Origin of the sequence: Marinobacter sp. bablab_jr003 (assembly GCF_016464245.1) — a bacterium.
GTDB classification, from domain to species: domain Bacteria; phylum Pseudomonadota; class Gammaproteobacteria; order Pseudomonadales; family Oleiphilaceae; genus Marinobacter; species Marinobacter vinifirmus.
Genome location: NZ_JADARC010000117.1, coordinates 1 through 101309, shown reverse-complemented (window position 1 = coordinate 101309; position 101309 = coordinate 1). Strand labels below are relative to the sequence as shown.

Here is a 101309-nt window from a genome sequence, read left to right as displayed (position 1 = left end):
TGCCCCTTTTAACCGGTTAACTGGCTGGATCGAAAGCGATGATGGAGCCGATCCGATATCGCGAACACTCCTTCCGGCCAGACAATGATCCGGTCTGGCGGAAACGAGGGCTCAAAACGTTTCTGCCGCGCAGACTCCTAGATGCCAGACTAGTAGAGCTGCAAGCGGAAAAGGCCGGGCTAGCCAGCGACCTGATTCCTCTGCTTGGGCGTCGTCCGACGGGGGCCAGTTTGCAACTGATGGCGCCATCTGAAACGCTTCTGTTCGCCGATGGACAGTTGGAACCAGATCATCCGCTGATTCGTGCAGCCGAGGCGAGGGAAGCCGAGGCGCGCGCGGCTGGATGTTGCCGAAGTCGATCGTCGACCTACGTTCACAGCTAATGCCGGCTATAACAGCCTGTGGGCTGACGAGAGAAAACGTTGGGTCGTCGGCATTGGCGTTCGGATCCCATTTAGTGGGCAGCGCCAGCACAGCGCCGTTCGAAAGGCGACTGCCGAAGCATCACAAAAACGATGGCTGGCCACTCAGGCCCAGCGGGAATGGCGGGCCTCGATAGCTAAACTGAGGGCAAGCGTTGAGGCCGGCCATGGTCGACTGAACATCCTCAACGAGCGACACTTGCCAAACCAGCGCGCGCACTGGGAAGCCAGTCTGAACGAGCTGGCCAGTGGCACTGGCAGACTGGAGGACGCGATAAATAGCGCAAGACAGCTTACTGGGGCCAAACTCCGTCGAGCTGGGGTGATCCGTGATCTATATGGTGCCTCGGCCGGGTACGAAGCCCTGATACCGGTGCGTACTATCAATGCGTTAAATTAAAGAGGTAATTCAATGGTCAAGTCTTCGGGCATTTTGGATAGCACCAGAAAGTTCCCTTCAAAATGCCCGAAGACTCGACCAAACCACTTGGACCAAAACTCATGAACCTTCCTGAAGGTTCGCTTTGCGACCGATGGGTACGATTGGTTAGCTGGTTGATCTTCCATCCTGAGGATGATCGTAACCAGGAATTGTCGCCCGAAGGAGCTTTCAGAGCTTTGAATGACGGGACTGTAGTGAGATTTCGGCCTATTTACGCTGAACGTGTCAGATTGCGACCAATGTAAGGCGTCTGTATCATTGTCGGTCAAAATCTGCGCCGCTTGTTGTCAAAAGAAAAGCAGATCAGTAATGTTCTGATCTGCTTTTCTTTTTTTAATTCCGGGTGCGGAGTTCCCTGATATTTGCGGCGGTTTCAAGTATTCCGTCCTACCAAGCAACCGGAGCTTTTGATGTCTGGCCTGTACAAGCTTTTCCGCCCCCTGATTCAACTCGGCCTGATTCCGCAGATCACGCTGGGCATTATCGCCGGTGTCTTGCTGGCCGTGGTGTCGCCTGAAACGGCTAAATCCTTCTCGATTCTGGGCCAGTTGTTCATCTCCGCCCTTAAAGCCGTCGCACCCATTCTGGTGTTTGTGCTGGTTGCGGCAGCGATTGCGGCACACCAGAAAGGCCAGCCCACGCATATTCGCGGTGTTCTTGTGTTGTATGTGATTGGCACCCTGGTCGCCGCGCTGGTGGCGGTGGTGGCCAGCTTTGTTTTCCCCACCGAGCTTACGCTGGACATGCCGGAGGTGAGTGGCAATCCGCCCGAGAGCATTATCCAGATCCTCAGGGACTTGTTACTGAGTATGGTCGCCAACCCGGTTACCGCGCTGATGGAGGGCAACTTTATTGCCATTCTGGCCTGGGCGGTTGGCCTCGGGATGATGCTGCGCCATGCCAGTGATGCCACCGGCAAGGTACTGAATGACGTATCTGATGCGGTTTCAGGCATTGTTCATATTGTTATCCGCTTTGCGCCCCTTGGTATTCTGGGGCTGGTAGCTAACACTCTGGCAGAGGCCGGTATTGGCGCCTTACTGGAATACGGCCGGCTGCTGGGTGTTATTGTGGGTTGCATGCTGTTCGTGGCGCTGGTGACCAATCCGCTGATTGTGTTCCTGAAAACCCGCCAGAATCCGTTTCCCCTGGTATTTGCCTGCCTTCGGGGCAGCGCCATTACCGCATTCTTCACCCGTAGTTCCGCCGCCAACATTCCGGTAAACCTGGAGCTTTGTGAGCGCCTGGAGCTGGACCCGGACACCTACACCATCTCCATCCCTTTGGGTGCCACCATCAATATGGCTGGCGCTGCCATCACCATTTCTGTGATTACCCTGGCTGCAGCCAACACCCTGGGTATACCGGTTGATTTCGGTACCGCGTTGCTGCTTTGTGTGGTGTCTGCGCTGGCGGCCTGCGGGGTCTCCGGTGTGGCAGGTGGTTCGCTGCTGTTGATTCCGTTGGCCACCAGCCTGTTCGGTATCTCCACCGATATCGCCATGCAGGTGGTTGCCATCGGCTTTGTGATCAGTGTGGTGCAGGATTCCACAGAAACGGCCCTGAACTCTTCTACGGATGTACTGTTTACCGCAGCCGCCTGCCGCGCGGCCGAGCGCAAAGAGGGGTAACAGGGCGATGTCTCGAAACCTGATTTTTATCGGCATGCCCGGAAGCGGAAAAAGTACCGTGGGCGTGCTGGCGGCAAAGCGGCTTGGTATGGGTTTTGTGGATACCGACCTTCTGATCCAGGAGGAGGCCGGCCGCACCTTGCAGGAGATTGTCGACCAGGACGGTTACCAGGCCCTGCGCCACATTGAAGAGCAGGTGCTGCTGAAGCTGTCCGTGGAAAACCAGGTTATCAGCACCGGCGGTAGCGCTGTTTACAGTGATGCCGCCATGCGCCACCTGAAAGCCAATGGCACCGTGGTTTTTCTGGATATTCCGCTGGATGTGGTCATTCAGAGAATCGGTGACTACAGCCTGCGGGGCATTTCCCGCCGGCCGGACCAGTCCCTTTCCGAGTTGTTCGACGAGCGTTTTGCGCTCTATTCCCGCTATGCAGATATCACAGTGAAGGGCGAAGACCTTACCCAGGACCAGGTTTGTGAAGCGGTGGTCAAAGCATCGGATCCGAAATCGGGAACCTGAGGGTAAAGGTTGTGCCTTCATCGGGGAGGGAGTCTACCTTGATCTCGCCCCGGTGCTTCTCCACCACGGTTTTCACAAACGACAATCCCAGGCCGGCGCCCAGGGTGCCCGCCAGCTCGCTGCGCTTTTGCCGGTGGTAGCGGTCGAACAGGTAGGGCAGTTCATCGGTGTCGATGCCGCAGCCTTCGTCGGCGATGGCCAGGCAGGCCAGGTGGGCAGCGCGATACACGTGGATGCTCACGGTGGCGTCTTCCGGGCTGTACTGCACGGCGTTGGTCAGCAGGTTGATGACCGCCCGCTCCAGCAACTCCGCATTGCCTCGCATCCACAGGTCTTCGGTGCCGATCAGTTGCAGTGAAATGTTCTTGCGCTGGGCCTGCTCATACACGCTGTCCCGGGCGTTTTCGACAATGGCCAGCAGTTCGCACTCGTAGAAGCGCGGCTCGGCCAGCTGTTCGGCCCGGGCCAGTTGCACGAACTCTTCCGCCAGGTTGTAACTGCGCCGGGCCAGCATCCGCAGCTGGTCCAGGTGCAGTTCGTCTATGCTGGCCGGGTCCCGCTTCAACTGCTCAATCAGGGCCAGCTGAGAAACCAGCGGCGAGCGCACATCGTGTGAGATGAAGTCGATGGCCTCCCGGTGCTGCCGCTGTTGTTCCCGCAGTTCTGAAATGTCCGATATGTTGGCGATGATGCCGAACTGGCCGTGTTCGGGGAGCTCGAAAGGCGCAAAGTGAACAAGGAAGTCCTTGCCGTGCACGGTCAGGTCCAGGGTCCGGCTTTCTTTCAGGGTCAGGGTTTCGGAAATCACTTCGTGCCAGGGCGGCGTATCCTTCGGGTCGTGGCCTTCCAGCAGGCTGGTCAGGGGCATGCCGGTGATGCTGGGCATGGGCTCCCGGAACCAGTCTTCGATGTGCTGGTTGGCAATCCGGATAACCCCCAGTTCGTCGGTCACGATAATGCCATCCGGCATGTGTTCGAAGCTGTTGCTGATAAAAGCCTGCATCTGGGCCAGGCGTTCGCTGGCCAGGATCACCTTGCGCAAGCGCGGCGAGTGGCCGAGCCCGGGGCTGAGCGGGCCGGTAGCGGGTTGTGAGTCCAGTTCCAGTTTGTGCAGGAAGTGCTGTATCACTTCACGGCTGAGGTCATTGCGCAGGGTGAGCCCGATGACGTAACTGGTTTCGCCCCGGGTCAGCCGGATCCAGCTTTGCTGCTGCTGGTGCTGCCACTCACCGGGTTCCGGCAGTGGCGGGGCCTCGGCAAGGCTCATGCCATGGTTTTCGAGTAAGTCGCCGTCTTCTGCCAGCAACCAGCCTTCCGGGCGCAGCAGGGCCCGGAAATGTTCCAGTAAGCGATGGGGCTGTCTTTTCGACGGTTCCGGCAGTGACAAGGTCTGCGTTCTGACCATTTTGTCGAGTTGCCGGTTCAGCAGCCGGTTGGTTACAGCCAGTTGCACCGCCGCGGCTACCGGCAAGGCGATCAGCGGTATCGCCAGCAGGTTGGTAGGTGAAAGCTGGAAGCCGAATACGAGCAGCGTCAGAACGTAGCTGCCAGCAAGCACCCCGAAGACCAGCAGGCCAAGGCCCCACGGTGAGAGCTTCCGGTCAAGCAACGGCTTCGAGCCTGTAACCGCGCTGGTAGATGGTTTTGATGCGGAATCCGTTTTCAGGATTCAGCCCCAGCCGTCTTCTCAGGCGGCTCATGTGGGTATCGACGGTGCGGGTGTTGATGTCCTTGGTCAGCCCCCATACCCGTTCCAGCAACATTTCACGGGTGAGCAAGCGGCCCTGGTTCTGGAACAGGAACAGGGTCAGGTCGAAGTCTTTGTCGGTCAGGCTCAGTGGCTCACCGTGCAGGCTGATGCTGCGCTGCTGGGTGTTTACTTCGAACGGGCCGTATACCAGAACTTCTTTCTCGCTGTCCGGGTTGCTGCGGCGGGCCAGGGCATTGATGCGGGCCAGCAATTCGGCAGCCCGCGCCGGTTTGGCCAGGTAGTCGTCGGCGCCGGCATCCAGGGCACGCACTATGTCTGATTCGCTGTCTCGCTGGGTCAGAAAGATGGCTGGAATAGGCCAGTTCAGGTGCGCCCGCACGTTCTCCAGAACGTCGATGCCGGTCATGTCCGGGATCTGCCAGTCGAGGATCATAAGGTCGTAACTGCGGTGCAGAACCGCGCCCAGAAAGGCCTGGCCGGTGGGAAAACTGTCACAATGGTGGCCTTTCTCGGAGACGATGGTCTGTATCCTCTGGGCCTGTTCGTGCTCATCTTCAAGAAGCGCAATGCGCATCAGGCGTTTCCTTCGTTATTAGGGCTATCTGCAATATCCGGCCATTATTCCAGAAATTCAATGTTCGATCAGCCCTGCAGGGGCTATTTCCTTAATGTGAGCGCCGGTTTTCCGTTGTCGTCGTCCACCGTTTGCCGGCAGCCGGGAAAGTTGCTGCAACCCCAGAACCAGCCTTTCTTGCTGCGCCGGCGCACCAGGGGTGAAAAACAGTGCGGGCAGGGTACCGGTTTCTGGCTGGTGCCGTCTTTCGGCTGGCTGTCTTCCAGCGGCCGGGTGCCCTTGCAATCCGGATAGCGGGTGCAGGCATAGAAACGCCCGAACTTGCCGTCCCGCTCGACCATCGGTGCCCGGCATTTGGGGCAGTGGATGGCTTCGTTGCCGGCAACGCTGTCGTCGTTGGCCGGCTTCGGGCGCCGGTTTATAAAGCCGGTGATTTCTTCCTTCAGGCTGGCCAGGAATTGCCGGGGATCATCTTCGCCACGGCGGATGCCTTCAAGGGTCGCCTCCCAGACAGCGGTGCGATCCGGAGTGCGGATGGAATCCGGCAGGGCGGCAATCAGCGCTTTGCCTTTGTCTGTGGCCTTAATGTAGCGCTTTTCCCGGAACAGATAGTCCCGTTTGAACAGGGTGTCGATAATCGCTGCCCGGGTGGCCTCGGTGCCCAGGCCATCGGTTTCCCGCAGGGTTTTTCTGAGCTCCGGGTCCGCCACGAAACGGGCAATGTTGGTCATCGCCGACAGCAGTGTGGCATCGGTGAAATGCTGGGGTGGCTGGGTTTTCTTTTCTTTTACGCCAGCGTTGGTGCACAGCACCGGTTCGTTTCGCTCCAGCCTTGGCAGGGGGGGCTTTTCCGGTTCGCTGTTGTTTTCCCGTAGCCGGAGCTCCAGGGCTTTCCAGCCTTGTGTGAGTATGGCGGTTTCGGTCGCCCTGAACTTGTGCTCCAGCACTTTCACCGTCAGCTTGCCCTCCCGGTGTACGGCATCTGCCGCAAACTGCATCAGGTAGTAGCGGCTGATCAGCCCGTAAATTTTCTGCTCTGCCGCAGTCAGCTTGCCGTTGGCCGACGGCCGCACGGTAGGAATGATAGCGTGGTGCGCGTCCACCTGTTTGTCGTCCCAGGCGGCGGAGCGGCGGCTGGTGTCCAGTTCGCCGAACTGCGTTTCCAGGTCCGGCACCACACGGCCGATGGCGCGGATAACCTGCTCGCGCTGGTTATAGTGGCCTTCGGGCAGGTAGCGGCAGTCAGAACGGGGGTAAGTGATCAGCTGGTGCCGCTCGTACAGGTTCTGGGCGGTATCCAGTACGTCTTTGGCTCCCATGCGGAACAGCCGGCCGGCTTCTATTTGCAGGGCAGACAGAGAAAGTGGCAGTGGTGGCGTTTCCGGCCGGTCCCGGAACCGGGATTCCACAATGGTGCCCGGGCGGCCGTTTACTTCTGCGGCAATCTGGTCTGCGATTTCACGGCTGAGCAGGCGGTTTTCTTCGTCCAGGTGATCCTGAAATTGTTCGCCTGGCAGCCATCGTGCGGTGAAGGAGCGCTGGTCTGCGTCTTCTTCACGGGCGCGGAATTCGCCTTCAATCCGGAACCAGGGCTTCGGCTCAAAGTCCTCGATGGTGTTATCCCGCTCCACCACCAGCCCCAATACCGGGGTCTGTACACGGCCGACCGAGTACACGCCCTGTTCGCCCTGTTGCTGATAGGTGAGCGTGTAGAAACGGGTCAGGTTGATGCCATACAGCCAGTCTGCGCGCTGGCGGGCCAGGGCCGAATGGGACAGGCGCCGGAATTCCCGGTTGTCTTTGGGCGCCTGTATGGCCCGGGCAACGGCGTTGGGGGTCAGGTCGTTGATCAGTATCCGTTGCACCGGCGCCTCGGTGCCCACATAACGGAGTACCTCATCCACCAGCAGCTGGCCTTCCCGGTCCGGGTCTCCGGCGTGGGTAATGGTGTCGGCCTGGCGGATCAGGGATTCCAGCACTTTCAGTTGCTGGCGCACGCTGTCTTTTGGGGACAGCTGCCATGGCTCCGGAATCATGGGCAGGTCTTCCAGCCGCCATTTTTTCCAGGCCGGGTTGTAGCGGGCCGGTTCTGCCGGCTCCAGCAAATGGCCGATGCACCAGCTGACCGTAGCGGCGTCTTTGCCCTGACCACAGCGAATCCAGCCCTGACCTTTCTGGTGCGGGCCGGGCAGGGCGGCAGCAATGGCTCTTGCCAGGCTGGGTTTTTCGGCTATGTAAAGATGCATGGGGTCTTGGCGTTGCTGGATCGGTTCGGGAATGTGGCTCTTTGCCGGATTGCTGTCAAGGTTTCGGGGGTAAGGGCCAATGTGTAGTAGACTGACCACTCAGGGAATTGCGGGAGTTAAACGAAGATGAAAGTACAGAGTGCCATTGAAACCAAACTGGCAGATGCCTTTGAAGCCAGGTTGCTTCAGGTAGAGAACGAGAGCCACATGCACTCGGTGCCGCCGAATTCGGAAACCCACTTCAAGGTGACCCTGGTTTCACCGGATTTTGCCGGCCAGATGAAGGTTCGGCGGCACCAGGCGATCTACAAGGTGCTGGCAGACGAACTGGCAGGCTCGGTGCACGCGTTGTCGCTGCACCTGTTTACGCCGGAAGAATGGCAGGCCAGTGGCCAGGCTACGCCGGATTCGCCGAATTGCATGGGTGGCTCGAAGGGTGATGCCACCATGGCGGCCAAACTGGAACAGGGAGCAGATTCATGAGTCAGTTTTTCCAGATTCACCCGGAAAATCCGCAGAAGCGGCTGATCAACCAGGCCGTGGAAATTCTGCGCAAGGGTGGCGTGATTGTGTATCCCACCGATTCCGGCTACGCACTGGGTTGCCATCTTGGCGACAAGCAGGCGGCCGATACCATCAAACGTATCCGCAAGCTGGATGACAAGCACAACTTCACCCTGGTGTGCCGGGATTTGTCTGATATCGGCGTCTACGCCAAGGTCGACAACACCCAGTACCGGTTGCTGAAGACGTTCACTCCGGGGCCCTACACCTTCATCCTGGATGCCACCAGCGAAGTGCCACGCCGCCTGCTACACGCCAAGCGCCGTACCATTGGTGTCCGGGTGCCGGATAACGAGATTGTGCGTGCGTTGCTGGGTGAGCTGGGCGAGCCGATCATGAGCAGCACCCTGATTTTGCCGGGGGAAAGCGAGCCCATGACCGACCCCTACGAAATCCGGGATACCCTGGAACACGAACTGGATTTGATCATCGACGGCGGCTTCTGCGGAATGGAAGCCACCACGGTGGTGAACTTCACCGGCGACGCTCCGGAAGTTACCCGGGTTGGCAAAGGTGATCCGGCGCCGTTCCAGGTCTAGGGCTGTTGGTTGCCGGGGCAGTCAGCCCCGGTGGTCAGACACAAAGGGATTGGTGGCTTTTTCGTGCCCGAAGGTAGACATGGGCCCGTGGCCACAGATGAAGGCCACATCATCGCCCAGCGGGAACAGTTTTTTCCGGATGGAATGAATCAGGGTGTTGTAGTCGCCCTTCGGGAAATCCGTTCGGCCAATGGAACCGTTGAACAGCACATCGCCCACCTGGGCCAGTTTTGAGCCGCGATGGAAGAACACCACATGGCCCGGTGTGTGGCCCGGGGTGTGCAGCACTTCCAGGGTTTCATTGCCCACCGTTACCGTGTCTCCGTCTTCCAGCCAGCGGTTGGGCGTGAACACTTCCGGTGCCGGAAACCCGAACATCTGCGCCTGCATGGCCAGGCCCTGAATCCAGAAATTATCTTCTTTGTGCGGTCCTTCAATCGGCAGCCCGGCGGATTTGGACAACTCCGCGGTACCACCGGCGTGGTCGATGTGGGCGTGGGTGAGCAGGATCTTCTCCAGGGTAACGCCTTCTTCCTGGGCCGCTGCCAGAATGCGATCCAGATCTCCGCCCGGGTCCACGACTGCTGCTTTGTTGGTTTCGGTACACCAGAGCAGGGTGCAGTTCTGTTCAAAGGGGGTGACGGGAATCACACGGTACTTCAGGGACATAATCTGCCTCGGGTTGTAAACTTTCCGGCAAGTTTACCAAGGCGGCAAGGGGCGAGCCATTGAACGACTACCTCAAGAGAATCCTTAAGGGCCAGGCGATCAACTACGAGGCCTTTCTTAAAAAGCTGCCGGAGGCACTGCGTCAGCGGCACCGGGAGCTTTTTTCGACCGAGAAAGCGGGGCCGAACCGCTGGCGGGTAACCGTTCTGGATGAAGCTGTATTCGAAACGCTTCGGGAACAGGCCGCAACTCCGGTGAGCAGGGTGGATGCAGCCAGGAAAGGAGATTCCCACCGCCATGGCACCGAGGTGAGTTTCCTGCTGGTTTACCATCACGCTCTGACAGGCAACCGGCCGGATTCAGTGGTGATTACCGGGGATTCGGTGGATATCGGCTTCAGGCCAGCGCCCCGGGTGCTGGTGGTGGAGAATGAGCGAAATTTCTATCACTACCGGCAGATGCTGGCCTTTGCCGGGGAGTGTCTGGGCCGGCCGGTGGATCTCACAAATTGCGATGTCGTGCTCGGTGGCGGAAACCGGATTACCCGCGCGGCGGATCTGGACTGGCTGAAACGGTACGATGAGGTGCTTTGCGCCTTCGATTACGATGCCGGCGGCCTGCAGATGTTTTCATCGGTGCAGGCCGCATTGGGCGACAAGGCCTGTTTTCTCCAGCCCGCTGAGTGGAAACCCTGGCTTGGCTGTTTCCGCAAACCCCCGGACGCCACCGAAAGGTTTACAAAGGCCATCATGCTGGCGGAAGATCTGGGGTTTGTGTCGCTGGCGCAGGCCTTCCGGGCCACCAGCAAATTCATGGAGCAGGAGATGATTCTGGATGAGTGATTCACAGGCGAGCGCGAGCACCTTTAACTTCGGCATTCGCCGCCTGGTGCTGGTGGATTCCGCTGGCTTCTGTTACGTGGAAATTCCGGTGGACAACCACGGCCTGATTCTGGGGCCGGGCAACCTGGGCAAGTCCAGCCTTTTGAACAGCCTGCGCCTGTTCCTGTTGCCGGAAAACAACTTCAAGAACAGCCGCAAGAAATTCGCGTTCCGCAACGCCAGCGCCGGCAGTTTCTACACCAACGAAGAAAGCTACCAGCACTATTTCCCCAGTCAGTTCAGTTTCCTGATCATGGAAGCGGAAAACCCGGCGGGCACACACTGCCAGGTTCTGTACCGGGACAACGCCAGCCAGCTCAGCTATGGCCGGGCTTTTGTGCCGGTGAGTTACGACCGGCTACGGCCGCTGTTCTGGAACGGTGATGATGAGGACGGCATCGGCCAGGCGGTGCCGGAGCTGTCATTCAGCCGGTTGTCGGAAGCCCTCAAGAGGCTCTCCAAAGACACGAAACTGGTCAGCGACCCTGCCAAACTCAAGTCCATGCTCTACAGCAGCGAGCTGATGAATGCCGATGCCGTGCGCTATTCCGTACTGCCCCTGGGCGAATCCGACGAGCGCCGGGTGCAATCCCTGCGCACCCTGATTCTGCTGCTGTTCGAAATGAAGGCTGACGACCAGGCCATGGCCAATGCGGTGGCGAGTATCATCGAGGCGGATAAGAAATTTGCCGACGACGCCTTTGATTTCAACATCGACGATTTCCTGAACCGCCACGACCAGCTCAAACAGCAGCAAAGCCAGCTCAATCGAATCGAAAAGGAGCGCCCCCGCTTTGAAAAGCTGAATCGCGACTACCAGGCCTATCAAACGTTATTGCGCAGTCAGCACGATTTTGCCGCCTTCCGGGATGGCGTGGCGAATGCGCTGCAAGACATTGGCGCCAAACGCCGGGTAGCGCTGGAGGCGTATAACGAACAGAACGAAACCCTGCGCCATGTGCTGCAAACCCTGAAAAAGCTGGAACAGGAAGAAAGCGGACTGAAAGGCGAGATCCGCTCCGCCGACCGGCGAATCAAGCAGGCGGAACAGAACCAGAAAGACGGCGAGCTGCTGGTTGCACAATACGGCGAGATGACCCTGCAGGAAATTGCGGACATCCAGAAGGAAGAACTCGAAGGCAAGCGGGGCCACCTGGCCGCCCTGAAAAGTGCTGCCCAGGCCGAGATTCGCCTGGAACAGATCCAGCGCAAGAAGCTGGAGCTGGAACGCCAGCTGGAAAGCCTGAAAGACCGGGAAAGCAAACAACAGTGGCAGTTGCAGAACCAGCTGGACGAAGCCACCGCCGCGCCGCTGCGGGCAGTCGACCCCCGCCTGATGATGGCCAGCCCCGGCCAGGATCTGGATGCCGACAGCAAAGCCACCATTGAAGCTTTCGCTCGCCTGTTTGCGCCCAACGATCGCGGCTTTGACTGGTTTGATACCGAGTACCAGAGCCAACCGGCCCGGCACACCAATTTCGCCGAGCAGCGCCACCATATTGAGGGCGAGCTGAACGGCCTTGAGAAAGAACGCTCAGAGCTGGCAGACACCACCAACCAGGAACACGACCGGCCCAAGCTGATTGAACGCACGGAAAAAGAAATCCGCGCCATCGAAAAAGATCTTGAGACGCTTCAGCGTTATCCAGCCGCTGCCACCACCCTGCGGGACGCTGCAGAAGAAAAGCAGGCCGCCGAAGAGCAGTTAGCCAAGCTGGAGGAACAGGCCCGTCTGGAGCAGGAAAAGCAGGACGCACTGCAGCAGAAAGCCGCCAGGGCCCGGGCCGAGAAAGACCGCATTGAGGAACGGGAGCGGGAACTGGCGGCCCTGAGCAAAAGCGTGGGAACTGTGGAACACCGTTTCCCGCACTTGAAAGCGGTGCAGGCAGAACAACCGTTAGACATCGAGCGGGTGTCTGCCGCCGCGTTTGATGACCTGCAAAGCCAACTGGACGACCTGGAAGAGCGCCGCCGTAACATCCTCGATCACCTGCGCCAGTTTGTGTACCTGGGTATCCACGAAGACAGCGACGGCGAACTGCAGAAAGACAGCCCGACGTCCTCGATTATTCGGGAAGCCTTCAAGAGCCTGTCGGACCTGTTCGCCGGCATGGCCGAGCGCTGGAGCGTGCTGGAACAGCAGGTTGGCATTCACAACGAAACCGTGGCCAGTTACCGACAGGCCCTGAAATCCAACCACGAACACATTGCTCGGTTCGAGGCCCAGCTGAACCGCGAGCTGGACGGGGTGCACATCAACGACCTGGTGGAAATCCGGGTGGATATCCACACCGATCCGAAATTCCGCAACCTGGTGGAAGAAGCCAACAACATCGATCCGTATGGCAACCAGCTTCAGTCTGATGCCTTTTACGACCGCCTGCGGGTGTTTGTGGCGGACTTTTTCGGGGAGCAGGGCGGCAGCAAGCGCCTGACCATGGACAAGGTGATCACCGGTATTTCCTACCGCACCCGCAAGGAAAACGCCGCGAACCTGGATAAGAAGGGCCAGTCCACCTCCACCACGGCATTGATCAACCTGGAACTGGTGTACCGGCTGCTCAAACGGGTGCTGTACCCGGGCGTGCAGCTGTCCTTCCCCATGGTGCTGGACGAGCTGGCCAGTGTAGACATCAGCCAGATGCCGTCGTTGCTGGAACGGCTTCGCAAACAGGGCTTCAACTTGTTCTCCGCTGCTACCCACAGCGCCAGTGCCGAAGTGATCTACCTGATTGGCCGGCACCTGGAAGTGGGGCAGATGCGCACCGCGCGGCCTTACAGCAAGGAACGCACACTGGTGTTCTGGGGTGGCGCGGAAGGCTTTACCGGCGGCGAGCCCCTGAGCCACTGGGCGGACCAGACCCAGAACAGCCTGCTGGAGCCTGCGGATGAGTAAACGCTTCAGCACCCTGGACACCACCCGGCTGCTGTTCGAACACCCGAAGATCCTGTTCCGGATGATCGAGCGCATGGACCGAAACGAAGCCCGGTACATCCGCGAAAGCGACCTGGTGGCCGAGGTGATGGACTACACCCGTAATCTGGGCAAGGCGGACCGGGAACGAGTGCGGCTGGCCCTCAACACCGATAACCTGTTTCGCAGCGGCCTGATCATCGACATCATCAAGGCCGACGGCGAGCGCCGGCTGGTGTTTCAGGATGCCCTGATCAACCTGATGCGCGCCTGCAATGCGTCGCTGTATCAGGAACTGACCGATGCCCGGCTGCGGGGCCATCTGGTGACCCTTCGGGACGTACGCAACCGACTGGAAACCAGCAGTTTCAGCGAGGCCGACCCGGACTACACCGAACTGCGGGACGACCTGAATGAACGGGTCAGCCAACTGATCGGCCTGTTGCGCCAGAACGTGCTGCGCATGCAGACCATCAGCGCCCAGCTGGCGGATCTGTCCGGCGACGCCAGCCGGGCGCCGGAGAAATACCTGGAGTTCCGCCAGAACCTGTTCGAGCAGATCGTCACTCTGTATGAGCGCCACATCAAGCCCACGCTGGTGTTCCTGAACCCGGACACCCGCCTGCCAGATGGCAGCAACCTGTTCGAAACCCTGGAAGCCATGGTGCGCCTGCTGGAGAGCCATGACGACCACAGCCTGGCGGATCAGATTTTCCGCTCGTCCCTCAGCCTGAATGCTCTGTACAAACCCATCCAGGCCGTAGCCCAGGAGGTGGAACACTTCCTGCGCAAAACCCGGCGGGGCATGGCCCAGTACAACGCCATGGAGCATTTCTACGGCAAGCTGCGGGAGCTGAAAGACGACACCGAAACCCTGAGCCTGCGCCGCAAATGGCTGGAAGGCGGCGATTTTGCCCGCAGCACGGGCTTTCTGGTGGGTTTGCGGGCGCAGCAGCGGCCGAAACACTACGCCTTCGGCCAATCCTCCAGCTATTACCAGCTGTTGTTCAGCGAACTGGACCTGCGCCTGAGCGACCTGCGCCGTAAAGCCGAGGTGCCAGTTCTTCAGGAAGTGGACGGCAGCGGTCGCCACAGCCGCATCGACGTTCAGCGCATCAACCAGCTGTACCAGTGGCTGGAAACGCTGGAATTACGGCCCACGACCGACCTGGTACGGGAACTCCACGGCCGGCTGGACGGTTTTATTCCCGGCTATCGCTTTCCGGACCTGCTGGCGGCGTTGAACCGGCTGGTCAATGCACCGCCCGAGGGGATGCAGGTAACGACCACCAACCGTTTCCGAACCCTGGAGCAGGCGCCCGACAGCGAGCAGTTTGTTTACCGAAAACGCCGCCTCGAAACCACTACGACTCACACCGAACAAGAGCCAGACCATGCCTGATTTCGCGGAAACCCGGGATGCAGAAAACAACCTGAACGAACCACAAACCAGCAGCTTCGACCAGATCCTGCCGGCCCACAGTGCCGCCATCTACCGGGAATTTCAGGCTGGCCGCGTGATCGTGCGGGATGTCTGGGATGCCAACCGTTCCGAGCTGCGGGCCAATCCGCTCTACAACCTGCTATACAATCATCTTTCGCATTTCCGCACTTTCTACGAGCACCTGGGCAGCGAACTGGTGTTCAACGAAACCGGCTCGTTCTTCTTCCTGAAAGAAAGCAGTGACGATGAAAGCGAAGAGCACGATGAGAACGCTTTCCGGGTGCAGGTGATATTGCTGCTGATTGGCCGTTACTTTGCCCGTAGCGGGCGGGATCTGGATTACCTGGGTCGGCCGGAAGCCGGCCTGAACGAGCAGGACCTGGCCAACCTTGCGGCCGATGAGGAGTACCAGGACATTCTGCGGGCAGCTCGATTCGAGAAAGGCCTGAGTGAGGCGCTGGATTACCTGGAAAAGCGGAACCTGGTGTTCCGCTCCGGGGCTGGGCGGTATTTCCTGAGCTCAGCTGGTATGTACTTCCTTGACCAGCTGGTTCAGGAGTACGAGCAGGGCGGTCAGGCGTAGGCCAGGTTGTTCCGGCCACCGGCTTTTACCCGGTACATAGCGGCGTCGGCTTCCCTCATGAGATCTTCGGCGGTCATGCCGTTATCCGGATACAGGGCAATGCCGACGGAAGCGCCAATACCGATCGTGTGGCCCTGAATCTGGAATACCTCATTCAGGGTTGCAATCATTTTTTCTGCAATGTGCCGGGCACCGTCGTCGCCGTTCAGGGGCCCGGTAATCACCACAAATTCGTCTCCGCCGGTCCGGCCCACGATATCGCCACTACGCATGCAGTGTTTCAGGCGCTTGGCCACTACCCGTAGCAGTTCGTCACCCACCGGGTGGCCATGGGTGTCGTTGACCGGCTTGAACTTGTCCAGGTCTAGGAACATCAGCGCAAAGTGGCCATTGGAACGACGGGCCTGCTCTATGGCTTGTTGCAGGTAATTCTCCAGGGCGGCACGATTGGGCAGGCCGGTGAGCTGGTCATAGTGTGCCAGCCGGGCCATCTGTTTCTCGTTTTTCACCCGCTCGCTGATATCGCTGAAGGTCAGAATATACTGGCTGATCTGGCTCTGATTGTTTCGCACCGCAGACACCGTCAGCAGGTTGGGGAACACCTCATCCTTGGGATGCCTGAGCCAGACCTCGCCCTGCCAGGCACCCTCGGCGATCAGCTGGCGGTGCAAGCGTTCGCCGACGGGATCCCGGTCCTGGTTGCCTGCATCAAGAAACTCCATCATGTTGCGCCCGGACAGCTCACGGGCTGTTGTCTGGGCCCTGTCCAGAAAGGCCGGATTGGCCCGGACAATGGTGAAATCCGTCTTGCAGATGGCAATGGCTTCCTGGGTGTGCTCGAACACCTGGTGGGCCAATCGCAGTTCTTCGGTGGATCTGGCGATCTCGGATGTCTGGGAAACCAGTGCATGCATCAGCGGTTGCAGGGAGCGCCACACCACCAGCCCGGCCACCAGCGAAAGCAACGCAATGATGGCGATGCTGATGATGATGTCGTTGATGACGTCTGCGTAGATTTCAGATACCCGGGCGTTCATGTGAACTTCCCAGTTGTAATCGCTCAGGGGTCTCATGAACGCCAGTATCGAGGCACCGTCCGGGTCGGTCAGTCTGAAGGTGCGGGGCTGTTTGTCGCCCGTCAGGTGCTCCCTGACGGTCAGGCACTCGCTGGCAGGGAAGATCTCGGGCATCTGAGTGATGGGGGCCAGCTCCACCCGGCGGGTGCGCGCGTCATCGAGAATGCAGATGTTTGACCAGGTGTTGGTTAGCAGCGCTCCCTGAAGCGGAGAGAGATCGAACAGCAGCAGGTCTGTGCCCACCCGTTCGCCATCATGCATGATGGCGCCGGAGGCGTGCAGCAGCGGTTTGCTGGTTTCGCCATTGGCAAGGCGATATTCCCGGAAGTCCAGGCCGCCTGGCAGGGTTATCTTGCCGGGCAATGACGCCGCCAGGGGGCCGACACGGACCAGTTCCTCACCCGATGCGTCGTAGCGTATCAGTGCCGCCAGGTTGTCGATGATGTTGGCGGCGTCTTCCAGCCTGGGCCGGGAGAAGGTCCTGGCGACGCCAACCGCCAGGTTACCGTTTACATATTCACTCATCACCCGGCCCAGCTCGGATCGGCTGGCGGTCTGGCGGGCCAGGTCCTGGTGTTGGTCCAGGATGGCCTGGATGTTCTGGGTTTTGGCGTCGGCAACATTGCCGGCCGAGCGGGAGGCCTGGGAATGCAGCTGGTTGATCAGCGGGGTGGCGACAATCGCAGCAATCACAATGCCGGTGAGCACCACTGCGATGATGGCCGTGGCGATTACACGGCGCTTTTGTTCAAGTATATCCATCGTTTGTGGTCACACCCTCCGGTCGCACAGCTCTATCTTAACTCCAGCCTTAGCCAAAGAGCCAATGGTTAGTGTGCTTCTGTCTCTCTAGTATCCGCGCCTTAATAAAAATTCCAAATCGCGAGTGGTTATGACAGACAACAACGCTAACAACAGCTATTTATCTGATCGAAAACCCCGGTCGCACTTTGCAACGCGTCGGGAATACCTGGAGCATGAACTGCAGGTGATGGCGCCGAGGCGGTGGCGGCCAAACCTGCCGTTCCGTGATTACCGCTTCGAGTGGGAAGACCTGGTGCCCGCCATGGCCGCGACCATCGGCAAAGTGGTGATGGTTGCCGCAATTGTGGCCGCCTTCGCCGGCCCGCTGGGGCTTTCGAAAGAATTCGTAACCGAAAACGTGCGCTTCGAAATGATCATCGCAGCGCTGTTGTTTGTCATCCTGATCTCCGGTTTTCTGAACCCCACCAGTAACCTGGCCGGTACCCACGGCCCGCTGATTCCCATGATTCCGTTGATTGTTGCCTCTGGCGGGCATCCCATGGCGCTGGGGATCATGATCGGTGTGCTGGGGTTTATTCTGGGTATTACCCGGGGCGGCAGCCTGTTGGCCCGGCTAACCAGTAACGGTGTGTGTGGTGGATTGCTGCTGTATCTCGGCTTTATCGGGGTAACCAGCCAGATTGGACGGCTATTCACCTGGGCTGAAGGGTTCGATAAGGGCTACATCGCCTTTGTGGTGGTGCTGCTGACCATCGTGATGTACGCCTGGCTGGAGCATGTGAAAATGCGTTGGCTGGCGATCCCGCTGGGATCGTTGATAGCCGGTGTCGTGGCCTTTGCCCTGGGTGCGCCGTTCGAGTTCGTGACCGAACCGGGCATTCCCAATATGAACCCGGCCTATTGGTGGGGCGAAACCACCGGCTGGCAGCTGGGCCTTCCGGACGTCTACAGCTTTATGGCCGTGGCGCCGTTTGCGGTGCTGGCGGTAGCCATGTGGTCTCCGGATTTTCTGGGGCACCAGGTCTTCCAGAAACTGAATTATCCGCCAAAAACCGAGCGTGTGCTGATGGATATCGACGATACCATGGTCTCTGCCTCGGCCCGCCAGGTAGTCGGAACGGCGCTGGGTGGCGGTAACATTGCGTCATCCTGGGGTACTTACATTGTGCCGGCAGCCATTGCCAAGCGGCCCATTGCGGCGGGTGCGGTGCTTACCGGGTTGTTGTGTGCAGCTACCGCGGTGCTGGGTTACCCGATGGACCTGGCGGTATGGCCGCCGGTGCTGAGTGTGGCGCTGATGGTGGGCGTATTCCTGCCATTGCTGGAGGCAGGTATGCAGATGACCCGCAAGGGCAAGACCACCGAGTCTGCAGCCATCGTGATTTTCTCGTCTGCGCTGGTGAATCCGGTGTTTGGCTGGTCGCTGACGGTGCTGCTGGATAACCTTGGGCTGATCGGCTGTAAGGAACGCGGTAAGGAACTGGGCCATATCGGCCGCTGGATCATCCCGGGTATTGTCTTTGTTATCCTGTGCGTGGTCATGCTGGCCATCGGAATGTTCCCGGGCATCGAGCCTATGGTGGACGCTTTCCGTGTAGACTGAGGTTTTTCGCAGTAGCAGGAGTGGCGAATGCCGGAGCCCGTGCTGTTCAGAACCTATCGCCGCCGGAGCTGGCCCTGGCTGGCGTTCATAGCGCTCGTGGTTGCCTTGTTGGTGGCGCTTTGGTTGCAGCCACAACCTGTTGAAGAACGCTTAGTGCGCCTGCATGCCCAGGAAGTGTTCGGGGCGGATTCTCAGCTTCTTGCAGAACCACTGCCGGTGCAGGCCACGCTGCTGGATTACCGGAGCGATCGCCTGCTGCTGTTAAAGGCGCAGGCGGCCTTGCAGGTGTACCCGGAGCATGCCCGGCAGTTGCTGGAACTTTTCGGTGAAGAGCCGGAGTTCCGGGAAGCCCTGAAAACCCACGGCGAATACCTGATTCCGCCGGTTATCCATTTCTACCGCAACCCGGTCAGTTCCATCGAGATGCTGAACCGGGTAGCGGGAACCCGACAAACCCTCACTCCCGAGCAGCGGGCCTGGTACGCAGTGAACTTTGCCAACAAGGAAGGGCAGGATTTCACCGGCCAGTTTGTGGTGGCGCCGGATGGCAGCATTGAATGGATCTGGACCGAACGTATTACCGAAGGCGCTACCCGGTTTTTCACCAGCGGCATTCGCACCCTGGAGTCCCGTTACCGAACCGACCAGCCCATTCGTGCCAGTGATCTTGGCTGGGCAGCGGTGGATGCCGTAGTGATCGGCAGCGCGGTAAAATTCCTCAAAGCCGGTCGGGCAGCGGCCACTACCGCCCGGGCAACCACCGTAACCGCACGCTCAGCTGCCTATGGCTCCCGTTTGGCCAGGGCAGGGCAGATGGCATCAACCATGATCGGCTATACCAAGTGGCCAGCCGTGGCGGCGCTTGCCTATGTAGCAGTGCGCCATCCGGTATTACTGAACGACCTGTTTGCCGGGGCCGCAAAAGTCCTTGGTGTGCCACCGTGGATGATACAGGTGCCCGGCTGGTTCCTGATCCTGTTACCCTTGTTGCTGATACTGCGATGGCTGGCCCGGGTGTGCCTCTGGTTCATCCCCGCCCGCCGATAACTAACCGGGGTCAGACCCCCAATACATTTGCTGCGGCAAAATGTACCGGGGGTCTGACCCCGTTACGGAGATTCTGAGATGAAAACACTGTTGCAGGTGGATTTTCCCTTTGATGGCCCGTTCGGGCAGGAAATGGCCGATGCCATGAAAGAGCTGGCGGAATCCATTGCCAAAGAACCCGGGTTTATCTGGAAGATCTGGACCGAGAATGCGGAAACCAGGGAGGCTGGCGGTATTTATCTGTTCGAAGATGGTGCCAGCGCCAGGAAGTACCTGGACATGCATACGGCCCGCCTTAAAGGTTTCGGAGTGCCGGTGGTGAATGCCAAGGTGTTTCAGGTGAATGATGCGTTGTCGGCGATTGATCACGGCCCGGTCTGACCGGGCCGTTTAAGCCTACCAGGCCAGCCAGATGGTGTGCCTTGCGCCTTTGCCCGGGCGCAGGGCTCGTACCACTACCGCTTCTACCGAGAAACCGGCCCGGCGCAGCCTTTCTGTAAAGGCCTGCTCAGGGCCTGCGGACCAATAGGCCAGGATGCCGTCCGGGCTCAGGGATTTCTGGGCGGCGGCAATGCCTTCCGGCGAGTAAATCCAGTTATTTTCCTTGCGGGTCAGGCCTTCCGGGCCGTTGTCCACATCCAGAAGAATGGCGTCCCAGTTGCCATTACCCTCCCTAAGTAGTTCTGCCACATCGCCAAGGTGTACCCTGGCTCGAGCATCTTTCAGCGGGTAGCCCGCGGCGGCGCCCAAGGGCCCGCGATTCCATGCTTCAACCTCCGGAACCAGTTCGGCCACCGTCACCTGGGCGCTGTCGCCCAGTGAAGACAGAGCCGCCGCCAGGGTGAAGCCCATGCCCAGCCCACCAATCAGCACCCGGGGCTCGGGCAGGTGTGCGATACGTTCGCAGGCAAGGGTGGCCAGGGCGTCTTCCGAGCCGTGCAGCCGGCTGTTCATCAGCTCACCGGGCGCACCGGCAATCTTGATGGAGAATTCGTCATTGCGTTGCAGCAAACGCAAACGGGTTCCGTTGCCGGGAATGGTTGCGGTGCCAATTTCATCAAAGCGGGCCATGAGGGGTTCCGGGTGGCGGGATCAGGCCGCATTCTAACCTGATGGCACCGTTGTTTTCAGCCAAAACCCCCTTGAAGAATAGCTGTTAGACTGCAGTTATTATCAAATAGCCGTATTTTTAAAGCCCAGAGTACAGGAGAGCGCACTTATGACAGATCAACCGGTCATGCTGATAACCGGAGCTTCATCGGGCATTGGTGCCGAAACCGCACGAGCTGCTGCCCGGCAGGGGTATCGCCTGGTACTGGCGGCGCGCTCCGAGGGCAAACTGAAGGGGTTGCAGCAAGAGCTCGGCGGCAGGTCGCGTCACCATTCCGGGCTCCATGTACAGCGCCACCAAGTGGGCGGTCTCCGCCATTGGTTATGGTGTGCGTGAGGAGCTTCGTGGTTCCGGCATCCGCGTAACCCTGATTGAACCGGGTATGGTGGATACGCCGTTCTTTGACGAACGCCCAGCCCACGCGCTGAAGCCCGAAGATATCGCCAATGCGGTGATGTATGCGGTCGCCCAGCCTGCACATGTAGACGTAAACGAGATCCTGGTGCGGCCAACGCCGGCCGTGGAGTGAAGGTCAGAAACTGTTGGAGCTAAAGTTGGAATCAACACAAAACGTGGCCCTGGTAACTGGCGGGGCAAAAGGTATTGGCCGGGGCATTGTGATGCACCTGGCTTCGGCCGGCTGGAAGGTGGTCTTCTGTGACACTGACCAAACTGCTGGCGAGCAACTGGTGGCCAGTTCAGAACACGACATTCTTTTTGTCCAGGGCAATGTGGCCAGCGAGCCGGATGTCGAGCGAATAATATCGCAAACCGTGAACTGGGCAGGTGGCCTGACCGCCGTTATCAATAATGCCGGCATTGCTGACCCCCACACCGGGCCGGTAGAAGAGCTAAGCCTTGAACAGTGGCAGCGCCGCCTGGATGTAAACCTGACCGGGCCGTTTCTGGTGACTAAACACGCCGTTCCGTATCTTCGGGAAGCTCAAGGTGCCGTCGTTAATATGGCATCTACCCGGGCGCTTCAGTCGGAGCCGGAGTCCGAGGCCTACGCCGCCACCAAGGGTGGGCTGGTTGCGCTGACCCACGCACTGGCGGTAAGCCTTGGCCCGGACATTCGCGCGAACTGCATCAGCCCCGGCTGGATTGATACCCGTGGCTGGCAGGGAACGACTGAAAAGCCGGAGCCACTGTCAGCGTCAGATCACCAGCAACATCCCGCAGGCCGCGTGGGTACGCCGGAAGATATCGCCTCACTGGTGGCTTACCTGATCTCACCAGAGGCCTCATTCATCACCGGCCAGAACTTCGTGGTGGATGGCGGCATGACCCGGAAGATGATCTACGAAGAGTAGTCGGTCAGGCCTGGATTGATCGCTAGGCTGCTGCCAACTTGCCTGCAGGCTGAATTCTCACGCGATTCCCGTTTTAGACTTATTGTGGAGATAAGTCTAGAATTGGAATGTCAGGCGTGAAGCCAAATTAGCTGCAGGAGGTTCGCCATGGGTGCACTGGCAGAGAAGAAATCGCCCGCTGAAGCCCGCAAGATGGGAGTCAGCGGCCTTAAGGCGGCGTTCAATATTCTCGAGAAATGGGGATGCAGTGCCGACCAGATGCAGGCCATTCTCCGCCTGCCCAAAGCCACCTTCTATAAATACCGGAATGATCCGGATAGCGCCCGCCTGGACCGGGACCAGCTTACCCGGATCAGTTACCTGCTGAATATGCACCAAGCCCTGCGCATTGTGTTCGAGAACCCGGATAACGTGTATGGCTTCATGCGCAAGCGTAATCACAATCCGTATTTCCATGGCCGGGCTCCGCTGGAGGTGATCGAAAGCGGTGATTTCGCGGCCTTGTACGAAACCTTCCGGCGCATTGATTCGCTGCGGGGCGGCCTTTGGTAATGGTGCCGCAGTTACCCGCCATCACCCTGCCAAAAACCAAGGGCTTTCGCCTGATCAACACCCGGCTGCCACCCATCGACATTTTTAACGATGTAGCGGATGCGGACGAGTTTCAGGACTTGTTCGACCTGCAGGCACTGACCAACCCCAGGCTCCGGCAGGAAGTCGGCAGCCTGAATTACATCGACCTGAACGAAATCCCCTGGGGTATTCCCGGTTGCCACTATGCCGCAGCCCCCTTTACCCACGTTGCACCGGAGGGAAGCCGGTTCAGCACTGGTGATTTCGGTATGCTGTACATCGCCGACACCATTGAGACCGCGCTTTCGGAAGTGCAGTACCATCAGGGCCGGTACCTGGCCAACATTGAAGGTCTGAAGTTCGATCGGTTGATGTTCCGGGGGCTGGCCTGCACCTTTGCTGGCGAAGATATTCACGACGCAACGGTGTTGCCGGAATCCAGCGACATTTATCACTCTGAGGATTATTCCGCCGCCCGCGCACTCGGTGCCCGGCTTCGTTCAGCCGGTTCCGAAGGGATCCAGTACTGGTCAGTAAGAAACCCGGGAGCCACCTGTTGGGGGCTGTTTACGCCCAGGCGGGTGCAATCGATTGTTCAAACCGCGCATTACGAGTTTATTGTGCGGGACGGGCAGATTGTGGACCGGAAGAGGGTGGTTGGGATTTGATTTTAGCGCAGGGAAGGTGGTACCCCCGGCAGGACTCGAATTAATCGTTATCTCATTGTTTTATGAGTCAATTAAATTTAATATTTTATTTTGTACCCCCAGGTATACCCCCAATCTGGAATGGGTTTGTGGGCGTGAGTCCCAATTTGAGGCGCATTTGCACCGTTTAGCACCCTAGCATGTAGTTTTCTATCTCTGTTTGTGTGAGGGTCCTTGGGGAATCTGACTACGATTATGCCTAGTGTCTAGCCGTGCGACAGGAGTAACTCGTCGTAGCGGATGTATGTGCCGGTCACACTGACGATTCGAAATAATCTCAAACATATATCACCTCTGTGAAGTCGGGCAACGAATCTGCCCTCCCTCCTACCCACAGAGGAACCCCCAATGATTGAACCCTGTCCTCGTTGCCTGTCCCCCCGGGTTGGCAAGAAAAACTATGGCAAGAAGGCCGCCGGCCTCATTGGTGCCACGGCTGGCACCTATGGTGGCTACACCGCATCGATTGCTGGTGCAAAAGTAGGCTTTGTTGCCGGCATTGCAGGTGGCCCAGCCACAGCAGCCGTTGGCGGAATTGGTGGTGCCATTCTCGGCGCCATTGTTGGTGGTGCAACCGGTGCATCCGCTGGTGTGATTCTGGGCGATGTTCTGGACGATCGAGTCCTGGATAACCTTCTGTGCCTTAAGTGCGGATACTCATTCGCGGCCGAAGCTGCTCAAAGAGCACCTCATTAATTCCCCCTCACACGCTTCTAAGGAGAGTAATCATGGCTCATCTCGTCGAGCAAATGGCCTACGTTGGCCAAACCCCGTGGCATGGCCTGGGGAACGAACTGACTTCCAATCAACCACTGGATGTCTGGGCGAAACAAGCTGGCCTCGACTGGCAGATTCAGGAAAGTCCGGTGCGCTATGTCACCAATAACAGTGGTGCATTGGGCGAGATACTTTCTTATCCGGACTCCAAGGTACTCTACCGCTCGGATACCAAGGCGCCGCTGTCAGTTGTCGGTAATCGATTTAAAGTGGTCCAGCCCGAAGAGATTCTGGAGTTCTACAGGGATCTGACCGAAGTATCGGGTTTTGAACTGGAAACAGCGGGTGTCCTCAAAGGTGGCCGAAAAATGTGGGCGCTGGCCCGCACCGGTCAGTCCGGTATGTTGAAGGGCAATGACCAAACCAATGCCTATGTCCTGCTGGCAACCGCCTGTGATGGCACTATGGCTACGACTGCCCAATTCACCAGTATTCGTGTCGTGTGCAACAACACACTTGCTGTCGCGGTGAAAGGATTTACTGGTAATGCTATCAAAGTGAAACACAGCTCAGAGTTCAACGCCGATTTGGTGAAAAGGCGTCTTGGCATTTCCGTGACTGCCTGGGACGATTTCATGTACCGCCTAAAAACGTTAAGTGAGAGGAAAATGAAGACTAGTGAGGTCAGAAGTTACTTTCACAAGGTGTTCACGGACGATTCTGGAACAGGCCTCGGCAGAACAAGCGAGCAATCCATGGCCAAGGCCCTTTCCCTATACGAAGGTAAGGGCATGGGGGCGACGCTCGCATCGTCGGAGGGGACCGCCTACGGGATGTTGAACGCGGTTACAGAGTTTATCGATCATCAGCGCCGAGCAAGGACTGTGGACAACCGACTGGATTCTGCATGGTTCGGAACTGGTGCTGCAATCAAGAGTCGAGCATTGGATCAAGCAATGGCCCTCGTGCTCTAACAAAAAAAGGATTAGTAGGCCAATCCCGTCGAAGCCCGCTGGAGCCAGAAACTCCGGTGGGCTTTTTTTATGTCTGGAGGAAAACACCATGGGAATGAGTGCAAACACGATTCAGAAACAGCGGCCAGCCTTGCGCTTGGTCTCGACAAAGGGCCTCAGCCGGGATGAATGGCTGAAGGTACGCAAGCAGGGCATTGGTAGTAGTGATGCCGCAGCAGCCGTTGGCATGAACCCTTATCAATCTCAGCTTGAGTTATGGATGGTCAAGACTGGCAGAGATGCTGGCTTGCCTAAACCGGATTCAGACGATCCCACTTCACCAGTCTATTGGGGCCATATCCTGGAGCCGATTGTGGCTGAGCAATATAGCCAACAGACCGGCCGAAAGGTGCGCCGGGTGAATGCGGTATTGCAGCATCCAGATCCGGACAAGCACTGGATGTTGGCCAACTTGGATTATTCCGTGGTGGCCGATGACGACGTGCAGATTCTTGAGTGCAAAACGGCAGGGGAGTTTGGGTCACGTCTCTGGAAAGAGGGTGTGCCGGACTACATCCAGTGCCAGGTGCAGCACCAGTTGGCCGTTACCGGCAAACAGTCGGCCGATGTATGTGTGCTGCTGTGCGGCCAGGAGCTGAAGATTTACCGCATTGAACGGAACGAGGAGCTCATCGAAGCGCTTTATGTGCTGGAACGCCAGTTCTGGGACTTTGTGGAAACGGATACGCCACCACCCGTTGACGGAACCAATTCTGCCGAACGTGCCCTGCGCCACCTGTACCCGGTGGACCGAGGGGAGACCCTGGACTTCAGCCAAAGCAAGGAACTGTCCGATGCATTCGACGAGCTATTAGCCATCCGGTCGGAAATGGAAAGCCTCAAATCCACCGAGTCCCACCTGAAACAGCGAATCGAAAGCCAGATGGGCGAAGCGTCAAAGGCAACCTTCCCAAGCGGCAGCGTCAGCTGGAAGCGGAGCAAGGATTCCGTTGGGCTTAACGTGAAACAGTTGTTGAAGGATCAGCCAGAACTGCTGGAGCAATACCCACTGACGAAGCCAGGAAGCCGTCGATTCCTCATCCAAGCATAAAACCCCCATTGGCCACGCGGGCGTGACGAGTGCCCCGTGGTCCTTTTTCAGGAGAGTCATCATGATTAAAGGTTTAGCCATCACGCCTCCCGTGTTGGGGCGCATCAGCATTGGCCGGGTTGTCGAAAAGAATGGCATCCGGCTACCCAAGAAAGACGATCAATTCACCATCACCTCTCAGGTCCAGGAAAAGGATGGTTGGGTACTTCATCCCATAGATGAGGAGCTGAGAAAGGATGCGCAAAACGGCAAGCTTCGAACTATCCCGGTACGCATGCTCTTCAATGACGCGGACCTCAACCTGAGGGCTGAGTACACCATGTTTGACCGTAAAAGCGGGCGCCCAATGTGTGTAGGTAATGGCGACGCCTGTAAGCGCCTGACGCAATCAGGAGTGCAGTCTTTGCCATGCCCGGGACCAACGTTGTGCGAGTTCGGTAAAGGAGGCTTGTGCAAGCCCTACGGCCGCCTAAACGTCAAGGTCGGTGACGACGATGATCTCGGCACCTTCATCTTTCGCACGACCGGTTACAACAGCATTCGGACGCTTGCTGCCAGACTGAGCTACTACCAGGCAGCCTCTGGTGGTCTATTGGCGTACATGCCGTTGGAATTGAAGCTGCGGGGCAAAAGCACGACGCAGAGTCATCGCACGCCGATCTACTATGTGGATTTGGTGCTCAAGGAAGGGATGTCACTGCAGGAAGCGGTGGCTGAGGCAAGGGAAAGGGCCAAGCAGGTAAAAGAGGAGGGCGTTGATCAGGCCGCACTAGATGCGGCGGCTGCGAAGGGCCTTGGCAATGGGCTGTTTGAATACGATGAGGATGAGATGGCGCAGGTGGTTGAGGAGTTTTATTCGTCAGAGCCAGAGAGTTTGCCGAATAATTATCCAACGGTATCGAAATTGAGAGAAGAGCTGAGGACCACTGGCTCAACTGCCCAGCAGTGATAATACGAGTGGCCGAACACGGCCACTCGTCTAGATCAGAAGTTTGCGTTTATTTTTTGGCAGGTTCGACATCCCTCCGATACAGTAGCTGCCTATCTACCACGTATTGCACTAGCGGGTTTAAAAAAAACTACAATCTAGCAGCGCATAGTGCGATAACCTTGGATTGCAAAAGCAGTTGATCTAAAAAGCAAAAGTTCGATGCCAACGCTTTTGACTGGTGGCGTTTTGGGTTTCAGCGCAGACTGAGCCGAGAAAATTGTTGGGGTAAAAAGGGGATTTATGGAAGTTAAGCTATGGGAAGGCGGCTTGCAGTCGCAAGAGATCAAAGCGATTGAAATTATTCAGGAGGCCTTCAGTCCAGATCCGATTTCTGGCAAGTCAAGGCCCAAATCTGGTAGTTCGCTGCAAGATCAAATGCGTGGCCTAGGGCTCAAAGGTATGTTTCCCTGGAAAGGTTACGCTGGCTTTCGGTTTGTAGATGCGAAGGGTAACGAAGGTGAGTTTGACCTAGTTATCGTCACTCACTGTAATGTCCTGATCGTCGAGCTCAAAGATTGGAATCACGGAGAGGTCAAGTCGAGAGGGGATCGTTGGTATAAGAATGACGTCGATATGGGGCGGTCACCAGTTAGCGTCACTCAAAAGAAAGTGCATTTGTTAAAGAACAAGCTTGAGCGCTTCAAACATAGATTCAGCAATTCTGGCTGGACGCCCTTCGTTCATCATTTCGTGGTTATGACGGGTAATGCTGGATTCTTGAAAATTACTGACCAAGAGAGAATCCATACATTAAGCCTCAAGGAATTCTTGAGCCTTGCCGATGAGGGCAACTTCAACAAGAAATTCGTCAAAGTCCACTCGAATGCCAAGGTGCTTAATCAAGATTTCGACATTTTTGATGAACTATTTCTCGGCAACAATACGGCGCCAAAGCAAATCCGAGTTGATGGCTATCGGGCGACAGACCTCATTTTCGAACATCCCCAGAAGGTCTATAAAGAATTCCAAGCGGTATCTGAAATATCCAAAGGCGATGAGGCTTTATTGCGGCTGTGGAATTTTGAGAACCTCAGTGGTTCTAAGGCAAAAACGGCCGATGGCAGATTCGCCATTGTGTCGCGGGAGCGAGAGGTGCTTCAGTTCATAAAGCACCAAGATCATGACCTTTATAAACATTGCCTTCGCTCATTAACGAGCGTGCAAAAGGACGAGGTAACAACCGAGTACTCAGAGGTTTATGAACTTCCTCCTAATCATCTCAGATTCAATGAATTTATAGCGAAGCATGGCCCGTCTTTCTCAGATATTGATAAATCCAATTTGATGAAGTTGCTCGTCGCAAAGTTTGCAGACCTTCACCAAATAAAAGTTGCACACCGTGATCTTGGTGATCACAGCATTTGGATTTCTCCGAGCAAGGAAGTTGCTCTGTCGAACTTCATCTCGGCTTATCACAAGCCGGCTGGTACTGTTGGCGACTATCGGCAGTTTCTTGCAGTAAACGAGATTCTTGATGGTGCCGACTTGGAAGGCGTTGGAACGCCTTTCGAGGCTGATGTTCGCGCGCTTGGACTATTGTCTTGGCATATCTTGAATGCAAAACGTATTTCGCCAAAAAGTATCGCGGAGATAAAGGAAGAGGCTGTAACGAGTACGAGCTTCTACGGGCCTGTTCTGTTGAGTGCACTCACAGGCGGCCATTTCGCTGATGCCACTGAACTCTTCGATGCACTAAAAGACGCTGAACCAAAAGACGGGGAAATACTTTCTTTTGACCAGGCAGAGCTCGATCCGTACCGAAAGACGATAAATCACTCCCGGCAGTTTCGTGAAGATGATGATTTTTTGGTAGAGACTGAGGAGAGGGAGGTTTATCTATCAAACGGACTGATTGTAAAGGCCTGGCTTAACGTAGCGGCCGCTGATGATGCGTCATCAGGCCACAAGCTTCTTCACTTCTTGCGGCGCGTTGAAAAACTCCAGGCTGCGTCACCCCATTACATACCTTGTATTCGAGAATTTGGTATTGCCACCAAGTCCGCGAGTCTTTACGTGGTGATGGATAATGCAGAAGGTTTCCACTGGAATGAACTTAGTCTGGAGGAGCCCGATAAGTTCATATTTATCAAAAGGCTAATTGACGCAGTTGAACATCTTCACGGGATGAACATCGCCCATGGCGACCTCCATCCGGGAAACGTCATTGCAGGACGTGAAGATGGCGACTATGCGCTGTATCTGATCGATATTCCGGACTACTCTGCCGATTTTGAAGAGACTTTCAACCATCGATATAGTCCAGAGAATATCGACTCCTGCACCGCATATGAGCGCGACAACTATGCGGTCATGAGAATGGCTTGTGAGCTATTGGGAATTGAGTGGGAGAAGTCTTCTGAAGAGTATAAATATATTACGGACGCTGTTGCTGAGGAATTAGAAGATACGCTATTTGGCTTCAAAGATCTTGCTCGCTTTAAGTCTGCGATCCAAACACCTGAAAGTGAGCTTGCCCAGCCGGTTAATATTTCGCTTAAGGGTTCCTTCGAACCAATAACGATTTACCCTGACAATGGACACTTATATGTCCAGATCGAACCAAGTAATAAAGACCCTTCGGATGCAAGAGTGCGAATGCTGGGAATCGGTGGCAGCGTCGATTTGATATTTAAAGTGAAAGATCGCGCTTTTGTCGTGGGGTTTGCCCCTCGTGCTAGATCATCTGTTCGAAGGGATGACACTGAAAAAAGCCAATTGGAGTTAGACTTCCCGATACGCGTCGCCCCTAGCTCTGGGTATGACCTATCGGAGCTTTCAAAGAAGCTTGAAAGCAGTGATGCATTCGCCCGTGCGATCGAGCTCGCGCTTCAAAAAGAAGAATTAAAGGAAGTTGCTGCCGTTGAGTCAGTTATGGACTCAAATGAGATCGCTCCAGAAGCGATTGAAGAATTTGGTACTCGGACTGAGCCAGAGCTCAGAATTTCTACCGAAAACTTGTGGAAGGCAATCCTCGAGACGGAAACGGAGTCGTATCCCTATATCGAGGTATACGATGGCCCGAGACCGGTAAAAGACAACAAAGACCAACTCATTATCCCTTACCAAGCTGATGTCGATGCTCTTGGTCAGTTTCGAAAGACCGACGTTATCGAAGCGTTGATCCTAGATAAAGATAAAGAGATCTCTATAGGAGAGGTCCTCTTGAAGCAGTCAGCGCTGAACGAAATTCGGCTATCGAAATTACGTTTCAAGGCCAAGAACTTGTCTGAAGGCGATGTCATCTTTTTCAGGACAAAGCAGGACAGAGCGTCCTATGAAAAGAGAAAAGCGGCATTGCAATGCTTGTTGGATCGAGAAGGTTTAATCACCAACCTAGTCACCTATTTCGATCCATCGTGCGCGCTTCCTGCTCAAACCTACGATGTTGATGTCACTGAGGAGGATTTTTCTCGTTACGACAGGACAGATGACCAAGGAAATTTAATAAGCCTCAACCAACAGCAGCGCGGAGCTTTTCAGAAGTTAATACAAAATGGTCCACTTTCTCTGTTGCAAGGGCCCCCAGGAACTGGGAAAACCGAATTCATAGCGGCATTCGTCCATTACCTAATTGAGAAGCAGCAGGTCCAAAGAGTTCTGCTAGTGAGTCAGTCGCATGAGGCCGTGAACACGGCTGCAGAGCGGATTCGCAATCACTGTGCGAGGTTGGACACATCACTTGATGTGGTTAGATTTAGCAACCGGGAAGGTGCGGTTTCCTCTGGGCTGAAGGATGTCTACTCGAATTCGATCATCTCAGAAAAAAGAGAGCTTTTCCGCGCAGAAGCTAAACATCGTGCCAGTTCGCTAGGGAGAGCATTGGGGCTAGAACCTGGCTACTTGTCGGCATTGGTTAATGTTGAACTAAAGCTTTTCCGACAAATTGATCACTCCACGTCGTTAATGGACTCTTTAGCTAGCCAGAAGTTAGAGGCGGAGGACGCCAAGGAATTGAAGAAGTCTCTGAAGGAACTGAATGAGACGATTCGTATATCAATGCACGAAGAGTTTGGAATTGTTCTGGCGCCCGAAGATGGTGTTGATGTGGCTAAAAAGCGTGTGATTGATAAGCTGAATCACGACTACGCGGTTAGGCCAGATGAAGCTTTGCGGGCGAGAGCGCTGGCGAAGATCTCTCGAGATATGTTGAACGTGCTTGAGACGGAAGAAGTCAACTATGATGAATTTCTAGCGAGGTCTCGCCAGTTGGTGGCTGGCACATGTGTTGGAATCGGACAGCGCCATATTGGGATTCGAGAGAACCAATACGACTGGGTGATAATCGATGAGGCAGCTCGCTCAATATCCAGTGAACTAGCAATTGCTATGCAGGCCGGCAAACGGGTTTTGCTCGTCGGTGACCATAAACAGTTGCCGCCACTCTACACCATTCCCCACAAGCAGGCGTTAGCCCGTCGACTCGGCATATCAGCTTCAGCGAGCGATTTGGATGTAATGCTTCAAAGCGACTTCGCACGCGCTTTTGAGTCCAAGTTCGGCGATCAAGTCGGAGCGACTTTGCTGACTCAATATCGCATGGGGCCCCAAATAGGGGATCTGGTCTCTGAAGTTTTTTACGATGGGAAGCTTGGCAATGGGAATCGCGCTATTCCAGACATTTATGATCCTTTGCCGACTGCGCTGCAAGCGCCGGTAACTTGGCTCGATACATCTAGCTTGGGAGCTAAGGCAAATCATCAGAGCGATAAAGGGGTGAGTATTTACAATAGGAGCGAGGCTGACCTCATTATCAAACTGCTTAAAGAGGTAGCAGAGAACCTGGACTTGCTGCTCGACCTGAAATCCTCAGTCAAAGACGGAGAGCCTGCAATCGGTGTGATATGCATGTATGGAGAGCAGAAGCGAATTCTTCGCCAAAAGTTCAAGGAAGTTCAATGGGATGATGATTTCAAGGCACTGGTGAAGATCGATACTGTGGATAGCTATCAAGGCAAAGAGAACAGAATCATTATTCTGTCACTCACGAGGTCAGACAAGCATCAAAGCCCTGGTTTCCTAAAAGCCCCGAATCGAATAAACGTAGCTTTGTCTCGGGCAATGGACCGATTATTAATTGTCGGCTCGTTGCAGATGTGGCAGTCAAAAAACAAAGACCTTCCGTTAGGGAGGGTTGCGAGTTTCATGGAGGAGAAAGGGCCGAGCGGCGGTTACCGATTCGTAAAGGCGCAAACCGGTAAGGAACAGGGAGGGCAGGTGCAATGAGTCAGGAAATGAACGTTGCTTATCACGAAGTGGACTTTTTACTGCCCGTTCATAGATTCAATATCCGGTTTTCATATGTCACGAAAAAGGGGCTGCCATTCGTGCGAGAGTTTGTGTTGAGACTGGTTCACGTTTCTCCGATGATGCCGGCGGATATTGCAAACTACTTTGGGTTGGCCAAGAGAGAGGCAGATGAAGCGATCAGTGATTTAGTCGACAAAGGGGATCTTCAGTTTCTAGAAAATGGCCAGATTGACCTGACAGCGCAGGCCCGGGGCTATTTTGTTCAATTGGGGGCGACACCACACGTCTCAACACTAATGGAAAGCGGCGGCGCTTTTGCCTTCGAACTGGCAAGTTTTAATTGTGTAGGCAGAAAACGTACAAATGAAAGCTGGGTGCCTGGTCTGAGGTTGGAAGTTCCAAATGAAACGATCGCTAACAGTGAGCGCTTGGCAAAACGAAAATTTCAAGAGAATTTCCACAAGATCCAGGAGCAAGGATTTTGGGAACATAAGTCCGTCAACGACGAACCGGGCAGACCCAGCATTTATACAATGGAGTCTGTTCGCAAGCTGGGGCAGGAGCCGCTTAGGCTGACTAGTAGGTTCGCCATTGATCTAGACGGCATGCAGGTTGAAAGGGCGGACTACGATGTTTTGGAGGACTCCTCCACAGTTCAAGAGCTCGTCACCGACGCTCTTGCTTCCGCTCAAAAACCAACGAACTTTGAAGAGATCACGAGAGCGATGGAAATATTGGAGGATCGTGATACTCCAGTTCTGCTCAATGATTCCTCAATCGATATCGCCAAGCTGATGCTGGATCAACAGGAGGGCTCGCTAGACGACCCTGTCCGGATTCCGCTTTTAGGTCCGATCTATTCCAAGGAAAACTGGGAATTGATCGTTCGATACCTAGATAGGCATGTCGATTCACCGAAAAGTAGTGACGAATCTCCTCCAGATTTGCTGTGGCTTGCGCCTGCCGACGGGTTCTGGGGTCAAACCGTGCGGACCAGTGCCTGTCTTGATTCATTAATAGATCGCGCTGTGACTAAGGGGAAGAAGCCCGCTCGGCTTTATACGCCAAAGCTTTTTGTACCAGTTCAGGATGCAAAAGATCGCCTTGCGATCAACCGTTGGAAGCAGCAGTTTTCGAAACAGAATTCCAGTGTTTTTGGTCTCGTAGAGGGGTTCCTAGAAGGAAACGTTGAGGTTCTGGTGCTACCTGATCGTTTGGCGGCAGTGTCTTACCATGTCTCCAGGCCAGAGAGCCTTCCAGTTACACTCCCTTTGGGCTTCCTCACGGCTGATCCACAGGCGGTTAAGGTGATCACGGAATTAGTAGAGGACTACACCAACGGCGTAGTTAGCTTCGACAATCCGCGGGATATTGGACCGTTGAGCCAGCTGTAAGAACTCCAGCTGGTCGCGGCGCCTTTACTCTAAACTATGGGTGCACTCCAGACACATCGATCGGGTACCTTCTAGGATACAGCGTCATGCCTGGCGCTCTGTAACGGTGCCAAAACGAGTAGGATTACTTGGATAGAGCGAGCATTCAAATCTTAGCGGACCCTCGGATGATTGCGGGGTATTTGGGCGAAAAGTCCAGATATTCAGCATCTGATATAAATTTATTTGACGGAGATTGCTGGATGCTGGCCGTTTTGTTGAGAGCTGGCAAGCAGGTGTATCTGACCGCGAAGTTCCGAGATTTTGGCAAATCATGATTGCCTTTCCGGCTCGCTCGGGCCTGAGGGCGGATAGCATTTAGCCAAAATCCTGCGCAAGTAGTAACGGTCGAAAGATAGCTCGATGGGGGTAGTATGCTTGAAGGAGCAGATAAAAATATAGAAGACATCGCGCGCTTCTTTTCGACGCGTGGCTTAGAGGCCGGTTATCTTTCCCCAACTTCGAGCGGGTTGGGGAGGTCCATCATGGATGCACATGCCCAGTTCGTTGGCTACATGCGCCGGGTCGAATTGCACGATTATGCCTCACAGGCCAAGGGAGCGGGGGGCATGGCGATGATCAGGACTTGGTTTGTCGAGAAAGATGGCCTAGTTGAGACGGAGTCTGCCCTCTATCGGTCTGAGACTGCGTTGGGTGATCCACGAATCTTGATTAATGATCTCGGTAGGTATGCCGCCCCCGGGAACTTATTAGCAATTCTGGCGCACGAAGGCGAATTATACGTAGTGAACACCAGCGAGGACGGAATCATGGAGTCCGCCGCTAATACGTCTAGTCCGCTCTGTCATTTACTTGATCTATTGGTCGGCGCCAAAAGCAAGCCTCTCGATGATAGGTTTAGTGAGTGGAACCTTCGATTATTGCGAAGCTTCTTCTCAGAGGCTTCGAGAGGAGAGGAGGTGTTTCTCCGGGTGGATAAGGACTTGCTCGATCAAATAGGCCAAGACATTGGTGGGGATTCTGGTTTTTTAGAAGCTGTTCGTGAAGGGCCTGGCTGGGTTAAACCGAGCAGAAGCTTTACTCGCAGTATTATTGCGCTAATGAAACAGAGGAAAACGCCTGCGCGAGGCTATAAGGATCCCGGAAGCTATGATCCAATATACCGGGGACTTTGTGCGCCAACATATCTTCCTTATCTCGCTGCTCTGGTTAGGAATGACGCAGAAAACGCAAGCGCATATTACGCTCGGTTATCAGAAGACTTAAATCTTCAGCATCAATTTAATTCGCAGGAAATGGACCAGGTTGAAACAGTTTGGGCTGACTTGGAGAAATGGACGGAGGCAAATAATGGTCGATTCGGCCACTTCAAGCTGCGAAGACTAGGTGGTTATCGCTTAATCGGTGTTCCAAGATCACAGAGTATTCTTAAGCCCAGTGACGTCGAGGACCTAGCTCGAGTATTCGCACAGGCGCAGGTTAGGCCTGGCCAAGAATTGTCAGAAGAATCTTTAACGCGAATCTTGAATGAGGCTCGGGCGACAGGATCGGCATTTACTGCCGGATTCCAGAGAGCGCTCGAGATTGATGAATTCGAGCAGCCGATCCGTGCTGCAGTTTTTACTGCCTATTCCGATTGGGACGGAACGCTACCTATCAGGGGTGGCGGCGCGACGGGGGTGGAGTCGTCAACCAACGGCACGAATGAAGGCGAGCTCTACATGGGAATTTCTCTCTTTGTGGTTCGGGATTTTCCTTTGCAACTGTCTCCTAGCTGGCGAGTTCCAGCGATTCAGGACATCGGTAAGTTTGAATTGGCAAAAGATGATCTGATCTGGAGCGGACAATTTGCCGGAACAGAAGGAGCAAACACTGCGCAGGCACATAACCAAGAGGCAGATTTCTGGGGTGTTGCCAAGCGAGCTTCTGATGCAACGGTTCAGTTTGATGCCCGATGTTTTGTTAGCGAAGATTCTGAGCCGACCCCGCTAAAGCTTACGCTGATGAGACGGCTACTTTGGGTTCTAACGCCGGCAATAGATAACTTAACGGGTGACATTGAACTGAGGGAGGGAGACCTGCCAGCGAGCGGGTCAGCTTTTTTGATGGCACCGCCCCAGAGTGTTCAAGCGCTTCAAGGGTACATTGAGCGCGAAAAACCCGAGTTTGAGGTGATTTCGGCGTTGGGTGTTCCAGAAGATTGGCTTATTGTTCGTTTAGTTGATTGCGCCTCGTTATCCGAAGAACAGCGCATACTTCCTGACGGAGAGAAGGGCGCCCGCCCACGACCGCGAGCGATACGTTTTGTCGGGGGAAGGTCGATTCGACGTGGCTACAGCCGGATGTACCTGCCTTATGACCTTCCCTTCATAGAGCTAGATGCGCCGCAGTGCGCGCGTGTTGATTGCTATGGGGGCATTGAAGTAGAAGAGCAATCTTCGCCCCTCTCGGTAACCGCGGCTGACCATATCGATTGGAGGCCTCTGAGGCGGTTTAAACTCAGGCTTCCTCATTCAAGAAGCGCCTCTTACGAAATTAAAGCAATTTCCGATGACGGATCAACTCTGGGACAGGCAAAGTTAAGGGTTGCGGACCTGGGTGGCGATGTAGTGGATACGGGTAAGCCATTCAGTCTTGACAATATTGGAAGACCGATCCTCTCCTACGAAGGGTTGTCGGGTGCAGTCTTAGGCACTGCGCGCGACGAGTCGACAGAACCGTCCAGCGAACTAAATGACTACGTTCTTACAGATGGTGAGTTGGGCTCCAGTATCGACTGCCAGAATCTAAAGGTAGGCGTCCATGAGACGTTCCTTGATGCACTTGCTCAATCTGGTAGCTTGGATTATGGGGTGGCTAGAGACTTATTGCAGCGACTTTTGCTTTCAGCTGGGGAGTTGGATGAGCCAGTTTTTCTTTTATTGGAGCTTCGGCGACGAGGTTATTTAGGGGTTTCCACCACGCACAAGGGCCACATCGCGCGGATACATGCGATCAAACCGACTTTATATTCACTTCCTTTAACCTTTGCTGGCCGGCCGATTTGGGCTGTGGCAGGAACCTTACGTATCGACCATTGGAAAGTGATCGCTCGCGAGACTGAGGCTTGGTCGGCACACCAGCTTAACAACAATCGGGGCGTATTTGAGCCTTGGCGCTTAGTAATCAGGGAAAGATCAGTTGCTCTGGAGATCTGCAGCCAGATTGACTTCCAATTTTCAGAGAAACCCTGTATTTCGGTTGCCAGCTGGTCTGCGTCCCTAGAATTATTCAGAGACGAGACGTTCAGGAATACCATGGAGTCCATTGGTAGCGCTCGAGAGGGCGCAATGAGATTAAATGCATCTACGGGGCGTTTTACTGCCTCCCCTTTTGGTGATGTGTGCGAATTATGGAGGATTCGTGATCTTGATATTGGGGTAGGTAACTTGTACGTTCTTGCAGATAAAGGAAAGTACTCGTTTGTTAGTGACTCCCGCTGGGGGGTCTGGGTGGCACTTGATGCGTTTGCCAAGCACATAAGCTCTTATCCTGGCATGAACGACGTTCATCCCCTGCCCATTACCTACGAATCCTTTAAGAGAACGATGTGGATCCCAGCCCGCATAAGTTTGCCAACTGTACTGGAGCGTGCCCTCGTCCTTTGCAGTGGTGACTCACCCGATGTTCTAACACTCCAAAAAGATGTTGCTGAAAATGCGGGCAGCAGACTGCAGCTTCTGCGAACAGAAGATGGCATGCCTGGATTTTCCGCTAACAAATTCTACACAGATATGGCTAATGGAAAATGGCTCGCATATCGATATGTCCCCGAAAATATTGCCAGGGTGATTGCTTGCAAGCTCGGAGCCATTCTCGACGTGATCTGAAACACACAGCTATACCAAATAAAATCGACAGGAAGGACGATGAAAGATCCAATAGGCGCGCACAAAGCTGTCCAGGATGGGATAAAAAGATATGTTACCTCAGCTTTTGGGACTAACTCCTCGACCTTCGAGGAAGATAGAAAGAATCTATTAGATCAACCGGGAGTTCTCTTTCAACGACCTTATGTTGAACCAACCCAGTCCTATAGGTCGGGCAGCTTCCTAGCTAACCTCTCCGACGATGATCTTCCCGGCTTTAGCCCAGCTGGCAGAGTGGCCTTCAAGGAGATAATTGGAGCGGGCCTGTTCAATGGCGAGTATCCACTCTATAAGCACCAGCAAACAATGCTTCGGGAGTCGCTGAAAGGTAAGCATTGCGTTGTCGTAACTGGGACGGGGTCTGGAAAGACAGAATCTTTTCTGCTTCCAGCACTAGCGAACATCATTCGAGAAGGTACATGTTCCTCGAGTCAATGGCCCCAACCCACGAGGACCCCGCGAGAGTGGACTACCAACAATCCCCCGAGCTGGGATTCAACCAGAAAAGAATTGCGGGGGGAAGATCGTCCAGCTGCTGTTCGAGCACTCGTACTATATCCGATGAATGCGTTGGTAGAAGACCAAATATCTCGTCTTCGTCTCGCGCTTGACTCTGACGAGGCTCTAGAAGCTCTGGATCGCCACCTCTCCGGAAACAGGATCCGGTTCGGTCGTTATAACGGATCAACACCGGTTGCGGGGCATCCTTTCAAGGCCGATGGAAAATCAAATAGCAGCAAACGGTCAACGCTCGCTTCGGAATTGAAGGCGGCGATTAATGACCATGTCTTGATGCGTAATAAACTCGAACGGTGCCGCAAAGAGCTAGCTGACGCAGAGGCAACTGGAAACAAAAAAACTATAGAGGCTGCTGAAAAGGAATTGTCCGATGCAGTTGAAGAAACTAGCTTTATAAGGCGCATGTCGCCAGACGCTGCAGAGATGTTCCACCGTTGGGAAATGCAAGCAGCGCCACCTGATATACTGGTTACAAACCTGAGCATGCTATCGATCATGCTGATGAGGCATCCCGATCCCAACATTCCCGGTGATCGGGCTGACTCCGATATCTTCGAGTCAACGCGAAAGTGGCTCAGCGAGGATCGCGAAAACAACGTCTTCCAGCTAATCATCGACGAACTGCATCTCCACCGCAGCTCTGCAGGTACGGAAGTGGCTTATCTGGTACGCCTCCTAATAGATAGGCTTGGACTTACCCCGGACAGTCCGCAACTTCGCATTCTCGCCTCTAGTGCATCTTTGGATGGCAATGATGATCTAACCTATGAATACCTCGGTGGATTTTTTGGTTATACGCCTAATGAAGCAAAAGCACGCTTCCATATAGAATCAGGTGAACCTAAATATCCATTGGACGGGGAAATTCCTGAATTCGATCAAAACTTGACGGAAACCTGCCTCACGATTGGTAAGGCGCAAGCGCAAGGTTGCTACGAGAAATCGGCACTGGAGGCCGTTGTTGATCAGTTAAAACTCGATGAAGAACGAACTAACAAGTGTATTCTGGCCGCGTTCGATTCCAATGGCCAGATACGAGCCAAGCCGTTGGATGAGATTTCCAACTACTGGTTTTCGCGTTTGTCACCTGACGAGCGAGTAACAGCAACTAGAGGACTTTTCTGCGCGTTTGGTTCCGACTATGCGAAAGCCAAAAAGCTGGCAATACCCAGCCTCCGATTCCATTGGATGGCAAAGAACATCGATGGCCTCTGGGCTACGATTGGTTTGCGAGAGGAAGACGGGTATCGGCGGGTTGGAGATCTCTTGCCTGAGCGAAAGCTCTCTATCGAGGGGCGGCGAGTACTAGAGGTTCTGTATTGTGAGTGCTGTGGAACCCAACTGCTGTGCGGAAACAAAATTGCACTTAAGAACGGATTAGGACTAGACAGAGAGTTCGAATTAACGTCTCTCGAAACACAAATAGAGGGACTTCCGGAGACTACAGTCGAAACTCGAACTGATGCCCAGAACTATAGGGATGTCGGTGTCGTTTGGCTGTGCGCTCCAGAGGATAAGCCTGCCTCTGAGGACGATCTAAAATGGCAGCACGGTACAATTGAGACAAATTCAACGCATGATCGTCCTGGAAAGCCATTAGAGTACAAGCCCGCGCGCTGGGTTCCTGCAAGTATAAATCCAATCACCGGCCTGGTTTCACTTGGGCGAAAAGTAGAAGAGGGACAGCTGGCTTGCTATTGGTTTCAGATTGATCCAACGAAATGCGCAGAAAAGGATCTTCATCGATACTCTGCGATGCCCCAACGTTGTCCATCTTGCCTGATCGATTATTCAGAGCGGTATGGGCGCCGTACGCCGATCCGTTCTTTTGTAACTGGTTTGGCAAGAATGTCGCACCTTTTCTCAAAGCACGTCATGGGTACCTTGCCGAATGGCAAAGCTAGAAAGCTCGTCGCTTTTTCAGATAGTCGAGAAGCTGCAGCTAACCTTTCAGTTGGAGTGGAAGAAGAGCAATGGAAGCTCTTACTGCGAACGTTCCTCAATAGAGAATTAAAAAAGCGTGCTGTAAGCGGACTTGATCACGCAATGAGAGAGGCGCTGATTCTCATAGAGTCAGGGCAGCAAGACAAGATTCCTGAGTTGCGAAAAAGGATTAAACAAGCATTCGGTGAAGAGGCTGGGGAATTACAGAAGTTCAACCTTTTTGTTCAAGCGGCGAGTTTTGTGAAAAATGATGCTGAAGGTGCGCTTCCTGAGCAGCTTGAACAAGTAGAGCGTGTTCGCGCTTACAGGGAAGGCTATGTTCGTGTTGATGATATTCTTGCTAAGCCTGATGCCAATAAAGTAATTAGTCCTTTGTGGCAGGATTTCATCGAGATGGGTGTCAATCCTGGAGGCGCATCCATTGATAAGAAGATGATTGCAAACAATCGAGATTGGACCTCAATCTTCGAGTCAGCTGATGGCCGCCTGATTCCGAAGTTAAGTGATGACGCGAGGCCTGAGGATATCGAGAAAATCGGCACGTCCCTTCGCAGAAATGCTTGGCGAGCTTTGACTGGGCGTCTTTTGTATGACCTAGAAGCTCAAGGGATTGGCCATCTTGCGTTTCCACCTGTGCCGACTTTGCAGGCACCATCCGGTTTGTCGTCTGAAGTATTTCGTCAAATATGTGATAGCGTTCTACGTATCCTTGCTGAAGAAAACCAATTGGATCCCACGCCCTGGGATCGGCCCTCTAATGGTTGGCAACACAACCAGCCTACTGGCGCACCGAATGAAGGGCCGAAGAAAAAGCGTGTTTACAATTATCTAGCCAAGGTGGCCGGTGACAAGACGATAAACCTTGAAGTACTAAAGAAGAGCGTAGTAGATGCCTTTAAATCAGTAGGACACTCACCAAGCGCTGACTCGTGGGCTGTGGTCAAGTTAGAAAAACTATGGGTGCGGGTTGTGAAGCCTGAAGACCAGCCATGGGAATGTGGAAACTGTGGGCAAGTTCATTGGCAGGCATCGGCAGATGTTTGTTCTCGTTGTCTCAATAAGCTAGAGATGCAGCCAAATGGAAAAGCTTCGGCTGGTCAAAAGGAGGAGAACCACTATTATGCTTACGAAGCCAAGGATGCGTCGTCTACCTTCCGAATTCATTCTGAGGAATTGACCGGTCAAACCCAAGATCAGGCTCAGCGCCAACGGCATTTTCGCGATATTTTCTTCGACGATGAGAACGTTGAAGAAATAGGGACGCGCAGGGCGCTAGAAAACGTAGATGCTATCGACTTTTTGTCTGTCACTACGACGATGGAAGTTGGCGTCGATATAGGTTCGCTGCAAGCAATAATGCAAGCAAATATGCCTCCGGAGCGCTTTAACTATCAGCAGCGAGTGGGCCGTGCCGGGCGAAAAGGTCAAGCATTTTCCGTAGCCTTCACATTCTGTCGCGGTCAAACCCATGATCGTATCCATTTTGAGCATCCCAGAGAAATGACCGGAGGTGTCCCACCACAACCGCGCCTTGCGATGGGGGATGACCAGCGCATATTGGCTGAGCGGCTGATTGCCAAAGAGATTTTGCGACGAGCTTGTCGAGATGCGGGTATTTCTTGGACGTCTACCAGTCACGAACCGGATACACACGGAGAAATGGGAACGTTAGCCGAGGCTGGACAGACTATCTCGTCAGTCGAGCACTGGATAGACGAAAATCAAGGGAGCATTCGTGAACTCGTGCAGCTTGTAAGCGCTGGTTCAGGGGTATCAACTGACGCCCTTGTAGGGTTTGTGCACGCGTTGCCGCGAAAAATTCGTGGGGCAGTCGATGACACTGGGTTTGTCGCAACTACGCTTGCTCATCGCTTAGCCGAGGCAGGGATTTTGCCTATGTTCGGCATGCCGACAAGTGTTCGGGATTTGTACTTCCATTTACCCAAGGATGGGAAGAGTGAAGCAAAGACGCTGAATCGACCGGCTGATCAGGCGATCGCCGACTTTGCTCCGGGCGCAGAGCGGACTTGGGATAAGCGCCGCTTGATTCCGAAATACATCGTAGCTCCAATTTTGAGCAAGCCTGGGGGGTATGGCTGGAGAGTGTCAGGACCACCACTTGGAGCGGCATATATTCATGTTCGTTGTGGAGCCTGTCGACAGTTAAACACGGAGGCTGTTCCGATAGGTGAACTACATGGATTTCTTGGTAAAAAAGGGGTTTGGAATCCAAACTGGTTGCTGGAACCTCCTCAAGCTGTTGAGTGCCCGAACTGCGGGATTTTAGGCGCAAGACCATTCATGGCTGTTTCGCCGCGTGCTTTCGCGACGGACATGAATATATCCCGACCGGCTTTGGGAGGAGGCGAAAGCAGAGGGCGGTCTGGCTCTACGGATATTTCCAGCCCGATGCTCAGTTCGGAGGGTTACGAAAAGGCTTGCAATGCTTATGTCAAATTAGAGCGGCAGGCCCCAGTTTTCCGAACCAATACCAATTGCGGTGAATATTTTGGCTTTCGGGAAAAAAAGAGCCTTCAGGAGATGTATGTTGAGGCGGAATCTATCTGGTGCTCTGACGAGGATAATCCTGAATTGAGGGTCGCGCTTACATCTGCAAAAACAACAGACATACTTGTGATCCGGATGCTAGATGGCAACGGACTGACGTATTTTGAAGGAACAAATGAAGCGCGACTTGCGAGGCGTCGGGCTGCTTGGTACTCGGCTGCAACCATTTTGCAGCGAGCCATTGCCCTAGAATTAGACGTGGATTCTTTAGACATTGAAATCGCGTCTGTCCACGCAGTCACGGATAAAGGCAAAGGTGGTGGCGAACTATATTTAGCCGATGCTCATCCAAATGGGGCGGGCCTGGTGGATAGTACAAAAGCCCAGTTAGAGTCGATTTTGAGGGGCTGCTTGTTTGGAAAAGGCACCACTCCGCGGATGGGCAAGATGATCCGTGAGGAAATTGAGCTTTCCCTCGAAGCCGGTAACGAATGGCGGAGTCCAGATCTGCTACTCCGAGGCTTCCGAAACCGCCAGGTTCATGGTCTTTTGGATTGGGAGTTGGGCATTGAGCTATTGGCCTCGATGTTAGACGAGAACTTTAAGCCAGGTTTGGACAACGTCGCTGATGGCCGACTTTTGCCAACGGGAAGAGATGGTGACTGGTTTTCGCGTGCTGGCAAGCTTGTTGATACGTGGGTTCTCAACGGCTTTCCTGCTGATTCGGTCGTACACGAAGATACTGTCCATGGATGGATTCAGGGCGGAGTCTTCAACGTAGTTGTACACCCCTTATGGGATGGAAGCCCGAGTGATCGAAATGCTATAGGCAATGCACATCTCCTGGCTGTTGAGAAAGGCCTAAAAGAAATACGACGCGTCGATTCATTTAACTTATCTAGGCGTATGGTTTGGGTCAGAGCCAACCTCTCTAACGATGACGTGTTTATTGTTGAAGAAGTTGATGCGAGCTCACCCTGTGGAGCGCCTAGCACCGTTTCCACATCTACTAAAAATGTTGTGACGATAGATGACCTTAAAAAACACACTGATGATGACATTGTCACCTTTGATGACCGAAGCTGGGAAAGAACAGGCCCGCACACGCTTAACCAGCTTGGAGATGGCGAGGAGTGGTTGGCGGCTACTTCGACCGGTAAGCTTTTGTCAGTCAGAGTTTCATACAAACATGGAATGAAAGCTCCGAAGCTGCGGACCAGTAATGGCTTCGTTCCATCGAATGAAGCTGCATTGTTCAGTTTTGTTGCACGGCGAACTAAAGGAAAGGAATAATTTAGATGCCAAAAATTGTGGGTGGTTTACCGGCAGACCGCTGGGAAAACGAGGTGCTGAAGGCGTTTAAAAATCAGCTGCCTGATGATTGGGTTGTTATGCCTAGCGTACATTGGACACTTGCCAAGAATGGTTACGTCCGAGACGGTGAAGCTGATTTCGTTGTCCTTGTTCCTGATTCTGGTCTTGTAGTCGTTGAAGTAAAGGGCTCTAAAGCGTTTAAAGTTGGGGAGAATGGAATTTGGAGCCGAAAGGAAAGCAACGGTGCTTGGACCGAACTTAAAGAGGCGCCGCCAGAGCAGGCTGTCAGGAATATGCATGATCTGACTAAAGTGCTGAATGAGCGTTACCAATGGCTTAGCTTTCCTGGACGGTACTCATATCTTGTTATCTATCCCCAAGGGGAGGCAGCCAGCCTCCCCGCGATGTTCGATGAGTCAACAATAGCAACTCGAAGACATATGAATCAGTTAGCGTCGCGACTCCGTAATTCGCTTGAAAAGCGTGGGGGAGAAGGGCGTGGAGAGCAATTCGTTACGCAAATCGTCGAGTCGGTTATTGATCAGCTTAAAAATAGGCAGTTCCATGTCTATAAAGCAGATTCTGGTGAGGATGTAGCTGATGAATCAGAGAGAATCGAGCAACTCACTCGACAGCAATTTGCGAGCTTAAAAGGGCTATTTCAGCTACCAAATGTCGCTGTCATCGGCCCGGCTGGTTCAGGAAAGACAGTTTTGGCGATGTGGCGTTTAAAAGCATTAATCGATCAAGGGAGGAGAGCTGTCTATATTTGCTATAACCGTGCGCTTGCAGCCTCCCTACGGCTGCAAAATCCAGATTATGCGGATTTCATTTGGAACGTAGACAAACTATTTAGTTCGATATGCTCAGAAGCGCGTCCGGCAGTGGGGTTAGATGAATTTTATAGGGAGGTCTTGCCTGGGAAGGTCATGGACTATGCGGACACGTATCAAAAATATGATGCTATAGTTGTCGACGAAGGGCAGGATCTGTCTGAATACCAGATCATCGCATTGCTCGAACTTCTTTCAAGCGAGGGGGAGTGGGCTTTTTTCTCAGACTGGAAGCAGGATTTGTTCAATGCTGGGAACTCCACCCCGATAGGCGCTGAAGTGGTGTTTAGCCTACATCACAATTGCCGAAACACTGTGAAAATTAACGAAGCTTCGAACTCTTATCTCAATTCGCGAATTGAGTCTATGCCCGGTATGCCAGTGGGTGTGGCTCCGTTAGTTGAGTTGGCTAATAACCAATCAATGCGTGCGTGGGAAATTGCCAAGAAGTGGAGCGGAGAAGGCTCAGTGGTGATACTCAGTCCCTACAGATATGAAAACTCCTCGATGAGTGGCCAAATTTCAGGACATGGTCTTCGTCTAAGTACAGAAATCAGTGATCTAGGAGAGGCTGGAACTGTTTTCTTCTCGACAATAAAATCATTCAAGGGTATTGAGGCTGGGGCGATAATCGTCGTTGATGTTGGTATCCCAGATGAACATATTGCCTTCACGAAGGAGGATCTTTACGTGGCTATTACTCGCGCGAAAACCAGATTAGCTCTGGTTACGTCAAGGAAAGACGTCGCTGATTATTACAACGAATTTACTTAATCAACCTTGGAAAAGCTGATAGCAATGGGCGGTCATGCGTTTAATTAGCGTCGATTGCGTAGGCTGCCCCGCTCAGTTAACTAAGGTTTTCTGACCGTTGGTGTTCATCTGGATTGTTACCATAGGGATAGATCTTCTTATACATAGTTTGCACGTTCGTCTTTGTGCTCTTTCACCCCGAAGTCGGTAAGCTCTCGAACATCATATTCCGAATGCACACATGCTCAGTAGCTCGTACCCTTATTGCAACGATGGTTATCAATTCTCTAGGGATTCTTTATTTTTTCGCCGATTAGCTTTCCTGTTTCAAGAGCTTTCTTCATCGAGTCGAGTTCGCATTCCCAGACAACGAGCACGCTCCAGCCAGCTTCCTCCAGAGCTTTTCTCGCTCGAACATCACGTTCCTTGTTTTGTTCGAACTTCTCAATGCAGAATTCGGTATTACTCTTTGGTGTCGTCGCTATCTTGCAACCAGGATGCCTGTGCCAGAAACAGTCGTGGACGAAAACCACTGTCTTGTACTTGGGAAATACAAGATCTGGCTTTCCTTGAAGGTCTGCTGCAAGCGATAGCGAAAGCCAAGTCTATGCAAAACCTTGCGCAGTGAAAGCTCGGGCTTGGTATCCTTACCCCTGATGCGGGACATTCGTGCCGATCTTTCTTCTGGGGACAGGAAATCAACCATACTTGAATCTCGAATCAACTGGGTCGCTTACTTAAATTCCCCTTCCATAACTCGAAGAAGGGCAGTCCACGTATGACTTCGCCCGGTACATCGAAAGATTTGTATACACAGTGGTGGTTTGGCAGGGTCTTTACTCGTTCGGAGAGCTCCCCCAAATCCGAAGTAAAACCCAAGGCGCCCATCTCCGCGGGAGTAGCGTTTGGTACCTTGTGGATGAACCAGGTGAGCAGAGGTTCCCTGTAGTCCGTGGCACCGGCCTTGAAGTGCCTCAGGTACTGAGATGCCAGTATCACACCGGTACCAAACTCCCTTCCCTGCAACAGTAATTTCCGGAGTACGTCGAACTCGTAGCGCATGATGTTATCGGCTTCGTCGACTAGGAGGTATGAGTCAATAACACGCAACTGGGGATCTTGGCCTAGGAAGGGACGCTTTGGCGTTTTGAGCATATTCTCGTAAAACATGTTGAGCATTATGACGACAAGTAAGTTCTTGCTCCGGTCGTCTTGCCCAAGGGCATCAAGGGATATGACCACTATGCCGTCAAGGAATTCATCGAATGATTTTGTCTTATTGTACTCCGGCTCGAAGATTTCCATATCTACCAAGTCGTCGATGATCGCCATCGGCGAATCCGATTTTCCGCCAAGAAGGTCCCTATATTCAGCATGAATATCATAGATCGTTGGCGCGTGACCTTGCTCATTGCATGTTGTATAGGCATTCCGGACCGCACTTTTCAGCTTGTCTCGTTGAACAGGCCCAATGCCGGAGTACACCTTGTCTAGTACATCGGCAAAGAAGCGAAACCGATCCAGCCAAGGAGCTACGGATTCACCCATGTCAGCTGTCTCGAAAAGATTGAGCGGTAGTCGGGATGGCCTTATGACCCGCGCGCCTGTGGCTTCCACGAACTCAGGGCTACTGTAGTCCCGTTTGTAGTCGAAGATCAACAATCTTGGCTTGATATCCCTGTTCGCTTCCCGTGCTGTCGCTATCTGGAGGATTAACGATTTAAGTAATTGTGTCTTGCCGGTCCCCAGATCCCCCACGACACCAATATTGAGCTGGTTCAGTCGAGTATCCGAAATGTTTAAATCAAGTTGATGAGGCTCGAAACCATCGACTGTCCGACCTACCGATAGTGTAATTCCTCCACCTTTGCTGGGCGGCTCGTTCTGATTGGCTCCGGGTATATTTTCAGGGACGACGCGCCCTTCTGGCATACCGGCTTCCTCGCCAGAAGCAAGCACTGGTGGTTCGTTGTCCGATCCCCCCGCCACAACTTGCGTTTCTCCAGAAGACTGGCCTGTGGACGAATGGGTGGTGACACCCGGTATTTTAGCTGCATCAGGTAGCAACCCCCAGCTGCCAACCTTTCCTCTTACGGCCTCATAGAACGTCTGGGCATCACCAGCCACTATCCGGCCAGCGTCTGCTTGGGAGATGAATATACTCTCCGGGTAGCCATCGCCGTCGTGGTCACGGGGCCCGCTTTGTGACGAGTTGTCCACGACTATTAGCCGACCTAGCTCGTCGACGCTTGTCACAGGTGTCGGACCTAGGATCCCGGCTGTAATCATCTCGTGGTATTCGGCCCAGAGGGCCCCAAGCGTGGAAACGGCTTCCTGCTGGCTATAGACACGTAGCCCAAATCCCACCATTGAAAGCAACAAGTGCTGGTAGGCAAGCTTCCAAGCAAGGGATTTCGCTGCGCGCTCCTGAATGGAGTGGAAGAGTGTGGAAAGGGATTTGGCTTGGGCCAGAGCTTCCTTTGAATCGGCCTGGCTGAAGGTTGTTCCTTGCCTGCATTTCACTTCGACGGGGGTGAGGTGGAGCCGGATTTCGTTGCCGCAAGCACGGATGCCGATCACCAGCAGATCTGGGCGCGAGAGAGATGCATCCTTCTTCTCCTTCCCAAGTGAACGTGCGAGATCGGCTAGGTATCCGCGGAAGGGATCGACAGGCACGATCAAGGCTATTGTCGTATCTTCCTGCGTTCCCGAAATTACCGGAAGAAGACTATTTGAATTGCCGGATACGCGGAATTGATCCTGAAGAAGGCGTACTGACAGGAATAACCCCAAATCCCCTGTTGCTCCGGTGTCATCACCAGAAAGCCCTCGGACCGTCGGTATTCCTCTTCGCGCGACTTCCAGCAATATTTGCTCTACCTTTTCGTCAGCAAGGTCGTTGCAATCTGGCAGTAGCTCCAATACCCGCCTTAGAGCTTCGCGATCGGCTACTCGTATTTGGGATAGCAAGTAATAGCCGTTTGTGTCTCCCGCCCGGCTTGAGTATGAGGGAAGGTCATAGTCCCAGAGATAGGTTCCCTTGATGCGCCCGCCAAGGAAACAGGCTGGATCGATGGCGGAGGATGATACCGCCACAAAGCTTGTGTTGTTCCCCTCGAGCATGTTCGAGATAGCGTGAACGTTCGGAGCAAACTGTAAACCTGTCTTGTCATCTTGAGTGCTTTCGATGGCAGTAATACAGTTGGCTATCTTGTCGGCGAGAACCTCTCCAGAAGGTGGCATCGGGAGACCTTGCCTAGACTCATTCAGGAAAGCATTATGCAACTGGCGCCTTATCCGATGCCGGAGTAGGCCGCCGATACTGAGCGGTGAACGCATTCCGACAGAAGTTGCCTCCGGCTGGGCAGATTCAAGCTGGGCTATTATGCCAAGATCGGGCTTGGTCCCCTTGGGTTGCTTCTCAAACCAGCGGACGTGACTGTTTGTGTCCTCAGAGAGATTGGCGATGGCCGCCTGGTCAGGGCGAGAGCTACTTGGTCGAGTGTCGAAAACCTCTAGTATTCTGGGTCCCGTTCCTGGATGTGCTAAGTTTTTTTCTTTGTTGCCGAATCTTCTGGTACACCAGCTTGCCAGTCCTTCATTGCATGCGTCAGTGGTTCCTCCAGCGCTGGAGACAACGATGCTGAGGATTGGCTTTGCTGAAAGGAGATCTGAAACGTCTTCGAGAGCCCTCGATACCTGGGCTGGACTGAACCCGTTCGAGACGCCCCCAACTACGAGACCAAATGTCTCGTCTAGAGGTGATTGATTTGACTTGTCGGCAATCTGGCCAAGCCGAGATCCATTCCAAAGGACCGACCAATAGTCGGAATTGCATTCCACGGAAAGAAAATCAACGCGGTCGATACCGTCAGGCCCTCCTGGGGCCTGAAGTGACATAGTTAAGATGTCAGGTACGCATGACGGGTCCAGAATACTCGCTGCTGGGCAGGGGCGGGGATCCTCTCCTTCCACTTCTTCATGGAGCACGTATTGCGCAAAGCAATGCCATGCGAAGCGCAAGGGGTGCAGTGGTGACAGGATAATCGCATCTGGGATCCGGGCGAGGGTCTGCCCGTCCATCTCTCTTGAACAAACAGCAATCGTATCTACCCAGCACGCAATGTCTCGGTCGTTGGAAAGCCACGCCATATATGCGTCCAGATAATTCTCAACGAGGGAGCGGAAGTCAGGATCTCTTGCCAGCCATTTACCCAATGGGGCAGATTCAACCAGTCCTGACTCGTCGTTCGTCTCTCTTATCCGACTTGATATTTCTCGTCGGGCTTTGATGAACTCCTTTGGAGGTTGGAAAAAAGAGGTTTCAGGCCGAGGGTCGTGCAGGAACCGAGCTTGCGACATGATCGGGCCGAAACGACCACTCCAGTCGGGAGGGGACCACTGGGATGAATAGTCGTCCGATAATACAAGTGGGATGAACGAGCTGGAGATATTTCGCTCGTCAAGTAGCCACCCTTGCAGACTTGAAGATCGTGCGTGGCGTTCGAGTTGAATGATTGCCTTCGTATCGAGTTTTTCCAAATTGCGCCGGTTTAACTTGATTAGGCGCTCGAACTCGCTTTTGCAGCCTTCCTCTTTCACCTCCTCGCATGCAATGTTGATTCTGCAAGTTTCAATATCGTCTCTGGTCCCCGGTTGGAAGGAAATCTCCACTTGGTAATTACCGTCGGCTTCAATTTCTACTTGGTATTGTCCATCCCCTATTGAGTGGAGATCGAGTGGCTGCTGATCTCCGTCCGGTTTTTCAGTTGCGTCATCGGGAATTCCGGTTGCGCTCGCTAGCGTGGTCCCGGGTGACGTGAAGATAAGGACCTCGTAGCGTCCTGATCCAGGGAGGGATAGCGAGGCTTCCCAGTCCGCAGAGGCGCGTCCCTTGCGAGGCTTCCTTGGGGGTGTGAGCTTCCTTGCCATTCGACAACTCACCATGATGCCGGGCGCCCAGGTAGCCAGCGATATAATCCTTGTTGTCGCAGTTTTGCGACCCTCCGATGCCACTTTGTAGGTGATCGGGGCCCTTTGGCCGTTGGAAGGTGGGGTATCTTCTAGCGACTTTGTGCCATCCACAACGAAATATTGCGGTGACTTCCCATAGGAGCCGCCAGTCAGGTGAACTTCAACCGGGGATTCCTCATCGCTGCTTCCCACATCTATAGAAAGCTTGACGACATCGCGGACGATGGCAGGTATGCTTCGAACTATAGGAAGCATTGCATTCGTACATGTAATCGTGAGTTCTCTCGTTGCTTCATCTGACTCTTCAGACAGCAGCTCGGCCCAGCACTCGATGTCCAGTGTTTTCCACCATTGAGGTGGCGATTCGATCTCGAAGGAATCGGCAGGAATGTAGAACGCTTGAGTAGCTCTTTCAAAGGCCGTGGGCACTTCACAGTTTGATTGAATATGCTTCAGGAAGGCCTCGAGGGCCTCCTTTGTGGAATCGTCCAGCGTAACATCGCTAGTAATGCCATCAATGCCAGTCTTGAATCCATCGGCCATCTCGCCAGCAATCCGAGCGACTATGCTTAGCTGCTGCTTTGTGGATACGCCTCCGGCGCGAGTTGGCGGTGTACCGCAGGCGAGTGCCAGCGCAACGCCTGAAGATAAGCCATGATTATTCCCCTGAATGGAATAAACTCGAGACAATAATCGCCAAGCTGCTGTCCTGCTTCCCTCATCCTTGTCCATTTCATCAAGTGCAGAGGCTCCGCTCTCTACCAATTTGATAGCATCCTGAATTGAATTCTTATCAATGCAGGCTGCCTCAAGTCCTTGTCTGACCAGACGCTGGATGAATTCATCTTCCCACCATTCTTCGAAGGTAGAGTGCTCGGTATTACTAGAGGCGCTGATGCCGAACTCATCGGTGGTAGAGGCGACTGATCGATTGTTGTGTTGGCCAGGCGGTACCAACGCGATGAAGCTAGAGCTATGGGGATCGTTGCGTATATGGAGCAGGTGGTTCTCATCACACTTGCCCGAAACCCCAATTCCAGGGTTGGGGCCACCATCATGTCCCTGAGGCATTTGAAGTAGTACGGGAAGCAAGGTCGTCTTGCCGTCCGCCAGGCTGATCTCTATTCCTCCATTCTCGGACAGCGCAAGGAAGAGGGGGTCCAGAATTTCCATGGGAGGGCCATGGAATATAAATCGGGATTCCATCTTTGTGGTTGTCGTGGTGCGTCCACCAACTGAACCTTGGACCTTTTCCGAAATAAACCGCGCAAGGCTTTGTACCAGTTTGTTCATATTCTTTCACTTCTTGCCTGGGTGGCGGGGAAGGGGGGTAGCAACAGCATGCCACTTTCTGCATCTGGGCTATCGAGTACGAGTCCAAGCATGCGGAGTTGTTGTCCAAGGTCATTACGTGAAACATCATGTCGATCCACAGCGATGCCGTACGCAGCTAGATGCTGAGCTAGACGGTGTATGGATCTCGGACCCACCATGCCGAAGAGGGCGCAATGGACTAAAGCAAGGACAGACACTGGACCGAGTGATACGACCCAAGGGCTTGATGCACTACTGCCTTTCTTCTTGAGGATATAACCTTGGTCGTATCCCCTGAGCAAATGAATTGCAGTTTGCCGCTGTCCCAGTGCATGACGAGCGAACTCAAGTAGGTTAGAGCCAATGCCTTTCCTGCAATTCAAGGCACGCGCCTCTCGCTCGCGCATTTCCACCAGATTTTCCATCGTTCCGGCCTTTGATAAGGCTTCTTTGTTTGACTGGATATGGTTGCACAATGCAGCGATGTCCTTGCTAGAAGAAAGATTGCCCTCGAAGGCCTTCCCTGCATGGTCTAGTGACCAAAGTAACGTATTGATGCCGAGTCTTGCTGCAAGGTAACTGGAGGCACGGTCACGGAATCCTGGCAAGGCCTTTCCACCATACGTCATGTATTGGGGAGAAGCTGGGAAGATCTGTGCGCGGACCTCTGGCTCAGAAATCTGCTCGCCCTTTTCGTATGCGTCAAATAGACAGCGCCAGATCCTAGCTTGAACGTCACAGAGCCAGATTACATGTGTGGCTGCGGCGAGACGGAGAATCGATTCCAGCAAACTTGTCCACTGACGCCGGGTCATTGTCCTCTTTGCATGGATTACTGCGCGCAAATCTTTGGTGAACTGCCGCGATGGAAGGAAGAGGATGCTGTCAAAATCCTCCCTCGGCAAGGTAGCTACTTCGTTGGAGGGAACAGGGGCTTGTTCCCACATGGTGGAATCGTTCCATGCCTGGGTTTCTTGGCCTAGCCAGCGTGCAAATACGTCGTCGTTCTCACCCACACTCAGGGCGCGGAAGAGTTCACTCCATAGGTCACGAGCCGAATCATCATCCGCGGAACCTAGCCACACCATGCGGCGAAGCAAACTGCCAGCTGGCCAAGAGTTACTGCTAAGGCGCGCAGATCCAGAAAATAGAGCGACTTCTGGCACCAGGGGTGTTATCTGGAGGAATCGCTTGGATGATTGGTTGGGTAGTTTGGGGCTTTCGAGGATGCCGTGAAGTACTGTATGCCAAGTGTCGGCTTTCAATGTTGCCCCATCAGGTGCCGGTAAACGCTTGTCGCGGAGCTTCTGGATCTTTCTGTCTAGATCCCTTCCTGCTTGAGGTACACTACCTTCGGTAGCGGAGTCGTATCCGATGGTTCGATATAGGGACGCTACCAGCACCTCGGAGCTAGCATATTCCGGCGCAGGGCTGATTGATAGCGCGGATTGTTTGTATTTCGAGTGTGATGTTTTCCATGGCGCCTGCTTGAAATTGGCAAAAGTCACTGCTTGCCCTCCCCAAGGGTAGCGATAAACCCATTCCAGGATTGGCCAATTTCAGTACCGTCGGTGCCGAGCTTAATCGTTGCATCCATTAGAATCTCCGGATCCCTGACGATTGGGCCTGAAAGCCTTGCGCGGGTGGTATCAAGCAATGCTACGACTGTGCGAGGCAAGGACGCTGGGGACAGACCTCTCTCCAATTCCTTTACTGCCTTGAAAAGGTCGTAAGTCAATGGGATGGGTTGCTGGGACCTGCCAGTTCCAACCTGCAAGAAACATATGGGGGAACGGGGGCGGCCCTGGGTTGAAAGTTGAAGCATTTTCACTGGGCGAGGCTGAACAATGAGAGTCGCCTGGCGCTGTGGGGGCGGCAAAGGTTGACCAAAAGTCGTGGTCAGGGAGACCTCAAATCCATGGCGACTGTTTAGAAGTTCCTTAACTTGCTTTGCAACTTCGAATAGGCTTTGCCCCTTGTCATCTTCCTCGACGACTTGCTGGAATGATGCGAGTATTTCGTTATCCGAGACGACAGCAGAGCGACTACATATGCTGCGCCTCACCAACCGACAGGCAAAATCACGTATGATGCGCTGCAACCGGTTGGCTGCCGTTGGTTTTTTGCGTCGTATTGATGGAACCGAAAGCAAAGTGTCAGCATCGGCTAGTCTTTTTAGCAGGTCGATTTCTATCTTCGATAGGATCTGGTACTTCCGCACGAAATCAATCCCTCCAGCAAGGGAGCGGCTGAATCTAATGTCGAGCTCACCGAGCTTGATTCGGTTGCGGCTACTGACTGTAACTTCTGTATCGGGACTGGCGAGGGCAGGATCGAGAAGAGTGCATAAGTTTTCTAGTAGCGTGGCTATTGTAGCTGGTAAGTAATTGCTCTTGCGGCTGGCCAGAAAGTGCTGAAGCCCGCGCAAAGTTCTCGTTTGGGCAACTGACTTGTCCAGTCCGAGATCCTTGATATCTTGTCGCATTAGGTTGGCTACATTACTGTCCCATCCATGGAAAAGTGCGTGCTGATACCCTGACGTTGCAAGGTGAAATATCGCCGTTAGTTGATCAATCCGGGGCGATTTGTTGAATTGCGCAGAGTTGTCTTGCTCGACAAGGTGCATCGCCCACTCGCATGGGGAACCCTGTTGTCCTTGTGTTGTGCTTTGGTTGCCTGCCAATAGATAGGATAATAAAGAAAATAAATCACGGAAGCTCCAGCGTTTCCCGCTCGCCAGCTCGTACCATCGGAGTATCTGCAGCAGGGCTTCCTGATGACTCTGTCGCGCCAGCAAGAACTGACTATGGCAGAAAGGGCACGCAACGCCGGCCGGACACTCTTCTTTCCCAGGCCAATGTTCTGGCTTCGTAGCATAGTCTAGCAGGGCCGAAGCGGGGGAAGGTGTGCCGCCTTCAGGGTGGATCAGAAGCGATTCGACATCCATTGGCCAGGATGCCACTGTCGGGAATCCTTTGAGTGGCCAGCAGGATAATGCGCTAGAAGACAGACTGACTGAGCGGGCAATTGCTTCCAATAGCTTACGAGGAAGCTCCAGCTTGTTTTCGACGGCGTAAATTAGTGCATCATCTAGTATTCCCCTGTTGACGCAGCATAGGTATATGTGAGTCTTGGGACCTTCGAGCATCGATGTGAGCTCCTCAACCAGAAGCTCTGAAGCCGACCTACCCTCATTTCCAGCTGTCACAGATGCGTCTTGTACTACAAACAACTCTAGCGGGCTCGATACAGCGGCAAAACTACCGGCATCAACTTGTATAGTCCGGGGGACAGCTTGCCCCTCAGAGGGGTGAAATGCTCGGAAAAGCTCATCAAGCAGTTTGCCTTCTGCAGCAAGGTCTTGGTCCATGCACTTGATGGTGTGCTCGATAGCCTCTGTCTTGCCGTTACCGGGGCCTCCAACTAGAAGGAGTATCCTCGGAGCTTCGTCTGTCGCTGAAGCAATTTGTCTAGCCCAGGCTTCCAGCATCGATATTAGAGTGGTTCGCAGGAGGCTTTTGCCTGGGCGTCCACTTTGAGAATCAAACAGGCGCTTTACACCACCGGAGTGATGTCCTGCCCATTCGATCAAATCCCGCGGGAACTGGATCTCAGTGGTTCCGGTTTCGTCCATGACCTCTCCTAAACGGCTGCGAGAACTTTTTCTTGTATGGCTCCAAAACTTGCGCAGTCATTTGTTTTTTTTGACTGGGATGCTTCTTCTAGCGCTGCGGTCACTGCAAGCCCGATTGCCCGAGCGAGATATGGAGGAACCGCGTTGCCAACTTGGGTATAGCGAGGGCACTCTTTTGCACGCCTAGAGCCGCCAGTAGTGAATTTCCCGCGAAAGCGGAACCAGTCGGGGAAACTCTGGATTCTTGCGCTTTCCCTTACGGTCAGAATTCGAGGCTCTGCATAGTGGAGCACGTCATCTGGGAGCGTGGTGATCGTAGGTGCCGGAAGGTCCCGTGACATCAAGTAAATCCGGTGCTTCTTGAGTCCAAACCTTTCTCGGCTTTCCTTATCCATTAGTACGCCGGGCCTACACTCCTGAAGGATCCGGGTGAAGCGCTCCCGGACATCATGCCGGTGCCTTGCGAGGCGCATGCTATCCATAGCATCGTTACGGCAGTGCTTATTCATCAATTTTTGATAAGTAGTATCGGGGCCTAGATAGACCGCTTCCTCGAATCCTGGAGGAGAATACGGGTCTGTACATGGCTGGCGAAGTGTGTGGTCCGTGTTCAGGTCAGAAATAGCATCCCGTGCCGTGACCACACCTGGGAGACGGAATTGGAACAACTGTTCCTGACGCTTTTCCTCTAACAGGTTAAATACCCTCGCGACACCCCCTTCTAGCTTGGTAGAAATACCATTGTCCAGTCCGAGCACAATGAGGCGTGAACGCCTCTGGGGGACACCGAATCGAGACGCGTCTATGAGTTCGCAGTGCACATCATAGCCGATAGCCTCGAGGCTTTTCTTGAGTTTGTCATAGTAGGATTCTGGTGCTTGCTGCCGGCTTCCGTCAGTTGCCTTGGTTGCGTGGGCAACCTTCATCCCTGGAACGTTCTCGAGGATGAGCGCAGAGGGGCGTATGGCATCGACGACCCCGACATATCTCTCGAAGAGCAAATTGCGAGGATCTGACTCCTGACGCTTACCAGCAAAACTGAACCCCTGACAAGGGGGGCCTCCGGCAAGAATCCCAACTTTACCTTGAAGGTCCGTCAGTTCAGAGTGGTGTTCGGCCAGAATATCGTCAATGCCCCAGGCTCTCTTCTCAAGCCAGGAAGGCCAGGCAAAGCTCTTGACTGGTAGTTTGCGTTTGCCAAGGAAGTTCTCTGAGAACGTCTCGAATGCCATCGGATCTTTCTCGATGGCGAACAAACCCTCCAATCCCGCCATCGACAAGCCGAGAGATAGCCCGCCGCATCCAGCAAAGAGATCTATGAATTTATGGTGAGCCATATTGCTATTGTCGTTCCTTTCGCAATACGGGGATGGCCCGTAGCGGTTAAATATGCCGCACAGCGCGACCTAGAGGAATCTTGGGTTGCCGATATGATTCAAAGCTGGAGATCCAAGCTGACCAACTCGTCACTTTGCAAGAGTTCCACTTCGGAGCGGCTTTTGGCGGGACCCTAAGCGCGTTTACACCTTAAGCCAGTCCTGCATAGTGCATTGGAAAGATGGGATGTTCAAGTGAGTGTGACGTCCAGACTACTCAGTTGAGTTTGCAGTCAATCTTTGGTCTATTCTAGTATCTTTTGTTAGATCGATCCATGGGGCTTCGGATTAAGTTGGCCGGTTTGCAAGAGCGAGGCAGGTGATTCTGTCTCGATCCCGAAGTTTTTCGCGTTATACCCTATACACCGCTGCATCGTGCTTGCGAATGCATTTCATGAAGGAAGGGCAAGTAGATCTACAACATTCACCCAAAAAGGGAAGCGACCGCCCTGGCCGGACTATGGCAGTCCTGGCATTTCGGAGGAGAACAGGTTAGTTCGTTTACGGTGATTACCCTGCCACCACACCCGAGATTTAGTCACATTCACCCCAAAAGCATCCCGCTGATGCTACGGCCTGAGGAGCTTGACCTGTGGCTGGACCCGGATTTTCATCACACCGATGCGTTCGCGGGCCTGATGCAATCCCACATTTCGGCGCCGTTGATGTGTGAGCGGGTTGCCAATACCGCCTCGTTGGCCCTGAGTGGGGCCGTTGAGGTTATCCCGGCGGATGGTTGAAGTTTTGGCGGCGTTCCTGTCAATGAAGGGCGTTTCAATGCCTGCTCCTGTTAGTTTCAAAGCCACCGCAGAGAATGGCGCGGAACATAGCATCAGAGCTTGGTCGACGCTTTTTGGTCTTCTTTCTAAAACATGGGTGTGTTGGGGCAAAGGTAGGTGGCCGGAGTCTGTCCTTTGCTTGCTCCCGCCTTCGCTGGTTATCCTGACGCTTACGGTTTTCCTTGCGCAGAAAGCTAGCAATTTCGGCCAATAATTTTGTTTGTCCGACAGTTTTGCTGATCTTCGCTGCTAATCGTTCAGTTGCACGATGGTCTCCGCACTGGGCAAGCCGCGCCAATGCAATGAGTCGGTAAAGCTCGTCAGAGCACGTCGGGGTTCGCTTGGCCATAAACACCTCCATCAACTAGTCTGGCTGTCGTTTGTTGTTGTCTACAAGCAACAATGATTGATGGAGGTGGCGTTCCAGCGCATGAATTGTGGCGAATTATGGATGGTGCATTAGAGTCGCTGATATTGCTTGGTGATGCGATTCCAGGTGAAGCGGCCAGCTGGGATGAAAGGCTTACAGGCATCCTCTGTTACACCATAGACTTGTGGTTGAAGCTGCGGCCGTGCCAACAGCCCATAGGCTTGAACCGAGCGATAGCCCCTCATTTGCTGAGTCACCTCGATAAGCCACTGCGGGTCCGGGGTTTCTAATCGGGCTTTGGTTGAATAGCCTGCCATACTGACGACTTGCGTGCGAACCTCGTTTGGCGGGCAATTCAACCGCTGTACATTAATTGTCGGGATGTAGTGCTCCTGGAGAACATCTGCCCAGGCACTGGCCCAACGTTCTTCCGACATATAGTGAATGCCCGCGAACATTGACGGTCTCACAAGGAGGAGGCAGTGAAAGTGAGGGTGTGCGGTACATGGGTCAGACTGGCCGACACTCACCTCAGTAAACCGAATTGCGCCCAACACGTTTTGTTGCCAGAAGGTTCTTCTGGTTAGCCGCTGGAAGGCGTCTGACATTCTGGCCAACGTTTCCTTCAAATTCCGCGTTGAGCAGTTTCTAACTGTTAATGTCAGGAATAGCCACTTTCCATCGACGAGGTTTGGGTTTTGGTCAAAGAGTTGGTGCATTGCTGCACAGGCTCTTTTTGCTCGTCTCTCCTGACAGGTTGGGCACTGGCGGTGGTTGCAGAAATTTATGTAGTTAGGCTTCCCTGAGTTGATCCCGGCTGGCAAACCCACCTCGGTTGCGCAATTGAGAATCCTTCTGCCGGCGTCTTCCGTCGATGGGCTATTGAGAAGGGAGTATCCGACTTGTTCTGAGCGGCGTTTCATTTCAGCAATGTTGCCCAGTAGCGAATCTTGGTTCTTGAATGTATGCATGGCTAAACCTCCAGAGGTGCTGGTGTTGGATTTATCTGATTTCATTGGGTTTGCATCATGTGGAGATGCTGGTTTGGCGGGGTAACCTCCTGAATTGGAGGTCTTATTCACTAGTAGTAGTGCATTTTCTGATGTTGAGTAGTTGACTAATAATAAATATAAAGATGGGTGTAGAAGTGCCTGTCTGAATCAGCGGACATCGCGTTGCTGAATGGCATTCTCAATCCATTCTTGGACTTCGGATTCCACCCAGCCGACGGAGCGGCCACCGAGTGGCACTGGCTTCGGAAATGAGCCAGCGTCGATGTACTTGTAGATAGTTGAACGGGCTAGGCCGGTTTGACAGATGACGTTTTTGAGTCTGAGGATTCGCATGGTGGGTATCTCCTGATCGGTTTCGTTCAGAAGATCTGCACAGACGGTAAGGAATTACTAAGGACGAGTTTTCCTTCGCATTCTTGTACCTAGAGCGGTGGGATTACCTTGTTAATTCTGGGAGTTCATACTTTTTGTTGGCACCGAAGGTAATTCGCTCAAGTCGAATCTCCGAGCGCTGTTCGATGCCCGAGGGCAATATTCGGTACACAGTGTTGTAGGTCCCAAGAGCGCTCCGCCTCTTGGGAAGTTTTCCCATTCGTAAGCAAACTGATGCAAGCTGATGAGATAGTTCCTCCAGGTCGGCACAGAGGCTGTGGAACATGTGCAAGTGCTCCTTACTTTTCTTCATGGACCTTGTGGGCCCTCCAAGCAAATGGAACATGAAATCACCCGAGGCGCGGTCCTGATCGTTCCTCCACTGTATTGAGGAAAGGATCGAGTTGGGGTCGCTGAGCAATTTTGCTGCATATCGCTCAATTACGCACTGGGTATAGAGTTTAGCGGCTGGGCGGTTGATTATGGCGGGGGCATTTTCTTCCCAAGAACCGGGTCTTATTGCGGTCCTCTTAAGGCCGGCCGGGGTTGAAAAATGTTCTTGAGCAGATGCAAGTCTATCATTTCGCCCTGGGAAGCCGAGCCTAATGGCAATTTGATTGATTTCAATAGAGGTGCAGCCCTTTCCTTTAATTTCGATTGGTTCAACACTGATCCCCGTGTTCTTGAAAATGGGGTGTTGAAAGTTCAGGTAATAGATAGAGCGGGGCTTTCCAAGAAAGCTGCCATCGACCAAGCCCGGTATGACTTCCGCAATTATATTTAGCTCTTTTAGTCGATTGATTCTTCGATGAATCTGTTTGAGTGGAATCCCCGTGTAATGACTCAATGTGGCGTGGCTAGCAGTACTGATTACGCCAGATTGATCAGCTCTTCCCACAAGTACTAGCAGCAGCAGGAAGAGGGCATTGCTACTGCCCACCTGTTCGAAGAGATGTAGGTCCCGCAATCTGTTATTGATCAGTCGAGAGCACTGCGAGCTCAGTGCAGCTTTAAAAACGTTTTGATTGGTCTTGCCGGTTTCCCAGCTTCCAGGAACTATCTCCCTAATTTTTTTGGGGCGACCGATTCTTCCTTGGTCCGTCAACGTCGTAACCATTCCCATTTGTTCGAGCTTTTTTAGTGCGCGGAATGACGCGGTTTTTGTAAACCTGAAGCGTGTTCCAAGCTGCTCACCATTGCTCTCGATTTGGCTAAATCTGCTGGAGTTATTTGGTTCCTCGGTGGTAACTAGCAGCAATATCAGAAAGAGCTTCTCATCAGCCTTGAGGTCAGGAGTGGACGAATGCAAACACCGTATTGAAGAGTAGGTTGGCATAAATACGTTATAAATCCAGGAATAAACGAAAATCTTCAATTTTAGTATAGTCTAAAACCAGGAATAAACGACAGAATAAAGTGACTAATGACATTTATACTTCAAAAAAATAATGTGTTATGTTGGCATATTTGGCGTTTAAATCTGATTTCAATGTGCTTTTTATTTGAGTTTTAAGCTAAGAATCAGTGATTGTGAAGTGAGTGGCGGCACCTGTGCCAAGGTGGTGTCTTAATTCAGATTCGTCATCCAGAGGTGGTGTTATGCCTGTGAATAAAGGGCCTTCGAGCGGGCAAAGAGGCGAAGGGGGGATCGGCGGGGAGGGCTCAGATGCCAGCCCGTCACAAGAATCTCGGGGAGAGATGGCGTCGGCAGCTGATCGATTGGCAGGTAATGGAATATCCGATAGTGCTAAGTCTTCACCGGCGGACCCGGCTAAGGTCTCCGAGTGGCTTAAAGATGCGGATGAGGCTCAGTGCAGTTGGGCGCTGAGGTATCTGTGTAATCAAGTTTCCTTGGAGTTTCATAAGGTTTTCCCGGGCAAGCGCTCTCGTGATGGGCTCGTCCATCTACTTGAATTGTTGTTATGTGGCGTTCACGGCTCACTTCCATGTGGTTCCGCGTTTCCCCACCGGAGTACTCCTGAGGAGCTCGCGTTGAAAGATGTCACAAGAGACGGGGCCCGCTACTTTTTGAAGACTAGAAATGTTTGGAATCAGAGGGTGAATAGGGCGCGCAAAGCGAAGGGCTATGCGAATGCGATAATTGTAGATGCTGACACTAAGAAGAAGATTAAGGCATTGGCTTCGGAACATAATCTAAAAGAAGACGAGTTCTTATCCATTGTTGTTGATCTGTTGCATGAGCGGCGTGGATCAGTAGAAGGGATTATCCGGCAGCGGAAGGCTGCCAAAAAGGCGGCTATTGCTTCTGATCTTGGCCTTCTTGGCGAGTCCTCGATGTAATAAAGAACTTTGAGTGTCACGCAGTCAAATTGGGGGTCGCCTTCAGCTTTTCTAAATAATCCGCCCATGCCTGCATCATTCGTTTGCGCTCATTTAGTCGAGCAGACCGGTTGTAGGCTGCGGCAACTTGGTTGCGCTGTTTGTGGCCAAGCTGAAGCTCTATGACTTCAGGTTGCCAGCCCAGTTCATGGAGAAGGGTTGAGGCGGTCGCGCGGAACCCATGGCCCACCATGGTTGAACCGTCAAAGCCCATTGACCTGAGGGCGACATTGATTGTGTTTTCAGAGAGCGGGCGACCAGGCTTTACCGACTCAAAAACAAGGTTCTGATCGCCAGTCACGGCTTTCAGTTCTCTCAGCACCGTCACGGCTTGCCTTGATAAAGGCACCGTATGGTCTGGCACCCGGCCAGATCTTTTGGCTTGCTGAGTTCCTTTCATGCGTCTACCGGGTATTACCCAGGTTCCTGAGTCTAGGTCGATCTCAACCCATTCTGCGTGTCGGAGTTCCCCGGGACGAAGGAAAAGCATTGGGGCAAGTTTAAGGGCCGCCCTAGTGGTTGCATAGCCGCCATATGCATCAATGCTTAGGAGCAAGCTGCGCAGTTCACTGGGTGTTGTGATTGCTGGTCTGTTGTTTGTGGTGTTGGCTTTCAGGAGCCCTTTGAGTGTCGACGTTGGATCAGTTTCTGCGCGTCCTTCAGCGACTGCGAATCGATAGATCTCACCAATTCGCTGACGCATTCGATGTGCGGTTTCAAGCTTTTTTTGTTGTTCTATTTCTCGGAGCGCTTCCAACACTTCTTTGGGTTTGATGTCAGCTATGGGCCGATGGCCAAGCTTCGGGAAGATCCAGGTTTCAAGCCGCCTGCGAGCAACCCTCAGCGTACTGTCTGCGAGTTCGCCTTTCTTCAGTTCGAGCCAGTCCTGGGCTACCAGTCGAAGGGTGTCATTTTTTTCTTGCGCCTCAGCCCTCTGAGTTTTCTTGCGCTCACTGGGATCAAGTCCGTTTGCGAGCTGCTCGCGCGCTTCCGCACGTTTCTGGCGTGCGACCTTCAGAGGGACGTCCGGATAGACTCCGAGGGCTAGTACTTTTTCTTTCCCTCCGAACCGGTACTTCATTCGCCAATATTTTCCCGATGGCTGGATGTCAAGATACATGCCGCCGCCATCGGAAAGCTTGGTGCGTTTGCCGAGTTTATCAAAGCTTGCCGCTTTGACTTGCCTGTCTGTCAGTTTGTCCGTTGCCATTCGGGGCTTCCCGGGGATGTTGGGGGTACAAAACTCATTATATCGGGGTGAAATTCTATTTGTACCCCCGAATATACCCCCAAAGAGCGTAGCTTGGCGTGGAACTGGGTGGACTTACAGAGATGCCTGGTCTAATAAATAGGTTTAAAAACAGATGGTTGTGGGATTCTGTGGATCTTGATGGAAGGGTAAGTGGTACCCCCGGCAGGACTCGAACCTGCTACCTTCCCCTTAGGAGGGGGACGCTCTATCCAGATGAGCTACGGGGGCATTTCAGAAGAGGCGGTATGATAGCGGGCAAGGGCTTGTGGCTCAAGGGGCCACAGGCCCCCGCTTACGCAGTTGTTCCAGGATCTGCTTCTGGTTCTCGCCGTCTTTGCCGGTAACAACCATCAATGCGCGCTCCCGATCAAGCAGGGTCTTGCGGTAGGTTTTCTTCAGGTCTTCCAGTGATACCTTCCTAATGGCTTCTGCCAGTTGCTCTCGGCTGTCGAAGTCTTCGTTATTACGGTCAATTTCACGCCAGTAGCGGCCAGAGACTTCACCCAGCTGGCGATCCTGCTGCAGCAACTGACTGATTACCGCCTGCTTTTCCCGGTTCAGGCGGTTGTCGTCCAGTTCAGCCAGTTGGCTTTCAAAGTCTGCTGAAAACGCCTGTACCGCCTGGTCAATGGCTTGTGCATCCGCTCCCGGTGATTGCACCACCAGGCCAAGGGCCGGTGTTTCCAGCATTTCAAAGGCGGTGGCGTACACGATGTAGCCGAGCTGGCGGGTGGTGCGGATCTCTTCATAGAAGGGGCTGCTGACAACCTGTGCCAGCAGGCGGAAGCGGGCCCGCTCTTCATAAGAGGTATCGTTGCCCTGCAGGTACAGGGTATAGCCGGTGTCCTGGTGGGCAACATCCAGCACGGCCCGGGTCTGGCCTTCCGGTAGCTGGCGGATGTTGGAGCGCTCCACCGTTGTGCGTTCCCGGCCGTCCAGTACCATGGCTTTTACCTGCCGTGCCAGGTTCAGGGCCGAGGCTTCGGTCAGATTGCCGTGGGCCAGCATAACCGGGTCCGTCTGGCGCACCAGTTCCCGGCCGAAGGCTTTGAGTTCATCCAGCGTGACTTCCCTGGCAGCTGCCAGTTTGTCTGCCACCGGATAGGTGCCATCAATCAGCGCGGTCTGGATGAATTCAGAGGTTTGCTGCACAGGGCGGTCCTTGGCCTTGTTTTCGAGGCCATCCATCAGGCGCTGGCGAGCGATGTTGAATCGCTGGGTGGTGAACTGCGGGTCGGAAAACTCCAGCAGGATCCGGTTCACCAGCTTGTGCAGTTTGTCGTTATAACCGCCCACGCGGATGGTGATGCCCCGTAGGTGCGGGTACACGCTGTAATCCAGCCCCGCCAGGCTGGCGGAGTAGGCCCAGGCGTTGAGGTTGGTGTTGATGGCATCCACCAGAAGCTGGCTTAGCACCTCACTGCGGGCGGAGGCCCGGGCAGCGGGTGTGCGCAGGCTGATAAATACGTTGGCTTTCGGGGTATTGAACCGGGTGTCCCGGGCGTACCAGATATCCAGCCCGTCCAGCTCGCCCAGTTTTACCGGATGTTCCATGGTGTTGCCGGCTACCAGGTCGAGGTTCTCCGGTACAAAGGGATTGGCGGCGGGCAGGGCCAGCTGTGCAGCCAGTTGGTTATCGGTGGTTTCGGGCACGGTGAGCGGCTCGCGCTGCCACGGGGTTTCATACCAGTTGGTGAACAGCGGCATGCCTTCCGGCTGGGCCGGGGCAGATACCCAGACCATCAGGTTGTCCGGCGTCAGGCGATCCAGAATGGCCTGGTACTGTTCAGGGGCGTAGCGTTCCATCAGCCAGGGCGCGCTCAGAATATCCCGGGGCGGGTAATCCCGCAGCAAGCTGGACAGGCGCATGGCTTCCCTCATGGGTTCACTGCGTTCCCGGAAACGGAAGTCGATCACTGCCAGCTGTTTCATTTCATCAAAGCGGTTTTCAGTGACACCCTTGTTGCGAACCTTGTCGATATAGCGAAAGCTCAGGGCCAGGATGTCATCCTGCCGGGCCAGGCCTTCCCGGGTCAGAGACATGCTGAGGTCCAGGGTGGCGTGTTCGCCGGTGTCCATGCCTAATCCGGCAGACAGGCTTTCCACCAGCCCGGCTCGCTTCAGCACATCAAACAGGCTGCCGTGGCCTTCATGGCCGAGCAGGTTGGCCACGTAGGAAGCGGGCTTGGTCTGGTAGTTATCCCGTTGCGATGGAATCGGGAAAGACAGGGTCATGTTGCGGCTGTCTTTGAGGGTCTGGGCGGTGACTTTTTCCGGCAGCTGCTCCAGGTCATAAAGCGGTTCCGGGTGGGTCCTGGCTGTCAGGTTGCGATTGGCGATGGCGGAAAAACGCTCGCGAACCATGGTTTCCAGCTCATCCAGCGGCTGGGGGCCATACACCGCCAGGGTCATGATGTTGGCAGAGTAGTTTTGCTCCCAGAACTGGATCAGGTCTGGCCGCAGGGGGTTGTCGTCGGTGTTTTCCAGGGTGCTCAGGTTGCCTACGGCGAACTGGCTGAAGGCATGGTCCGGGTTGCCGGCGGCCTTGCGTACCGATAGCAGGCGCCGGCCGTCTTCTTTCAGCTTGGCGCTGTATTCGGAGTGCACCGCGTTACGTTCCCGGTCCACCAGCTCCGCGGTAAACAGAGGGTGGGAGAACTGCTGGGCAAAGCGGTCCAGTGCCGGTTCCAGGAATTCTCCTTCCACGTCGAAGAAGTAGTTGGTGTCTGCGAAGGCGGTGAAGGCGTTGTGACTGCCGCCGTGGCTGCGGATAAACTGCTGGTATTCGCCCGGGTCCGGATATTTTTCGGTACCCAGAAACAGCATGTGCTCCAGAAAATGCGCGAGACCCTCACGGTCTTTCGGATCGTTGCCGCTGCCCACTGCGACATTCATGGAGGCGGCCGCTTTATCAGCGGCCGGGTCTGAGGCCAGCACCACTCTCAGGCCGTTGTCCAGTTCCAGGTAGCGGTATTCGTTCGGATCGTTGGGGCTTTTAACGGGCGATACGCTGGCCAGCGCCAGGGGGCTGAGCAGCAGGTAACCCAGAACAAGCAGGGCCAGGATCTGGAAACGGAACAGTCTATGGAACAGAGAGCGTTCGGCAGTCATGGGGCCTCTTTACTGTGCTATGGACGAAAGTGCAGTGGGAAATCCGGGGTCAGTGCATCTGACCGGTTTTGGTGTTCGCCGGCTGCTGGGCCAGGGTTTTCCGGGCCAGGCTGGCAGCTTTTTCCGCATCCAGGTCACCGGTGGCAATCCGTTCGAGTACGGTGGCCATAATCGCGGTGGCTTGGCGGTACTCTGCAAACTCGGCCTGGAACGCCTTGTCGATGGCCTGGTATACGGCATCGATTTTCTCTTCCCGGCTGCCACTGTTGGCGGCGGTATCGTTGATGGCCTTGAGGCAGGCACGGGCAATGGCGATGTAGCGTTCGGTGTTGGGGCTGTCGTTCTGCATGCTGTTTGGCTAAACCTTGGTAAATTGATGTGATTGGATGCGCCGATGCGCTGGAAGTTCCTGATTATCGCATTGCTGCCGGCCGCTTGCATTGCCCGTTGGTAACCCGGCTGTTACGACGCCAGTGACCGAATACTGTGCTAATCTGAAAAGCTGGTGTGTCGGTATTCCGGACATTCCCTGAGCGGGATTTATCCGGTTTTTAGAGTAATGGCTCTATTAAAAACAAAGGGTTACAGAGTAAAAGCTCTAAAAAAGTTCGATACATGAAGATTGCAAATAAGTAGAATGCCCGCGAATGGAGTAAGGCTAAGACTTTAGTCTTATGGTTCGTTGGTGAACAGACAACAACAGAGCAACAGGCAGGATGGAGTATTTATGAATTATTTCCTGACAGGCGGCACCGGTTTTATCGGTCGTTTTCTGGTAGAAAAACTGCTGGCCCGGGGCGGTACCGTACACGTTCTGGTACGCGAGCAGTCGCAGGACAAGCTGGCAGAGCTGCGCGAGCGCTGGGGTGTGGATGACAGCCGGGTAAAGGCGGTTATCGGCGACCTCACCAGCAAGAATCTCGGCATTGATGCCAAGGCCATGAAAGCCCTGAAGGGGAATGTTGATCACTTCTTCCACCTGGCCGCTGTGTACGACATGAGCGCCGATGAAGAGGCCCAGGCAGCAACCAATATTGAAGGCACCCGGGCTGCTGTTCAGGCTGCCGAAGCCATGGGCGCAAAGCATTTCCACCACGTTTCGTCGATTGCCGCTGCCGGCCTGTTCAAGGGTATTTTCCGCGAAGATATGTTTGAAGAAGCGGAAAAGCTGGATCATCCGTACCTGCGCACCAAGCACGAATCCGAAAAAGTAGTGCGGGAAGAGTGCAAGGTGCCGTTCCGTATCTACCGCCCCGGCATGGTGGTCGGCCATTCCAAAACCGGCGAAATGGACAAGATCGACGGGCCATACTACTTCTTCAAAATGATTCAGAAGATCCGCCACGCGCTGCCGCAATGGGTGCCGACGGTCGGCATCGAGGGCGGCCGCCTGAATATTGTTCCGGTGGACTTTGTGGCGAATGCCCTCGATCACATTGCCCACCTGGACGGTGAAGACGGCAATTGTTTCCACCTGGTGGATTCTGATCCGTACAAAGTGGGCGAGATTCTCAATATCTTCTGCGAAGCCGGCCATGCTCCGCGCATGGGCATGCGCATCGACTCCCGGATGTTCGGCTTTATTCCGCCGTTTATCCGCCAGAGCATCAAGAACCTGCCTCCGGTGAAGCGTATTACCGGTGCGGTGTTGGAGGATCTTGGCATCCCGGCATCGGTGATGTCGTTCATCAACTACCCGACCCGTTTTGATACCCGGGAACTGGAGCGCGTGCTGAAGGGCTCCGGTATTGAAGTGCCGCGCCTGCCGGACTACGCCCCGGTTATCTGGGACTACTGGGAGCGCCACCTGGACCCGGACCTGTTCAAGGATCGCACCCTGAAAGGTACGGTGGAAGGCAAGGTGTGCGTGGTGACAGGCGCAACCTCCGGTATTGGCCTGGCGACCGCAGAGAAGCTGGCCGAGGCCGGCGCAATTCTGGTGATTGGTGCCCGCACCAAGGAAACCCTGGATGAAGTGGCCGGCCAGCTGGAGGCCAAGGGCGGAAACGTGCACGCCTACCAGTGCGACTTCTCCGACATGGAAGACTGCGACCGCTTTGTGAAAACCGTGCTGGATAATCACGGCCAGGTGGACGTGCTGGTGAACAACGCCGGTCGTTCTATCCGTCGCTCACTGGCGTTGTCGTTTGACCGCTTCCACGATTTCGAGCGTACCATGCAGCTGAACTATTTCGGCTCTGTGCGCCTGATCATGGGCTTTGCACCGGGCATGCTGGAGCGCCGTCGTGGGCACGTGGTGAATATCTCTTCTATCGGTGTGCTGACCAACGCGCCCCGCTTCTCCGCCTACGTGGCGTCGAAGTCTGCGCTGGATGCCTTCAGTCGCTGTGCCGCGGCCGAGTGGTCAGACCGCAACGTCACTTTCACCACCATTAATATGCCGCTGGTGAAAACGCCGATGATTGCGCCGACCAAGATCTACGATTCGGTCCCCACGCTGACGCCGGACGAAGCCGCGCAGATGGTGGCAGATGCCATCGTTTACCGGCCCAAGCGCATTGCTACTCGTCTGGGTGTGTTTGCTTCGGTGCTGCATTCCCTGACGCCGAAAATGGGCGAGATCATCATGAACACCGGTTACCGGATGTTCCCGGATTCGCCCGTAGCAGCAGGCAGCAATTCCGGAGAGAAGCCGAAGGTGTCCACCGAGCAGGTGGCCTTTGCCGCCATCATGCGGGGTGTGCATTGGTAACAGTATGCCCGCCATGAAAAAACCCGCCTCGGCGGGTTTTTTCGTTTTGGCTGATCAGCTGGCCGGGGTTTCTTCCGGTTCGATCAGCGGAGGCGGAAAGCCGCCCAGCTCTTTCCAGCGATTGACGATGCCGCAGAACAGGTCTGCGGTTTTTTCGGCATCGTAGGCCGCAGAGTGGGCTTCCTTGTTGCTGAACGGAATTCCCGCCAGCTTGCAGGCCTGGGCCAGCACAGTATGGCCATAGGCCAGGCCTGCCAGTGTGGCGGTATCGAAGGTGGAGAACGGGTGGAACGGGTTGCGCTTGATATCCGCTCTCAGCGCTGCCGCAAACACAAAGTTGTGATCGAAGGTGGCGTTGTGGCCCACCAGCACGGCGCGCTTGCAGTCGAAGGCTTTTACCGCCTTGCGGATAGGCGAAAAAATCTCGCTCAGGCCTTCGCGCTCCGGCACCGCTTCCCGCTCCGGGTTCCACGGATCAATGCCGGTGAAATCCAGGGCAGACTGTTCCAGGTTGGCGCCTTCGAACGGATCGATTTGCTGCACGTGGGTTTCGCCCCGGCGCAGCCAACCGTCTTCGTCCATGGTCAGCAGTACGGCGGCAATTTCCAGCAGGGCATCCCGCTCGGGATTGAAGCCTGCAGTTTCAACATCCACAACCACCGGCAGAAAGCCGCGAAAGCGTTGGGACAAAGGGTGTGGCTGTTTGTTTTCTTCTGACACGCGAACTCCGGTGTTCGTGTAATGAATGGAAAAGGTTTTACGCCAGGCGCCAGTTTACGGTTTCACCGGCTTTCAGGGGCACGATGGTGCCATCGGCCAGGGGCAGTTGCTCCGGCATGGTCCAGGGTTCCCGCACCAGGGTGATGGTGTCGGTGTTTCTGGGCAGGCCGTAAAAATCGGGGCCGTTAAAGCTGGCAAAGGCTTCGAACTTGTCCAGAATGCCCAGCTCTTCGAATACGTCTGCATACAGGCCGATGGCACCATAGGCCGAATAACAGCCGGCACAGCCGCAGGCGGCTTCTTTCTTGTCTTTGGCATGGGGTGCGGAATCGGTGCCCAGGAAGAAGCGCGGGTCGCCACTGGCAACCGCTTCACGCAGCGCCAGCTGGTGCTTGTTGCGCTTTAGAATGGGCAGGCAGTACAGGTGTGGCCGAACACCGCCCACCAGCATGTGGTTGCGGTTGTACATCAGGTGCTGTGGCGTCAGGGTGGCGGCCAGGTTGCCACCGGTGTGGCTGCGCACAAACTCGGCGGAATCTGCCGTGGTGATGTGTTCCAGTACCACTTTCAGCTGGGGGAATGCCTGCAGGGTAGGGGCCAGCACTCGCTCCAGAAAGACTTTTTCACGGTCAAAGATATCGATGTCGGCATCGGTTACTTCCCCGTGTACCAGCAGCAACATGCCGCAATCGGCCATGGCGTCCAGTACCGGGTAGATGTTGCGGATATCGGTGACACCGGAGGCAGAATTGGTGGTGGCGCCCGCCGGATAGAGCTTGGCGGCGATAACCCCGGCTGCCTTGGCTTCGCGGATGGTTTCCGGGGTGGTGCTTTCGGTCAGGTACAGGGTCATCAGCGGATCGAAGCCGGTATCAGCAGCTGCCGCCAGAATGCGTTCACGGTAGGCCATGGCCATGGAAGCATCGGTTACCGGAGGCACCAGGTTGGGCATGATGATGGCGCGGCCGAAACAGGCTGCAGTGGCAGGCACCACGCTGTTCAGTACAGAACCGTCCCGTACATGCAGGTGCCAGTCGTCCGGGCGGGTGATGGTCAGTTCTCTGGTCATGGAAGTATCCGCAAGGCAGCCAAAAATTTTGCGGATTATACCAGAAGGTGCCGGCTATTGATCAGCCCGTTCCACGCGGAAGTCAGTAAACCGCGTTCAGCACGTCCAGGTGGGCGGCTACGCTTTCAGCCAGGGCTTTAAGGTGATACCCGCCTTCCAGGGTGGAGATGATCCGGTCGTTGGAATGGTCGTGGGCAACGCTGACCAGCATTTCGGTCAGCCATCGGTAGTCTTCGGTTTCCAGGTTCAGCTCGCCCATGGGGTCTTTCTTATGGCCATCAAAGCCGGCAGAGATCAGCACCAGTTGGGGCCGGAAATCCTGCAGCTTCTTCAGCCAGGCGGCTTCCACGATCTTGCGGTACTCGGTGGAGCTGCAGTTGGCCTCGATGGGGGCATTAACGATGTTGTCTGCCTGCCGGTGCACATGGGAGTGCGGGTAGAACGGATGCTGGAAGCTGGAGCACATCAGAATGCGCTCGTCGCCGCTGACGATATCCACCGTGCCATTGCCCTGATGCACATCGAAGTCGATGATGGCCACCCGCTCCAGGTGGTGGAAGGTGAGGGCGCGCATGGCCGCCAGGGCGATGTTGTTGTAGAAGCAGAAACCCATAGACTTGGTGCGCTCGGCGTGGTGTCCGGGCGGGCGGGCACAAACGAAGGCGTTGGTTACCTGGCTGCTCATCACCATGTCTACCGCTTGTACGTTGCCACCTGCGGCCAGGCGCGCCGCGTGCAAGGTATCTGGCATCATGGCGGTGTCTGGATCTGTAAAAACGCGGCCACGGGTGGGCTGCATCAGGTCCAGTTGCTGCAGGTAGGTTTCGGGATGCACGGTCAGAAGCTGGTCGCGGGTGATTTCTTCTGGTCTTACCCAGTCGAGATCTTCCTGCAGATGGGTATCTGCAAGGTAGGCCAGGATGCTTGATATGCGCTCAGGGCTTTCCGGGTGTTCCGGGCCCATGTTGTGCTTCATGCAGTCATCGTGGGAAAAGAATGCCGTGGTCATACGTGTAGTCTGTGCCTGAATCTGCTTCTTATTAAAACCATGTTATCAGGGATACCCGAAGTATGTCGTATTTCTTTGGTCTAATGGGCGTGATACGGATTTACATCAGGAAATCCCCATCTAAGATAAGGTATACATTGATAAGCATCCTGTATTACTGGAATTTTTAACCTGAAGCCCGTTGTATCACTCTGGGAGAGTCGCGTTGAGTACCCGCTATCTGGAAAGCCTGTTTAACCCCGAGTCTATCGTCGTGATCGGTGCATCCGAACGGGCAGATAACCTGGGTGGTATGGTTCTGCGTAACCTTCTGGGTGGCGGTTTTCCCGGCCGGCTGGTGGTGGTCAACCAGAGTGAATACGAGAACGTGCACGGGGTGCCCTGTGTCGAGAAGGTGTCGAAGCTGGACTTCACGCCGGACCTCGCCATTATCTGTACGCCGCCCAACACCGTGCCGAAAATGGTGCGCAAGCTGGGCGAGCGGGGTGTCCGAACGGCTATTGTGATGACCGGCGGTATGTCCCGTACCCACAGTAAAACCGGCCAGCCGCTGATGTACTCGGTGCGGGATGCCGCCCGTGAAACCGGAATCCGGGTACTCGGCCCCAACACCATCGGGCTGATGGTGCCGGCCCGGCACCTGAACGCCACCTACGCGCACATGGGTGCGATTCCCGGCCGGGTGGCCTTTGTGGGGCAATCCGGCACCATTGCAAGCTCGGTACTGGACTGGGCGTTTGCCCGGGGTGTGGGGTTTTCCTACTTCCTGACCCTCGGCGACGGCATGGACATCGACCATGACGACCTGATCGATTACCTGGCCCAGGATACCCAGACCCGCGCCATCCTGCTGCACATTGAAAGCATTCCAAACCCCAGCCGTTTCATGTCGGCGGTACGGGTAGCCTCCCGAACCAAGCCGGTAATTGCGGTTAAATCCGGCCGGGTGCCGGAATCCGAGTGGTTCTCCCACCAACTGCCGGCGGGGATTCGCCGGACAGACCCGATCTACGATGCCATGCTGCAGCGGGCCGGTGTGCTGCGGGTGGACGGACTGGGCCAGATGTTCGACGCCCTGGAAACCCTGACCCGCATGCGCCCCCTGCGCCGCGAATCCCTGGCGATTATGGGGAACGGGGTAGGGCCGGGTGTGCTGGCGGTAGACCGGCTGGCGGACCTGGGTGGGGAGCTGGCGGAACTGTCTCCGGGCAGTATTGATGCCCTGGCGGAATTGTTGCCGCCGTATTGGACGCGCAAGAACCCCATCGACCTGAACTACGATGCCTCGCCGGAGCTGTATGCCCAGGCTATCAAGATCCTGGCGAAGGACCCGAATGTCGCCAACGTGCTGGTGATGTACGCGCCAACCCTGGTGCAGGACAGCCTGCAGATCGCCGATGCGGTGGTGCAGGCCTCCAAGGGCACGCGCCTGAACATTTTCACCTGCTGGCTGGGCCAGAGCACGGTGATGGATTCCCGGGAGGAGTTCTACCGGGCCGGTATCCCTTCGTTCTTCAACCCGGAAAAGGCCGTGATGGCGTTCATGCAGCATGTGCGTCACCAGCGGGTACAGCGGCTGCTGACAGAAACGCCGGAATCTTTCACCGACCACTTTGCGGACCGGGCCAATACCCGCGGCCTGGTTGCCAAGGCCCTGCGTGACGGCCGCAAGCATCTTTCAAACCGGGAAGCCCGGCGGGTTATCCGTGATTACGGCGTGCACACCATCGACACCATGTACTGTGACGATATGGAAGAAGTGCTGGAGATGTTCTCCATCGAGCGCCGCCCGATCGACGTAACCGTGATCCACGAGCAGGTGTGTCATCCGTTCCTGGATCTCAGCCCCACCCAGCGCCGCTACAAGGGCACCGTAAAGAAGCTCAACAGCGAGCAGGCCATCATTGATGCCTGTCGTTTCCTGGAAGAGGAATACCAGGAGCATTTCCCGGACAGCGGCTTCCTGGGCTTTGCCGTTCAGCACTCCTACCAGCACGTGGGCGGAATTGAATTCAGCGTGGGCATTACCCGGGATGATGTGTTCGGGCCATTGGTGGTGTGTGGCGCCGCCGGTGCCCAGGTAAACATCATGACCGACCGGCAGATTGCCTTGCCGCCCCTGAACATGGTGCTGGCCCGTGAGCTGCTGCGCCGTACTTACATGTACAAGTTGCTGAAGGAACACAGCCTGAAGCCGGAAGAGGATATCCGGGCGGTGTCCGAGACGTTGGTGAAACTGTCCCAGATCGTGATCGACATTCCCGAGATCCGTGGTTTGGAAATTTCTCCGCTGCTGTTCAACGAGCAGGGTGCGGTGGCGGTTAACATTGCCATCAACCTGGACAGCAAGCCGGGTAAGCCGGTAATCCAGCCCTATCCGAAGGAGCTGGAAGAGTGGATTGTGCTGCCGAAATCCGGCCGTCGGGTGGTTATCCGGCCGGTACTGGCCGAAGACGAGCCGGCGCACCGCCAGTTCCACGAACACCAGTCACCGGAGTCCATCCGCTACCGTTTCTTCCAGTACCGCAAGAACTTCTCCCGGGAAGACGTGGCCCAGATGGTGCAGATCGACTACGACCGGGAAATGGTCTTTATCGCCAACGCCCCGAAGCAGGATGGTGAGGGTGAGGAAACCCTGGGCACCGTACGTACCTGGACAGACGCCGACAACCTGCGCTGCGAGTTTGCCGTGATGGTAGACGATCGCATGAAAGGCGAGGGCTTGGGCGTGGCGCTGATGCAGAAAATGATTGAATACTGCCGGGCCCGGGGCACCATGGAAATGATTGGTAACGTATTGCCGGACAACCGCCCGATGCTGCAGCTGGCGGAGCATCTGGGTTTCGAGATCAAGTTCAATCCGGAAGAGGAAGTGATGGATCTCCGGCTGGTACTGAACGAGCCGGAGAAGGACTGGCAGAAGGAACGGTTGAAGAAGGGGGGGCACCTGTAGCCCCCCTGTCTGATTATTCTTCGACGATGGCGGAGCGGTCTTCTCCGCCCAGTGCTTCCAGCAGTCCCGGAATCAGCCGGGACAGTTCCATCGTCATGATGGTGAAGGCGGCGTCAAACTTGGCCATAGCGTCGTCTGCGTCCACATTATCCAGCTGGTCTTGCAGGGTTTCGCCGAATTTCAGCCGGCGGATGCCCAGTTCTTCATCCAGCACGAACGATACGTTGTCGTCCCAGGTCAGGGCCAGCTTGGTTACCTGCATGCCTGTTTCCAGGTGGTTGCGGATTTCATCGGCTTTCAGGTCCAGGCCCTTGCAGCGCACCACGCCGCCATCTTCTGACGGGTCTTTCAGCTCGCACTCGCTGCCCAGCACAATGGTAGCCGGGTGGTCGATGCTTTCATTCAGCCAGCCGGTGAAGGTGAAGGCCGGGGCCTGTTCCACCGCCGGCGGGCGCACCGGCAGGGAACCCAGGCTTTTGCGCAGCGTAGACGCCAGGTCTTCCGCCTGCTTGGCCGAGCCGGCGTCGACCACCAGCACGCCGTCCTGGGGCGCCAGGTAGGCAAAGCAACGGCGGTTGCGGGAAAAGGCCTGGGGCAGCATTTCCAGCATGACCTGTTCTTTGATCTCTTCTTTTTCTTTCTTGCGAACTTTGCGGCCCTGTTCCACTTCAATGGCCTCGGCCCGCTCTTCCACCGCTTCCTTGACCACCGGGCCCGGCAGAATTTTCTCTTCTTTGCGCAGGGCAATCAGGTGATAGCCGTTGGCGCTGTGTACCAGTTGATCGCCGTGCTTGCCCAGCGGTGGAACCCAGCCCTGACGGGTGGTTTCCTGTGGGCCGCACGGTTTGAAAGCATCGGCCTGAAGCTTCTCTTCCAGTGCTTCGGCGGAGATATCAAAAGGCTTGGTAAAACGGAAAATCCGGGCGTTGCGGAACCACATGGGGCTAAATCCTTGCTAGAGGCTGTTGGTACAAAAAGGAGGGGGATGATACGGCTACCGCCGGTAGCCGTAAAGTGACGGCCGAGTGGTCAGATGTGCATGATCTCGACCAGCACGGTCTTCACAAGAAAGCCTACAACGCCTGCGCCCAGCACGGTAAACAGGGCGATGGTGCCAAACTTGCCGGCCTGGGATTTCTTGGCCAGGTCCCAAACGATAAAGCCCATCCAGACAATCAGGCCGGTCAGAAACACCAGCATGGCGATCTGGGAAAATACTGCTTCGTTCATGGTTACTCCGATATCAACTGAAACTGATCTTTGCAGGTTGGAACAAGCCGGTTACTGCTCGTCTCTCAGGAACACCCAGTTGTTGGTATCGGACTGCTCTTCACTGAAGTAGTAGCCTTCCAGGTTGAATCCTTTCAGGTCATCGGCCTGGGTAATCCGGTTCTGGATGGCATAGCGGCACATCAGCCCGCGGGCTTTCTTGGCGTAGAAGCTGATCATCTTGTACTGGCCGTTCTTCCAGTCTTTGAACTGGGGGGTCACCAGGCGGCCGTCGATGTCTTTCTTCTGAACGCTCTTGAAGTATTCGTTGGAGGCCAGGTTAACCAGCACCTTGTCGTCTGCTGCGAGCAGCTCGTTCAGGGCCTTGGTGAGTTTGCTTCCCCAGAAGGCGTAGAGGTCTTTGCCACGCTTGTTCTCGAACTTCGTGCCCATTTCCAGCCGGTAGGGCTGCATCAAATCCAGCGGCTTGAGCAGTCCATACAGGCCGGACAGCATGCGCAGGTGCTGCTGGGCAAAGGCGAAGTCGTCTTCGCTGAAGCTTTCAGCATCCAGCCCGGTATAAACGTCGCCCTTGAAGGCCAGGATGGCCTGGCGGGCGTTGTCCGGTGTGAACGGCGTGTGCCAGCTGCGGAAGCGCTCGGCGTTGAGCTGGCCGAGCTTGTCGCTGATGCTCATCAGGTTGCTCACCTGATGGGGTTCCAGTTCCTTGAGCTGGTCGATCAGCTCGCAGGCATCATCCAGGTAGTCCGGTTGGGTATAGGTTTCCGTGGCCAGCGGGCTCTCGTAATCCAGAGTCTTGGCGGGGGAAATGATCATCAGCATGTCAGCGGATCCTCATTGCAGAAACGTCAGTAACTGGTCCCTGGTAAACGGCCAGCCAAGTTCCGCACCGGTGTCGCTGCGGCGCAGCACCGGAATGCGGGTGCCGTAGCGTTCCACCAGCTCTTCAGACTGGGCAATATCCACCACATCTACCGGGATGGGCTCCGGCATGGGCGTGTTCGCCAGCAGGGCTTCTGCCAGTTCACACAGGTGGCAATTGGAGGTGGTGTAAAACAGTAATTCCATTATTTTTTCGGCTGCGCGTCGATTTGCTGGCCGTTTACACCCCGGCTGTCCTTGCCCATCAGGTACAGGTACACCGGCATCAGAGCTTCCGGTTCCGGGTTTTTCTTCGGATCTTCCGCCGGGTACGCCAGCAGGCGCATGCCGGTGCGGGTCGCACCCGGGTTCAGGCTGTTCACCCGAATATTATTGCGCTCGTCGTCCAGCTCGTCGGCCAGCAACTGGGCCAGGCCTTCCACGGCGAACTTGGATACCGCATAGGCACCCCAGTAGGCCCGCGCCTGGCGGCCGACACCGGAGGAGGTGAAGATCATCGACGCATCATCGGATTTGCGTAGCAGCGGAATCATTGCCCGGCTGAGCAGGAACGGGGCGGTGGCGTTAACGTGCATCACCTTGTTCCAGGTTTCCGGGTCGTACAGTTCTACCGGGCTGCGGGAGCCCAGAATGCCCGCGTTATGCAGCAGGCCATCCAGCCGACCGAAGTTTTCCTCGATGGTCATGGCCAGTTCTTCGTAGTCCTTGACCGCCGCGCCTTCGAAGTTCATCGGCACAATGGCCGGTTGCGGATGGCCGGCGGCTTCGATTTCGTCGTAGACCTCTTCCAGCCGGCCTACGGTGCGGCCCACCAGAATCACGGTGGCGCCGTGGGCGGCGTAGGCTTTGGCGGCAGCGCGGCCAATGCCGCTGCCGGCTCCGGTTACCATGACAATGCGGTCTTTCAGAAGATCGGCGGGTGCCTGGTAATCTTGCATAACCTGTCTCCGTGTTCAGGCGTTTTCCGGCCCGAATAGTGCCGGGATTGAACGAAAAAGGGGGCTTATTGTAACAGCTTTGCCAGGTCGCTGACGGTGTCGGCAATGATATCGGCTTGCCACAGATCAACCGTGTGGGGTTGCTCGATGTAACCGTAGCGCACAGCGATGGTGCGCATGCCGGCGTTACGGCCGGCTTCGATATCCCGCTCGTGGTCGCCAACATACACGGCCTGTTCCGGCGCAGCACCAATTCTCTGGCAGGCCAGGAACAGCGGCTCCGGGTGTGGTTTGCGTTCGCTGACGTGGTCCGGGCAGATCAGGGTGGCGCAACGTTGGGCCAGCCCCAGTGCCTGTACCAGCGGCTCGGCAAAGCGTACCGGCTTGTTGGTGACAATGCCCCAGGGAATGCCACGGGCTTCCAGGTTTTCCAGCAGTGAGTCCATGCCCTCGAACAGGGTGGTTTCTACCGCTACGCCCGCCTCGTATAGGTCCAGAAAAGCCGTGTGCTTTTTCACGTAGCCGTCATGCTCTGGCTCCAGCCCGAAACCGACCCGGATCATGGCCCTTGCGCCATTGGACACCGAAGGGCGGATTTGTTCGGCCGCCAGCGGTTCAAGGTTATGGAGCTGGCGCAGCTGGTTCAGGCAGCGGATGAAATCCGGTGCGGTGTCGATCAGGGTGCCATCCAGGTCAAACAGTACCGCAGAGGGTTTTTGATCAGTCTTCACGAATATCCCGCGCGTGCATCAGGTAGTTGACGTCGACATCACGGCCCAGCTTGTAGCTTTTGGTGATGGGGTTGTAGGTCATACCGGTAAGCTCGCGCACGTCCAGCCCGGCGTGGCGCAGGTAGTCGGACATTTCCGAGGGCCGGATGAACTTCTTCCACTCGTGGGTGCCCTTGGGCAGCATGTTCAGCACGTATTCCGCGCCCACAATGGCAAACAGGAAGGACTTCGGGTTGCGGTTGATGGTCGACACAAACAGGTGGCCGCCCGGGCGCAACATGGCCGCGCAAGACTTGATGACCGAGCCGGGGTCCGGAACGTGCTCCAGCATTTCCAGGCAGGTGACGGCGTCGTACTGGCCGGCATGTTCCGGGTCCCGGGCCAGCTCTTCGATGGTGGTCTGGCGGTAGTCCACCTTCACACCGGATTCCATGCCGTGCAGCCGAGCTACGTTCAGCGGGGCTTCGCCCATGTCGATGCCGGTTACGTGGGCACCACGCAGGGCCATGCCTTCAGACAGCAGACCGCCACCACAGCCAACATCCAGTACTTTCTTGCCTGCCAGCGATACCCGCTCGTCGATGTAGTTCAGGCGCAGGGGATTGATGTCGTGAAGCGGCTTGAACTCGCTGCTGGGGTCCCACCAGCGGCTGGCCAGTGCTTCAAACTTGGCAATCTCGTTCTGGTCTACGTTCTGGTTGCTCATGGAGTGCACCTGGTTGAGATAATTAACTGAGAATCTTGTTACGCCAGTCGCTGACACGCAGCATCAGGTCTGGCACATCGATACGGGTCAAGCGGCCGTCTTGTACCTGAGGTACGCCGTGAATCCAGCTGTGGCTTACTGCCCGGCCATGGTTGCTGTACACCAGGTGAGAGGCCGGGTCGTACACGGGCTGCAGGAACGGGTCGCTGAGATCAACGGCAATCAGGTCGGCCAGTTTGCCCGGCACCAGCGAGCCCAGTTCGTGGTCGCGGCCCAGGGCCCGGGCGCCGTTAATGGTCGCCATCTTGAGTGCGGTGTGTGCTGACACGGCGGCAGCATCCCCGGCCACCACCTTGGCCACCATGGCCGCGGTTTTCAGTTCGCCGAACAGGTCGAGGTCGTTGTTGCTGGCAGCACCGTCGGTACCGATCGTGACATTGATGTTGCTGTCGATCAGCTTCTGAACCGGGCAAAAGCCGCTGGCCAGCTTCAGGTTCGATTCCGGGCAGTGGACGATGTGCCCTCCGGCCCGGGCCAGATGCTCCAGATCGGAATCGTCAATCTGGGTCATGTGCACATACTGGCTGTTCGGGCCGAGTACGCCCAGTTCTGCCATCCGGGCTACCGGGCGCTTGCCGGTGGCCTTTACGGCTTCGTCCACTTCGAAGGCGGTTTCGTGCAGGTGTATTTGCAGGGCCGCACCGGTTTCCTCTGCCAGCTTAACGGCTGCCGTCAGCGGTTGGTCAGACACCGTATAGGGTGCATGGGGGCCGATGGCGGGCATGATGTAGTCGTCGTGCTGCCACTGGGCAATCAGGTCGGCACCTTTGCCCAGGTAATCCTCCGGGCCGGAGCCCCACACCGTCGGGTTGTCCAGCAGGGGGAAGCAGATCTGTGCGCGCATGCCAACGTCGTGGGCCACCTGGGCAGTCACCTCCGGGAAGAAATACATATCCGAGAAGGTGGTGGTGCCGGTGCGCAGCATTTCGGCCATGGCCAGGCGGGTGCCGTCCAGAACAAAGGGTTCGCTGACAAAACGGCCTTCGGCCGGCCAGATGTGGTCGTTCAGCCAGGTCATCAGTGGCATGTCGTCGGCCATGCCCCGGAACAGGGACATCGCGGTGTGGCCGTGCAGGTTGATCAGCCCTGGCAAGACCACGTGATGGTCCAGGTTGATGGTTTCCCGGGTGCGGAACTTCTGGTCTGCTTCGCTCTGGGGCAGGATATCGGCAATACGGCTGCCCTGAAGGATAACGGCCTGGTGCTCCAGAACCACGCCAAAGGGTTCCATGGGTATCAGCCAGCGCGCGTTGATCCGGGTGTCGGCCGCAGTAATGGTGTCTGCCGTCATTAACCTGCCTTGTCAGCTATTGGCACGGTTGATCGTGCCGGAAAATTCAACTCGGAAGTATAACCAGCCCGCTGCAACAGAACTACCCCGGCCACCGGGCCAATGGAGGTATAAACGAGGTAGGAAAAAGCTATACTGCGTTTTTTTCACCCCCTGCGGAGCTGTTTATGGCCAATTCCCCTTCCTCCCGTTCCATGGGCACTGTAGCCATGCGCTGGCATGGCGACCGGCTTGAGCTGCTGGACCAGCGATTGCTGCCTGGGGAGGAGCACTGGATTACCTCGGAGGGCGCTTCCGGCGTGGCTCAGTGTATTGCCGATATGGTGGTTCGGGGGGCGCCCGCTATTGGTATCAGTGCCGCCTACGGAGTTGCCCTGGCGGCAGGCCATGCCGGTACTGACGATTGGCAGGGCGAGATTGAGCGGGCGATGGATGAACTGGCCCGTTCCCGCCCGACCGCGGTAAACCTGTTCTGGGCCCTGGAGCGCATGGGCAGGGTCTTCCGGGCGTGTCAGTCCTTGCCCGAAGCAGCGGAGCAACTGGCTGCCGAAGCGGTACGTATTCACGAGGAAGACCTGGCAGCCAACCTTGCCATGGCGGACCATGCGCTGGAGGTCATGGACTTACAGGCACCCATATCCGTGCTGACACACTGCAATACCGGCGCCCTGGCCACTGGTGGTTATGGCACGGCACTGGGAGTAATCCGTCGCTTGCATGAGAAGCAGTTGCTGGAACGGGTGTACGCGGATGAAACCCGCCCCTGGCTGCAAGGCAGTCGTCTGACGGCCTGGGAACTGACCCGTGATGAAATCCCCGTCACCCTGAATGCCGATGGTGCAGCGGCCGCCATCCTGGCCAGCGGTAAGGTGAAGTGGATTGTGGTGGGGGCAGACCGTATTACGGCCAATGGTGATGTGGCCAACAAGATCGGTACCTACAACCTGGCGGTGCTGGCACGTTATCACAATGTGGGCTTTATGGTGGTGGCGCCGTCCAGCACCGTGGATATGGCCCTGGCGTCTGGCGCGAAGATTCCCATTGAAGAGCGGGAAGGTACGGAAGTCCGGGAGATTCGGGGCATTGCGCTGGCGCCGGCGGGCGTGGAGGTGTTCAACCCGGTGTTCGATGTTACCCCGGCCAGCCTGATTGATGCGATCGTAACCGAGAAGGGCGCTGTCCGGCATCCGGACCTGGCGGCCATGCAGGCGCTATTTGCCTGATTCTTTGTCGGCCCCGGATTTTCCTGCGGTGGCCTGGCCGGCCTGGAGGTTTGCTTTCAGGTCGGCCACCTGCTTTTCCTGCTCTTCCACGAAGTGCATGGACATCTCAAAGCTGTGGCGGGTGAACTCCAGAACCTTGCGGAAGCCTTCATCCGACAGGGTGCGGGCATCGTCATGGCGCCGGAAAATATTGATAAATTCCCGTTCCCGCTCGAACTGCAGCGGTATGCGCCCGATGCCCCAGTCGTTCAGCAGTTGCCACACCTCCGGGTTGTAGTTGCGGGTAGTGCGCATGATGAAGGGAATCGGGTCGTTGCGGGCAATCAGTGCCGCAAGGCGCAGAATCAGCTCGAAGGACAGGGTAGACGTACCGTTCTCGATGGCTTCCAGCAGCGACTTGTCTTTCAGGTTGAGGGCTTCGCTCATTTCCGAAAGCGTAAGCCCGGCCACTTCGCGGATGTCTTTCATGGACTGGCCGGCGGTGAGCATGGCCCGCAGCTGATCCTGGGAGTTAATCAGCGCGCGGCCCACCCGCAGGGAGGTATCGGTGGCCTTGGCACCCAGGCGAAGGGCAGAACCGGTAAATCCCGCTATCCGCTCCAGTATGCCTTCCGGGCTCCTGGCCTTGTTATCCCGTCCTGCCAGGCTTTCCACTTCGTCCATGGAGCGCATGGCGTGCAGGGCATCCAGCAGCATGTCCCGGAACAGGGCGGCGCGCTGCTGGCTATCCTGGTTGGCTGGCTCCCGGTCGGTGTCTGCCATGTGGTTACCGGGTTTCGGCTTTGGCCGCGAACTGTGTGGGCGACAGGATAGAGGCGGTGCGCTGGTCCAGTTCCAGCAGGTCGGCCATGATGTGGCCGCCTTCACGGATCACGAAGTCCAGTTCGTCATCGGTGGTGTCCAGGTCTGCGGCCTGCTCGTCCTGCCATTGCTCGAGGTCTTCCAGGGTGTCGAACGGCTCTTCACCGCGCAATTCCCTGCGGGCGTTGGCAATGGTCAGCCGGGTGTTTTCAATCTGGCTGTGCTGGTCCTTCCGCTCGGCGTGGTTCAGGCTGACGTAGTCCATCTGCCGCTGCTGGGTAAGGAATTCGATTTCTTTCTGCAGCAGGCTGAATTCCGGGTTGGTCGCAAACCGGTCTTCATGGCGCTCGCGCAGCTCATCGATAATGCCGCTGAAGTCGAAGTAACGGTTATGGGGCACCGCCTCAATCTGGTCCCAGGGCAGGGCGTGGTCCAGGGCATCTTCGCCGATGCGGGTTTTGTCGATGCGTGACGGAATCTCGATGTCCGGAATCACCCCTTTATGCTGGGTAGAGCCGCCGGATACCCGGTAAAACTTGGACTGGGTAATCTTCAGCTGGCCGTGGTTCAGGGGCCGAACCGCCTGTACCGTACCCTTGCCGAAGGTTTGGGAGCCTACAACCAGGCCGCGACCGTAATCCTGGATGGCGCCGGCAAAGATTTCCGAAGCCGAGGCACTCATGCGGTTAACCAGCACCACCAGCGGGCCGTCGTAAACCACGGTGGGGTCTTCATCGTTCAGCACCTGAACATCGTTGTTGGCGTTACGGATCTGCACTGTCGGGCCTTTGTCGATAAACAGGCCTACCAGGTCGTTGGCTTCGTGCAGGGCGCCGCCACCGTTGTTGCGCAGGTCCATCACCACGCCATCGACACCGTCTTCCTTCAGTTCGCTGATCAGCCGGCGAACGTCCCGGGTGGTGCTTTTGTAATTGGGATCACCTGCCTGCATGGCCTGAAAATCGGCATAGAAGGTGGGAATGGTGATCACGCCAATGCGATAGTCCTGGCCCTTACGTTCCAGTTCGATCACTTCCTTGCTGGCGCTCTGTTCTTCCAGCTTGACTTCGTCCCGGCTGATATCGATCGAGCGGGTAACGCTTTCGTCCGAGGCGTTGGCCGGAATCACTTCCAGGGTGACGGTTGAGTTGCGGGGGCCGCGAATCAGGTCCACCACTTCATCCAGGCGCCAGCCGATCACGTTGACCGGTTTTTCGCCCTCCTGTGCTACCGACACAATACGGTCGGCCGGTTGCAGCTGGCCTTGTTTGGAGGCCGGGCCGCCGGGAACCAGGCGCACTACCTTGGTGTATTCGTTGTCGGACTGCAGCACCGCGCCAATGCCCTCGAGGGACAGGCTCATGTTGATGTTGAAGTTCTCCGAGGTGCGCGGAGAGAAGTAGGAGGTGTGCGGGTCCCACATGCCGGTGAAGGCGTTCATGTAGGCCTGGAAGGCATCTTCGCTACGAGCCTGGTAGGCGCGCTTCAGCTGGCCTTCGTAGCGGCGGCGCAGGTTGTCTTCGATGACGTCGTCTTCAGTGCCGTTCAGGCGCTGGGCCAGCACCGCGTTCTTGATGCGTTTGATCCAGAGCTGGTCCAGTGCGGCACTGTCGGCTTCCCAGGGTGCTTCGGAGCGGTCAACGCGGATTTGATCGTTGCCTTCGAAGTCCAGGTTATCAATGCCCTCGTCGATCAGCGACAGGGCGAACTGCAGGCGCTGGATAACCCGCTGTTGCACCAGGTTGTAGATATCAAAGCCTGGTTGCAGCTGGCCGGTTTTCAGGGCCGAACCCAGGCGGTTACGGACGTTGGAGAGTGCGTCGATGTCCTGCTGGGTCAGGTAAACGCGCTGGTTGTCCAGGTAGTCCAGGTAGGCATCAAACACATCGCCAGAGAGTTCGTCACTGATACCCAGGTTGCGGAAATGGGTGAACTGAAGCTGGCGGGCAATCAGGATGTTGGCCCGGGCCTGGTCAATGGTGGGCGCGACCGGCTCGTAGATAGCCGAGTCATCCAGCTTTGCCTGCAAACCGGACAGTCCCGGCACCAGCAGGGCAAGGCCCAGTGCTGTGCAAAGCCCCGCTTTTTTCAGGGTGGCCGGCCGGGGGCTGTGTTGTCTGATTCTTTCCGCAATCCTCATAAATGCATACCTGGCGATACTGGGTGTCTGGTAACGCGTAAGCCGCTGTTCTACCCGTGACTGATAAATTTATTGTAGGCAACCGCTACACCTGTTGCCATAGGCCTTGGGTATAGCTTCGTGACAATATGTCCATATACGTTGCGCCCCGGGGTAATAGATTGGGGCAGGTTGCGGGAAGTAAAGTGGCCGGAGGGAGGCCCCCTCCGGCCGGCAGGGTCAGGAGAAGGTTTCGTTGTTCTCTGCTTTGCCCATCAGCAGCGCAGGCGGTGCGAAGCGCTCGCCGTACTGGTCCGCCAGTTGCTGTGCCCGTTCGGCAAAGGCCCGAACGCCGTAATGATTGACGAACTGGATGGCGCCGCCGGTCCAGGGCGCGTAGCCAATGCCGAAGATGCTGCCGATGTTGGCATCTTCCACGGTTCTCAACACGCCTTCTTCCAGGCAGCGGATGGTCTCGATGGCCTGGATGAACAGGATGCGGTCTTTCAGGTCCTGAAGCTGCACGCTGCGGGCCTTGGCCTGGTCAACGAACAGGTTCTCCAGTTCCGGCCACAGGTGTTTCTTGCCTTTGTCCGGGTACTCGTAGAAACCGGCGCCGGCGGCTTTGCCTTTGCGGTTGTGGGTGTCGACCATGGCATCAATGACGGCTTCGGCCGGGTGTGGCTGCCAGGTGCCGCCGGCGGCTTCGGTGTCTTTTCGGCTCTGGGCGCGGATGTGCTGCATCAGGGTCATGCTGACTTCGTCGGAGATGGCCAGCGGCCCCACAGGCATACCGGCCAGAAGCCCCGCATTCTCGATGCTGGAGGGGTGAATGCCCTCGGCCAGCATACTGATGCCCTCGTTAACAAAGGTTCCGAAGACCCGGGAGGTGAAGAAGCCGCGGCTGTCGTTGACCACGATGGGGATCTTGCCGATCTGCTGCACGTAGTCGAATGCGCGGGCCAAGGTGTCATCGGAGGTTTTCTCGCCCACGATGATTTCCACCAGCTGCATCTTGTCCACCGGCGAGAAGAAGTGCAGGCCGATGAAGTTGTCCGGCTTGGCCGAGGCCTGGGCCAACTGGGTGATGGGGATGGTGGAGGTGTTGGAGGCAAAGATGCCGTTGGCCACCATTTTCGGCTCGGATTCCTGGGTAACCTTTGCCTTCAAATCGCTGTCTTCGAACACGGCTTCGATGATCAGGTCGCAACCTTCCAGATCGTCGGCGGAAGCCGTGGATTTAATTCGGGCCAGCACCTCGTCTTTCTGGGCTTCGGTCATGCGGCCGCGGCTGACTTTCTTGGCCAGCAGGTTCTCGGAGTAGCTTTTGCCCTTCTCCGTGTTTTCCACGGAAACATCCTTCAGCACCACCTCAATGCCGCGGCTGGCAGTGGAGTAGGCAATGCCGGCACCCATCATGCCGGCACCCAGTACGCCCACTTTCTTGAAGGTTTCTTTTTCCACACCATCCGGGCGACTGCCGCCGGCCTTGATGGCGTTGAGTTGGAACCAGAAGGTGCCGGTCATGTTCTTGGCAACCTGGCCAGTGGCCAGCTCGGCAAAGTATCGGGTTTCAATCAGGCTGCCGTTGTCGAAGTCCACCTGGGCGCCTTCCACGGCTGCTGCCAGAATCCGCTCAGGGGCAGGGTAACAGCCCTTGGTTTTTTGCCGCAGCATGGCCGGTGCGATGGCCAGTTTCTGTGCCATGGCTGGATGATGTGGGGCGCCGCCGGGGAATTTGAAGCCTTTCTGGTCCCAGGGTTGCTGGCACTTGGGGTTGGCTTCGATAAAGGCCCGGGCCTTGGCGATCATGTCTTCCGGTGAACTGGCCAATTCATTCATGATGCCGGCTTTCAGGGCCGCTTTCGGATTCACCTTTTTGCCTTCCATCAGGAACGGGAAAGCCGCTTCCAGGCCAAGCATCCGGGGCAGGCGCTGGGTGCCGCCACCGCCGGGCAGCAGGCCCAGGGTCACTTCCGGCAGGCCCAGCTGGGTGCGGTCGTCATCAATGGCGACGCGGTAATGACACGCCAGCGCCAGTTCCAGTCCGCCGCCGAGGGCGGTGCCGTTAATGGCGGCCACCACGGGTTTGCCACAGGTTTCCAGCGCCCGCATATCGGCTTTCAGACAGTTGATCATGGCCTCGAAGTCTTTGGCCTGCTCGCGGGTGACTTTGTACAGTTCGTTCAGGTCGCCGCCGGCGAAGAAGGTTTTCTTGGCGGAGGCGATAATGATGCCTTTGATGTTGTCCAGGTCACCTTTGACCTTGTTGACGGTGTCGGTCAGGGCGGTGCGAAACTCGCCGTTCATGGTGTTAGCGGACTGGCCCGGCATGTCGATGGTCAGGGTCAGAATCTGGTCTGAACCCAGGTCGTATTGGATGGCACTCATGGTCGGTTCCTTTTATTTGAAAGTGGCGTTCAGACGCGCTCGATGATGGTGGCAATGCCCATGCCGCCGCCCACACACAGGGTGGCCAGGCCGTAGCGCAGTTCACGGCGTTCCAGTTCATCCAGCAGGGTGCCCAAGATGATGGCACCGGTAGCACCCAGCGGGTGGCCCATGGCGATGGCGCCGCCGTTCACGTTCACTTTCTCGTCCGGAACGGACAGTTCTTTCTGGAAGCGCATCACCACTGAGGCAAAGGCTTCGTTCACTTCAAACAGGTCGATCTGGCCCACGGTCATGCCCGCTTTCTCCAGCGCCTTGCGGGCGGCGGGGGCCGGGCCGGTGAGCATGATGGTGGGGTCTGTGCTGGTGACCGCGGTGGCGACAATGCGGGCACGGGGCTTCAGACCCAGTTCCTTGCCCTTGGCTTCACTGCCAATCAGCACGGCGGTGGCACCGTCGACAATGCCGGAGGAGTTGCCGGCGTGGTGCACGTGGTTGATCTTTTCTACGTAGTGATACTTTTCCCGGGCCACGCCATCGAAGCCCATCTCACCCATCATCTGGAACGAGGGTTTCAGACTGGCCAGGGATTCCACGGTGGTGTTGCCGCGCACATGCTCGTCGCGGTCCAGAATCACCACGCCGTTCTGGTCGGTGACCGGGACGATGGATTTGGCGAAGTAGCCCTTGTCCCAGGCGTTGGCGGCTTTTTGCTGGGATTTCACGGCAAAGCCGTCGACATCTTCACGGCTGAAGCCTTCCAGAGTGGCGATCAGGTCAGCCCCGATGCCCTGGGGCATGAAGCCTGTGTGCAGGTTGGTTTCCGGGTCGGTAGCCCAGGCGCCGCCGTCAGAGCCCATGGGCACGCGGGACATGGCTTCAACGCCGCCCGCTACCACCATGTCTTCCCACCCGGAGCGTACTTTCATGGCGGCCAGGTTGACGGCTTCCAGGCCGGAGGCGCAGAAACGGTTCAGGGTGACGCCGGCCACTTTCTCGTCCCAGTCGGCGGCGAGTGCGGCGGTTTTGGCAATGTCTGCGCCCTGGTCGCCTACGGCAGTAACGCAGCCCATGACAATGTCGTCCACCTGGGCGGTATCCAGCTGGTTACGTTCCTGCAGGGCCTTGAGCACGGTGGTGAGCAGGCTGATGGGTTTTACGCTGTGCAATGAACCGTCTTTCTTGCCGCGTCCGCGGGGGGTGCGAACGGCATCGAATATGTACGCCTCGGTGGTCATAGCTGTTCCTCTGATTGTTATCCGGGCTTGTTTTCAAAGAGTGATAACCATAGCGGTTCAGTGTAGTACCCGGTAATGACAGCCGCTGCCAATCCCATTGGCGAAATTGCTCAGCCCGGAAACGAAAAATCCCCGCCGGAGCAGGGATTTTGGATCAGGGGAGTGAGTCGACCTTTTAATCGCTGCCGAGCATAACCTCCAGTGCGCGATTCAGGCGGTCGGCGTTGCTGGCGGATACGTCCTCTACCTCCGGGTGCAGGCACCACAGGGCAACCAGTTTTTCCAGCTCTTGTGCCGGCGCTTCTGTTTCTGTGTTGCCCATACCTTCGGTCAGGCGCTGCACCTGGATTTCCATCCTGCGAGGCTGGTCCTGTTCCGGGGTATCGGCGCCGGCGAGGATCTCCGCACGAATGGCCAGGTCCCGGCCAGACACTGCTGGCTGGTTCTGTGCCAGGCGGGCCCAGCTCTCAGGCGCGGTTTGCGGATCCAGGGAGTTGTCTACCCGGCCTGCCACCAGGCTTTGCCAGTCGTTGATTTTCTGTTTCAACTTACGGGTGCGGGCGGTCTGGGCCAGGCGCTTTTTCAGCTCCTGAACCTGTTCCCGAACCGGCTTGGACAACGGATTACCGGCCAGGCCGTTCAATTGTTCGATGGCGCCGGCGATGGACTGGTCATGGGATTCGGTGCCAAGTTCCCGCAGCTGGGCAACGGTTTCGAGTGCCGCCTGGTCTGCCTGTTCGGTTGCCTCCTGCTGTGCGGAGCGCTGGGCATCGCGGCGGGCAAAGATCTGGTCACAGGCTGTGCGGAACGCCTGCCAGAGTTTGCGGTCTTCCCGGTGCCGGGTGATGCCGATGGCTTTCCAGTCGTTCTGCAGGGCCTTGGCTTGCTCCATGGCTTCCTGCAGGGGCTCGTGGCTGATCAGCGCCTCGGCTTTTTCGACGATGCCTTGTTTGAGAGTTTCGTTCTTTTTGCGCTCTTCGTCCAGCGGGCGCTCAAGCTGCTTCAGCAAGTCGTCAAAACGCTTCTGGATTTGCCGGTTGTCGCGGAAGTCCACGGGCCAGGCCGATTTCCACTCCTGCCGGGCAGTCTGGTGAATGCGCTCGGCGCCTTTCCAGTCGATGGCTGTCCAGTCTGCGTTGTCCAGGAAAGTAGCCAACTGGTCGCAGATGGCCTGGCGCTTCTGCAGGTTGGCCTGTTTAAGGTCCGATTTTGCCTCGAAGTAGGCTTTGCAGGGTTCGTAGGCCTTGTCAGACGCGGCCTTGAACCGGCTCCACAGGGCCCGGTCAGACGAACCGCCCAGTTCACGCCACTCGCTCTGCAGCTCCTTGATGCGCTCCGCCTTGGCTTCCGGCTCGATGGGTTGTTCTGCCAGGTATTCCATTTGCTCGCACAGGGATACCTGCTTGGGTTCGGTGGCAAAGCCCTGCCAGTCGCTGAGCTCCCGGAACTGGCCGGCAAGCAGTTGCATGCGGGCCTGGAAGCCACGACGGTTTCGGCCATCCAGTTGCTGGAACTGGTTCTGGGCGGTTTTCAGAAGTTGCTTTGATTCCTTGAACTGCCTGGCTTCCAGGGCAGCTTCCAGGTCCGGAAGGGTGGCCTTCAGAGCTGACATAACCGCGCTTTGCTGTTCCTGGTTGGCATCTGCCGGTTTCGCGGCTCTGGGTTTGCCGGCCAGCTTGCGTACAGGTTCCAGCCTGGCGGGCTGGGGGAATTCTGCCGGCCACTCCAGTTCCTTGAGCAGTTGCCTTGCAGCATCACGTTGCTCGTCGGTTGCCTCGTCTGATCCGGCCGCTTCACCCAGGCTGGCAATGCTGTCTTTCATGGTTTCCAGGCGGCGCACGGCACTCAGGTAGTTGCGCAAGCCCAGCATCTGCTGCTCGTATTCTTTCTGCTCCTGCTTGCTTACCTGGGTGTCACGGGTGGCCTCCAGCCAGCGGTTTTCCTGGGTTTTCTGCAGGGCGTCCAGGGCCGAGGCCGAAGGCAGGTCTTCTGCGGAGGCAGTTTGCAGGTCTGTCAGGGTCTGCTGGAGCAGTTCCAGGGTCTCGGTTCTCTGGCGGGCCTGCTCCTGGTGGCGCTTTTCGTCTTCCTGTACCTGTTTAAACTGTTTCAGCCGCTCCCGGCAGTCGTGCACGGCAGCCAGGAATTGCCCGGCCTGTTCGGCACTGGCGCTGGCTTCAACGCTGCGCCAGCTTTCCTGTGCTGCGTCGAGCCGGGCTTCGTAAAGCTTGGTGTCTTCACTGCGGGCCTGGTCCTGTACCTGGGTGATCAGGGCTTCGATACGCTGTTGTACGGCGGTTTCGGCGGCCTGCTGGTCTTTCACGGTTTGCAGGCTTTGCTTGATTGCCTGGTAGACACCCTTGTCCCGGCCCTTGGCCTGCTTGAGCACCTGCTGCAGGAGCTCTTCCTGCTGAAGGCCGTTGGCGGCTTCCAGGCGAATGGCAGCGGTTACGCCGTCAATGGCAAGCTGGGCGAGTTCGGGCTGTGGCGGATTGTTTCTGAGCTGGTTTTCCTGGGATTCCCGCAGAAGCTGTCGTTCGTTTTGGGCTTCCTGCTGGCTGGTCTCGGCCGCTTTTGGCGTGCTGTTTTTCGGAGCGCTTGCCGGGGTTGCCTTGCGGGATTTGAACAGTCTCTGAATGAATGCAGCCATATAAAGGTATCCTTCGGGATTGAAACCAGTCTGCGGTGGCGGCAAAGTGTGCTGCCACCGGCCACAAGCACGGTCGGGTGTGCCGGGCAGTGTGTGAAATCGGCCGGTAGTCTAGCGTTTTGCAAGCCATCGCGGAAAGGGGCTGTATGGCAAAAAGAGATGAAAATCCCGAAGACCAGGATTACAAGGCCCGCTCGGTGGCGCTGCGCTTGCTGGCTCGGCGTGAACACAGTCGCCACGAGCTGGCGCTGAAACTTCGCCAACGGAAGATTGAGCCGGCACTGATCAACACAGTCCTCGATGAATACGAGGATGAAGGATGGCTGGATGATCACCGTTTTGCCGATGTGTTTGCCCGGCAACGGATGGATGCGGGCTACGGGCCCCTGAGAATCCTGGCGGACTTGCAGCAGCGTGGGGTGAATTTCAGCCCCGGGTGCCTCAGTGAAACCACCGAAGAGCAATGGCTGGCATCGGCAGTGCGCCTGAGGGAAAGGCGGTTCGGGCTGGCAAGGCTGGATGATGACCTGAAAGAAAAGTTGCGACAGGCACGGTTTCTGGCCGGGAGGGGCTTTTCCCATTCACAGGTTGAGCGGGCACTGGAAGCGCGGGCTCCCGAAGACGAGTAACCCGGTTGGCCGGATTACAGTGTGGGCGGGATCAGCCCCAGCTCAGGCGGCAGTGCGGCTCGCAGGCTGGGTGAGCCCGATTCTGTATTGTCCGCGTTGTCGGAACCATTGGTTCCATCTTCGGCGCTTTCATCTCTGGCATTGAGGGCGGCCAGGTCTACATCGGTTTCAGACGGTTCTGGCAGCTCCGGTTCCGTGACCCTTACCAGTACATCGTAGTAGCGACGGATGTTCTGTACGTAGGCCACCGGCTCGTGCCCACGGGCATAACCGAAGCGGGTTTTGGTGTACCACTCCTTCTGGGCCAGCAACGGCAGGAATTCCTTCACATCCATCCAGCGATCCGGGTTTTTACCTGCCGATTCCGTTAACCGTCGGGCATCTTCAAGGTGGCCATAGCCCACGTTATAGGAGGCGAGGGCAAACCAGGTGCGGTCCGGTTCCGGAATCCGGTCGGGAATTTTCTCGAGCACCCGGAGGAAATACAGGGCGCCACCTTTAATACTTTGCTCCGGGTCCAGGCGGTTACTCACGCCGATATAGTTGGCAGTGGTGCGGGTAAGCATCATCAGCCCGCGCACGCCGGTGGGGGAGACCGCATTGGCGCGCCAGTGGGATTCCTGGTAGCCGATGGCTGCAAGCAGGCGCCAGTCCAGGCCGGTTTCCCGGGCGTAGCTTTCGAAGGTGGTCTGGTAGGTGGGCAGCCGGTTGTCCACGTGGGCCATGAAGGTTTGGGCTCCCACAAAATTAAGCCGGTCCAGGTGGCCATAAAAACGCTCGGCCAGCTGCTCCATCTGGCCGCTATCACGCTGGGCTTCCATGAAACTGGAAGCGGCACTGGCCAGCGAATCATCTTGCTCCGCCGGGAACAGCCAAACCAGCTCTTCCGGTTCGTTCAGGGCAAAGCCTTCGTAGACATCGGGGAAGAATACATGGTTCAGGTCCAGCTCATTGGATGAAACCACCGCGTAGGCGAATTCCCCGGTTTCCACCCGGGCCAGAAGGCCGGCTGCATCGATTTCAGGGTGAACGGCAATAACCGGCGCCGGTTCGCCTTGCTGTGCTTCAAGCAGGTGTTCGTGGTTGCTGTCAGCCAGCATGTGGACAGTATCGCCCTGCAGGTCGCTGAGGGTTTCCGGCCTGTCCGCATCCCGGTGGTAAACCACTACCGACTGAACATTGATGCCGGTGGGCACGGTGTGGAACTTGCCTTCGAACTCCGGCAGCCTGGCGAGCCCGGCCATGCCGATGTGGGCGTAGTTTCGGGACAGCACCGAGAGGATTTCGGAGTTGTCTTCAGCAATACGGACTCGCAGCTCTACGCCCAGTTCCCTGGCAAAGTCACTGGCCAGTTCGTAGTCGTACCCGGTTGTGGTTTCCCGTTCCTGGTAATAAATAGAAGGAGCTATACGGGTAATAACGTGCAGGACACCTTCGTTGCGAACTTCCTGAAGGGCAGTCGGCCGGGAGCAGCCGCTGACCGCCAGTGCAGCCAGCAGAATCAGGGCCACAGGCCTGTGGCTGGTTTTAAAGGTGCTGGTCAATCGTGACAAATCCCTGCGCTCCGCATCATTCGACGTTCCATGCAGTCAGGTGAATGATCCCTCCTTGCCGGAAGGTGGTCAATTGATCTGTTCAATCCATGTGCAAAACAATGTCAATTGTACGCTTTTCCGGCCGGCTACCTGATGCTGTATCCCGCCGCCCGTTTCGAGTATCATGGCCGCCTTTCAGACGTCTCCCGATTTCGCGCGATACAGGTTGATATCATGCTTGAACTTCGCGGCGCTCCCGCGCTCTCGCCTTTCCGTTCCCGCAAGCTGCACTCCAGGATCCAGGATATTGTTCCGGATGTAGCCCATGTGTATGCCGAGTTCATGCACTTTGTGGATCTCGATGATGACCTCTCCGACGCGGAACACGCGATTCTGGACAGGCTGCTGACATACGGCCCCAGTGTACAGGTTGAAGAACCTGAAGGGGTTCTGTTCCTTGTGGTGCCCCGGCCGGGCACGCTGTCGCCCTGGTCCAGCAAGGCCACGGACATTGCCCGCAACTGCGGCTTGCGCCAGATTCGCCGGATCGAGCGTGGTATTGCCTATTATGTGCAGTCCAGCCGTAAGCTGGGACTGGAGCAGCGGGAAAAAATTGCCGCCCTGCTGCACGACCGCATGACCCAGACCGTCTTCCACGAAACCGGCGGTGCCGTGCTGCTGTTCAGCCACGATGAACCCCGCCCGCTGGGCCGTGTACCGGTGTTGTCCGGCGGCCGTGATGCCCTGGTTGAAGCCAACGCCCGGCTGGGCCTGGCGCTGGCGGAAGACGAGATTGACTACCTGGTGAAGTCGTTCACCGGCCTTGAGCGTGATCCGACCGACGTGGAACTGATGATGTTCGCGCAGGCCAACTCGGAGCACTGCCGCCACAAGATTTTCAATGCGTCCTGGGATATCGACGGGCAAGGCCAGGAGAAATCCCTGTTTGCGATGATCCGCAACACCTTCGAGATTAACAGCGAAGGCGTGTTGTCAGCCTATAAAGATAACGCGTCGGTTATCGAAGGCAGTGTGGCCGGGCGCTTCTTCCCGGATCCGGAAACCGGTGTGTACGGCTACAACAAGGAGCCGGTACACATTCTGATGAAGGTGGAAACCCACAACCATCCCACGGCTATCTCGCCGTTTGCCGGTGCCGCTACCGGCTCCGGTGGTGAAATCCGTGATGAGGGCGCGACCGGTCGGGGTTCCAAGCCCAAGGCCGGCCTGTCGGGCTTCACGGTTTCCAACCTGAATATTCCCGGCGATGAGCAGCCCTGGGAGATCGGCTACGGTAAGCCGGATCGCATTGCCTCACCGCTGGATATCATGATTGAAGGCCCGATTGGCGGCGCTGCGTTCAACAACGAATTCGGCCGTCCGAACCTGGCCGGCTACTTCCGTACCTTCGAGGAGAAGGTGCCCGGCGCCGCCGGTGAGGAAGTGCGCGGTTACCACAAGCCCATCATGATTGCCGGTGGTCTGGGTAACATCCGGGAAGATCATGTGGAGAAGGGTAATATCCCGGTTGGCGCCAAGCTGATTGTGCTGGGTGGCCCCTCTATGCTGATCGGCCTGGGTGGTGGCGCGGCGTCTTCCATGGACTCTGGCTCCAGTAACGAGAACCTGGACTTTGCCTCGGTTCAGCGGGACAACCCGGAAATGGAACGCCGCTGCCAGGAAGTGATCGACCGCTGCTGGCAAATGGGCGATGACAACCCGATCTGCTTTATTCACGACGTAGGTGCGGGTGGTTTGTCCAACGCCATGCCGGAACTGGTGAAAGACGGCGGCCGTGGCGGCAAGTTCGAATTGCGGGATATCCCGAGCGACGAACCCGGAATGTCGCCCCTGGAAATCTGGTGTAACGAATCCCAGGAACGCTACGTAATGGCCGTGGCACCGGAGAATCTCGACCTGTTCGATTCCCTGTGCCGTCGCGAGCGTTGCCCCTATGCGGTGATCGGTGAAGCCACCGAAGCACACCACCTGGAACTGGGCGATTCGTACTTTAACGACAAGCCGGTGGACCTGCCGATGGAAGTGCTGTTCGGCAAGCCGCCGAGAATGCACCGCAGCATTACCCGCTCTTCGTTCACCAAGCCGGTGTTCGATTCCACCAAGATCGATATCCATGATGCCATTCGCCGTATCCTGCGTTTGCCGTCTGTGGGTTCCAAGAGTTTCCTGATCACCATTGGTGACCGCACAATTACCGGCCTTGTGGCCCGTGACCAGATGGTTGGCCCCTGGCAGGTGCCGGTGAGTGATGTGGCGGTGACCGCTGCCTCCTTTGATGTGCGTACCGGCGAAGCCATGGCTATGGGCGAACGCACACCGGTTGCAGTTATTGATGCGCCGGCTTCCGGCCGTATGGCGGTGGGCGAGGTAATTACTAACCTGGCCGCGGCGCCTATCGAAAAGCTTTCGAATATTCGCCTGTCTGCGAACTGGATGGCCGCAGCCGGTCACCCGGGTGAAGACGAGAATCTCTACGAGACCGTGCGCGCAGTCGGTATGGAGCTGTGCCCGGAGCTGGGCATTACCATCCCGGTGGGCAAGGACTCCATGTCTATGAAAACCACCTGGGAAGAAGACAACGGTGAGCAGAAGAGCGTGACTGCGCCGCTGTCTCTGATTGTCAGCGGCTTTGCGCCGGTTACCGATGTAGCCCGCACACTGACGCCCCAGCTAAGAACAGATGCCGGTGAAACCGACCTGATCCTGGTTGACCTGGCTGCCGGCCAGAACCGCCTGGGTGGCTCTGCACTGGCGCAGGTTTATCGCCAGGTTGGTGCCGTAGCGCCAGACCTGGACGACCCGGAAGACATCAAGGCCTTCTTCGCGGTGATCCAGGGCCTGAATGGCGACGGCAAGTTGCTGGCGTATCACGATCGTTCTGACGGCGGTTTGTTTGTCACACTGGCAGAAATGGCATTTGCCGGCCGCACCGGTGTGGATATCAAGCTGGACGGCCTGGCGGAAGACAGCTCGCAATTTGCCCGCGAGCTGTTTAACGAAGAACTGGGTGCAGTCATTCAGGTGCGTCGTGACGACACCGAGTTTGTCCTGCAGCAGTTCTCGTCGGCTGGTCTGGGCGACCACACCAGTGTGGTGGGTACCCTGAACGATAAAGACCGCGTGCGCCTGAACTTTGCCGGCGACAGTGTGGTGGATGAGTCCCGCACAGAGCTTCAGCGCCTGTGGGCGGAAACCAGCTATCGCATTCAGTCGCTGCGCGATAATGCGGACTGTGCCCAGGATGAGTTTGATAACCTGCTGGACGCTGGAGACCCCGGCCTGAACGCCGAGCTGACCTTCGACATTAACGAAGATGTTGCTGCACCGTTCATCAACACCGGCGCCCGGCCGAAAGTGGCTGTCCTGCGTGAGCAGGGCGTAAATGGCCAGGTTGAAATGGCAGCAGCCTTCGACCGTGCCGGTTTTGAATCAACAGACGTGCACATGAGCGACCTGCTCTCTGGCCGCATCACCCTGGATGATTTCCAGAGCCTGGTGGCGTGTGGCGGGTTCTCCTACGGTGATGTTCTGGGTGCCGGTGAAGGTTGGGCCAAGTCCATCCTGTTCAATGACCGCGTTCGGGATCAGTTTGCCGCGTTCTTCAATCGCCAGGACACACTGGCATTGGGCGTGTGCAACGGTTGCCAGATGCTGTCGAACCTGCACGAGCTGATTCCGGGTAGCGAAGGCTGGCCGCGCTTTGTTCGTAACCAGTCTGAGCAGTTTGAAGCTCGCCTGGTGATGGTGGAAGTAGCACAGTCTCCGTCTGCATTCCTGGACGGCATGGCCGGTTCCCGGATGCCGATCGCCGTGGCCCACGGTGAAGGTCGGATTGAATTTGCCGCCGCTCATAACGCCCAGGCGCTCATCGAAAATGAGCTGGTAGCCATGCGTTACGTGGACAACCGGGGCGAGGCGACGACTCGTTACCCCTACAATCCGAACGGTTCCGAGGCGGGCATCACCGGTGTTACCACCCGTGATGGCCGGGTGACCATCATGATGCCGCATCCCGAGCGGGTATTCCGTGCGGTTCAGCACTCCTGGCGCCCGGATGGCTGGCAGGAAGACGGCCCCTGGATGCGTATGTTCAGAAATGCGAGACGCTGGTTGGCTTGATCAACCCCTGAGTCCGTCTTGACAAAGCCGGCCTGAAGAGCTTCTGTTGGAAGCACCCTTCAGGCCGGTTTTTTTGTGTAAAAAAGTCCGAAAACTTGTCAGTCAAGGTCTTGACTCGCGAACTTTATGCACATTTTTGCGGGTGGGTTGTGTGATCTGTGAACAGAGTCAGAGATTTACGCCTGATTTTTGTTCGACAAATATAAGTTATTGAAAGATAACGATTAAATTAAATGGGCGATTTTGTCGCCAGTTTAAGGAAAGGTCAGTAACAATGGGGCTCAGGGACGGATTCCCAGAAAATATCCCCAGAGTTATCCACAGAAACTGTGGGTAAGTTTGGAAACCCTAATGCTGAGCGAAGCTTGATCAATCTGGAGCGGGCTATGTACAAGTTGTGTTACTTCGTGCCGGAGAGTCATCTGGGGCCAACCAAGCTGGCTTTGTTCGATGCCGGTGCGGGGAAGATCGGTGATTACGATCAGTGTGCCTGGCAATGCAAAGGGCAGGGCCAGTTTCGTCCGCTGGCAGGAAGTGATCCTTTTTTGGGGAGTCAGGGGGAGCTGGAGACTGTATCGGAGTACAAGGTCGAGCTGGTTTGCGATGATGCGGTGATCGTTAAGGCGGTTGCGGCACTGAAGCAGGCTCACCCCTATGAGGAGCCCGCGTACGAGGTTTTCCGGCTGGAAGACTTCTGATCAGCCTTTCTTCGCCATCGGGTGGCGAATGTCTTTAATGTGCACGCCATAGCTGTCGCTCTTCATATCGTTGAGGAACAGCTCAAGGGTTTTTCGTACGGTAGGAAAGGAAATTTCGTCCCAGGGGATATCGTCGGGAGTGAACAGCTTTGATTCCAGGGACTCTTGCCCGGCGCCGAATTGCCCGTCTGTAAGGGTGGCGCGATAAAACATGTGCACCTGGTTGATGTGGGGGACATCAATAATCGAGTACAGACCATGGATGGTAACTTCCGCCAGGGCTTCTTCCCGGGTTTCCCGGGCGGCTGCCTCCATGGTGGTCTCGGCGTTTTCCATAAATCCTGCAGGCAGGGTCCAGTAGCCATAGCGGGGTTCGATCGCGCGCTTGCATAACAGAATCTGGCCTTCCCACACCGGAACCGTGCCGGCAACAATGCGCGGGTTCTGGTAATGTATGGTCTCGCAGCTGACGCAAACATAGCGATGCCGGTTATCTCCCTCTGGAATACGTTGTGCAACCGGCTGGCCGCATGTGCTGCAATACTTCATTGTTTTCCCCGTATACTGAGTGTCCGTTGGTAGTCAGTTTAACGATCCGGACTGCCTGTGTCTCACTCAATATTGGCAAGTAACCGGAGTAAAGAGTGGAAGACCTGCTAACCGAACGGTTGTCCAAATACGCCCCCAGGCAACTGGCCCTGGATTACCCCGAAGCTGGCGTGCTCGTTCCGGTCACCGATGATCACCGCAACCCCGAGATCATTTTCACGCTCCGGTCCGAGCATATGAAAACCCACCGCGGGCAGGTTGCTTTCCCGGGGGGCAAGCGGGATCCCGAAGATGCTTCCCTGGCGGAAACCGCGTTGAGGGAGACCCATGAAGAGATCGGCCTGCCGCCGGACCAGGTGCGGCTCATTGCGCCGCTCAGTCAGGTGATGTCTTTGCATCGGATTGTCGTAACTCCATACGTAGGCCTGGTGCCGGTTGATCACCCGTTACAGGCAAATCCGGCGGAAATTGAAAGTATCTTCCGTGTTCCGGTTTCTTTTTTCCTCGAGGACAAGCGGGAACGAACGGATACCCTGAGCTTCCAGCACAATACCCTTTACGTCCCATGCTATCGCTGGGAGCGTTATCAGATATGGGGTTTGTCGGCCGTGGTTCTGGTCGATTTCCTGAATGCTGTGTACGATGCCGGCATCGATATTCTTGAGCCGCCCCGGTAGGGCGACGGAGGAGTTCTATGTTTTATAGCCTGGGTCAGCGAAAGCCCGAAAAAGACGGCGATGGCCAGTTTGTCGCCCACAACGCCACCGTGATTGGCAGCGTCAAGCTGATGGAGAAATCCAGTATCTGGTTCAATGTGGTGATTCGTGGCGACAATGAGTTGATCACCATAGGCCCGGAATCAAACATCCAGGACGGTTCGGTTCTGCATACCGATCCGGGTATTCCGCTTACTATTGGGCGTGGTGTGACCGTCGGGCACAAAGCGATGCTGCATGGCTGTCAGATCGGGGATTATTCGCTGATTGGCATTAATGCGGTGGTGCTCAATGGTGCAAAGATCGGCAAGCATTGCCTGATTGGCGCGAACACCTTGATCCCGGAAGGAATGGAAATTCCGGACGGCTCCATGGTGATCGGTTCCCCGGGCAAGGTTCGTCGTGAGCTGAATGACAGCCAGAAGAAAATGCTGGAGTTCAGTGCGGCTCACTACGTGAAGAATGCCGAGCGTTACCTGGCTGATCTGCAGCAAGTCGAGATTTAACCATGAAAACTGCCGATAGAGTTCGCTCCCCCTGTGTCAGCATTTGTGCGCTGGACCAGAATGACACCTGCATAGGCTGTCAGCGAACCGGGGATGAAATACTGCGCTGGACCATGATGACAGACGAGGAGCGCCGGGAGGTTCTTCGAAAAGTGGCTGAGCGTGAAAAGAAAGTTGCTATCTAATCTATACACAGGAAGACAGATTCAATGACTGGTTCAGAGCAGACTGTCCGGATTGGTACACCGCTGAAGCCTGGTGCAACACGCGTGCTTTTTTGCGGCTCAGGCGAGCTTGGTAAAGAAGTGGTAATGGAGTTGCAACGCTACGGTGTGGAAGTGATTGCCGTGGATCGCTACGAAAATGCACCGGCCATGCAGGTCGCCCACCGCAGCCATGTGGTTGATATGCTCGATGGCGCGGCACTGAGGGCGGTCATTGAAAAAGAACGCCCGCACCTGATTGTTCCTGAAATCGAGGCCATCGCAACCGCTGAGCTGGTGCGGCTTGAAGAAGAAGGATACAGGGTTGTTCCGACCGCGCGTGCCGTCAATCTGACAATGAACCGCGAAGGTATCCGCCGCCTGGCTGCGGAAGAGTTGGAGTTGCCCACTTCAGCCTACCGGTTTGCCGGCAGCCGCGAGGAGTACCTGGCTGCCGTCGAAGAGATCGGGCTGCCACTGGTGGTCAAGCCGGTAATGAGTTCTTCGGGTAAGGGGCAGAGCCTGGTAAGAGACAATGCGGAGATAGAAGCGGCCTGGGAGTATGCCCAAACCGGTGGCCGGGCAGGGAAGGGGCGTGTCATCATCGAAGGCTTTGTGGATTTTGATTATGAGATCACCCTGCTGACGGTTCGCCACCGTGATGGCGTTTCGTTCTGCGATCCCATCGGGCACCGCCAGGAAGATGGCGATTACCGGGAATCCTGGCAGCCGCACCCTATGGCTCCCAAAGCCCTTGAGCGCTCCATGGAAATTGCCCGGGCAGTTGCCGACAACCTGGGTGGTTACGGTGTCTATGGTGTGGAGCTGTTTGTAAAGGGCGATCAGGTCTGGTTCTCGGAAGTATCCCCGAGGCCACACGATACTGGCCTGGTTACCCTGATGTCCCAGGACCTGTCCGAGTTTGCCCTGCACGCCCGGGCCATTCTTGGTTTGCCTGTTCCGGTAATTCGCCAGCAAGGACCAACGGCTTCGGCGGTCATTCTTCCTGAAGGTGAGTCTGTTGATGTCTCATACAGTGGAGTAGAGCTGGCACTTGCTGAGCCGGACACCCAGTTGCGGTTGTTTGGCAAGCCGGAGTTGAAGGGGCGTCGTCGCATGGGGGTGGCGCTGGCAAAGGGGAACTCTATAGAGGAGGCCCGGCAGCGTGCTTTAGCTGTTGCGGATGCCGTTAAAGTAGAGCTTTAATGGCGCGCGTGTAGCCGGAGCGTTGGCGGCGAAAAGGACTTTTCAAAAAAGTTTAAGGCAACCGTTGACACCTGTGCTGAGGTCTGTAGAATGCGCATCTCGCTTGAGGGGCAGCGCCGGAAACGGGGCAAAACCTCAGCGATAACCGATTGAAAGTATTCGAAAAATTGCTTCAGAAATTATTCGAAATCAACGGTTGACAGGGCGGCGGAACGATGTAGAATACGCGGCCTTGATTGAGCAACAGCTCAAACGCTCTTTAACAAGTTAACCAAGTAATTCGTGTGGGCGCTGGCCGAGGTATTTCGGATACGAAATATCAGGACAGTGACTCGTCGAAAATT

70 protein-coding genes, 1 tRNA gene and 2 pseudogenes are annotated in these 101309 nt (G+C 55.8%); 37 read left to right on the top strand and 36 right to left on the bottom strand.

The window, feature by feature from the left end; all coding sequences use genetic code 11:
• Nucleotides 1-303: 303 nt before the first annotated feature.
• The 3 genes from H3Z84_RS12300 to H3Z84_RS12290 all read left to right on the top strand — a co-directional run bounded on the left by H3Z84_RS12300 (nucleotide 304) and on the right by H3Z84_RS12290 (nucleotide 3015).
• Entirely contained in the window at nucleotides 304-822 is a 519-nt protein-coding gene (locus H3Z84_RS12300) for a TolC family protein (protein WP_008169850.1), read from the top strand.
• Nucleotides 823-1274: 452 nt separating this feature from the next.
• Nucleotides 1275-2495, top strand: a complete 1221-nt coding sequence (sstT, locus tag H3Z84_RS12295; RefSeq protein WP_199457651.1) for a serine/threonine transporter SstT — start codon at nucleotides 1275-1277, stop codon at nucleotides 2493-2495.
• A gap of 7 nt (nucleotides 2496-2502) precedes the next feature.
• Nucleotides 2503-3015, top strand: coding sequence for a shikimate kinase (locus H3Z84_RS12290; RefSeq protein ID WP_199457650.1), 513 nt, complete (start codon nucleotides 2503-2505; stop codon nucleotides 3013-3015).
• Here the strand turns inward: H3Z84_RS12290 and H3Z84_RS12285 are convergent.
• The 3 genes from H3Z84_RS12285 to H3Z84_RS12275 all read right to left on the bottom strand — a co-directional run bounded on the left by H3Z84_RS12285 (nucleotide 2984) and on the right by H3Z84_RS12275 (nucleotide 7546).
• A complete protein-coding gene (locus tag H3Z84_RS12285; protein ID WP_228285878.1) occupies nucleotides 2984-4624 on the bottom strand; it encodes a PAS domain-containing sensor histidine kinase in 1641 nt (546 codons plus the stop codon). The genes H3Z84_RS12290 and H3Z84_RS12285 overlap by 32 nt on opposite strands.
• On the bottom strand, nucleotides 4617-5300 hold the full coding sequence (locus tag H3Z84_RS12280) for a response regulator transcription factor (protein WP_022989659.1): 684 nt from the start codon (nucleotides 5298-5300) through the stop codon (nucleotides 4617-4619). Before H3Z84_RS12280 ends, H3Z84_RS12285 begins: the two co-directional genes overlap by 8 nt.
• Before the next feature lie 83 nt (nucleotides 5301-5383).
• The gene (locus tag H3Z84_RS12275; RefSeq protein WP_199457649.1) at nucleotides 5384-7546 is read right to left on the bottom strand and encodes a DNA topoisomerase 3; all 2163 of its coding nucleotides are present in this window, start codon (nucleotides 7544-7546) and stop codon (nucleotides 5384-5386) included.
• A gap of 126 nt (nucleotides 7547-7672) precedes the next feature.
• On the opposite strand from H3Z84_RS12275, the gene H3Z84_RS12270 reads away from it, so the two are divergent.
• Nucleotides 7673-8029, top strand: coding sequence for a BolA family protein (locus H3Z84_RS12270; protein ID WP_058341212.1), 357 nt, complete (start codon nucleotides 7673-7675; stop codon nucleotides 8027-8029).
• The gene (locus H3Z84_RS12265) at nucleotides 8026-8649 is read left to right on the top strand and encodes an L-threonylcarbamoyladenylate synthase (RefSeq protein ID WP_022989656.1); all 624 of its coding nucleotides are present in this window, start codon (nucleotides 8026-8028) and stop codon (nucleotides 8647-8649) included. The genes H3Z84_RS12270 and H3Z84_RS12265 overlap by 4 nt, the downstream gene beginning before the upstream one ends.
• Before the next feature lie 21 nt (nucleotides 8650-8670).
• On the opposite strand, the gene H3Z84_RS12260 is transcribed toward H3Z84_RS12265, so the two are convergent.
• A complete protein-coding gene (locus H3Z84_RS12260) occupies nucleotides 8671-9318 on the bottom strand; it encodes an MBL fold metallo-hydrolase (protein ID WP_323127005.1) in 648 nt (215 codons plus the stop codon).
• Between the two features lie 59 nt (nucleotides 9319-9377).
• On the opposite strand from H3Z84_RS12260, the gene H3Z84_RS12255 reads away from it, so the two are divergent.
• The 4 genes from H3Z84_RS12255 to H3Z84_RS12240 are packed head-to-tail and all read left to right on the top strand — an operon-like array spanning nucleotide 9378 to nucleotide 15140.
• Nucleotides 9378-10160 (top strand): hypothetical protein, encoded by a 783-nt coding sequence (locus H3Z84_RS12255; protein WP_022989654.1) that lies wholly within the window; start codon nucleotides 9378-9380, stop codon nucleotides 10158-10160.
• The gene (locus H3Z84_RS12250; protein ID WP_199457648.1) at nucleotides 10153-13095 is read left to right on the top strand and encodes a hypothetical protein; all 2943 of its coding nucleotides are present in this window, start codon (nucleotides 10153-10155) and stop codon (nucleotides 13093-13095) included. The genes H3Z84_RS12255 and H3Z84_RS12250 overlap by 8 nt, the downstream gene beginning before the upstream one ends.
• Nucleotides 13088-14515, top strand: a complete 1428-nt coding sequence (locus H3Z84_RS12245) for a hypothetical protein (protein WP_199457647.1) — start codon at nucleotides 13088-13090, stop codon at nucleotides 14513-14515. Before H3Z84_RS12250 ends, H3Z84_RS12245 begins: the two co-directional genes overlap by 8 nt.
• The gene (locus H3Z84_RS12240) at nucleotides 14508-15140 is read left to right on the top strand and encodes a condensin complex protein MksE (protein ID WP_199457646.1); all 633 of its coding nucleotides are present in this window, start codon (nucleotides 14508-14510) and stop codon (nucleotides 15138-15140) included. Before H3Z84_RS12245 ends, H3Z84_RS12240 begins: the two co-directional genes overlap by 8 nt.
• Here the strand turns inward: H3Z84_RS12240 and H3Z84_RS12235 are convergent.
• On the bottom strand, nucleotides 15131-16978 hold the full coding sequence (locus H3Z84_RS12235; RefSeq protein ID WP_199457645.1) for a sensor domain-containing diguanylate cyclase: 1848 nt from the start codon (nucleotides 16976-16978) through the stop codon (nucleotides 15131-15133). The genes H3Z84_RS12240 and H3Z84_RS12235 overlap by 10 nt on opposite strands.
• Nucleotides 16979-17108: 130 nt before the next feature.
• Here H3Z84_RS12235 and H3Z84_RS12230 point away from each other — a divergent pair, with 130 nt between their 5' ends.
• The 3 genes from H3Z84_RS12230 (at nucleotide 17109) to H3Z84_RS12220 (ending at nucleotide 20012) form a co-directional block, all read left to right on the top strand.
• On the top strand, nucleotides 17109-18584 hold the full coding sequence (locus H3Z84_RS12230; protein WP_199457644.1) for a DUF3360 family protein: 1476 nt from the start codon (nucleotides 17109-17111) through the stop codon (nucleotides 18582-18584).
• Nucleotides 18585-18611: 27 nt separating this feature from the next.
• Nucleotides 18612-19631: a hypothetical protein gene (locus tag H3Z84_RS12225; protein ID WP_199457643.1), complete on the top strand. Its 1020-nt coding sequence runs from the start codon at nucleotides 18612-18614 to the stop codon at nucleotides 19629-19631.
• Nucleotides 19632-19709: 78 nt separating this feature from the next.
• Nucleotides 19710-20012, top strand: coding sequence for a monooxygenase (locus H3Z84_RS12220; protein ID WP_199457642.1), 303 nt, complete (start codon nucleotides 19710-19712; stop codon nucleotides 20010-20012).
• A gap of 15 nt (nucleotides 20013-20027) precedes the next feature.
• Here H3Z84_RS12220 and H3Z84_RS12215 read toward each other — a convergent pair whose 3' ends face one another.
• Nucleotides 20028-20702 (bottom strand): spermidine synthase, encoded by a 675-nt coding sequence (locus H3Z84_RS12215; RefSeq protein WP_199457641.1) that lies wholly within the window; start codon nucleotides 20700-20702, stop codon nucleotides 20028-20030.
• Nucleotides 20703-20850: 148 nt separating this feature from the next.
• On the opposite strand from H3Z84_RS12215, the pseudogene H3Z84_RS12210 reads away from it, so the two are divergent.
• The 13 genes and pseudogenes from H3Z84_RS12210 to H3Z84_RS12150 all read left to right on the top strand — a co-directional run bounded on the left by H3Z84_RS12210 (nucleotide 20851) and on the right by H3Z84_RS12150 (nucleotide 45548).
• Nucleotides 20851-21271: pseudogene (locus tag H3Z84_RS12210) on the top strand (SDR family oxidoreductase).
• Nucleotides 21272-21296: 25 nt separating this feature from the next.
• Nucleotides 21297-22055, top strand: a complete 759-nt coding sequence (locus H3Z84_RS12205) for an SDR family oxidoreductase (protein WP_199457640.1) — start codon at nucleotides 21297-21299, stop codon at nucleotides 22053-22055.
• A gap of 147 nt (nucleotides 22056-22202) precedes the next feature.
• Nucleotides 22203-22607, top strand: coding sequence for an antitoxin Xre-like helix-turn-helix domain-containing protein (locus tag H3Z84_RS12200; protein WP_058341224.1), 405 nt, complete (start codon nucleotides 22203-22205; stop codon nucleotides 22605-22607).
• Nucleotides 22607-23296 (top strand): RES family NAD+ phosphorylase, encoded by a 690-nt coding sequence (locus H3Z84_RS12195; RefSeq protein ID WP_199457639.1) that lies wholly within the window; start codon nucleotides 22607-22609, stop codon nucleotides 23294-23296. The genes H3Z84_RS12200 and H3Z84_RS12195 overlap by 1 nt, the downstream gene beginning before the upstream one ends.
• 387 nt (nucleotides 23297-23683) lie before the next feature.
• Complete coding sequence (locus tag H3Z84_RS12190; RefSeq protein ID WP_199457638.1) at nucleotides 23684-24031, top strand: hypothetical protein; 348 nt, start codon at nucleotides 23684-23686, stop codon at nucleotides 24029-24031.
• Between the two features lie 32 nt (nucleotides 24032-24063).
• Entirely contained in the window at nucleotides 24064-25026 is a 963-nt protein-coding gene (locus H3Z84_RS12185; protein ID WP_199457637.1) for a DUF932 domain-containing protein, read from the top strand.
• 88 nt (nucleotides 25027-25114) lie between these two features.
• On the top strand, nucleotides 25115-26116 hold the full coding sequence (locus H3Z84_RS12180) for a YqaJ viral recombinase family protein (protein ID WP_199457636.1): 1002 nt from the start codon (nucleotides 25115-25117) through the stop codon (nucleotides 26114-26116).
• 61 nt (nucleotides 26117-26177) lie between these two features.
• The gene (locus tag H3Z84_RS12175) at nucleotides 26178-27065 is read left to right on the top strand and encodes a hydrolase or metal-binding protein (protein ID WP_199457635.1); all 888 of its coding nucleotides are present in this window, start codon (nucleotides 26178-26180) and stop codon (nucleotides 27063-27065) included.
• 282 nt (nucleotides 27066-27347) lie between these two features.
• On the top strand, nucleotides 27348-32330 hold the full coding sequence (locus H3Z84_RS12170) for an AAA domain-containing protein (RefSeq protein WP_199457634.1): 4983 nt from the start codon (nucleotides 27348-27350) through the stop codon (nucleotides 32328-32330).
• The gene (locus H3Z84_RS12165) at nucleotides 32327-33748 is read left to right on the top strand and encodes a hypothetical protein (protein ID WP_199457633.1); all 1422 of its coding nucleotides are present in this window, start codon (nucleotides 32327-32329) and stop codon (nucleotides 33746-33748) included. The genes H3Z84_RS12170 and H3Z84_RS12165 overlap by 4 nt, the downstream gene beginning before the upstream one ends.
• Before the next feature lie 413 nt (nucleotides 33749-34161).
• Nucleotides 34162-37617 (top strand): hypothetical protein, encoded by a 3456-nt coding sequence (locus tag H3Z84_RS12160; protein WP_199457632.1) that lies wholly within the window; start codon nucleotides 34162-34164, stop codon nucleotides 37615-37617.
• Between the two features lie 39 nt (nucleotides 37618-37656).
• The gene (locus H3Z84_RS12155) at nucleotides 37657-43920 is read left to right on the top strand and encodes a DEAD/DEAH box helicase (protein ID WP_199457631.1); all 6264 of its coding nucleotides are present in this window, start codon (nucleotides 37657-37659) and stop codon (nucleotides 43918-43920) included.
• A 5-nt stretch (nucleotides 43921-43925) separates the two neighbouring features.
• Nucleotides 43926-45548, top strand: coding sequence for a nuclease-related domain-containing DEAD/DEAH box helicase (locus tag H3Z84_RS12150; RefSeq protein WP_199457630.1), 1623 nt, complete (start codon nucleotides 43926-43928; stop codon nucleotides 45546-45548).
• 266 nt (nucleotides 45549-45814) lie between these two features.
• Here H3Z84_RS12150 and H3Z84_RS12145 read toward each other — a convergent pair.
• The 5 genes and pseudogenes from H3Z84_RS12145 to H3Z84_RS12125 all read right to left on the bottom strand — a co-directional run bounded on the left by H3Z84_RS12145 (nucleotide 45815) and on the right by H3Z84_RS12125 (nucleotide 56786).
• Nucleotides 45815-46233 (bottom strand): annotated as a pseudogene (locus tag H3Z84_RS12145) (very short patch repair endonuclease).
• Between the two features lie 14 nt (nucleotides 46234-46247).
• A complete protein-coding gene (locus tag H3Z84_RS12140; RefSeq protein WP_199457629.1) occupies nucleotides 46248-51794 on the bottom strand; it encodes a hypothetical protein in 5547 nt (1848 codons plus the stop codon).
• Complete coding sequence (locus H3Z84_RS12135) at nucleotides 51791-53323, bottom strand: hypothetical protein (RefSeq protein WP_199457628.1); 1533 nt, start codon at nucleotides 53321-53323, stop codon at nucleotides 51791-51793. The genes H3Z84_RS12140 and H3Z84_RS12135 overlap by 4 nt, the downstream gene beginning before the upstream one ends.
• Nucleotides 53320-55449 (bottom strand): hypothetical protein, encoded by a 2130-nt coding sequence (locus tag H3Z84_RS12130; protein ID WP_199457627.1) that lies wholly within the window; start codon nucleotides 55447-55449, stop codon nucleotides 53320-53322. Before H3Z84_RS12130 ends, H3Z84_RS12135 begins: the two co-directional genes overlap by 4 nt.
• 8 nt (nucleotides 55450-55457) lie before the next feature.
• Entirely contained in the window at nucleotides 55458-56786 is a 1329-nt protein-coding gene (locus H3Z84_RS12125; protein ID WP_199457626.1) for a DNA cytosine methyltransferase, read from the bottom strand.
• Nucleotides 56787-57238: 452 nt separating this feature from the next.
• On the opposite strand from H3Z84_RS12125, the gene H3Z84_RS12120 reads away from it, so the two are divergent.
• On the top strand, nucleotides 57239-57565 hold the full coding sequence (locus H3Z84_RS12120) for an SOS response-associated peptidase family protein (RefSeq protein ID WP_199457652.1): 327 nt from the start codon (nucleotides 57239-57241) through the stop codon (nucleotides 57563-57565).
• Nucleotides 57566-58063: 498 nt separating this feature from the next.
• Here the strand turns inward: H3Z84_RS12120 and H3Z84_RS12115 are convergent, their stop codons facing one another.
• The 3 genes from H3Z84_RS12115 to H3Z84_RS12105 all read right to left on the bottom strand — a co-directional run bounded on the left by H3Z84_RS12115 (nucleotide 58064) and on the right by H3Z84_RS12105 (nucleotide 60695).
• Nucleotides 58064-58990, bottom strand: a complete 927-nt coding sequence (locus H3Z84_RS12115; protein ID WP_199457625.1) for a protein rep — start codon at nucleotides 58988-58990, stop codon at nucleotides 58064-58066.
• A 144-nt stretch (nucleotides 58991-59134) separates the two neighbouring features.
• Nucleotides 59135-59320, bottom strand: a complete 186-nt coding sequence (locus H3Z84_RS12110) for an AlpA family transcriptional regulator (protein ID WP_199457624.1) — start codon at nucleotides 59318-59320, stop codon at nucleotides 59135-59137.
• 103 nt (nucleotides 59321-59423) lie between these two features.
• Entirely contained in the window at nucleotides 59424-60695 is a 1272-nt protein-coding gene (locus H3Z84_RS12105; protein WP_199457623.1) for a hypothetical protein, read from the bottom strand.
• Nucleotides 60696-61351: 656 nt separating this feature from the next.
• Between H3Z84_RS12105 and H3Z84_RS12100 the strand changes: the two genes are divergently transcribed.
• A complete protein-coding gene (locus tag H3Z84_RS12100; RefSeq protein ID WP_199457622.1) occupies nucleotides 61352-61660 on the top strand; it encodes a hypothetical protein in 309 nt (102 codons plus the stop codon).
• A 16-nt stretch (nucleotides 61661-61676) separates the two neighbouring features.
• Here the strand turns inward: H3Z84_RS12100 and H3Z84_RS12095 are convergent, their stop codons facing one another.
• The 4 genes from H3Z84_RS12095 to H3Z84_RS12080 all read right to left on the bottom strand — a co-directional run bounded on the left by H3Z84_RS12095 (nucleotide 61677) and on the right by H3Z84_RS12080 (nucleotide 66411).
• Nucleotides 61677-62909 (bottom strand): tyrosine-type recombinase/integrase, encoded by a 1233-nt coding sequence (locus H3Z84_RS12095; RefSeq protein WP_199457621.1) that lies wholly within the window; start codon nucleotides 62907-62909, stop codon nucleotides 61677-61679.
• 193 nt (nucleotides 62910-63102) lie between these two features.
• Nucleotides 63103-63179: transfer RNA gene (locus tag H3Z84_RS12090), tRNA-Arg, on the bottom strand.
• A gap of 42 nt (nucleotides 63180-63221) precedes the next feature.
• The gene (locus H3Z84_RS12085; protein ID WP_199457620.1) at nucleotides 63222-66062 is read right to left on the bottom strand and encodes an insulinase family protein; all 2841 of its coding nucleotides are present in this window, start codon (nucleotides 66060-66062) and stop codon (nucleotides 63222-63224) included.
• Nucleotides 66063-66111: 49 nt separating this feature from the next.
• Nucleotides 66112-66411 carry a hypothetical protein gene (locus H3Z84_RS12080; RefSeq protein WP_058340674.1) on the bottom strand — a complete coding sequence of 100 codons (300 nt, stop codon included), beginning with the start codon at nucleotides 66409-66411 and terminating at the stop codon, nucleotides 66112-66114.
• Between the two features lie 378 nt (nucleotides 66412-66789).
• On the opposite strand from H3Z84_RS12080, the gene H3Z84_RS12075 reads away from it, so the two are divergent.
• Entirely contained in the window at nucleotides 66790-68775 is a 1986-nt protein-coding gene (locus H3Z84_RS12075; protein WP_199457619.1) for an SDR family oxidoreductase, read from the top strand.
• Between the two features lie 54 nt (nucleotides 68776-68829).
• Here H3Z84_RS12075 and rnt read toward each other — a convergent pair whose 3' ends face one another.
• From rnt to H3Z84_RS12060, 3 genes are all read right to left on the bottom strand, one after another.
• Nucleotides 68830-69495, bottom strand: a complete 666-nt coding sequence (gene rnt / locus H3Z84_RS12070) for a ribonuclease T (RefSeq protein ID WP_058340676.1) — start codon at nucleotides 69493-69495, stop codon at nucleotides 68830-68832.
• A gap of 37 nt (nucleotides 69496-69532) precedes the next feature.
• Nucleotides 69533-70564 (bottom strand): dihydroorotase, encoded by a 1032-nt coding sequence (gene pyrC / locus H3Z84_RS12065; protein WP_199457618.1) that lies wholly within the window; start codon nucleotides 70562-70564, stop codon nucleotides 69533-69535.
• Between the two features lie 82 nt (nucleotides 70565-70646).
• Nucleotides 70647-71573: a histone deacetylase family protein gene (locus H3Z84_RS12060; protein ID WP_199457617.1), complete on the bottom strand. Its 927-nt coding sequence runs from the start codon at nucleotides 71571-71573 to the stop codon at nucleotides 70647-70649.
• A 205-nt stretch (nucleotides 71574-71778) separates the two neighbouring features.
• On the opposite strand from H3Z84_RS12060, the gene H3Z84_RS12055 reads away from it, so the two are divergent.
• The gene (locus tag H3Z84_RS12055) at nucleotides 71779-74526 is read left to right on the top strand and encodes a GNAT family N-acetyltransferase (protein WP_199457616.1); all 2748 of its coding nucleotides are present in this window, start codon (nucleotides 71779-71781) and stop codon (nucleotides 74524-74526) included.
• 13 nt (nucleotides 74527-74539) lie between these two features.
• Here the strand turns inward: H3Z84_RS12055 and rdgC are convergent, their stop codons facing one another.
• The 8 genes from rdgC to H3Z84_RS12015 form a co-directional block, all read right to left on the bottom strand.
• Nucleotides 74540-75466 carry a recombination-associated protein RdgC gene (gene rdgC / locus H3Z84_RS12050; protein ID WP_199457615.1) on the bottom strand — a complete coding sequence of 309 codons (927 nt, stop codon included), beginning with the start codon at nucleotides 75464-75466 and terminating at the stop codon, nucleotides 74540-74542.
• Nucleotides 75467-75555: 89 nt separating this feature from the next.
• Nucleotides 75556-75756 carry a DUF2788 domain-containing protein gene (locus H3Z84_RS12045; RefSeq protein ID WP_058340681.1) on the bottom strand — a complete coding sequence of 67 codons (201 nt, stop codon included), beginning with the start codon at nucleotides 75754-75756 and terminating at the stop codon, nucleotides 75556-75558.
• Nucleotides 75757-75807: 51 nt separating this feature from the next.
• Nucleotides 75808-76578 (bottom strand): peroxide stress protein YaaA, encoded by a 771-nt coding sequence (gene yaaA, locus H3Z84_RS12040; protein ID WP_094625760.1) that lies wholly within the window; start codon nucleotides 76576-76578, stop codon nucleotides 75808-75810.
• 12 nt (nucleotides 76579-76590) lie between these two features.
• Entirely contained in the window at nucleotides 76591-76824 is a 234-nt protein-coding gene (locus tag H3Z84_RS12035) for a glutaredoxin family protein (RefSeq protein WP_199457614.1), read from the bottom strand.
• Nucleotides 76824-77576, bottom strand: a complete 753-nt coding sequence (locus H3Z84_RS12030; RefSeq protein ID WP_058340684.1) for a YciK family oxidoreductase — start codon at nucleotides 77574-77576, stop codon at nucleotides 76824-76826. Before H3Z84_RS12030 ends, H3Z84_RS12035 begins: the two co-directional genes overlap by 1 nt.
• Nucleotides 77577-77641: 65 nt before the next feature.
• On the bottom strand, nucleotides 77642-78307 hold the full coding sequence (gph, locus tag H3Z84_RS12025) for a phosphoglycolate phosphatase (protein ID WP_199457613.1): 666 nt from the start codon (nucleotides 78305-78307) through the stop codon (nucleotides 77642-77644).
• Nucleotides 78297-79013, bottom strand: coding sequence for a bifunctional 2-polyprenyl-6-hydroxyphenol methylase/3-demethylubiquinol 3-O-methyltransferase UbiG (ubiG, locus tag H3Z84_RS12020; RefSeq protein WP_199457612.1), 717 nt, complete (start codon nucleotides 79011-79013; stop codon nucleotides 78297-78299). Before ubiG ends, gph begins: the two co-directional genes overlap by 11 nt.
• Before the next feature lie 22 nt (nucleotides 79014-79035).
• Nucleotides 79036-80364 (bottom strand): TRZ/ATZ family hydrolase, encoded by a 1329-nt coding sequence (locus H3Z84_RS12015; protein WP_199457611.1) that lies wholly within the window; start codon nucleotides 80362-80364, stop codon nucleotides 79036-79038.
• A 167-nt stretch (nucleotides 80365-80531) separates the two neighbouring features.
• Here H3Z84_RS12015 and mtnA point away from each other — a divergent pair, with 167 nt between their 5' ends.
• Nucleotides 80532-81587, top strand: a complete 1056-nt coding sequence (gene mtnA / locus H3Z84_RS12010; RefSeq protein WP_199457610.1) for an S-methyl-5-thioribose-1-phosphate isomerase — start codon at nucleotides 80532-80534, stop codon at nucleotides 81585-81587.
• Here the strand turns inward: mtnA and H3Z84_RS12005 are convergent.
• From H3Z84_RS12005 to H3Z84_RS11985, 5 genes are all read right to left on the bottom strand, one after another.
• Nucleotides 81576-82349 carry a helix-turn-helix domain-containing protein gene (locus H3Z84_RS12005; protein ID WP_199457609.1) on the bottom strand — a complete coding sequence of 258 codons (774 nt, stop codon included), beginning with the start codon at nucleotides 82347-82349 and terminating at the stop codon, nucleotides 81576-81578. The two genes, mtnA and H3Z84_RS12005, sit on opposite strands and share 12 nt — an antisense overlap.
• Nucleotides 82350-82353: 4 nt before the next feature.
• Complete coding sequence (locus H3Z84_RS12000) at nucleotides 82354-84528, bottom strand: carboxy terminal-processing peptidase (protein WP_199457608.1); 2175 nt, start codon at nucleotides 84526-84528, stop codon at nucleotides 82354-82356.
• Between the two features lie 219 nt (nucleotides 84529-84747).
• Nucleotides 84748-86898 (bottom strand): 3-hydroxyacyl-CoA dehydrogenase NAD-binding domain-containing protein, encoded by a 2151-nt coding sequence (locus H3Z84_RS11995; RefSeq protein WP_199457607.1) that lies wholly within the window; start codon nucleotides 86896-86898, stop codon nucleotides 84748-84750.
• Nucleotides 86899-86927: 29 nt separating this feature from the next.
• The gene (locus H3Z84_RS11990) at nucleotides 86928-88136 is read right to left on the bottom strand and encodes an acetyl-CoA C-acetyltransferase (RefSeq protein WP_199457606.1); all 1209 of its coding nucleotides are present in this window, start codon (nucleotides 88134-88136) and stop codon (nucleotides 86928-86930) included.
• Between the two features lie 175 nt (nucleotides 88137-88311).
• Nucleotides 88312-90783: a DUF349 domain-containing protein gene (locus tag H3Z84_RS11985; RefSeq protein WP_199457605.1), complete on the bottom strand. Its 2472-nt coding sequence runs from the start codon at nucleotides 90781-90783 to the stop codon at nucleotides 88312-88314.
• Between the two features lie 146 nt (nucleotides 90784-90929).
• Here H3Z84_RS11985 and H3Z84_RS11980 point away from each other — a divergent pair, with 146 nt between their 5' ends.
• Nucleotides 90930-91412 carry a regulatory protein RecX gene (locus H3Z84_RS11980; RefSeq protein ID WP_022989620.1) on the top strand — a complete coding sequence of 161 codons (483 nt, stop codon included), beginning with the start codon at nucleotides 90930-90932 and terminating at the stop codon, nucleotides 91410-91412.
• Between the two features lie 14 nt (nucleotides 91413-91426).
• On the opposite strand, the gene mltF is transcribed toward H3Z84_RS11980, so the two are convergent.
• Complete coding sequence (gene mltF, locus H3Z84_RS11975) at nucleotides 91427-92965, bottom strand: membrane-bound lytic murein transglycosylase MltF (RefSeq protein WP_199457604.1); 1539 nt, start codon at nucleotides 92963-92965, stop codon at nucleotides 91427-91429.
• Between the two features lie 216 nt (nucleotides 92966-93181).
• Between mltF and purL the strand changes: the two genes are divergently transcribed.
• Both purL and H3Z84_RS11965 read left to right on the top strand, forming a co-directional pair.
• Nucleotides 93182-97087, top strand: a complete 3906-nt coding sequence (purL, locus tag H3Z84_RS11970; RefSeq protein WP_199457603.1) for a phosphoribosylformylglycinamidine synthase — start codon at nucleotides 93182-93184, stop codon at nucleotides 97085-97087.
• Between the two features lie 386 nt (nucleotides 97088-97473).
• On the top strand, nucleotides 97474-97785 hold the full coding sequence (locus H3Z84_RS11965; protein WP_199457602.1) for a YqfO family protein: 312 nt from the start codon (nucleotides 97474-97476) through the stop codon (nucleotides 97783-97785).
• Here H3Z84_RS11965 and H3Z84_RS11960 read toward each other — a convergent pair whose 3' ends face one another.
• The gene (locus tag H3Z84_RS11960; protein WP_199457601.1) at nucleotides 97786-98334 is read right to left on the bottom strand and encodes an NUDIX hydrolase; all 549 of its coding nucleotides are present in this window, start codon (nucleotides 98332-98334) and stop codon (nucleotides 97786-97788) included.
• 95 nt (nucleotides 98335-98429) lie between these two features.
• Between H3Z84_RS11960 and H3Z84_RS11955 the strand changes: the two genes are divergently transcribed.
• The 4 genes from H3Z84_RS11955 to purT are packed head-to-tail and all read left to right on the top strand — an operon-like array spanning nucleotide 98430 to nucleotide 100965.
• On the top strand, nucleotides 98430-99011 hold the full coding sequence (locus tag H3Z84_RS11955; RefSeq protein WP_094625746.1) for an NUDIX hydrolase: 582 nt from the start codon (nucleotides 98430-98432) through the stop codon (nucleotides 99009-99011).
• A 17-nt stretch (nucleotides 99012-99028) separates the two neighbouring features.
• Entirely contained in the window at nucleotides 99029-99556 is a 528-nt protein-coding gene (locus tag H3Z84_RS11950; protein ID WP_199457600.1) for a gamma carbonic anhydrase family protein, read from the top strand.
• 2 nt (nucleotides 99557-99558) lie between these two features.
• Nucleotides 99559-99741: a DUF1289 domain-containing protein gene (locus H3Z84_RS11945; RefSeq protein ID WP_199457599.1), complete on the top strand. Its 183-nt coding sequence runs from the start codon at nucleotides 99559-99561 to the stop codon at nucleotides 99739-99741.
• A gap of 24 nt (nucleotides 99742-99765) precedes the next feature.
• The gene (purT, locus tag H3Z84_RS11940; protein WP_094625744.1) at nucleotides 99766-100965 is read left to right on the top strand and encodes a formate-dependent phosphoribosylglycinamide formyltransferase; all 1200 of its coding nucleotides are present in this window, start codon (nucleotides 99766-99768) and stop codon (nucleotides 100963-100965) included.
• Nucleotides 100966-101309 lie beyond the last annotated feature (344 nt).

Bases quoted from the DNA above. Each gene is read 5' to 3' on its own strand.
- sstT (WP_199457651.1), top strand. From the start codon at position 1,275: ATGTCTGGCCTGTACAAGCTTTTCCGCCCCCTGATTCAACTCGGCCTG.
- H3Z84_RS12290 (WP_199457650.1), top strand. From the start codon at position 2,503: ATGTCTCGAAACCTGATTTTTATCGGCATGCCCGGAAGCGGAAAAAGT.
- H3Z84_RS12280 (WP_022989659.1), bottom strand. From the start codon at position 5,300: ATGCGCATTGCGCTTCTTGAAGATGAGCACGAACAGGCCCAGAGGATA.
- H3Z84_RS12275 (WP_199457649.1), bottom strand. From the start codon at position 7,546: ATGCATCTTTACATAGCCGAAAAACCCAGCCTGGCAAGAGCCATTGCT.
- H3Z84_RS12270 (WP_058341212.1), top strand. From the start codon at position 7,673: ATGAAAGTACAGAGTGCCATTGAAACCAAACTGGCAGATGCCTTTGAA.
- H3Z84_RS12265 (WP_022989656.1), top strand. From the start codon at position 8,026: ATGAGTCAGTTTTTCCAGATTCACCCGGAAAATCCGCAGAAGCGGCTG.
- H3Z84_RS12260 (WP_323127005.1), bottom strand. From the start codon at position 9,318: ATGTCCCTGAAGTACCGTGTGATTCCCGTCACCCCCTTTGAACAGAAC.
- H3Z84_RS12250 (WP_199457648.1), top strand. From the start codon at position 10,153: ATGAGTGATTCACAGGCGAGCGCGAGCACCTTTAACTTCGGCATTCGC.
- H3Z84_RS12245 (WP_199457647.1), top strand. From the start codon at position 13,088: ATGAGTAAACGCTTCAGCACCCTGGACACCACCCGGCTGCTGTTCGAA.
- H3Z84_RS12240 (WP_199457646.1), top strand. From the start codon at position 14,508: ATGCCTGATTTCGCGGAAACCCGGGATGCAGAAAACAACCTGAACGAA.
- H3Z84_RS12235 (WP_199457645.1), bottom strand. From the start codon at position 16,978: ATGGATATACTTGAACAAAAGCGCCGTGTAATCGCCACGGCCATCATC.
- H3Z84_RS12230 (WP_199457644.1), top strand. From the start codon at position 17,109: ATGACAGACAACAACGCTAACAACAGCTATTTATCTGATCGAAAACCC.
- H3Z84_RS12225 (WP_199457643.1), top strand. From the start codon at position 18,612: ATGCCGGAGCCCGTGCTGTTCAGAACCTATCGCCGCCGGAGCTGGCCC.
- H3Z84_RS12220 (WP_199457642.1), top strand. From the start codon at position 19,710: ATGAAAACACTGTTGCAGGTGGATTTTCCCTTTGATGGCCCGTTCGGG.
- H3Z84_RS12215 (WP_199457641.1), bottom strand. From the start codon at position 20,702: ATGGCCCGCTTTGATGAAATTGGCACCGCAACCATTCCCGGCAACGGA.
- H3Z84_RS12200 (WP_058341224.1), top strand. From the start codon at position 22,203: ATGGGTGCACTGGCAGAGAAGAAATCGCCCGCTGAAGCCCGCAAGATG.
- H3Z84_RS12195 (WP_199457639.1), top strand. From the start codon at position 22,607: ATGGTGCCGCAGTTACCCGCCATCACCCTGCCAAAAACCAAGGGCTTT.
- H3Z84_RS12190 (WP_199457638.1), top strand. From the start codon at position 23,684: ATGATTGAACCCTGTCCTCGTTGCCTGTCCCCCCGGGTTGGCAAGAAA.
- H3Z84_RS12185 (WP_199457637.1), top strand. From the start codon at position 24,064: ATGGCTCATCTCGTCGAGCAAATGGCCTACGTTGGCCAAACCCCGTGG.
- H3Z84_RS12180 (WP_199457636.1), top strand. From the start codon at position 25,115: ATGGGAATGAGTGCAAACACGATTCAGAAACAGCGGCCAGCCTTGCGC.
- H3Z84_RS12175 (WP_199457635.1), top strand. From the start codon at position 26,178: ATGATTAAAGGTTTAGCCATCACGCCTCCCGTGTTGGGGCGCATCAGC.
- H3Z84_RS12170 (WP_199457634.1), top strand. From the start codon at position 27,348: ATGGAAGTTAAGCTATGGGAAGGCGGCTTGCAGTCGCAAGAGATCAAA.
- H3Z84_RS12165 (WP_199457633.1), top strand. From the start codon at position 32,327: ATGAGTCAGGAAATGAACGTTGCTTATCACGAAGTGGACTTTTTACTG.
- H3Z84_RS12160 (WP_199457632.1), top strand. From the start codon at position 34,162: ATGCTTGAAGGAGCAGATAAAAATATAGAAGACATCGCGCGCTTCTTT.
- H3Z84_RS12155 (WP_199457631.1), top strand. From the start codon at position 37,657: ATGAAAGATCCAATAGGCGCGCACAAAGCTGTCCAGGATGGGATAAAA.
- H3Z84_RS12150 (WP_199457630.1), top strand. From the start codon at position 43,926: ATGCCAAAAATTGTGGGTGGTTTACCGGCAGACCGCTGGGAAAACGAG.
- H3Z84_RS12140 (WP_199457629.1), bottom strand. From the start codon at position 51,794: ATGAACAAACTGGTACAAAGCCTTGCGCGGTTTATTTCGGAAAAGGTC.
- H3Z84_RS12130 (WP_199457627.1), bottom strand. From the start codon at position 55,449: ATGGACGAAACCGGAACCACTGAGATCCAGTTCCCGCGGGATTTGATC.
- H3Z84_RS12125 (WP_199457626.1), bottom strand. From the start codon at position 56,786: ATGGCTCACCATAAATTCATAGATCTCTTTGCTGGATGCGGCGGGCTA.
- H3Z84_RS12115 (WP_199457625.1), bottom strand. From the start codon at position 58,990: ATGAAATCAGATAAATCCAACACCAGCACCTCTGGAGGTTTAGCCATG.
- H3Z84_RS12110 (WP_199457624.1), bottom strand. From the start codon at position 59,320: ATGCGAATCCTCAGACTCAAAAACGTCATCTGTCAAACCGGCCTAGCC.
- H3Z84_RS12105 (WP_199457623.1), bottom strand. From the start codon at position 60,695: ATGCCAACCTACTCTTCAATACGGTGTTTGCATTCGTCCACTCCTGAC.
- H3Z84_RS12095 (WP_199457621.1), bottom strand. From the start codon at position 62,909: ATGGCAACGGACAAACTGACAGACAGGCAAGTCAAAGCGGCAAGCTTT.
- H3Z84_RS12085 (WP_199457620.1), bottom strand. From the start codon at position 66,062: ATGACTGCCGAACGCTCTCTGTTCCATAGACTGTTCCGTTTCCAGATC.
- H3Z84_RS12080 (WP_058340674.1), bottom strand. From the start codon at position 66,411: ATGCAGAACGACAGCCCCAACACCGAACGCTACATCGCCATTGCCCGT.
- H3Z84_RS12075 (WP_199457619.1), top strand. From the start codon at position 66,790: ATGAATTATTTCCTGACAGGCGGCACCGGTTTTATCGGTCGTTTTCTG.
- pyrC (WP_199457618.1), bottom strand. From the start codon at position 70,564: ATGACCAGAGAACTGACCATCACCCGCCCGGACGACTGGCACCTGCAT.
- H3Z84_RS12060 (WP_199457617.1), bottom strand. From the start codon at position 71,573: ATGACCACGGCATTCTTTTCCCACGATGACTGCATGAAGCACAACATG.
- rdgC (WP_199457615.1), bottom strand. From the start codon at position 75,466: ATGTGGTTCCGCAACGCCCGGATTTTCCGTTTTACCAAGCCTTTTGAT.
- H3Z84_RS12045 (WP_058340681.1), bottom strand. From the start codon at position 75,756: ATGAACGAAGCAGTATTTTCCCAGATCGCCATGCTGGTGTTTCTGACC.
- yaaA (WP_094625760.1), bottom strand. From the start codon at position 76,578: ATGCTGATGATCATTTCCCCCGCCAAGACTCTGGATTACGAGAGCCCG.
- H3Z84_RS12035 (WP_199457614.1), bottom strand. From the start codon at position 76,824: ATGGAATTACTGTTTTACACCACCTCCAATTGCCACCTGTGTGAACTG.
- H3Z84_RS12030 (WP_058340684.1), bottom strand. From the start codon at position 77,576: ATGCAAGATTACCAGGCACCCGCCGATCTTCTGAAAGACCGCATTGTC.
- ubiG (WP_199457612.1), bottom strand. From the start codon at position 79,013: ATGAGCAACCAGAACGTAGACCAGAACGAGATTGCCAAGTTTGAAGCA.
- H3Z84_RS12015 (WP_199457611.1), bottom strand. From the start codon at position 80,364: ATGACGGCAGACACCATTACTGCGGCCGACACCCGGATCAACGCGCGC.
- mtnA (WP_199457610.1), top strand. From the start codon at position 80,532: ATGGCCAATTCCCCTTCCTCCCGTTCCATGGGCACTGTAGCCATGCGC.
- H3Z84_RS12005 (WP_199457609.1), bottom strand. From the start codon at position 82,349: ATGGCAGACACCGACCGGGAGCCAGCCAACCAGGATAGCCAGCAGCGC.
- H3Z84_RS12000 (WP_199457608.1), bottom strand. From the start codon at position 84,528: ATGAGGATTGCGGAAAGAATCAGACAACACAGCCCCCGGCCGGCCACC.
- H3Z84_RS11995 (WP_199457607.1), bottom strand. From the start codon at position 86,898: ATGAGTGCCATCCAATACGACCTGGGTTCAGACCAGATTCTGACCCTG.
- H3Z84_RS11990 (WP_199457606.1), bottom strand. From the start codon at position 88,136: ATGACCACCGAGGCGTACATATTCGATGCCGTTCGCACCCCCCGCGGA.
- H3Z84_RS11985 (WP_199457605.1), bottom strand. From the start codon at position 90,783: ATGGCTGCATTCATTCAGAGACTGTTCAAATCCCGCAAGGCAACCCCG.
- H3Z84_RS11980 (WP_022989620.1), top strand. From the start codon at position 90,930: ATGGCAAAAAGAGATGAAAATCCCGAAGACCAGGATTACAAGGCCCGC.
- purL (WP_199457603.1), top strand. From the start codon at position 93,182: ATGCTTGAACTTCGCGGCGCTCCCGCGCTCTCGCCTTTCCGTTCCCGC.
- H3Z84_RS11965 (WP_199457602.1), top strand. From the start codon at position 97,474: ATGTACAAGTTGTGTTACTTCGTGCCGGAGAGTCATCTGGGGCCAACC.
- H3Z84_RS11960 (WP_199457601.1), bottom strand. From the start codon at position 98,334: ATGAAGTATTGCAGCACATGCGGCCAGCCGGTTGCACAACGTATTCCA.
- H3Z84_RS11950 (WP_199457600.1), top strand. From the start codon at position 99,029: ATGTTTTATAGCCTGGGTCAGCGAAAGCCCGAAAAAGACGGCGATGGC.
- H3Z84_RS11945 (WP_199457599.1), top strand. From the start codon at position 99,559: ATGAAAACTGCCGATAGAGTTCGCTCCCCCTGTGTCAGCATTTGTGCG.
- purT (WP_094625744.1), top strand. From the start codon at position 99,766: ATGACTGGTTCAGAGCAGACTGTCCGGATTGGTACACCGCTGAAGCCT.